We start from the raw sequence: 115,343 nt of genomic DNA on the forward strand, positions 1-115,343 counted from the left end.
TGTTAGTATTTGTTAATAAAATAAAGAATCTTAACAACCAAATGAATGTTAAATCATCCTATTTTACTCCCATAGGTGGTATACTTTTGAATTATTCTGGTGGTATACTTTTCAAGTATTATTTACACCTTATATATAAACATAAACAAAACATAAACTATAAAAGAAAACAGTAAAAGAAAAAGCCTGCCGTTTTTTGCACCTATTTTTCAAAAATGAGGTGTTTTTATTTTTTAGTATTATCCCTTTATTATTTATCTTCTCTTTTCCGTCCTTTTCCTTTCTCGTTCTTTGGCGAGTAGGGGCGATCCCTTGTGGTCGCCCGTATATAAACGGGCACGGACAAGCCACTGCCCCTACATCTTCGTCACAGGGGATTTTCGTCACAGGGGATTTGTAATCCCCTGTCTACTCCCTCCGTCCTTCGGGGTTTAGCTACGTTACACTCCGTTGATTGCTAATTGCAACCCCGAAGCTCATACTATCCCGATTTCAAATCCAAAAGAATGGCGCAGGTTACATAAAACTTCCCCCTTATTTGCATTTTATTTTTTCAAAATTATCTCATAATACGAACCCACAATTTACAACAAAATGAATACACCGATTTACGATTGCATGATCGACGAAAGTGCCGACGACCTGACGGGCATCTATGCCATTTCGTTTGTAGACTTTCCGGCAAACCAAGTCGATTTTATCGCTCTCGACAGACAACAGGAACTACATCTTAGCCGAGATACCGCAAAGCAAGTACTCACAGGCGTTGTGCTCAAACCCGGACAACTCATCTACCGCCATTCGCCGCAAACGGGTGACTATTACATCCGCTTTTCGGAGGAACAGGTAGAGAAAATTGCCCGCAAGATGATGAAAACAGGCGTTGCCCTGCATAGCACCACCCATCAGCACCGGTCGCCCCTCACAGGCAACTACCTCACCGAACTGTGGATAGTAGAAGACCCCGAAAACGACAAATCGAAAGCACTCGGATTTAGCGATCTGCCAAAAGGTACACTCATGTGCAGCTACAAGATAGAAGACCAAAACTATTGGGAAAAGGAAGTGATGAGCGGGCATGTAAAGGGATTTTCCCTCGAAGGCTTTTTCTCTCAGCAAGTTTCCCTATCCCGCATAAATAACAAAAGTATGAATAAAAAAAGGAAAAAAGTGAAACAGACATTGCTTGGACGCATAGCAAACATGCTGCTCGACATCGATGCCGTAGAAAAAGCAGACACGACTGCCAGCGGCACGGCCTATGTGGTCTTTGTTCTTGCCGACGGCAAAGAGGCGTACGTGGATGCCGATGGATTTGTGACGCTCGATGGTGAGCAAATGGCGGCGGGAGAACACAACCTGTCGAATGGAAACCTGCTGGTAGTAGACGAGAACGGACAATTTGTGGAAACACGTGAACCTTCGGACGATAAAACCAACCCCGAAGATGCCAAAGCCAAACAAGCATTGCGAAGCAAGAAAAGAGGAGTAAGGCTGTCCGACTTTGACGGAAAAACGGCAGAAGCCCTCAAAGCCAAGATTGCCGAAATGCAGGCTACCATCGAACAACTTCTGCAAGCGCTCGATGAAGCAAACGGAATGCTCGAAGACACCAAAACACAGGTGGAAGAAATGCGCCGCAAGACACCTTCGGCATATCCTGCCGTACAGCTTTCAGGTACAGGCAAGTCTCCTGCCGAGATGAGCACAGCCGAACGCATGGCAGCGGCTCTTAACCAAACTATCAACAGAAGAAAATAATCAATATGCCAGTATGCTAATCCGAATACATATTGAATATGATTGGCACATCGGCATATTCTCACTTTAAAAAATTGAATAAAATTATGGCAAACATTTACGACATTTCATCACTTACTTATCAACCGTCGTCTAACATGGATTGGTTTACAAAAGCCATCTTCGGCGGAAAGCTGATCGAAAAAGGAAAAATCACACCTGTGATCGGGGTGAAAGATTCTACACAACTCAACCTGATTGACCTCGAAGGAAATATCCTTCAGGCAGATTCACGCGATTGCTCGTGGACACCAAATCAGATCGCCAAACTGAGCGAAAAGGAACTGAAAGTAAAAACCTACAAAATCAACCTCGAGCAGTGCATCGACGACCTCGAGCGCAAACGTACCGTATGGATGCTTAGTCCGGGTGCCAAGAATCAGGAATTGCCCGCTACCCTCGAAGAGGCAACAATGACAATCCTTGCTTCGGAACTTAGCAGCGAGATCGAAACTAAGATATTCAAAGGCGATAGCTCGGCAGACGCAAACGACTTCGATGGAGCAGTAAAAGTATTGACCGACAGCACACAAGCCATTAAGCTAACGGGTGTATCGCTTACAAAGGCAAATGTATTGGCAGAAGTAGAAAAGGTATTCGCTTCCATCCCCGAAGATGTAATGGCGATGGGCTTGGAAAACGGCTCGCTGAACATCTACGTTTCGTACTCGGCATACATGAAGGTTAAAATGGCGTTGGGCGGCATTTGGGGCGACAATGTAGTGGTTAGTTCAAACTTTGCGGTAGAGGGTGACTCGGTGCGCTATATGGGCGTGGAGATTGTTCCTGTGAAAGGGCTGGACGATAACGATATGATAGCCGCCGATTCTAAAAACTTCCTTGTAGGTACAGACCTCGTTCGCGACTTGGAGGAAATCCGCTTAGGGCAGTTTGCTGCTCCGAACGATAATAAGATTTTCATCGACGGACGTTTGCGCCTAGGCTTTGCTATCCCTTTCGAAGACGAAGTAGTATTTTATAGTCCGAGCAACTAATCGGCTGTTATATCTACCGACTTCTTGTTTGCTGTTCTTGTCCTCTTTTCGTGTTATGCACCGTTCTTTCGGATTTGTAATCCGAAAGTCAGTCTTATCCGGATTTAAAATCCTAGTAATAAAGCTTCGAGGTTGCAAACCCCGAAGGACGAAGGGATCAATATTTTAATTTATGGTTTACTAATTTGTTATTTCTATCATAAAAATAGATGGAATCGTTATTCGCCGGTTTGTAAATATAGTAATCACGCTTAATAAACCATACATCGCGTAACATGTATTTTCCGCCATTGGATAAGTCAATAAGAGTAACACCTTTTTGTTTTATAAATCTTTCTCTTAGAACGAATCCTTTAACTTCAGATTTAACTGAATCTGGCAAATATAAGTAATTATTCATCTCATGTTTTATGACCTTATCATCATTATTTAGGGATAAAATTATTAGAGGTATACTTATACAAATAACGAGGATAACAGAAAATATATCCAGTTTCGTGATTTTAGTGCGATTCATAACAAATAATTATAACAAACCAAAAGTAACAAATAAATCCTACCGTTTTTTCGGATTTAACTACGTTACACTCCGTTGATTGCTAATTGCAATCCGAAAGCGATTATTCTCTGGATTTTAAATCCTCATGATAAAGCTTCGGGATTGCAAATCCCGAAGGACGAAGGTAGGGGTGATCCCTTGTGGTCGCCTGTATATAAACGGGCAGGGACGAGCCACTACCCCTACCTATACGACACCGTCCTTTTGGATTTATAATCCAAAAGCAATTCTTATCCGGATTTTAAAATCCTTATGATAGATCTTCGGAGTTGCAAACCCCGAAGAACGGAGAGGATAAGAACAGAGAACAAAAGAAGTCAAAAAAAGAAAAGCGACAAAAAATTAACGAATCAAAAAAAAATAAAAATTATGTCTTGCAAATTAACATCAAATATTACAAAGAAAACATGTGTGTATTCCGTTGCCGGTATCAAATCGGTTTATCTGATCAATCACGATTCGGCTAACGAATACGAATTTTCGGCCGAAGGAGAGATCAGCGCCATCACGCTTGCCGACAGTGCAAAAGCCTATAAGGTAGACTTTATAGACAATACGGCTTCTTTCTCCGACGAACTGGCACAGAACAGCAACGGCGGTAAATACCGTACGCACACCCTAAACTTCACACTGAGCGAGTATGACTATACGATTCTTAATCAGGGGGATGCCCTCAGTCTTGGTAAATTTACGGCTGTGGTAGTGGATAAGAGCAACCGTTCGGTAGTGCTGGGACGTATCAACGGGCTGAGCTCAACGGCATTCAATTACGCTTCGGGTGCTGCTGAGGCTGATGCTAACGGCTGGACGGTGACAATGGCGGGAACAGAGATGGAAATCGGTCGCTTGCTCAAGGGTGAAGACGTGGTTACTGCCATTGTGGATAAGACAGTTGTAACTCCGTAACCTGTTCTGGGAGGTAGTTGTGATATTCGCCTCTTTATCGTCCTTTCGGATCGTAGATCCTGATAGTAGAGCTTCGGGGTTGCAACCCTCGAAGGACGACTAAAAAAGCAAAGGGGGAGAAAGAATGTCACATTATAAGTTTAAATAAAACATACTTGATAAAGCGGTATTCAGCTTTGATGGCAGTTGCCGCTTTGTCTCAAAAAACAGAACAATATGAGTTGCAGATTGGTGCAGAATATAAAACACACATGCGGATACAATTCGGGAGGTATAGCCGATATTTACCTTTTGGATATAAAGGATTTTGCAGCTTATTACTTCAAAGATGATGCCTTGTACGACTCTTGTTTTGTAGATCGCATCCTCAAAGACGTAGACACCCCTTACACCACGCTGTCGGAAGTTAGCGAAAGCAATTTCACCGAAACAAACGATGGTGCACTGTACAGGCAGCAACTAACCACCTTTGTGAATACTATCAAGTCAGACAAAACCAACAACCTGCTCAAAGCCCTTGGCAACAAGTATCTGGTGGTGTTCAGGAATATGCAGGGCAATATTTACTCTTTTGGTTCCGATGGTGGGGCTACACTTGCCTTTTCGCAGATGTCGGGGCAATTGGGCGAAACGGCGGAGTATAGCATCACGCTTTCCAAAGACTCTATCTATCCTCTCTTTGAGGTGAATGCAGAGAAATTCAACAAAATATTTGCGTTGGGAACAGAGAGCAGGAGGGTGATAGTTACCGAAAATGGAAAGTTTGCAATATTGATATAATGCGATGATCTCTCTTGTTTTTCGGCTTTACAATCCAAAAGTCCTTTCAATTCGGATTTTAAAATCCTGACGATAAAGTTTCGGGGTTGCAAACCCCGAAGGACGAAGGGAACCCCGAAGGACGAATGATGAATATTAATGGAGTAGGGGCGAACCCTTGTGGTCGCCCGGATAGAAAAGGGCAGGGACAAGCCACTGCCCCTACCTATCCCCTCTATCGTTCAGAAACAACATTAGACGGAACGTAGTGTAGTCAACAACAAAGAGTATAAAAAGAGGAATAAAACAAATAGCATAGAAAAAGAGAATCAGAAGAACAAAGAAGATTTTAGAATAAAAATAAATCAAAAAAAAATATGGCAGAAAACACTAAAATAGCAGCTATCCCCTTGTCGGAGCTTCCCGAAATCAAAGACCCCAGCGGTTTCTGGATATTCGGTTCGAAGAAAGATAGCAACGGTGCGCTCAGCTCGGGCAAGTACCTGTTCGAGAATCTGGCAGAATATGCCAAGCAGTTGCAGTTGGAGCGTCGCATGTCGATCAATATGGGACTTGCTTCGCCCTACGAAATGTTTATAGGCGAGGAGATGATAATCTATCGGGTAGAGGCGATGAATGTATCCAAACTATGGGTAGACGGCAAAGAAGTGCCCTTAGCCAAAACGGTATTGGTAAAGATAAAGGCTAAGTCGCTTGTGGAATTTAAGGTCGAAAAAGTTGGCACAGAGCCTACCGGATACTTATTTATTTACGCAAAAGCTACATTACCATGATATATGAAGTAAAGAAAGACGATGTCACGTTTGAGGTCGATGACAATCTGCTGTTTGACAGTCAGTCACATTCATTCAGACGATTGTATAACGATTTGGAAGAGAACGACAGGGCAGACTTTGACAATTGTAATGTTCTTGTACTTGCTACAGGACGAGTGATAATAACCGAAAAAACAGAAGACGATGGGCAAGTATAATTATAGAGATAAGTATGGCAGGCTGGATGAGAGTATAGACAATGTTGCTTTCTTTTCTGCGCTAAGTGCTACAGCCTACGATCAGAGGACACGATCTGTGTACACAAGGACAAATCCGGCGAAGTCTCATGGAGTTATAGATCTAAAGCGAAACTCGGGAGTGACCAAGAACGTCTTCTCCGGCGGTATTCATACCGGCTCTATTGTTACAGAGGCCAGTGCAAATTACAACTATTTGCATATGATAGGTAGTGGCATGGATAGCACGATATGGAATAAAAACATAAATGCCTATGGGGAAGGTTCTGTTTGGCAAAATAGCCTTTACTTCTATGATATGACTGTGAGGCATATATCACAGCCTTTATACCGTACCGGATATATATTTGTCGGATGTACTATCTATTCAGACCTTTCGGGAACAAAACATAGCTGTAAGCTCTATGCCAAGACTTCTACCAATGGAGGAAACTCATTTATAAATGTACCCGATGCCGTATTGTCGAATACCAATCTTGATTTGTTCGATCACTGTAAGGTAACCATCTTGAGCTCTGATGTATCCGGTTACAGGAATAATTTTGTGGCATTCAACGATTGCGAACTTAAGATCGGAGCAGAAACCGAGTACAAGGCACTGAACGGTAACACGGAAGAGGAGCTGAGAGCTGATTTTGTAGCCCGCTGCGAGGCGCAATCTATTACGGTGCCCAATGTTACAGACATGGGCGAGACGATGAAGCAGGGGAAATGGATTTTCTCTAAAAACTCGTGTGTAGACGGTCTTGTGAAAAAAGATTCAGCTTTGCACAATTACGAAAAAAGGCATTTGGTATATTTCGGTTATTCCTTCGACAGATGTGACGCCATCGGTATCACATCCGACAAAAGCAAGTCGGCAAGCTTTTCGCCGGTCTATGCCAATAGCTCGCTTGCCATAACGGACGGCTCTATAGCATTGGCTTCCAACATCGATGTTTCGCAGGCGGTAGCGGGTGAATGTGCTACAAATATAATCTGGCTGGGAGGTAAGTATCAGCTCAATAAGTTGGATATTATACACAATCTGCCTATAGATCAAGGCGTGTTGATCGACAGCACGCCATCACTTTCGTCCGTTGAGGTAAACAAAGACGGAGGTATTGTACCTTACAGCAATGGTGTGCATCGTGCTTACATTGTGCGTTCGAAGGATAATCAGGAGGCAAAGGTGAAATACAACGGAGTGACGTATAGTTCGGCTGTAATTTCCCGCAACAATATTTTTAACGGAGTGGCAGGTGTCACTTCATTTGTGCCCGAAACGTCTAACGCCATTGTGTATGAGGTGCTGGATAAGGTGTTGCACTCTACCGTTCAGATGCGTATTGTAAACAAGATACCTTCGGGTGTAATTGCTTCGGGAAGCCTGCAAGCCGGATATTGGTATTTTGTAGAGCCCAAATTGGTGAGCGACGCTTCGGGTAGTGTGACATACAACGGCATAACCTATCCGGCATATTCTTCGTTTGTGGCAGAGGCGGGCAAATCTACTTTTACACTGACAGGCAATGTGCAGCTTCGAAGATGCTGGAAAGACCTTTATAACGAAGCCGACACAGACGCCACCGACAAAGCGTTTTGGCAGAATGAGCAAAAGCCCAAATGGTTTGATGTATTGCCCAACGACCTGCGTTGCCTTATGAGCCTCAACAATGCGCAGCAGGCTGAAATGCAGCGAGACAAGGCTGGCAATTACATTGCATCGGGGCACCCCGACTTCTACAACTCGGTGCTGGCAATGAGTGGTAACCCGGGCGAATTGGCTTTTCCTATCAAAGGGGCATTTATGCAATTGAGATTGAAGATAACCACACAAAACCCGATATAACATGGCAGACTTGAACAATAAGGACGTAGAGACAATGTCTCTGCAAAACAGCAAGATCAGTTTGATATTGATCGAAAAATCAGAAGCAGGCGAAAAGAGCCGCAGTAAAGTGGAGGCGGTATTTATTAATAAGACAGACGCCGGACTCAATTACGGCACATTCTTGTAAACTCGTTGTAGGGGATTACAAATCCCCTACAACGTAGGATTTGTACTTCCCTGCTTCGTAAACTTTCGGAATTTGTAATTCCGAAAGACGGGCGTTCCTCAAAGAGAATAATCCGACATTTTCATTCATCACAAAAACAACAAACAAATAAAAAATAACTTATGACATACACCGATAATTTTTTAGTAGGACTTCTGGATTTCTTTATTTGGGCTAAATGGCTCTTGATCCTGGCGCTGACACTAACGCTTGCCGACCTGAAGTTTGGGATAGCCGCCGCCAAAGCCAGAAAAGAAGATGTAAAGAAATCGAAGGCCGTGCGCCGTACAATCGACAAGATAACCAGCTACATCATCTGGGTTATATTGGCATACACCTTCGGACAGGCATTTGCCTTGCCTTTTGGCGTGGAATTGCTCCCTATGCTCATGCTTGTGATTATATACGGGGTAGAATTGGAAAGCATTTATGTGAATTACTTTGCATCGAGAGGTAAAAACGTGAAGGTGAACATTCTAAAGTTTTTTGGAAAGAAAACTGATATCATAGAAGTAGAAGACGAAAAGAAAAATGAGGATAAAGATGGCAAAGGTTGAACTGCTTATTCCATTTATCCTCCGATGGGAAGGTGGCTTTGTAGACGATCCCGACGATAGGGGCGGAGCCACCAATAAGGGCATAACGATAGCTACCTATAGGCTCTACCGCCGCCAAAGAGGATACGCCACAACCACCGTTGCCGACCTGAAGAATATTTCGGACGCAGAGTGGGCGGATGTACTCAAAAGCCTCTATTGGGACAAGTGGCAGGGGGATAAGATTGTCAATCAGAGCATAGCCAATATCCTTGTCGACTGGGTATGGGCTTCGGGTAGCTATGGCATCAAGTTGCCGCAAAAGATGTTGGACGTTACTGCCGATGGCGTTGTGGGTAACCAAACGCTGGCTGCTGTGAATGATTATACACTTCAGTGTGAACTTTTCGAAAAAATCCGCCAAGAGCGTATTGCCTTTGTGAATAGGATTGTGGCAGCACGTCCGGCGAATCGAAAGTTCAGGAGAGGGTGGTTAAACAGGATTAACGATTTAAAATTTGAAGAATGATTCTAAAATCTGTACAGCGATATGTCGCCGGCTTGTCGGTCTGTTTGCTACTTGTGATACTTGCGTCTTGCAAAGCCAAAACGGTGTATGTGCCTGTAGAAAGCATTAGGGTGGAATATCGGGACAAGCTGTTGCGTGACTCGGTTCACCTGTACGACTCTGTGCTGATAAAGATGAAAGGCGATACGGTATGGCTCGAGAAGTATAAATATCTCTATCGAGACAAGGTGGTGAGGGATTCAGTATTTAAGACAGACAGCATAGCCGTGCCCTATCCGGTGGTAGAGGTGCAGGAAGTAAACAAGCTGACTTCTTTCCAGTCTTTTCAGATCTGGTGTGGCAGGATTTTGTTGCTGTTTCTGCTCGGATATTTGGTAATGCGGAGGTTTAAAGTAGGCGTTTGAAATTTTTTTAAATAAAATCACATTTTTTATGACGTATATAATACGCTATATATTAACGGATTATTAGCATATATGCTCTGACAGAGGGTTGTAGGTGATTTTTTTTAGGAGAATTAATTTTTATAATGTGTGAAATTGACTATCTTTGTGTAAACATTACAAATACAACAATAATAAGTTATTTTAAATACTCTCATATGGACTATCAAACTATCAAAAAAAGCAAAATAATTTTATAAGTTTTGTTCTTTTTGAGGAAAAATCTAAAGTTTTATTAATCTGTTTTTTTATTAAAAAATATAGGTTTTCGTATTTTTTAATATATTAAGTAGTTTGTAAAGTTTGTGTAAGTGAAAGGTCTACAAAGTGATTTTGTGGACCTTTCTTAATTACTGAGAATGATCTTAAGGATTAGGATTTTTGAATGGATGAGGCTTGTGTTGGGTGTACAGCCTCTTCGGATTTATATAAAGACAAATTTTATCATGTTTAGAGAGATACCGAGTTTAATATTTTACAATATCTATCAGCATATTCCTTTAAGTCACGGTTATACGTTCCAAAGTTTTTTACAATCATGTCAAATATCAAGAAGCTGCGCTTTTTGATCAGAATATCCGGATCATTGATCGCATATTGCCCGGTGTCGATGTCCTCGGTGTGCTCAATGGAGATATAATATTTAGACATAATCTTACACATAAAAGGAAAGGTGATATCAATGAATTCTATGCAAATCTAATGATAAGATGAATCCTTTTTTATCATTTTTTGTGCGATATGACTTTTTGTACCGATATGCTGATAATAATATTTTTTATATCAGTCGTTTAACCCTCTTCGGTAGGGGGCTTTATATGACTTTTTTGTAGAATATATATGGGGGTTTTTGTCATTTTTTTGCACAAGAATAGCCTTGTTGCAGTTGTGATCTTAACGTGCAAGCTAGAAAGACCAGCGAAAAATAGTCTTTCCCTTTGCTTTTGATGTAGAGGGAATGGTGGCGTAGGCCTTCGTTTATTGTAAAGTTTTCTGTTCTAGTTCTTACTCCGAAAATAGATAAGCTTGCGAACTGGCAATCTGTAGGAAGTAGATGAAAATGAAGCCTAAGACAGACAGTAATACAGCGATACCTACAAAACCGGCAACATAAAGGAATCTTCCTACGCCCGTTTTGTTCGATTTGATGTAATCCCAGTCGTCTAGCAATAGTTTGATGTTTTTCCACCCTGCAAAAAGAAAGAAAACTGCAAATATCAGAAGCGATACGATGAATAAATAGTGTATTGTGTTCATTCTGCCTGATTTATGGTTTATTATTTATTGAAGTATTAATTTTATCACTACTTTTTGTTAACATACTTACTGTTCTATAAATTACTTATATTGTACATTACATTTATTCCATTGTTTCTAAAACAACAATATCAATCTTAACTTTAGTGCTCACTCTCTATCTCACAAGAGCTTACCTCTTTTTGCACATTTAAGGCACAAGATTCTAATGAATTATCGTCAGAAATATTGATTTGTATTGTCCGAACTCATTTCAATTCATATCGAAATTCATATCGAAAATGAAGTCTTGAACGTTTTGTGTTGCCTGATAATATGCTATTTATGATCAAATATACATCTATTTCTGTAACAGAATTATAATTTTGATATTTATTTTTATGTTAATAGAAAAATAATTTTTTAGCATAATTTTACAGCCCTAAAAAAGTCATATTTTGGGTTGTGAGTCACATGTCTAAGTGTCTTCTTTTTAATATGTTAATGTTTGATTTAACACATAAAAAGTCATATTTAGGCATTCCCCTATTTTATAATATTTATTTATTGTTATATTGGCATGTCTTTATGGTTAAGTTTTAGAAAACTCCCCATATTTAATGGTTCTCCCTTTTGTTGATTCCTTCGTCCTTCTAGGTTTGTAACCTTCCTTCGTCCTCTTCGTCCTTCGGGGTTTGTAACCCCGAAGTTTTATTGTGAGGATTTAAAATCCAAATAAGACTGACTTTCGGATTGCAAATCCGAAAGGACGGCGTTAATCCGAAAGGACGATGTCCTATACGTAGGGGCAATGGCTCGTTCCTGCCCGTTTGTATTCGGGCGACCACAAGGGATCGCCCCTACTGCTCTAATATTTGTCTCTTCTTTTGCTTGAAAAGCTACATCATATTCGATACCCTTTGTATAATATTGAACATCTGCCGTATATCGTTAAAGCTCAACTCGAAGTCTGAATATTCGGGTGAGGTGTTTAGCGAATGACAGGTGATCGTACCTTTTTCTACGTCCTGATTTATTATCTGTTTGCAGAGGATGGTGTTGTCGAGCACAATTATCCAGTTGGGATACTCATTTGTACGCAACTTGTCTCTCCAGTGTTCCGATCCCAGTTCACGCCCCAGCACGATGTCGCCGTTTGCAAGGCTTTTGCGTGTATCGTCGTCCATGCTGTCGCCCTTTATCTCAAAGGCCATGTACTTTCCGTGTCCTATCTGGTCTACAATGAAATTGTACTCGTCGAGCGAACCGCTAAACTCGGCATCACGATAGTCGTCTATGTACTTGGCATAGGCTTTTATCGGCACAAAGGGAACCCGCATCAGGTATTTTCCGTTTGCCAACTGAAAGTATTTCACCCCTGCCTTTGTTATCAGGTATGGCTCTTCCTTGTCGGCGTCGGCTTTCATCATCGGTCCTTCTTCGGTGAGTAGCCAGCTTGCATTTATCTGTGGCAGGCGGGCAAGTATTTTCTCTATCACTTCCAATCCGATTTTTCGGTTTCCACTTATCCAGTTGCTAGTCGTATTTGGTTTTTCGTCTATCGATCTGGCGAATTCGCTGTTAGACCCTTTAAACAAATCTTCCCTTATTTTCTTTATTCTCTCATGTATTTCCATTGTTCACCAATATGTGTATTGTTAAATGGGCGTGTAATGTGATTATTTTGCTTTTTCTTCTTCATTTCTTTCTTCTTAAGTCTTTGCTAGAAAATGATTACCGAGCTATCTTATTCATTATCTATGCTGTATTGCCTATTCAATAAGAGTTAACTATAATTAACTATAATATTCACATAAATGTGTATTATATATTCACAAATATGTGTATATTTGTATTGAAAGTATTATTTACTATCAAATTAAAGAAAATAAATACAATCTGGCAATTAAAACGAAAGAAAAATGGGAGCACTGAAAATTGACTGCTATTGCAATGAAAGACAGATGGCAAGCTTAGTGAAAGCCGTTACCGGCCATTTGTATGAATCCGACAGGTCGGAGATACCCGATTTTGACGATGTAATTAACGGTGTGCGGGTGTGTGTAGAGTTTGAAACATACATGGATACCGTACAACTGAAAACCGCTGAAGTACTCGATAGCGACTGGGATTTACTCTACGAAGACTCTGCTGTGCTGACTTCACGCTTGCGAGCCATAGTGGAAGAATATAACCGTAACGAAAGCGAAGCATGTGAACAATCGCGGGATATACTTTCCGACAGATACACAAGCTAATGGGAGTGCAATGTGTGCCTCTCCGGCAAGAACTAACCGAACCCGGCTGTTAAACAATTAATCGCTTGTATGAACTACATTGAACTCATAAATCTATTTTGGCAAATCCGCCGTAAGGTGCGATTGAGCTCCAGCGAGGCTGACTTGTATTACTTCCTGATGCAGGAGTCGAACGCTCGCCAATGGGAAAACCCTTTCGAGTGTACCAACGGTATTATCTGCGCTACGATCGGTTTTAGCGAAAAGACCATGATAGATGCACGCAACAGGCTAAAAGAGAAGGGGCTGATAGACTTTGAGGCAGGACAGCGCAGGCTTCGTTCGCCCGTATATACACTGTTGTACAACAAAAAAGGGTGCAGACCGGCAAGTAAGAAGCAGGTGAAACCTGAAAAGGAAGGGTTCCCCTTTGCGGGCGATGAGAGCAATGCAAAATCCGCATTCGTAGTGCCCACCTTCGAGGAGGTGGAGGCTTATTGCAACCAAAGGGGTGGCAGGGTAGATGCCCGTAAGTTTATAGACTTCTATACAGCAAAAGACTGGATGATAGGGCGTAACAAAATGAAAAACTGGCAGGCTGCTGTCCGCACGTGGGAAAAATCGGAGGATTATATACAGCCCGTAGCCGAGAGTAAACAACAAAAAAGCTTAGGAGATGAACGATTTTAACGAAATATGCTGTCGAATGAAAGAGCACGATATGCCTGTGCCTCAGAGCCAAGTGATAGTACGTGTGCCCGAAGCACGCACGGTGCTCTATCACTATATGAAAGACTGTCTGGCACAGAAAAGGAGCGAATTGAACTGGCTGCCCGAGTATGAAGAGGTGGCAGATTGGTTGGCAGACAATCGGGGGAGGGGACTTTTTCTGTATGGCGACTATGGTCGTGGCAAAACAATGCTGGGTTATCATGTGCTGCCTGCCATCTTGCTGAAGTATATGAACAAGGTGGTGAATGTGTACGATGCTCAGAAGATGAACAGCGATATAGACAAGCTGCTGAGGAAACATGTTATAAGCCTCGACGATATTGGTACGGAAGATACTTTGGTCAGTTATGGCAACCGCCGCCTAGCCTTTGCCGAAGTGATGGATGCCGCCGAAAAATACCGAAAACTGGTTATCGTATCCACCAATCTCAACGGCGATCAGATTGTGGCTCGCTATGGTCAGCGGGTGATGGAGCGCATAATTTCGGTTACCCGCCGCATCGAATTCAAGGGGCAGAGCCAAAGGCGCTGATTAACAAATGATTTGTAGCTATTAACAATTGTCGGGATTTTCGTCCTGATGGGCATCGCCTGCTCTTTTTTTGTGCGGTGATCTTTATCTCAAAAGTGTATTCAATGTATTTATAATCAATTATTAACCATTCTTTATCTTATTATATTATGCTATTATTCAACGTAAGCAAAGGCAACAAAGGGAAAAAGTATTTCAGTAAAAAACGTGATATGTCGGATGTCGTTTTTGCCGAAAAGGCAGAAGCTTTCAACCGTTGGTTTGCCGACAATAATAAAAAACTGACACAATATCTTGAGGTGCGTCGTTCGTACAACTGTGATGTTTTCAACGACAGCTACCTGAAAATGTACGAGAACATTCTCTTCTCGGGAAACAAAATAGAGAATTACATGCACTATTTTATCCGTTCGTATTATACCAACCTGATGGCCGAGGGCATCAAGCAAAACAGATATTGCGAGCTGTTGCCCAACTACGACAAGTCGGATGTAGATAGCGGTTACTTTCGTGAGATCGAAGCCAAGCAAAGTAAGTTGGAGTCGGATATAATGCAATATGTATATGATAATTATGATATTCGTGATTTCGAATTGTTTAAGATGTATATCTCGCTGAAACCTGCTATAAACTATACTTCTCTATCGGAGATTACAGGGGTTAAGGCGCATAATATACAGCGGGCTATCTCGCGCATCAAGAAAGGGGTGCTTGCCAATAAAGAGTTTGCCGAAAGACGCAAAGAATTAGTATAGAAGTTCTTATTGGTATTGAAGTTGCGAATTGTAAAAATAAAAAAAGCCCTTTATTTTATATCTGTCACATGACAATATAAAATAAAGGGCTGTAAGGTTGGGAAGTCCTGTCTGTTGTGTAGAAACGATCTTACATTTTAGTAAGGATATGTAATGCTATTAAGGCTTATAGTTTTTTTATAATTCTTCTATCAGTAGATAGCTACCTATCGAGCTCATATATTTGGCATCATGTGATGTAGATGCCGCCATGCGTGTGACTCTATTGTTTGCCGGTCCGTTAGCTATCATTCGTATCAATGAACCTTCCTTTCCTGAGTTCAAAATACATATCGGGTTTGTGACACCGCCATCGTGATAGCTTTCTGTAGATGATTCAGAATATCCCCATGTAGATATTGGCAGTGAAACAAGAGTCGGATTATTATTTTTTATCAGGTAGAAACGGCTAGCGATATAAGTTGCGCTTCCTTCAGTGCCATTTGTAAAAATACCAACGTAGCCGGTTATCTTAAAGTCTTTGAGAGGAGGAAGATATATATCTGTGTTGTTTATAATTTTTATGCCTTCTGTATTTATACCTTTTATCGAATCCCATATAATATTTGTTCTCGCCGGATTTGTTTCACTATTTGTTCTTGCGGCGATAGTCTGGTTGTCATTCTTGACTACAACCGCCAATGTTTTTTCTACAACTGACACTTTTGGTTTCAGGGCTGTCCATGTATACAAAGAGTCGTTTAGTTGCCATGTATATATACCTCGTCCGTTAGAAAACTTAGGGTTGGTGTTGTATACCGTTAGTCCTTCGTTTATAGTGTCTTGTACTATATTGTATCCCTCTGGGAACATAGGAAACAGTTTGTCTCCGTTTGATAAAAAAACTCTCGGAAAACCAAAGCCTTTAGTGGCATTTGTACCCTTCGAATCATTCTCTTTGAGTTGGAGGATAGCACCATAGACAGGCTCGCTGGCAGACCCGATGGTTACTTGGGCTTGCGAGAAGATACTGATACTGATTCCTAATAATAATATTATATATTTTATCATAATAGTTTTGTGTATTAAAAAATAAAAATAATGCAGTGTAATTTGTGTTAGTATTTGCCCTAAAGTTCGCTGCGAAGTTAGCACTTTAAAAGTAAATAAAATAATATTTGTCCTTTCGGGAAGCTTTGCGGTGTACGTATTTGTAGCATTTAAAGCCTATTTGTGGGGCTTAATCGATTTGTGTTAGTGTACTAAATACGTCATTGGTAGCGGGTTGTCTATTAATAGTTAAAATATACAATAACTTCTGTCTATTAGCTATTGAAAAAAGTAATGTAGGTGCTTTCCGCTTAATTTTCTGTGGGAGTTTCTCTTAAGAGGAATAAAAGACTATCTGATAAATGTTTGAAGGGAAATTTCATTGTCCTGCATATTACTTACGGCTATAATCCTTGTCTGTCGTACTGAAGAGCGGAGTCTTTCGCAATTTCATAAAAAAAATATCATCCAAATCGTGAAAAAACCGTCATCTTTTTTCTTCAATATTATCTTATTGTGCACATGTGTTTATTGAATTCAAAACATTTCTAAAAAGAACTATTAAACTAATTATTAAGCTTATGAAGAAAATTTTATTAATGATTGTTGGGCTTCTTGGTATTATACCATTACTTTACTCTCAAGAGATATCTAAAATCACAGGAAATGCAAAAGTCCAGATTAGTACGGAAGAGAGTTATACTATTAATTTTACGGCACCACTAAAAGAAACAACAAAAATTACAGTACTTGCTAGCCATGGGAGAATAAATAAAAAAGACAACCCTAATAAATTTGAAATAATAGCAGTTACTGGAAGTTCTAATATACACTTTAGTGTTTTTTGGGATAGTATTCCTACCAATGCAGCTTTTATAATAGCTTATAAGACAACTGAGTCAGGCAAAGTTTCTGTGTTGGAAAATATAAACATAACTAGAGAAAAGCCTGGATCTAACGCTGTGAGTACTAGTAGGTCTCTTCTTTATAGTACTTTAGAAAATTCAGGTACTGTATCTGGTGATATTATTACATTTAGCGTTGAACATTATAATCCAAGTAGAACTGTTATAAATAAATGGATATATGATACTAAATTATTTGAAGAAGTTGAGAGACAACCGGGATATATTAAGCTGAGAGCAAAACAAATAATTGGAATGAAAAATGTCTCGGTCTCTGTTGAGATTGATTATATTATACTTGATTTATGGATTTATACTAAGCGAGAGCGGAGTACTCATACATGGGGATTTTATTTGTTTGGTAGGCCTGAGATTAAATCAATGAATAATGTTAGTTGTTCAGGAGAAAATATCACATACAATATTGAAAATTCTCCTATGATAATGGATACATCTACAGAAATGACATGGGAGGCGGTGAGCAATGCGTCTCTTGTATTTTCTGGGTCTGGTAATTCTTCTGGAGTTTTTAAATCATTAGGCAATGGTACTGTTAAGGTAAAGGCAAAGGTTGTAATAAAAGGAACCGGACAAAATAATAAAAACTTCAGAAGAGAATATGTTATAGAAAACTCAGATGTCTGGATAGGAGCACCATTAAAACCTCTTATAACACCTGTTTTTTCTAAGTTTTTTGCGGGTAGTAGTTATGATGTAATGATAACGAATGTATCTCCGGGAAGTAAAGTTACATGGGATATAAGCGGAGCAACAATAACATCTCAGACAGAAAATTCTGTACTAATAAAGGTTGCTAACTTTGACTTGGATGGTTCGGTCTTTATTATCGCAACAGTCGAAAATAAGTGTGGAACCAGCAGATCTTCAATATCTATCCCTGTAAAAGGCCTCGGAGGCGGTGGAGGTGTCTATCCTGAAATTTGATAATTAAGGTACGCTTTTAGCGTGCTATACTAATCACTTCTTATTATCTCTTTGTTATTTTCAAAAGAGTGAAATGTAAATATCCTCTCTCCATTCCATCTTATACGGTGAAATGCCAGAGAGGATATTTTTCTCTTTCCTTCCCCCAAAAACTGCATTATTTCTCTACAAAATTATCTTATTATATATGGATGCGCTAATTATCATTATTACGATGCTGTGTTGCATTGTCACCTCCCTTTACTGCGGAGTGGTGCTGTCGCTAAGGCTTCCCGAAGTGTGGACTTTGCTCGACCGAAAACCGTTCAATTGTCGTCCCTGTCTCACCTTTCACCTCACATGGATGCTGTTCGGGATATTTGCTTTTGCAAGGCAATCGTGGACTTTGGCAGGTATCGGCATTGTAGTTGCGTTCATCATATTTTTCCTTGTAAAATATATCGACAACAAAAAAATAGTAAAATGACAAATCTAGCATTAAGATCAGAAGTAGAAGCATTGGTACGCGAAGTAGAGAAAACACACCGTTACTCGATGAGCCGTATCTATGGATTATATAATCGGGTTTTCGGCACAAACGAAACCCCTCAGTCGTGCGCCAGTTGCCTGATACGCAAAGTAAGAGAGTTGAAAAACTGGCTTGCTAAAAACTCCGATAACGAGCGTATTGCAGATAAAGAAACTACCGTAGTACAATCCGCATCAGTAAAGACAGCAAAGAAACATTTGAAAAAAGATAAATAATGGCTGCCCGCAAAACCTGTTACAAAAGCCGTGAAAACAACGGCAGGGAGATAAGGTATGAAAGCCCGGGCAGCCTTCTCGCACAGGCATATAAATACTTCGAGTGGTGCGACAGTAATCCCTGGCACAAAGCCGAGCTGATTCGCTCGGGAGCAAGGGTAGGAGAGGTGGTAGAGCTTCCTGTGTCACGCCCATACACCATCGAAGGCCTGTGCGTTTTTTGTGGGATCAGTCTTGCTACTTTCGCACGATATGAGTGTGACCCTCACTTTGGTGAGGCTATAGAGCATCTCCGATTGACAATCCGTCAGCAGCAGCTCGAAGGTGAATGTATTGGCGTTTACAATGCAAATGCTCTGTCTAAGGTTACAACCGCAGAAAAAAAGGAGGAGACAGACCAACCTTCCGAATTGGTTATCAATGTGCTGTCTAACGATACAAAAGAAAATTTGGAAACATTGAAGAAAAACCTATCAGGATAAGCGTTTATGGTATGAGGGTTTGTCAGAAGCATTTTTTACTATTATTCTGTCAGGATGACAAAAGAAGGTAATATTTTTTCATTATGTATCTCCTACCGAAAATATTACTCCCCGCTCTTCATCTTATTTACAAATTCCTTTGGAGACATGCCATAGCTTTTGAAGAATGCCTTGGTAAAGTACGATGCCGAGTTAAAACCTACGTAGTAAGCCACTTCATTTATCCGCATGTCTGTCTCCAGCAGAAGTTTGCATGCTCTTTTTAGGCGATAATTGCGCAGGTAGTCGCCTGGAGTCACGCCACTGATGCTCTTTAATTTGCGTTGCAGGTTGGAGCGACTGATGCTCAGTATATCGGTTAGCGATTCCACGGTGAATGTTTCTTCCGAGAGGTGTTTTTCTATCTCTTCGTTCAGCTTGTTGAGGAATGTTTCGTCACCCTTATTGGTTACCAAGCTTGCATAAGACGATAGCGGCGAACGGTTGAACGCTTCGAGTATCGCTTTCCTGTTTTCCAGCAAACTCGCTATCTGAGCTCTGAGGTACGATATCGAGAACGGCTTTTCTATAAACACATCAGCCCCCGATAACAGTCCTTCTACCTTCGCCGTATTTTCGGTCTTTGCCGATAGCAGTATCACCGGTATATGGCTGTAGTTGAGATCGGCTCGCAGTCGCTTGGTAAAGGATATACCATCGATGCCGGGCATCATAATATCCGAAACGATGAGATCGAAGCTCTTGTCTTCGAGCAGTTTCAAAGCTTCGGTAGCACTCAGTGCCGTATCTACTGTATATTCGTTCTGTAGGCTGTTTTTTATAAATTGTATCATCTCGGGATTGTCGTCTACCACAAGCACGCTGTTCTTGCCGTTGATTGTTGCTAGTCCTCCATCCTCGAAGGAGATACTTTCACTACTTGCCGTTTCACTTTGGTCGATAGAAAACTCTTTGCATATATCAGAGAAAGTGAACGCAAACAATGCGCCACCAGTTTTGCTGTCTTTTACCTCAATCTTTCCTTTCAGTATCTCAGCCAAATGCTTCACCAGCGAAAGCCCGATGCCTGTACCTACCTTGCTGTCGTCTTGCTGTACCTGATAGAAAGGGTCGAATATCAGTTCTTTATGATTGTCGGATATGCCTCGCCCATTGTCTTCTACAGTGACGGTATACGTCTTATCACTGTTCGGTATAAGAGTAAGGATAATCTTGCTTCGGGTAAATTTCAACGCATTGGTCAGCAGGTTACCTATTATTTTGGTCAGCGCATCCGGATCGGATATTACATCTATTATAGGTTGGGCAGGCATGTGCAGCTCAAAGTCTATCTTTTTGTTCTGGGCCGTTTTCTTAAATCGCTCATACAGTTCGCTGATATGCTCGCTAAGGTTTATTGTTTCGGGATTTACGATATATTTAGTCGAATCCATCTTACGGAAATCGAGCAACTGATTGATGAGCACCGTCAGCCTGTCGCAGTTTTTCTCTATCATCGAAAGGTTCTGATGAGTCTCCTTGCTGCCTTCGCCCGACGAAATCACCTCTTCGAGCGGTGCGCTGATAAGGCTTAGCGGTGTGCGTATCTCGTGCGCAATGGTGGTAAAGAAATCGATTTTCGATTTGAAGGCAAGTGTTTCCTGTTCGGCTTTGTAAGCTTCGAGGTGTTTCTGCTGCTTTATCTTGCTTTTCTTTGTATAATACGACACCAACATATAAATTAAGAATATAACGAGCGCAAAATAAACGAGCCGTGCCGGTATCGACAACCAGAAAGGCGGCAATATTTCTATCTCTATCGCTGTGCCCGTTTCGTTCCACAGTCCATCGTTGTTCGAGGCCTTCACCCTGAAGGTGTATTTGCCCGGCGAAAGGTTTACATAGGTCACGCTCTTGTTGTTGCCCGCATAGTTCCATTCCTCGTCCGTTCCTTCGAGCATATAGGCATACTGGTTTTTAGTTTGCGATATATAGCTGAGGCTAACGTACGATATGGTGAACGACGAACGATTGTAAGGCAATTTTATGCGCTGTTTTTTATTCAGACGGGTTTGTATCTCTTGTTCCTTTTCGGCAGTGATATTTCCCAACACACGTATCTGCGTGATCTCTATGGATGGAATAATGCCGTTTTTATTCTCGCTCAGGTCTTTAGGGTAAAAACAACTGAATCCGTTTATCCCTCCGAAGTAAAACTTGCCGTCTTTGGTCTTGTAGCTCGACTTGTAATTGAACTGATTGCTTTGCAGCCCATCTGCTTTGTTATATATCCGATGGCTTTTTGGATCGGACGTGTTGAAGGTTACCAGCCCCTTGTTGCAGCTTACCCAGAGGTTGCCAAAAGGGTCGTCGAGCACGCCGTAAATCACATTGTTAGGCAAGCCGTCGTCTTCCGATATGTTTTTGAAGTTATCCGTTTTGTAGTCGTAGATAAAAATGCCACGCCCTTCGCTCGAGAATATCACCCGCTTCGTATTGTCGATATGTATGCTCGTTAGCTTGCTGCCTACAATGGGGTTGCTGCGCCCTTGTATCGTGTCGTAGTGTACCCATTTGTTGCGAGTCATATCCAGTTTTATCGCACCCCTTCCGTATGTTGCCACCCACAGGTTGCCGTAGTCGTCTTCCTTCATGTCGTATATGAAACCGAAGGCCTCGGGGATACGCTTAAAGCTGTTATTGCTTCGGTCAAACTTATTCAACCCAACAGGTGTACCGGCGTATATATCTCCATTCTTGGTTTTATAGAGCGAGAAGATACAGTCGTCATTCAGCGTGCTTTCGTCCCTGATATTGCTTCGGTGGTTGACGAGCGAATGGCTGCGTGTATTATATATGTCTATGCCGCGCGAAAATGTACCTATCCACAGGTTATCGCCATCCATCATCAGGGCATGGGTGTTGTGGTAAGAGGTTTTTACGGGTTGCGAAAATACCTTTGTCTTGGTGTCGAAGTAATTGAGCCCGCCGTCTTCTGTGGCAATCCAGATATTGGATAAGTTGTCTTCCAAAAACTGGCTGACCGCCTTTCCCGATAGCAGGTTGTGCAAAACATCGGGGTAGTAAGTCTCTATATTCAGCAGCGAGGTATTCAGATAGTTTACTCCTCCAAAGTAAGTGCCTATCCATATCCCGTTCTCCTTGTCTTTGGCTATCGAGTACACATTTTGGTCGCTGAGGCTGTATTTCACCTGAGGGGCATCGAGCCGTTTTATCGACTTGGTGTCTGTATTAAAGAGGTATAGCCCGTCGTCGGAACCGATAAGCAGCGAGTTGTCGGTATATTGGAATATAGAGCGCACGTGCGTAATATAATACGACTTAGATCCCAGCCCGAAGAACGAAGTGTATTCGTTGGTTTGCTTGTTGAACAGCCTGATGCCATCGTCCCACGTGCCCAACCACAGATTGCCCTTGTTGTCGTCGAGCATGCAAAGTATTTCGTTTTGCGAATTGTCTTGTATACTAAACATGTCTTCGGGTGCTTCCAGCTTGCCTTTGTCGGGGTTGTACCTGAGCAGCCCCAGCCTTGTACCTACCCATATCGATCCCGATTTGTCGGTTACGATAGACCATGTAGCGTTCAGCCCCAGCCTGTATTTCTCTATCTCTATGGCTTTCAGTGTCTTTTTTGCAGGGTTGTACATAAATATGCCTTGCGCCATTGTCCCTATCCACAGATTGCCGTCTTTGTCTATATACAATGCATTTACGGCTGATGTAACTTCTATGCCGTTGGTGGTCTTGGTATTTATCTTCGCAAAACTCTCGTCGGTCATATCCATTCTGTATAGTCCGGCATCTGTACCTACATAGAGTATGTTTTCTTTTCCTTCGGCAATGCAACGGATAAAATTGTTGCCCAAAGACTGGTTGTTGTGATTGTTTTTTCTGAATATGCGGAAGTTATCTCCATCGTATCGGTTGAGCCCGTCTTTGGTTCCAAACCACATGAAGCCTTTCGAGTCCTGTAGGATACAGTACACGGCGTTTTCCGAGAGCCCGTCATCTACCTGAATCTTACGGAAGTGAAAATTGGAATTTTCCTGAGCAAATAGATTTATGGTATAAAAAACGGTCAGAAAAATGGTGAAAAGTAGTCTTCTGTTTTTCATTTTTGTAAAAATACAGTATATCTGCGAACATACGAACTCTTCGGGAAGCTTATTTTGTGGTAAAAAATAACCAAATACTTGTAATAATTGAGCAATTACGCGTCTGGACTGTTTTTTACACTTTTTTAGTTGAAAAGTACATTTGCTTTTGTTCGCTCTCCTGTAACTTTGATTTATCAGAAAAACCTATTAAAAATCAAACCATGAAGTAAAGACTATCTTAATGCCTCTCTATTATTGTGTAATGCCACTAGAGTACGGCAACAATCATTTATCAAATACCAGAAAGGAAAGAAATTATTATTTATCCTCATAAATAATGAGTTAACCTAATTATAAAAAACCAAAATCTAGAAACATGTTAAAAAGAATTTTATTTCTACTGTTTGCGGTCTGTTCATTAGCAGTTTATGGGCAGAATGTGGAGGTAAAGGGAAAGGTTGTGGATGATATCAACGATCCGCTTCCCGGAGTGAGTGTCAGTATCAAAGGTACAACAAGGGGCACTATCACTGATGTTGACGGTAATTATTCTATCGAGGTATCTCGAAATCAGACTTTGGTGTTCTCCCTTGTGGGAATGACACCGCAGGAGGTTGTTTATGCAGGACAGCCTGCTATAAATGTATCACTGGCTACCGACGATAAACGCTTGGAAGAGGTAGTCGTGATCGGGTATCAAACCATCAAGAAGGCAGACCTTACAGGAGCTGTTTCGGTATTCAATCCGACTGAAATGAAAAACACGATCGTAACCGGTACTGTGGGCGATGCTCTGGGTACACTTCCGGGCTTGACTGTACGTACAGCCGGAAATCCGGGTAGCGAAGGAAAGGTAGAGATTCGTGGTACAGGTACGTTGGGAGACAGTCAGCCGCTGTATGTAGTGGATGGTATCGTTTCGGGAGCCAACCGAGACTTCAACTTCAACGATATAGAAAGTATTCAGGTGCTCAAAGATGCTTCGGCAGCAGCTATATATGGCTCGCGCGCGGGAAATGGTGTTATCATCATTACCACCAAGCAAGGGAAAGAAGGCAAGATGAAGATCGATGTATCTTCGCGTATGACACTCCAGTGGTTGCCTAAATATAATCTTACAAACCGCGACCAATGGATTCAGCTCAACGACCTTGCTTTTGCCAATGGCGGCAAAGCTCCGGCAAACCACTTTGAAGGTAATATCGATTGGCAGGAAGAAGTATTCAAAACCGGTATTGTACAAGACCATAATATTTCCTTCTCGGGAGGAACAAAAGACAGCCGTTACTTTATTTCGGGTAACTATCAGCACAATTCGGGTACTACAATCGGGGCTAAGAGCGAGCGTTTCACATTGCGTTCCAATACTTCAGCGTCACGCAACTTTGGCGATAATGTAACATTCCGTATCGGCGAGAATATTGTACTAAGCCACTTCGGAGTAGATGAACTGAATACCAATCCGATTATAGATGTATACCGTATGTTGCCTACCATCCCTATTCACGACTCTAACAATGCAGCTAAGGGTGGTTACGGATTTGGTGACGGTAGCCGTGATGTTACCTTCGGTTCTAATCCGTTTGCGAAAGAAGATTTTGAAAATACAACAAATAGCAACTTGCGTATCAGGGGTAATACTTTTACTGAACTGGAAGCTTTCAAGATGTTTAAATATCGCTTCAATTTTGGATTCGACTTTAGCAACGATAAGCATAAATACCTACGTAAAGAAGGTTACTGGACATACAATCAGCCATACGATCCTTCTTCACTAAATAAAAATCAGGCTCAATATCAAGGATTCGTATTCGATAATACATTAGAATTCAATAAGAAATTCGATAAGCACGATATCTCTGCCGTATTGGGTATAAGCTACCAGACTTCTACTTATGAGCAAATCTGGGGTACAAAGAATGATGTGCTCATGACGGGAAACAACTACTTTGATAATCTCGATGCAGCACTATCTAATCCTAAGACAGGTAACTATAAAGACTTGCAGAAATTGTTCTCCGTATTTGGACGAATCAATTACAATTATGACGACAGATATCTCATGAGCTTTACAATGCGTAGAGACGAGTCTTCAAAATTCTCACCTAGCAACAGAGTAGGATATTTCCCTTCTGTATCGGCAGGATGGAGAATCAGTAAAGAAAGCTTTTTCGATGTGCCATGGGTAGATGATCTGAAGCTAAGAGCGAACTATGGAGTGCTGGGTACTTCAAATATAGGTGTGTGGGATTGGGTTTCATTTATTACCGTATTCCCTCAGGCGGTGTTTGGTACAGGACAATCTGTACAAACAGGTATGACTCAAATCAAATTAGCCAATGCCGATTTGAAATGGGAAAAACTTTCGCAAATCAATGCCGGATTCGATGCCGCTTTGCTGAACAACAAATTAGCGATATCGGTAGACTACTTTATGAAGGAAACAAAAGACGTGCTGACTCCGATGCAAATACTAATGGTAACCGGTAACAATGGCGGTAACCCGAATGTAAATGCAGCTACCTTGCAGAATACAGGTATTGAGGTATCGGCTACATGGCGCGACAAGATTGGTAAAGACTTTGGCTATAGTTTCAACGTAAACGGATCTTTCCTTAAGAATAAGATTAAAGAATTAGGATATGGACGTACAGAGTTTACACAGTGGGATACGAAGTCGAAAGTAGGACACCCTATCGGAGAGTGGTATTTGATCAAAACCGATGGTTTGTTCCGCTCCGAAGAAGAGGTACAAGCTCACAAAAATAGTGAAGGCAAACTGATACAGCCAAATGCCAGACCGGGTGATGTGAGATTTATCGATGCCAACGATGATGGTATGATTACCGATGCCGACAGACAATATTGCGGCTCTACTTTGCCAAAATTCCAATTGGGGATGAATTGGGGCTTCGAATACAAAGGATTTGATCTTCAGTTGCAGTTCTCAGGTGCATTCGGACATAAATCATTCAACGGACCTCGCAGTGCTTACGACAGGTTTGACGACAACTCGAACTATCGTGCCGACTACGACCCTTGGACTCCCGACAATCCGAACGCAAAAGATCCACGTCCTATCTACGCCGATTCTCGCAACGTGCGCGGCAATCAGGATCGCTGGTTAGAAAACGGAAGCTACTTGAGAGTAAAACAAATGGCTTTGGGATATAATCTTCCAAAATCTCTATTGGGTGAAGTATTCAGTGGTATTCGTGTGTATGTGAATGCTCAAAATCTAATCACATTTACATCATACAAGGGGCTTGATCCTGAATTCCTGAATACGAATATCTGGGATCGCAGCTACGATGGCGGGTCATTCCCTAATCCTCGTGGGGTAACTTTTGGAGCACAAGTATCATTCTAATCTAAAAATACCAAAACAATGAAAAAACTTATATATATATTATTCACTGTATTTTTATTCAGTGCTTGTGATGTGGATGTAGAGAATCCCAATACGATCACAACTGCTACCTTCTGGAAGACAGAAAAAGATGCATTGTACGGAGTAAACTCTGTATACAATATGTTTTACAAGCCCGGCACATATAGCCGTTGGATGTGGTTCCGCTTAGACCTTACTTCCGATGAAGGTTTTAGCCAGAGCCCATGGGCAGAGTTGAAAGAGTGGACTGACTTCAGATACAATAATTATAACTTCTGGGAAGGTAACGCATGGACGTACCGCGACTGTTACGAGGCTGTTTTCAGAGCTAATCAGGTTTTGTACTATGTGCCGAATATAACATTCGCCGACGAGAACAACAAAAATCAGATTCTGGGTCAGGCATATTTTCTTCGCGGATTATATTACTACAACCTGGCTTTGCTATGGGGTAGCACCAACAAGAGTCTGCCTATCGTGCTCGAACCTTCTACACCGGGTATGCAACCCGAAGGACATACTGGAGCTGAGGTATATCAGCAGGCTATCAATGATTTTACAGAAGCGCAAAAAGTGTTGCCGGAAGTATGGGGTGACAACGACAAAGGACGTGCGACCAAAGGTGCGGCATTGGCTTTCAGAGCAAAATGTTATATGCAGCTACATCAATGGAACGAAGCCAAGACAGATTTGAGTTGGCTGGTAGAAGGCGAAGGCAAGAAGTATTACGACCTGACAACAAATTATTTTGATAACTTCAACAAGGATAAAGAGAATAATATAGAATCGGTATTCGAAATACAATATTCTGATGCACACAAGGCTCCTGCCGGAGATGGTGACTTTGATGTAGATCCAAACTTGGGATTGAACCGTGGACAATTCTTCGCACCTCCCGGTATCGGGTGGACTGACGGCGAGCTTCGTCCTTGGCTGGTAACAGAGTTTAAGAAAGAAAAAGACTTGAGTAGCGGTTACGATATACGTCTCAGATATACAGCTTTCTATGAAGGACAAGAGGCGGATTTTACCAATAACGAGAGGATTTATAAGTATACAAGTAATGCTGCTACATGGGGTCAAAACAACTGGAAAGGACGTGTATTCTTCCGCAAGTATGGCTCAGACTATTATCGCGATTATGATGATTATCACAATCCTACCAACGTAAGACTGATTCGTTTTGCCGATGTACTTTTGATGTATGCCGAATCTATTGTTCAGTCAGGCGGAAGCCTCTCTACAGCAGTAGCACAAGTAGACAGAGTACGAGCCAGAGCCAATATGCCTAAACTGTCGGTAAACCACCCTGCGGCAACCACCGATAAGGATACATTCCTCAAGCGTCTGCAAATGGAACGTGTGCTTGAGCTCGCTACCGAAGGGCATCGTTGGGCTGACATCAAACGTTGGGGATTGCTCGACAATCAGGCAGGTATCGATGAGTTGAAGTTAAGAGATGCTGATTTCGCTCGCTGGGATGAAAAAGAGCAAAAATGGATACAAAATTTTGTTATTGGTCGTCACAATTGTTTGCCTATCCCATCCGATGAGGCTAATAACAACCCGAATATTGATCAAAATCCTAATTATTAATATGAGTATTTGATGAGGCTGCTCTCCCGAGCAGCTTCATCAAAAAAATATTTTCTCTATTCTTAATAAGAAGGGGGAAATCATAAAACAGAATAGAATGAAAAAATTACAAGCTATTGTATTCCTGCTGGTTTCTTTTGTTTGCTTGTCTTGCGGCAGCAGCGAAAAGACCGACTTTGAATATAAAAACCCTGTACCATTGGGCGATCCGTTTATTATGTTGTACGACAATGTATACTATGCTTACGGAACCAATGCCGAGAATGGAATAGAAGTGTACACATCCGACGATTTGCTGACATGGAAAAAAGAACCCGTTCTTGCTCTCGACAAAAAAGACTCGTGGGCCGACCGTTGGTTCTGGGCTCCCGAGGTATATTATATTAAAGAAAAGAACAAATTCTTTATGTACTATTCTGCCGACGAGCATATTTGCGTAGCGACAGCCGATTCGCCGCTCGGACCTTTTGTACAGGATGTAAAAGAGCCGATGATGGCAGACGAAAAATGTATAGATAACTCTCTCTTTGTAGACGACGACGGTAAACCATATCTTTATTTCGACCGTTTCAACGATGGTCTGAATATATGGGTAGCCGAACTCGAAAGCGATCTGAAGACCATCAAAACCGAGACGCTGACCAAGTGTATCAACGTTTCGCAAGCATGGGAAGAAGTATGGCCACGTGTCAACGAAGGTGCATTTATAACCAAGCACAAGGGGATTTACTATCTCACCTATTCGGCAAACAGCTACGAAAGTCCGTTTTATGGCGTAGGCTTTGCTACAGCTACCAGCCCGATGGGACCTTGGACAAAGTATGAAAAGAATCCTATTTTGCAAAAGCCAGACAGCCTTGTAGGGGTAGGGCATAGCGCCATGTTCCGCGACAAAGCGGGTCAGCTTAAAATAGTATTCCATGCGCATCACTCCAAAGATAGCATTCATCCACGTGCTATGTACATTGCAGATGTAAGCTTTACGGACGATGCTGTGCCGGTAATGAAAATTACAGGAGATATTATTAGCCCTAAAGTTGCCAGATAATTTTTTGGACAGTTTCTTCATTTTGCCTCAGTGTAAAATGAAGAAACTTTACTATCAGATATTCTCTTATTTGTGATATAGGTAGTTTAAAATAATTACTCGAGATTATTCTTTCGTCCCAAAGCGCAAAAGATTACAAATGAGTTTATAAAAGTATTATAATGAAATATACAGCTTTATTCTTATCCGTATTGTTGTCTTTCACTGCCTGTCAGTCGGAGACAAAGAATACTCCCGAAGAAGAGATCGAAAGTACGGTAGATGGTATTCGCATAGCTTGGGACTACAGTTCCATGCAGCAGCTTGCCGAGCGGGGAGGTTATCCACGCTTGCTCAGGATGCAGGATAATTCGTTGATTGCCATCTTTGAAACACGAACAGGTAGTGTGGAATTTCGCCGTAGCTACGATGAAGGACACACATGGTCGTCTGCGGTAACCGTATTCCCCCGATTTACTTATCAAGGCAAAGATGGAGAATCTACAATAGTGAATATTGCAAACGCAGAGATCACACAGTTGCAGAATGGCGACATTATTGCCGCTTGCAACTATCGCCCTGCAAAGCCCGAAATAGCACCTTACTCCATTGTGATAAGGCGCAGCACCGACAACGGAGCTACATGGCTGCCGGCACAGGTGCTATACAATGCAGCTCCACGTTTCAACGATGGATGTTGGGAACCCTCGTTCCTGCAATTGCCCGACGGGGAGGTTCAGATATATTTTGCAAATGAAAATCCGTATCAGCAATCCGACGAACAGGAGATATCCCTGCTTCGATCTGCCGACAATGGAGCTACATGGAGCGATGCCCAAATGGTATCTTTCCGCAAAAACAGGCGTGATGGTATGCCGGTAGCCCGAATATTGGGCGACGAAATAGTAGTGGTTATAGAAGATAACAACGTAGACCGCTTTAAACCATACACAGTGCGTACAAAACTGAAAGATAATTGGGTGAAACCTGTATTGGCAGACTCTCCACACAGAGAATACGCCCTTGCTGAGAAGATAGACAATTCGGTATATATGGGTGCTCCCTATCTGCTTAAACTCCCTACAGGCGAAACTTTGATTTCGTATCAGACAAACGAAAAACGAGCCTCCGACTGGGAATACTCCACACTCGAAGTAGCGATAGGAGATAAGTCCGCTCGCAATTTCACGAAACGAACACGTCCTTTCGATGTGCCGCTCGATAAAGAGGCAAAATGGAACTCTTTGGCACTGTGGGACGAAAATACGGTTGTGGCTTTTGCTTCATCCAATTTTAACTCCAAAGAGGTAGCGCCTTGGCTTATCAAGGGATATATTATTCCTGAACTAAAGGTTGCTACAAAAGATATTACCACTTATCCCTTGTTTGTAGGGGCAAAGGGCGAAACAAACCTTCGTGCGGGATTAGGCACAGACGAGGAAAACCTGTATGTCGAATGCAAGGTTAATGATAATAAATTATATGGTTTGCAAAACTCTGATTCTGATGGTGTATATGTTTATCTCAGCGATGGAATGGAGTCGATGAGAGTATGGTGCAGCTATCAGGGTAATACAGAAGTAAGTGAACTGAAAAAGGGGGTGTGGCATACCAAAATGGCAAGTGATGTGCAGGCAGTTTCCTCTACTAATGATAAAGGTTACGATCTGAAGATCATCATTCCTAAGAAGTATATAAAGTCTGGCAGTGGCAAAGACTTAAGATTAGCATTGGGATTATCAGCCTATAGCGATGCCGTAAATGGTTACAAAGAAATGCTCGCAAATAGCGAAGAAAATAAACCGAATACATGGCTGAAAGTAAGTTTGTTAAATTAATGCTTGCAACACTTTGTGATGCTGAATAACGAAGTATACCGTCCATCACTTGTTTTTTCGGATTTGTAATCCGAAAATTTTTACGGCGGATTTTAAATCCGCTAAAACAAACAGCTTTCGGATTGCAAATCCGAAAGAACGAATAAAACAAGAAGAACGAACAGTATTAACGCCTAATGAGGCAAGAGATTCCTCACTTTGTTCAGGATGACAGTAAAGATGAAAATATGATAAGCAGATACAAGAATGAAACGACAACCAAATAAAACTTAAAATATAATGAAAAAGAGATTGCTTTCTGTTGTCTTACTCCTGTTTTCTTGCGCAATGATAGATGCGCAGGAAGTACAATCGGAGTATAAGATTACATTAAAATCGCCCGGAAATCCGGCAGAGTCGTATACCCTTACCGAAGATGCTTCGGGCTACCTGAAAGCCTCGCAGCTTTTGCCGATAGAGATCAGGCAGCAAAAGGAGGAACACGGCTCTGCAACACGTATCACTGTCACACTGCGAGCTACAGACCTTGTTTATTACAACTTCGAAGAAGTATGTAAACTATCGACAATGCAGCATGCCGATTGTCAGTTTTTGATGCCCGGATTTTGGTATCACCGTAATATGCGTTCTCCAAAAGAGGCTCCTTCGTTTGCTACAAGCGACAGCTGGCAGGTACGTGAAGACCGCCTGAGCACACCGCTAACGGGTATCTATAGCGACAAAACAGGCGACTTCTATACAGTCGTACGTCTCGATAAATTCGAAAACGAAAGCTTGGCTACTCATAGTGCAGGCGAAATTATCCTTACCGATAAAACTTCGCTTGGCTTCACCGGATTCCGTAATGTAGGGGGTACTACAGCCCTTGTTTTCGGATTCCCATATAGCGAAGCACCAAAAACATACATCCGCAAATTGACGTTGGCTCCTGCTGTTCAGGCATTCGAAAAGCTAGAGAAAGGAGAAACCCGCCAATTAGTATGGGAGATTCGTAAAGGCAAAGCTGCCGACTACTCTGCTTTTGTAGCCGATGTGTGGAACTATTCTTACGATACATATCGCCCGCAGGTATATACTGATGCGATGAGCACTGCCGAAGCAAAACGAGTTTTGTCTAACTTCTTTACAGAGAGTTATGTAAACAAATACGATCTCAAATATTTCTCAGGAGTACACATGCGTACCGATGATTGCGAAAGCACCGGCTCGGTTGAGGTAGGATTTGTAGGGCGTGTATTGCTCAATGCCTTCAATGCGTTGGAATATGGCGAGCAAACCAACAATACCGACCTAATAAATAAAGCAAACTCGGTGTTCGACAGTTACCTAAAGCATGGTTTTACTCCAAACGGATTTTTCCGTGAGTTTGTAGATTATAGTCACAACAACGAAACAGATATATACAGCATTCGCCGTCAGTCGGAAGGGGCATTTGCTATCCTTAATTATCTCAACTACGAAAAGAAGCAAGGACGCAAGCACCCTGAGTGGGAAGCCAAGATAAAAACACTGCTTGCTAATTTCCAAAAGTTGCAAGGACAAGACGGTAGCTTTCCTCGTAAGTTTGACGACCAATTCCGTGTTACCGACCCTTCGGGAGGCAGTACCCCATCGGCAACCTTACCTCTTACGATGGCTTATACCTACTTCAAGAACAAGGAATATATGGAGAGTGCAAAACGTACGGCTGTATATCTCGAAAAAGAGCTGATATCCAAAGCTGATTACTTCTCTTCTACGCTCGATGCCAACTGTGAAGACAAAGAAGCGTCGCTATACGCATCCACAGCCATGTATTATCTGGCAATGGCTTCTGCCCCAAAAGAAAGAGATCGTTACATCGACCTTTCTAAGAAGGCGGCATACTTTAGCTTGTCGTGGTACTATATGTGGGATGTGCCTTTTGCTCAAGGGCAGATGCTGGGTGATGTGGGCTTCAAATCGCGTGGATGGGGCAATGTCTCGGTAGAGAACAACCATGTGGATGTCTTCATCTTCGAATTTGCAACTGTGCTCGATTGGCTAGCCAAAGAACGCAACGAACCCCGTTTCTCACAGTTTTCGTCGGTAATAAAAAGCTCTATGCTGCAACTAATGCCTGTAAAAGGACACATGTTCAATATCGGCAAGGTGGGTTATTATCCCGAAGTAGTACAGCATACCAACTGGGACTATGGCAAAAACGGAAAAGGATTTTATAACGACATCTTTGCTCCCGGCTGGACTGTAGCTTCTCTTTGGCAAATGCTGAGCCCCGACAGAGTAGAGACGTATTTTAATCCGAAGAAAAAATAAAAACAATGGGCAGGGAACAAATTCCCCGCCCATCTTAAACTTCAATATACGAGCCTTAAAGGAGAGTGGCGCTAATGATAAAAATCGGTCAAATAGTAATAAAAACTAGTCAAAGGCCGAATTTGGCTTATTTTGATACTCTTTTGGTTGAAAAGTATACCTATCTTTTATTCTTGGCATGCTAACTTAGCAGTGCAGAACGCTACGAAAAGCATGTCATAAGATAATGCAATAAAATTCGAATAATACCATGAAGAAAATTTTTACATATATGTTCATTATACAGTTGCTTGTGGCAACGGGATGTAATGCATGTAGCAGTTCTGAAAAAGAAGAACCTGTAACTCCAAATCAGAAATATACAAATCCTGTAGTGGCTCTGAGCCTGCCCGACCCAACAATCATAAAGGCACAGGATGGACATTTTTATTTGTATGCAACAGAGAATACACGAAATACTCCTATCTACAGATCGGATAATCTTGTAGACTGGACATTTTTAGGAACGGCATTTACGGATGCTACACGCCCCACCTTCGAGCCCAACGGAGGTTTGTGGGCGCCTGATATTAATTACATCAACGGCAAATATGTGCTGTACTACTCCATGTCGGTATGGGGTGGCGAGTGGACGTGTGGCATTGGCGTAGCTGTTGCCGACAAGCCCGAAGGACCATTCACTGACAAAGGAAAGCTTTTTAGAAGCAACGAGATCGGCGTTCAGAATTCCATCGACCAGTTTTATATCGAAGAAGGAGGCAAGAAATACCTCTTTTGGGGCAGCTTCCGTGGTATCTATGCCATAGAGCTGAGCGACGACGGACTGTCGGTAAAAGAAGGAGCGCAGAAAAAACAAATAGCCGGAACAGCCTTTGAGGGAACATATATCCACAAGAGAGGAAATTATTACTACATGTTTGCTTCTATCGGTAGTTGCTGCGAAGGTGCAAACAGTACGTACGAGCTTGTTGTTGGTCGTTCACAGTCGTTGTTTGGCCCTTATGTGGATAAAACAGGCAAGGATATGATGGACAATGGCTATACGGTGGTCATAAGCAAAAGCTCCCACTTTGTAGGCAACGGACATTGCTCCGAAATAGTACAGGACAAGGCAGGTAATGACTGGATATTGTATCATGGCGTAGACCTTAACCACCCCGATGGGCGTATGCTACTGCTCGATCAGGTAAAATGGGATAACAATTCATGGCCTTATATAGAGGGAGGCAAACCGTCTTCTTCGGCAGATAAGCCTGTGTTTTAAAGATATAGTGATTGTAATAGATAGGAGATTGCAACCTAATTAATGATTGGTATTTACTGCCCCGGACGAAGCGAGCCCAGAACATAAGCTTCGTTCGGGAAGTAAAGAAAGAGGAAAGTTTTCTTTCTCTCACTACACGAAGAATAACATAACATATCGCTAATTTTTATAGAATAAGCATTATTCTAGAAGAAATCATTAACTCAAAATATAAGACATGAAGAAGAATTTTTTATTGTTAATATTATTCGTCACCAGTATTGGTCTTTTTGCCCAATGGAAACCTGCGGGAGATAAGATAAAAACAAAATGGGCAGAATCGCTCGATCCCAAAAACGTATTGCCCGAGTATCCGCGTCCGATAATGGAGCGTGCCGAGTGGTCGAACCTAAACGGACTTTGGGAATATGCAATCTTACCCATCGGACAAGCCGAACCTCGCAGTTTCGACGGACAGATACTTGTTCCGTTTGCTGTAGAGTCGAGCCTGTCGGGAGTGCAAAAGGAACTTGGAGCAAAAAACGAACTTTGGTACAAGCGTACTTTTTCTGTACCATCGTCGTGGAAGGGTAAGAATGTGATCCTTCACTTTGGTGCGGTAGACTGGAAGACTGAGGTTTTTGTTAACGATATAAAAGTGGGTACACACAAGGGCGGATATACTCCGTTCAGCTTTGATGTTACTCCTTTCCTTACATCGGGTGCTCAAAAATTGGTTGTAAAGGTTTGGGATCCTACCACAGACGGCTATCAGCCTGTGGGCAAGCAACACAAAGACCCTCACGGTATATGGTATACGCCTGTGTCGGGTATCTGGCAAACAGTGTGGCTAGAGCCGGTGAATAACAAACATATTGCGAACATTAAGGCTATACCTTGCCTCGATACGAAGAAAATAGCATTCGATGTGTGTGCGGAAAATGCTTCATCTTCAGATGTTGTAGAGGTAGTAGTAAAAGATAAAGGACAGACAGTAGCTTCGGGAAAAGCCGTTGCGGGACAGACGCTCGAATTGCCTATCGCCGATCCTAAATTGTGGTCGCCCGAAAGTCCGTTCTTGTACGATGTAGAGGTAACACTATATAGCGCAGGCAAAGCACAGGATAAGGTAAAGAGCTATACGGCCATGCGTAAGGTTTCGTTCAAGCGTGACGATAATGGCATTATGCGTTTGCAACTCAACAATAAAGATTACTTCCAGTTTGGCCCGCTCGATCAGGGTTGGTGGCCCGACGGACTATATACCGCACCTACCGATGAGGCTTTGGTGTATGACATACAGAAAACGAAAGACTTTGGATTCAATATGATACGCAAGCACGTGAAGGTAGAGCCTGCACGCTGGTACACACATTGCGACCGTCTGGGTATATTGGTATGGCAGGATATGCCTAACGGAGACCGTTCGCCACAGTGGCAAAACAGAGATTACTTCAAAGGATCGGAGCTGATTCGTAGTGCCGAGTCGGAAGCAAACTATCGTCAGGAGTGGAAAGCGATTATGGATTATCTGATCTCTTATCCTTCTATCGCTGTGTGGGTTCCGTTCAACGAAGCATGGGGGCAGTTCAAAACACAGGAGATTGCCGAATGGACAAAAGCGTATGATCCTTCGCGCCTTGTAAACCCTGCCAGTGGCGGTAACTTCTACCGTACAGGCGATATGCTCGACTTGCACAATTATCCGGGCCCTGACATGTATCTCTACGATGCCGAACGTCCTACAGTGCTTGGAGAGTATGGAGGGATAGGTCTTCCGCTTCAGAATCACTTGTGGCAAACTGACAAAAACTGGGGATACGTTCAGTTTAAGAATGCCAAAGAAGTGACAGACGAATATGTGAAGTATGCCGAACAGTTGAAAAAGCTTATCAAAGCCGGTTTCTCTGCTGCTGTCTACACCCAGACTACGGATGTGGAAGGCGAGGTAAACGGCTTCATTACATACGATAGAAAAGAAATAAAAGTGGACGAACCACGCGTAAAAAAGGTGAATTTGGAGATATGCAATTCCTTGTCTAAATAACTAGGAACAGTATTTCCTGAATTTAGGTGATTTTAGGTTTGAAAAGAGGTGGAAGGGATTTTCGCCTCTTTTTACTTTATTACCCCAAAATGCCTCAATGCGTTTGCAACGCCATTATCGTCTATGTTGTCGGTAACGTAGTCGGCAGCAGCTTTTACATCGTCGCCGGCATTTCCCATCGCTATGCCGATAGCTACGTGGCGAAGCATTTCTATATCGTTGCCTCCATCGCCGAAAGCCATCGTTTCGGACTTATGGATGCTGAAATGTTCGAGAAATTTGTCTATCCCTGTGCTCTTGTTTATCCCCTTGATATTTACATCGGCAAATGTAGGATGCCATCGGCTGGCATGGCAACTTACCAATGCTTCGTTCATTATTCTTTTTTCCAACGCATGGTCTACATACAGGTTTACTTGTAGAACCTCTTGATCTATCAGTTCCTCAAGATTTCTTACAGGAGGCACATTTACCTTCACAAGGTTAGCTATCTTTTCTACATTGCTGTCTATATAGTTTACAAACGAACCTTCGTTGAGCATGAAGGCTAAAGGAAATTTCACCTCGTTTTGTTGATACTCGATCAGCGATTTCAGCTCTTCTTTGGGGATCAGCTTTTTGAATATAACATCATGATCGGTAGTTACACAATACGCTCCGTTTACGGTTATAAAGCCATCAAACTCCAAGCCTCCCAGATTTTGTATCTGCTTTCTCAAGCGACCTGTGGCAAGGAAAACCTTGATGCCTTGTCTCTTTACTTCGTTGATAGCATCGATTGTAGATTGTGGAACCGAGTGTGTTTTGAAACTTAATAACGTGCCGTCTATATCAAAAAAAATAGCTTTTGTCATAATGTTTTAGGATAGATTGCAAAGGTAATGTTTTTGTAGTGATAATAAAATTGCAGCGTAGAGTCGGAAATAAAAAAGCGCCTGAATATTCAGACGCTTTTGATCTTGTTTTATGAGTAAATTTCAATAATAATTTGCGAAAACAATTGGGCGGGTACTAGCTGCAACTCCGTTTACTTTGCTGAGTAGCATTATTACTGTAGGGTAATTCGTTAAATAGATTTCGATAGGAGAGTAACCCTGAGGCAGATTTACAGTCATGTAAGTAATCATTGTACTCGTATTGGGCACATAGCAACTCATATAATTTGACCAATCTATCACTTTATATCCGGCTGCACTGTACGAAAAAGAAGGATGCTTGCTTGTTCTCAATTCGAAAATAACAGTTGATGGCTGGCTGCTATAAACATCAGCAGTCACTTTCGATTTGTCAGAACTCAGCTTGTCATTTGTGAAAAATACGTCGACTGACTGGGCTTTCAGACTACTGCATGTAAGTGTAAATACAAAAACAGCGATTAATGTGTACAAAGCTTTTTTCATGATAACTTAATTTAGCGTTAAACATAGAATTTTATGTGTCTTGAAATTAGTAATAATTGTCTGGAAATAAGGGTGGTGTAAGCCTGGATATGACTTTTTGTAGGATGTGACTCGTGATAAGATATTGTAGTGTAATTGTTTAGTCTTCTTTTGTTTGTGTTGCAATATGACTTTTTTTAGCCTGAGTGTGGGCTTTTGGGCAAAAAAGAAGGAGCCGCTCTTTTAAGAACAGCTCCTTTTTTACTCGTTTATAAATAGTTAGTAGTAAGCCTTATTGTTTATCCCACCATACACGAGAGGTCATTTTATCTCCATCCGATAGGCGGCTTACAGCCTGATCGTAATTAGTAGCGTTGTATTGAGACTCGTTGCTTGGATAGGTAAAGCGGCGAGGTATCTCTGTACTGATACTATTGGTATAAGCCGGACGATTGTGCGGTGCAGCATACACTGATTTTATTTCAGGGTATCCTGTTCTACGCCAGTTGGCAAATGCTTCGTATTCGTCACCAAATGTAGTGATGTAGTACTGCCAATTAATTTCTTTTAGCGGATTGGCATCAAATCTATTCAATGCATCTGTTAGGTATTTATCCACATTTGTTGATGTCAGGTAAATATCATACAATGTTTTAGCCGCAGGGTAAAGTGTAAACTGCTCCATAGCCGCTTTCACTCCTTTTTCGAAATATTCTTTAGCTTTTGCTTCTCCTCCGGGAATAAATCCACGTGCAGCAGCATCAGCCAACAGCAGGTTGTTTTCGGTATAAGTAATCAATACCGAAGGTACATCCGGGCGAGAGTATGTCAGACGGTTAGGAAACGCACAGATGCTTTCCCAGTCTTTCCATTTTTCCGCATTTGCTTTTATTGCATTTTCCTTTTCTTTCGGATCAGATATCTTATCAGGGTCTATGTAGTCAGGGAAGAATGGACGAACTTTTTGCTCTTTTTGGATACCCCATGTCGTTGTTCCTTGCTCATACCCGATAGGGAATCCTATCAGTTCGTCGCTATTGGTACTGTTTCCGAAGTCGAAGCCTTCAGCCCATTTGGCTCTCGGGTTTGTTGTTTTAGTAGCAATGAGGTGAATACGAGGGTCTTTTGTTGCCTTTAGTTCATCGATGAAAAATTCGCTGATGTAATATTTTCCTGCATCTTCGTTGGAATGAATTTTTCCGAATGGTTCGGCAGAGTCGTTTGTAACTACTGCATCCGAATGTTTTAGTATCGCATTATCTGCTGCACTGTCAAACAAACCATTCGCCAACGCTTTTGTTGCCCATGTTTTAGCTTTTTCGGCATCCACCTTCGATAAGCGCATTGCAGCACGAAGCATCAATGAATTGGCAAACTTGCGCCACTTCTCAGAGTCTCCGTTGAAAATAACGTCAGCCTTGAACGAGCCTGCATTTGAGATGTTGGCTTTCAACGCCGTATTCACTTCATCCATTTCCTTTAATAGGTCGTCGTAAATAGCCTGTTGAGTGTCGTATTTCGGATAACCGGTGACGCTAGGGCGTGCGGCCTCGAAGTAAGGAACATCTCCATACAAGTCGGTCATACGTTGAAACATATATGCTTTCATCACACGTGCATACTGATACTCGTTTGCATATTTGGGTTTTTCTTTCCAGTTTTCCATTACATCCACCACATTTCTGATAGCGGCTCTTCCCCCTGTATAATAGCCATCCCAATAAGCGGCGTTGTAACCTTCCGACCAAGTGTAGAACACTCCGTAGCGGCTTCTTGCCGAAGAGGTATGCTGTATCATATTGGCAGCGTATATAACAGAGTTTCTCCAGATATCCCAGTCAGACCCAGCTATCTGCGATTGTACTTGTGTAAATACAAGGCTGTAATCCATATTACCTTGGTTTAGGTGTTCGGGATCGATATTTACATCTCCAAAGTCATTGCAGCTAGTAGTTGCCCCCATAAGGCAAGCTGCTGCGAATATATATAGAATTCTTTTTTTCATTATTTCTGTGTTTTGTTAGGTTAAAACTTAACGTTTACATTAAAACCGATACTTCTGGTAGCCGGATATCCGTTTAGCTCCAATCCCTGACCGTTAGAGTTGTTGTATGCAGCCTCCGGATCGATGTTGTCGGTATGTTTTAAGATAGTCCAAAGGTTGCGTCCTACTAAGGAAACTGATAACCCTTTTACTGTTTTGTTGCCTAATATCGATTTAGGAAAAGTGTATCCGATAGACAGTTCACGAAGCTTGATGAAGCTAGCATTGTAGATAAATTCTTCGGCGATACTGTTCGACGCTATTGCCTGCCAGTATTTTTCGGCAGATACGGCTACAGTATTTGGCACATATTTGTCTCCCGAGAGCATAACTCCGTCACCTACGATTGTTCCTTTTCCGTCAGTTCCACGTCCTTCAAGTGTATTCTTGTGAAGTCCATTGCTGTATAATGAATAATTTGTTCCTGAGAATAGTTTAGCTCCGAATTTGAAGTCTAATAAGAACGAAAGTGTAAAATCTCGGTATGTTAGCTGGTTGCGCCATCCTCCCGTTAGTTTATAAACACCTGATCCCAGATTGTGAAGTTCGTCTGAACGCTGAGCAACTCCGTCTTTGTAAACAATCTGTCCGTCTACTCTCTTGTACTTGTAACCTACCAGTTCGCCGTACGGTCTGCCCAAAACATTCTGAATAGATACGTTTCCGCTACGTGATGTAGCACCTGCAATACCTATCGCCTCTACCAGTTTCCCTTGGTTCTCTCCCAGATATTTTACTTTACTATCGTTGTAAGAGATATTGAAAGTAGAATTCCACATAAAGTCTTTCGTTTGTACAGGAACCGCATCTACCATAAATTCGAAACCGTTGTTTCTGATTTCACCTACGTTCATTATTGTAGAGTTGAAGCCCGAAGCGCTACTGGTGCTTATGGTAACAATATCGTCTTTTGTGGTTTTATTGTAGAAAGCCATATCGAAAGACAAGCGGTTTTTGAAGAACGATAGATTCAATCCAGCTTCCCACTCAGAGATGCGAACAGGTTTCAGGTTCGGATTGGGATAAACATCATTATTGATGGTTCCGTTGTTAAGCCCGTTTATGATATAATCATTCAGTTTGTAGGTCAGTAGTGTCTGATACGGACTTGTTCCGTTGGACGCTGAGGCATAGGCTACACGTAGTTTACCAAATTCTAAAGCTCCTTTAGAAGCAAATGTATCAGTAAATACCCATGATGCACCTACAGAAGGGTAGAAGTAACTATTGTTGTCAGGGTTCAGTGTCGAGAACCAGTCGTTTCTACCTGTAAGATTCAAGAATATTTGGTTTTTATATCCAAAATCGGCAGTCGCATAGATTGAGTTTACACGATATTCGATATAACTTTTTGTCATCGGGCGATTTCCTACATTATTTACCGATTCAAGTCCCGGTACTAAGAATGGGCGAACGCCATCAGCCATCCATTGTTTGGTGATATTGCGTTGACGGTTCCCTCCAAACGTAGCGCTGGTGCTCCAGTCTCCAAATGTTTTGTTGAATCCGATGAGGTAATTTAAGTTTATTTCTGCGAAATTTTTAGAATATTCGGTCATAAAACCCTGCGGATCGGCAGCTGCACCCATTGGTTGAACTTGTTTGAAGTCCATATTGTAACCATCGCGTGTAATACCTCCCTGGGCATATAGCCAGTCGAAGATATCATATTTCAGGGTCATTCCGCCAGTCAGACGGTTTTTGTTTGTTACGTTTGTTTTTCTGTATTGTAGCCAGTATGGGTTGTTGAAGTATACGTTATCTCCTCCCAGCAGCTCTTTTCCTTCGGCTGTAGATCCCCATTGTGAATCGGCATCACCACGCTCCAACCAGCGTACATCGAACGAGTTGGCACGGTAAAGTAACGAGGCATTCGTGTTTCCGTTACCATCCGATAGGTTAGAACGTCCTTTGAATTTTTCAAATACATAGTTGGCATTTACGCTCAACTGTATCTTAGAGGTAATGTCGTAAGTGGTGTTCATGTTTATACCTTGCTGGCTGATGTACGAATTAGGCAGAATACCTTTGTCGTACATATTGGATACGCCAAATCGGTAAAGTATCTTATCTGCTGCACCGCTTACAGAAAGTGAAGTAGCATCGTTAACCCCGGTGCGATAGAAGTTGTCCCAGTTATCTACGTACGAATATTTGTATTCGTTACCTAAGAAGTTAATTGCTTTACCTCCGTCGAGTGGAGCTCCCCAGCTTGATGTCTCAGTGCTTATCGCATCTTCTTTCGACAAGGGACGAGTACCTTCGGTTCCTTGTCCGAATTTCTTCTGAAAATCACGATAGTCGTAAATTTTATTAAATGTCAGACTATTGTTGAATTCGATACTTACCGGCTGTCCTTTTTTACCCGATTTGGTAGTGATCAGGATGGCTCCGTTACCTCCACGATATCCATAAAGGGCAGATGCCGCAGCACCTTTCAGTACCTGGATGCTTGCAATATCATCGGGGCTGATGTTGGATAGTCCGTCTCCCATATCCATTCCGCCCCATGTGCCGGCACTTCCCAAGTTGCTATTGTCGAATGGCACACCGTCTATTACATAAAGAGGTTGGTTGTTTCCGGTAAGAGAGGCGTTTCCACGAATTACTACACGGCTGCTTCCTCCTGCTCCGGTTGCATTTCCTGCAACAGAAACTCCCGCGACCTTACCCGAGAGGGCATTCCCGATATTGAGGTCACGGGCTTGGGTAAACTCATCGCCGCCTACAGACGTAGTTGAGTAACCTAACGATCTTTGTTGTCTCTTGATGCCCAGTGCTGTTACAACAATGTCGTCTAATACTTTAGAATCTTCTTTCAAGATAATGTTTAATGGTTTTCCGTCCCATTTAACTTCTTGAGGGATATAACCCACAAAGCTGATACGGATAATGTCTCCAACTTTAACGTTGGTCAATGAGAAATCTCCATCTACACCGGTAACAGTTCCGTTAGTTGTTCCTTTCACAACTATCGATGCTCCAATAATGGTTTCTCCTGCTTCATCTTTTACTATTCCGTTACATCTTTCGGCCTGGAACACAGTGCTGATTTCTGTATTTTCTTTTACAGACCCGGCATAGATTGTCCCTGTGCTTACTGTACACAACAAAAAAAGTAAACGTGCTGTTTTTAGTGATTTTAACATAGGTTTAGTTTTTGTAAAAATGGATATAATTCTGTGTATTCTTCTTTAGATTGGTATCTATTTGATTGTAAAAATACCTATTGTGATATAGAAATGCAACTTTAGTGTGTTTTTTATCCCCTGTTTTTAATTTTATTTGTTTTATTATGATAGTTTATATGGTGTCTAATAGTTTGGTTATAAGAGCTTTGGTGAGAGTGCTATTTTTTTTATAAATTTTATTTATATTGAATATCAAAAGCTATTTCTGCGTGTTAACTTATATGTCTGTCGTTCTTATGTTATTCTATTTTTCAGCAATAAAAAAAGCGCAGATTATATCAATCTGCGCTCTCTGTTATTTTTTATTCTGCTATTTCAAATGTTCGAAATTGCGTCGTTTCAGCTGGAAGTCACGTCCGAGATATTTCTCTCTTACCGTTTCATTTTCAGCTAACTGCTCGGCACTTCCTTGAAACAATACCTTCCCTTCGAACAAAAGATATGCACGGTCGGTGATACTCAGCGTTTCGTCCACATTGTGGTCGGTGATGAGAATTCCGATGTTCTTATATTTCAGCTTTGCCACAATCTCTTGAATGTCTTGCACGGCAATAGGGTCTACCCCCGCAAAAGGCTCGTCAAGCATGATAAACTTAGGGTCGATAGCCAGACAGCGGGCAATCTCCGAGCGGCGGCGTTCACCTCCCGATAACCTGTCTCCCAGATTCTTGCGAACCTTGTGCAACCCAAACTCATCGATGAGGCTTTCCAACTTTTCTTTCTGATATTCAGACGATGTCTTTGTCATTTCCAGTACCGACCGGATATTGTCTTCCACAGTCATCTTGCGAAAGATGGAGGCTTCTTGTGCCAGATAGCCGATGCCATGTTGCGCCCGCTTGTAAACAGGGAACTTGGTTATCTCCGTATCGTTGAGGAAAATCTTGCCTTCGTTGGGCATCACCAATCCTACAGTCATGTAGAACGTTGTGGTTTTTCCTGCACCGTTGGGGCCTAGCAAGCCGACAATCTCGCCCTGCTTCACATCTATCGAGACGTGATTTACGACAGTACGCGACGAGTATCGCTTTACAAGGTCTTCGGTGCGTAGCACCATCCTCTCGGTGGGTTGTATATTGTTATCTTCTGCCATTATTCAATTACTATTGTAGACAAGCAAACAAGTTGTTAGGATATGGATACCCGATCAGTCGAGAACTGTTACCCAGCCGTGTGTGTCGGGTTCGTCGCCCTGCTGTATCGCTCTCAGCTTGTTGTACAGCTTGGTGCTTACAGGGCCTGCGTTACCATCTTTAGATATCACATACGACTTGTTTTCGTCCAGATCATCTACTCTTAGTATCGGGCTGATTACGGCAGCAGTTCCCACTTGTCCCGCTTCTTCGAATGTCGCCAATTCGTCTTCATGTATCTGACGGCGTTCTACCTTCATTCCCATATCTTCGGCCAGTTGCATCAGGCTCTTGTTGGTGATGGAAGGAAGTATCGAGCTCGAAAGCGGTGTGATATATGTATTGTTTTTTATTCCGAAGAAATTTGCAGGGCCGCATTCGTCCAGATATTTCTTTTCTCTGGCATCGAGATACAGAACGGCAGAATACCCCATTTCGTGCGCTTTGTGTCCTGCTACGAGGCTGGCTGCATAGTTGCCACCTACCTTGATTGTACCTGTACCCAGAGGTGCAGCACGGTCGTATCCTCGCAGGATGGCAACCGGGGTAGGTTTAAACCCTTCCTTGAAGTATGGGCCTACAGGGGTAACAAATACGAGAAACATGTATTCGGCAGCAGGTTTTACTCCCACCTGTGCACTTGTGCCTATCAGTAGCGGACGGATATATAAAGAAGCTCCGCTTCCGTATGGCGGAACAAATTTTTGGTTCAGTTTTACAGCTTTTAATACTGTTTCTTCAAAAACTTCGACAGGAAGCTCGGCCATCATAATACCATGACATGAAGAAATCATACGCAAAGCATTATCGCGCATTCTGAAAATTCGGATTTTCCCGTCTTTCCCTCTAAACGCTTTGAGTCCTTCAAATGCTTCTTGTCCGTAGTGGAGGCAAGTGGCAGCTATATGAATGTCAATACTCTCAGAAGTAGTTTCGGTTGGTGTACTCCATTTTCCATCTTTGTAATGGCTTCTTACATTATAATCTGTCTTCATGTACCCGAAAGACAAATTAGACCAGTCTATCCCATTCATGTCGATAAAAGTTTAAATCAATACTTTCGATAAATTGTTTATATCACAAAAGTACAATTTTCATCGATATTCAGGCGATGTTTTTTCTTATTAAGTAAATATTTAAGCTCATTTTTCAGATTTTAGGGATTTCTTCTTTTCGGGATGATATTTAAAATGTATTTTTATTGCCATGCTCACAAGTGAAGAATCTTATGTCAGAATAGAAAAAGATACTTCATTTATACTTTCAATCGTAATACTTATTTTAATTATGGAATCACTACACAAAATATGGTCACGCTATTTCAGCTATAATTGGCAATTTGGTCTTGCGCTAATTCTGCTGTTTGGTGTTCCTCGTTTTATTCTGGTGTTGGATGCGAACATGTCGGGCGGATATGGCACAGCTTTTATCATCTTTTTCGTCATGTGGTTCACCCCTTTTATTTTTCTCACTCGCAAGGGCAGGAGAGAAATTGGCTTTAAGCGTCCTAACAATTACCTTCGTTTGCTTTATTCTTTTGCCTTAGGCGCATTGGCGTGCGGAGCTATATACGGGCTGTTTTATCTTTTTTATGGCAATACAATCAGCAATTCGCTTGTCTATATCTCTAAAGCCAGCACGTCTGTCGTGTTGGACGATAGTCATCGGCTTATCTTCTTCCTTATTGCCGCTATACCCAGTATGCTATTCAGCCCTATCGGCGAAGAATTTCTGTACAGAGGGGTAATACATGGCAGCTTTGTTCCCAAGTTTGGTGAAACAAAGGCTTCTCTCTTCGATAGCCTCGCTTTTGCATTAACGCATTTGGCTCATTTCGGAATCATTTTTGATGCAGGAGTGTGGAAATTGCTTCCTGTTCCGGCACTGTTGTGGGTGCTGTCAATGTTTGCTGTCAGTCGATTGTTTTTTGCGTGTAAGCAGATGTGTGACTCTATATTTGGAGCTGTGCTGTCGCATGCCGGATACAACTTTGCGATGATGTACTTTATTTTTTATCACATCCTATGACTTGTTTTTTTGCCGCTATAAATTCAATACATCGATAATATTTCTTTCTCTACGATGAGTTGCACAAATAGCGGAAACGCTTTTCTAATGCCCTTTCTGCTGTAAATATTTATAAATGTTTACACCTTTTGTTGCTTCCTGAGGGAGTTTTCGGAGCATAGAAAAATGGTCGGTAATTTTTAGTAAACAGTTTTTATTTTCAAAGAATACATTCGAAAAAACAGCTTTAAATAATTTGCTTGTGTGGAGAAAAGTTGTGGTCAGGATTTATAATAGTTAACATAAGTGCAAAATGAATACTATACTTTTGCTTTACAGTCTTACTTTAGACGACGATTATGTTAACTTTCTAATCTTAATACGAACACATACAAAACTATATTCGTCAAAAAAAAGAGTAAATCATTTCCTTGATTTACTCTTTTTGCTTTTATGTTGTCGATTGTTTTTCTTCAAATGGCAGCATCAATCCTCTTTCTGAACCTCAGGAGAAACGGCAGTAGCCAGTCTGTCGGTAAACAATATACCTTGAAGGTGGTCGTACTCGTGCTGAAATATCACGCCCGTAAAGTCTGCGCCACGTGAGCCGCCGCTTAGTCTTTCTTTTATAAGCGTTCCGTTATCGTCGTAATACTCCACATCTACCCATGTGTAGCGATTCGTCGTGCCTGATAGTTCGGGTACGGAAAGGCATCCGTCTCTTTCGAAGAGGAATGTCTCAGCCGAATGACCTACAATACGTGGATTGATGGCTACTTGCACAGGCATCCCTTTTTGGTCGATACGCAAGAAAAGGAAAAGGTTACGCCCTATACCCACCTGCGGAGCTGCTATTCCGACTCCCGACTCTACGGCAAGTGTCATTTGCAGGCGGTCGATAAGGAGTTGCAGGTCTTTGTTGGTTGCAATGTTCTTCGCATCCAGATCGATGCTTTTTTTTCTGAGGAAAAGAGAATCTTTTTGGTTGTCGGTTTGTAATACTCTGAGCGGAGTATCTGCACTTCCGCTATTTATCAGTGATTTTTCGTTGCTTGTCATAAACTTAACAGATTTACACGCGGATATGCTAAACAAAATAATCAGCAAGTATACTATCTTTTTCATTATATCCGATGTTTATATTTTTTTGCAAAGATATGAAAAATGGCTAGTACATAGCAAAAAATATATCTTACAGTAGAGGCTATTCTTGTGGTTAATCGAATTGAGAACATGCCCCTAGCAACAAGCTTTTACATCCATTTTTTTGGTTACCGCTTCATATTTTCATCATCTATTCGTGATTAAACATTAAAAAATTCCTAATATTGTGACAAATCGCACACTTTTGCGACATATATAATAAAGCGACTTCTAATAGATGAAAGAAACGAAGGAAAGGGATGAACAATTCTTAGAGATGATACGCCAAAACGAGGGTATTATCTTCAAGGTAGCTTCCTTCTATGTCGACAAAGAGCATCCGATCGGCGATCTTTATCAAGAAGTCGTACTCAACCTATGGAAAGGGTATCCGTCGTTCAGGGGCGAAAGCAAGTATTCGACCTGGATATATAGGATTGCGCTCAATACCTGTGTGTCTTTCTATCGCAGGAATAGAATTAATGTTTCCTATGTAGATATATCGACAGATATTCCCGACGTGGTAGACAACAATGAAGAAATACAAGAATTGTACAAATTAATCAACCGTTTAGGAAAAATCGAACGCGCCCTAGTCTTACTCTATCTCGACGATAAACCGTATAAGGAGATAGCCGAAATCACAGGGCTTTCTGTGACAAATGTGGCAACCAAACTGAGCCGCATAAAAGATAAGTTGAAGCAGATGTCGAATGGAGAAAACTAACCAAATTATATGGATCTCGATAGCATAAAAAAAACGTGGCAAGAAGCGGATATAAAGCCGACAATCGATGAATCAAAGATTCAGAAAATGTTGGATAATAAGGGGAAAAGCGCTTATGCAAATTTATTGAAGTATGACAAGTGCTTTCTGTGGCTGCTCATACCTTGTGTGTTTGCAGGAGTCTTGTTCTATTGTATGCATCCTCTGCCCGGTATCCTTTATTTTGCATTGCTTATCCCGGCATTTTTCTGGCAGCTGTATAAGATCAGCTACCTGAAGAAGGCGGATGTGTCTAAAATGGGAATACTGGAAATATCGAAGGGGGTGACACGCTACAAGAAATTCTTGGTGTACGAAATTATTATAGGAGCGGTGTGGATAGTCGCTTTCTCGGTGTCGTATATATATTATGGTCTGCCGAGTATGTTTCCTAAGCTGATGGGGCGATATTCGTCTGACGGCGAGTCGTCGTTTATGCTCTTGTTACTTATCTTTATGATTGCATCTACGATGGTTTTCTCTTTCCTGATCTATAAATATTTGTACTTGAATAATATAAAGAAGATACAAGATTCGATACGGGAAATAGAAGATTTTGAGAAAGATAATAATGACTGAATAATAAGAATATCCTCTTTGTCATTTTGAAAGGACTGAATTGAAAATCGGCATAGCCAAAAATCTCTTGCCATAATAGATGCTTCTAGTCGTCAGCATGACAAAATATAAATAACCTTTGTAAGAAACTTAACGAATAAATGTAATATGAAAAATCTGGTCGCAACATTTTTTGCACTGATACTATTTGTAGCTGCTACCACGCTCACAGCTCAGAACGAAACGAAGTATGATAACGCTTTGCTTTGGAAGGTTTCGGGCAATGGGCTATCAAAGCCTTCTTATATACTTGGTACGCACCATCTGGCACATGTGAGCTATGTAGATAGCATTCCGGGACTAAGAAATGCCATGGAAACTACCGAACAAACGGTGGGCGAACTTCTGATGTCTGATCAGACGGCGATGCAGGCCAAACTGCAACAGGCGGCGATGATGCCGGCAGGCGAAAGTTATGCAGCTTTGTTGTCTCCCGACGACTATACCAAGCTGGATAATGGGTTGAAAGAGCTTTTCGGTGTTGGTCTCAGTCAGTTTGGACAACTCAAGCCGGGTATGCTTTCTATGTTGTACACTATCACGTTATATACAAAATTTTATCCTGAGTTTAACCCGATGGCACACGAAGCTATCGATGGATATGTACAACGCATAGCTACCGAGAAAGGAAAATCCGTTGTTGGTCTCGAAACTGTCGAAGATCAGATTTATGCTCTGTTCGATGCCGAACCGTTGAAAGATCAGGCTGTTTCATTGGCATGCTATGTCGTGAACAGCGACAAGGCAAAAGATATGTTGGATAAACTGAATGCATACTACAAGGCAGGACAGCTGACAAATATGTACAATCTTGCTTTTAATAATCCCGACGATCCGTGTGGCGTATCACAAAAGTCGCAAAACGCTCTGAACAAAGACCGTAATGATAAGTGGATCGCAAAACTTCCTGAGATAATGAAAAATAAATCGAGCCTCATTGCCGTAGGTGCGTTGCACCTTGCCGACAAGGACGGATTGCTCGCTCAGCTTGCTGCTAAAGGATACACAGTAGAAGCTGTGAAATAAAAGATATACTTTATTTTCTTCCCCCTTCATTAGATTCACTCTTTTCTATTGGAGGGGGAAATTGTATCCGGTGGCTTGCTATCCCTGTTATATATTATGAAAAGCTGATATTCCTCCCTATCCAGAAAAGCACAATCAGTATAAGAACTATAACGATAGCCCTTTTTCCGAATAATGTCTTCCGTACGGTCGGATATTTTTCTTTACCGCCAAAGTATTCGAAATAAATTCCAATGATAAGATAGGGAATTGCCAGTATAAGGAGGGGGTTACTCGTAAATGCATCTTTCAGCCTAAAGTGTAGCAAGTGATGTATGGCTCGCTGCGAACCGCAGCCCGGACAGTCGAACCCTGTGATCCGATGAAAAGGGCATTGCGGAAAATATGCCGATTCTACGGGACTGAACAGAAAGTATATAATTGCGGCAAGCAGTATTACGCAGCCTATCACAATAACTCTGATTAGATATTTCGGCATTGTTTCTCGGTTTTAATACTGCGAAAGAGCTGCAAGCAAACCTAAAATGAACAATAACATATAGATAACAGGCAAGAATGCAATACCCCATAGCGTCCATAGTTTAGCTTTGCGCGATGCATCTTGCGAAGCTTCATATTCTCTCTTGCCATACAGCGTTTCTACCTTCACGGCATAAAATATTCCGACAAGGCTTATCGGCGAACAACAAAATATAGTGAGCAATATCGATTCTATAAGCCAATTCTTGGGCATGGGTATTATGCCATCCCACTTGTGCTGGTCGTCATATTGGTATCGCTGCCCGCTGTTATATGTCGGGTTTTGTCTATCCTGCTGCTGTCGTATTGGAGGAGGTGTCTGCTGCTCTTCTCTACGGTCTTGCGGTACAGGGGCTTTCGTGTCGAAAAGAAAATTCAGCTCCTGCAAGGTTCCGGCTTCAGCCCAGTCTGCCATCCCCGAACGCCAAACGATTGTTTCGGGGCTGATATTCTTCCGAAGTAACTCGTTTGAAGTAAAGGGGCCGCATTGCAACTTCGATATATCATCGATGTAGTAATATTTCAGCATAAAGTCTAGGCCCGGATTATAGCCGGTTTTTACTTAAACATTTCGTCTATCTGAGCCGGAGGTGGTGCATCCTGAACCTCTTCGTCGCTGCTCTTGTCGCAAACACCATATCCCGGTACACTCTCAAACTGGTCTCCCTGGCTATAACCGAGTCGCTTGTCTGCAAATACTTTTTTGAAGAACAGACCTACTATCGGCAGAGCCATGCTGGCTCCCTGTCCGTCAGTCGTGCGGTCGAAGTGTATAGAGCGGTCTTCTCCACCTACCCAGCATCCGGTAGAAAGTTTAGGTGTGAATCCCATAAACCATCCGTCGGAGTTATTTTGTGTTGTTCCTGTTTTTCCTCCCATTGGCGCTGTTATGCCATAGTTGCGTCTGATGCGTCCGCCTGTACCGCCATCCACTACTCCGCGAAGCATGTCGAGCATCTTCACATATGTGCTTTCGCTGAATACCTCGTCCATCTTCGGAGCGAAGGCTGCATCAGCTATTATATTGCCAAAGGCGTCTTCGATGCGGGTAACATATACAGGGTTGGAACGTATTCCTTTGTTCGCAAAAGAGGTATAAGCGGCAACCATTTCCGATACAGACACATCGTGTGTACCCAGTGCCATAGAAACCACAGGGTCTATGCGTCCGGTGATACCAAACGAGTGCAACATACGTGCAAAGGCATACGGTGTGGTACGTCCCATGAGGTAAGCCGTAACAAGGTTGTCGGAGTTTTGCAGTCCCCATTTGATGGTGACTGTTTCGCCAAACATAGATGCTCGCCCTCCTCTTGGAGTCCACTCTTTACCTGTTTCGGCAATGAGGGTTTGAGGCACATATAGCATTTGGTCGCAAGGCGTCATTCCGCTTTCCATCGACAGGGTGTAAAGGAATGGTTTGATGGTCGAACCTATTTGTCGGCGTCCCATGTTCACCATATCATACTGGAAGAACTTGAAGTTTATTCCTCCCACATAAGCTTTTACATATCCGTTGTGATTATCCATCGCCATAAAGCCCGAACGCAGGAAGCTTTTGTGATAGCGTATGGAGTCCCAAGGGGTCATTGTCGTATCTACTTCTCCTTTCCAAGAGAATACTTTCATATCTACAGGCTTCTTGAATATCTGTAGTATTTCTTTGTCGGACATTCCTTCATTTTTCAGAGCCTTGTACCTGTCGCTAATCTTCATGGCACGATACAGCAATGTGTCTACATCTTTGGCTACCGAGTAGGAGAACGGAGCATACGAGCGACCTCTCTTTTCTTTATCGAAATCGGGTTGCAGTTCCTTGCTGAGGTGTTCTGCCATCGCCTCTTCGGCATACTGCTGCATGCGAGAGTCGATCGTTGTATATATTCTCAGTCCGTCGGTAGAGAGGTTGTAATTAGAGCCGTCCGGCTTTTTATTCTTGTTGCACCATCCGTACAGCGGGTTTGTCTCCCAGCTGATAGAATCGAGCGCATATTGTTCCATTTGCCACGAAGCGTAATTCGATTTCTTAGGCTTTTTGGCTGTCATAGCCATACGCAGATACTCTCTGAAATAAGGAGCAAGCCCGTCTTTGTGGTCTACCCGTTTGAAGTCGAGTTTCAGTTCTGTTTGTATCAGTGAGTCGTATTGTTGTTCGGTAATGTAGTCGCTCTTGTACATCTGTTCCAATACCACATTCCTACGACCTTTTGTTCTGTCGGGATATCTTCTCGGGTTGAAGTACGAAGGGTTTTTACACATCCCTATCAGGGTAGCGGCTTCTTCTATCTTGAGCTCTTTTGGTGTTTTGTTGAAGTACACCTGTGCAGCCGACTGAATACCTACAGCATTGTATAGGAAGTCGAACTGATTGAGGTATAGGTTCACTATTTCTTCTTTTGTATAATATCGTTCCAGTTTTACGGCAATAACCCATTCGATAGGCTTGCGTAAAAACACACGTTGAACCCAGTTTTCGGAAGGAGGAGAGTAAAGCAGTTTTGCCAGCTGCTGAGGAATGGTACTACCCCCACCGCCACTTTCCTGCATCAGGATACCTCTTTTCACTACGGCTCTGAGCAATGCGTATGCATCAATACCCGAATGTGAATAGAAACGTGCGTCTTCGGTAGCTACCAACGCTTGTACCAGATACGGAGAAAGATCTTCGTAGTTGGAATATATACGGTTGTTTTTTGCAAGGGAATATGTGCCCAACAGTTGCCCATCGGTAGAATATATCTGAGAGGCGTATTTGTCAATCGGGTTTTCTAACTCTTCTACATCAGGCATATAGCCGATTGCTCCTATACTGATAAGGGCAAATGTGATGGTGAGTACTCCGATGAAGCAGGCAAACCCGATCCACATCTTTTTTATGATGGTCTTCGGGGTGCGTTTTTTATTTGTCTTATTATTCCTTCTTTGTTTTTCCTTCTCATTCATAAGTGTATGCAAGTCTTTTAACTTGGCGCAAAGTTATATAAAACGTTTCAATAATGCAGATAAAAAAACTTAAATGCTTTTCAATAATTCTTGTTATGTTCAGTAGCGGAAAGCGTTTTTTATATTTAGCGGGAAAAGATCCTTCATTCCGTTCAGTATGATAATATAAAAGCCGGCGTAAACCTACATCGGGTCAACATCGTAGTGCAACAACAGCGACTTGAACGCCGGGTTGGTAAATACAAGGGACTGGCATTGGAAAATACCTTCACGAACCTTCTGTATCGATGCCTGATTTTCAATTTTGAGCATAATGTGGCGTATATACAACGACTGTATGCGTGATACCGGCGGCTTGCCCGGTCCCAACACACGCTCGCCAAAGGTGGTACGCAAGGCTGAGGCAAACTCCCGTGCTGCGCTGTCGGTCAGTTGCTCGTCTCTGCCACGTACAACAATGTTTATCAGACGGAAGTAGGGTGGATAACGGAACATTTTTCGCTCCTCGGCTTGTAGTTCGTAAAACGATTCATAGTCGTTTCTCCTTACAAAGCTGATCAACGGGCTACCCGGATGGGAGGTTTGAAGGAATACCAAGCCCTGTTTGTTCTTTCGACCGGCACGTCCGCTTACCTGTGTCATGAGTTGGTACGCCCGTTCGTATGCTCTGAAGTCGGGATAGTTGAGCATATTGTCGGCGTTAAGTATGCCTACAATGCTTACATTATCAAAGTCTAAGCCTTTGGATACCATCTGCGTACCGATAAGTATATTGGTTTTGTTTTGTTCAAAGTCGGAAATAATACGCTCGTAAGACCGCTTTCCTCGTGTGGTGTCTAAGTCCATACGTGCAACCGAAACTTCGGGAAAGAGTTCTGCAACTTCCTCCTCTATCCTTTCTGTACCATAGCCAAGCATGTCGAGTGTAGGGGTCTTACAATCGGGGCAAACGGTAGGCACTTCGTATGTTGCTCCACAGTAGTGGCATACCATCATTCGTTGCCCTTTGTGATAGGTGAGGCTTACGTCACAATTTCGGCAATGCAATGTCCACGAGCAGGTCTTGCATTCGAGCATAGATGCAAATCCACGTCTGTTTTGGAAAAGTATGATCTGTTCCTTTTTGCTCAACGCCTCCTTCATTTTGTCGATGAGGGGAGGAGAGAGGAACGACTTCATTTGTTTCTTCCTTCTCAGCTCTTTGGTGTTAACGACTGCTATCTGTGGCAACTCGATATTTTCATATCTCTTGTCCAGCCTTACCAGTCCGTACCTTCCCGTGAGGGCATTGTTGTATGTTTCTAGCGAAGGGGTAGCCGTACCCAACAGCGTTTTGGTGTTGAATAGAGAAGCCAATACGATAGCGGCATTGCGTGCATTGTAGCGGGGGGCAGGGTCTTGCTGCTTGTACGAGCTTTCGTGTTCCTCATCAACAATCACCAGATCTAAGTCTGTAAAAGGTAGGAATATAGCGGAACGTGCTCCTAAGACAACTTGTATGTCGTTGTTCTTTAGTAGGTTGTTCCAAATTTCGGCTCGCTCGTTATCGTTAAACTTGGAGTGATACACCGCAAGTTTGTTACCAAAAACGGCTTTTAGCCTGTCGGTTATCTGGGTGGTGAGGGCTATTTCGGGCAGAAGGTAAAGTACCTGCTTGCCTTTCTCTATTGCCTCCTTTATAAGTTGTATGTATATTTCTGTCTTTCCGCTCGATGTGACGCCAAAGAGCAGGGTAATATCTTTTTCCTTGAATGAATCTTTTATCTCCTCAAGGGCTTTTCGCTGATATTCGTTCAGTTCAGAAGCGGCATCTATATTGGTATCGCCATAGTCGAAACGGCTGACTTCGTATTCGTACGTTTCGAGGAACCCTTTTTTCTGCAGTTCGGACAGTACGCTAGCCGAAGTATCGGCTTCTTCGAGCAGTGTTTTTTTTAGCACAAGGGGAGCCTCGTCCTTCATAAACAGGAAGGTAGAAAACAAGTGTTGTTGCTTTTTTGCCCTACCCAGTTCGTCCATTATCGCATTTAGCTCTTCTTCGCTGTATTGACGGGTGAGGCGTATGGCTGTTTGGCTCTTTACGGTATATGTGTCTTGTATGTTTTCGCTGATGTATGCGGCCTTTTTGTCTACCAAAGCTTTTATGGCTGTGACGGCATTCGGTATCCCCGCTTGTTTTTCTATCTCGGCTATCGTTTTGGCTTTGTCGGGCGACAGGCAGTAGAATACTTTCTGTTCGTTGGCGGTAAGCGGTTCGGAAGTCTCAAAGTCGGCATTGAGCAAAACGTGAGTTTCGCTTTCCAGTTTCAGGGCAGAGGGCAAAGCTGCACGATACACATCTCCCAGCGAACACATATAATACATAGCCACCCATTCCCAGAACTTTAGCTGGAGAGGGGTGGCTATAGGATATTCTTCTAGCACGGTAACAATGTCTTTTACCGGCTGTGATAATTTTTCTTTTTCGTATATCTGAAAAACAATGGCTGTGTAAAACTTCTTTTTGCCAAACTGTACAATAACTCTACTCCCTGCGTATACCGATTTTTTAAATTCTAAAGGAATAGCGTAAGTGTAAGTCCCTTGTAGCGGCAAGGGTAATATTACATCAGCATACAGCATTTTTGTTTATCAGAAGTAGTAATTGAGTCCTACGGTCCAGTATTGGTTTTTCTTGTTTTGGAACGTATCGGCATCCATGTATTCTTCTTTATAATTGTTGGTCAGGTCGCCACGGAAGTACATTCCCAAATCTATATTTCTGAATAAAGTAACTCCTGCTCCTGCACCCAATCCGAAGATAAAGTTTTTGTGCTTGAAAGCGTTAACCACTTCATTTGCATTTTTAGCATTGTCGTCACCCACTTTCACGTTGCCGTATACTCCACCTGTAACAAACAAGCCCAAAGGACCTAGCTTGATACGTTGCTTTAAGTTGATAGGCACGCTTATATAATTATAGTCGGATAAAGACGCATTGTCTTGCTTTTCACTGATCTTATATTCTTTATGTCCGTACAGAACAGAAATGTCTCCCCCGAATCCCGAAATAGGAACTACAAATTCGGCGGTAGGGCCTATCTGGAAGCCTAATCGGTTGCTGGCCTTCAATATATCGGTATTCAGCTTGTTGCTGGCTACATCTACACCTCCCCTTACCCCTAAACGAAATTGGGCTGAGGCAGTATTAATACTCAGTACACAAATAAGTACAAAGAGTGCTAGCGATACTAATTGTTTTGTTTTCATACGTAATACCTTTTATTAACTCTTTTTTTATAACACATAAATAGAGAGAGAAGTTCGTTTGTGCCCGATCGTTTTATAAAATGTTTTCTGAATAAATTGGTGGAATTTCTGATTTTCGAAAGTATTCTGATATTCATTACTCGCATTTTACAGTTTACGAAAATAGTTAAAATTTACAAACAAACAAATTATATGTGGATAATTTTTAATGATTTGTTTATAAGTTGATTACATACCCTTCTGTATGCGATGTTTAGTATGGCTTTAGATCAACTTTTAGTTATAAACTACACAGTATAACCGTTGTTATAAACTATCTTTCGGGGAAATATCGTAAGAACTCCTCATGTTTATAACGCTATTCGAACCGGCATATTGTTTATTTGTAGTTAAAGAAAGGGTTAAAATGTAGATGGTTATATATAAGTTTACATTAAGTGGTTTTTTTGTGTGTAATAAACTACTTATTTTTGTGGCGTAATAATTATATAACAATGACAAATAAAGATTTCAATTCAATCATAGATTTACTAAATGCTTTTCCAAATGAGCAGATTTGTATAGATCATTTAGAGCAATTGCGTTGGAATGGCAATGTAGTAAGTCCTTTTGATTCTACTTCTAAAGTTTACAAGTGTAGAGATAATAAATATCGCTGCAAAAACACAGGTAAATACTTCAATGTTAAGACTAATACTCTATTTGATAATACTAAAATAGAACTTCGCAAATGGTTTTTAGCAATCTACATTGTAACTTCTCATAAAAAAGGTATTTCGTCAATGCAATTGGCAAAGGATATTGATGTAACACAGAAAACAGCTTGGTGTATGTTGCAACGTATTCGCTATTGCTTTGGTATTTCTGATAATGATCAATAAGATAATGAATTAGGATTTGACGAAACTTTTGTAAAACATAACGACTGCGAATATGTGAGTGGTATAGTTTATACAAATACTAGTGAGGGCTTTTGGCCTTTACTTAAACGTGGTATAATTGGCATCTATCATTTTACAACTCGTAAACTCTTACAAAAAAGTATATGGATGAATTTATTTTTAGATATAATACTCGTGATAATTTTACAAGAAATAGATTTAATTCTTTTCTTTGTAATATGGAAAATAGATTAACTTACAGTGAATTAATATATGGATGATATCATAGATAAATATTCCCAATTTATATTCTATCAAGGAGAAGATGGGAATGTAAAAATACAGGTTGTTCTTGGAGATGAAACAATATGGGCTACGCAAAATTCAATAGCTGAGATATTTGAAACAACCAAACAAAATGTGAGCTATCACTTATCTAATATATATAGTGAGGGCGAATTAGTAAAAGGAGCAACTGTCAAAGAAATTTTGACAGTTCAAAGAGAAGGTAATAGAAACGTTTCGCGTAATATTGAATTTTACAATTTAGATGTCATAATATCAGTTGGGTATCGCATTAGTTCCCCAAAAGCAACAACATTTAGAATTTGGGCAACTAGTGTATTAAAAGAATACATGATAAAAGGTTTTGCTTTAGATGATGAAAGATTGAAACAAGGTAAGCAAGCTTTTGGTAAAGACTATTTTGATGAATTGCTTGAACGTATTAGAGAGATACGAGCAAGTGAAAGAAGATTTTATCTCAAAATAACAGATATATATGCAACTGCGATAGATTACGATAAAAATGCACCAATAACACAGCTTTTTTTCAAAACAGTTCAAAATAAGTTAGAATATGCTATAACAAAACACACAGCTTCAGAAATAATAAGATCAAGAGCTGATTCAAATAAACCAAATATGGGGCTAACAACATGGAAGAATATTAAAAAAGGTGGTAAAATCCAGAAAAGCGATGTTGGTGTTGCTAAAAACTATCTTACAGAAGATGAGATTTCTGAATTAAATATTCTTGTAAATATGTATTTAGATTATGCAGAACTTCAAGCAAAAAGGAATAGGACTATGACAATGAAAGATTGGGTTGAGAAACTTGATACATTCTTGCAATTCAACGAATATGATTTGCTAAAAGACTCTGGGCGAATGAGGGCAGATGTAGCAAAAAATTTTGCAGAAAAAGAATACGACAAATTTAGGGTTATACAGGATAGTGAATATAAGTCCGATTATGAGCGATTTGACGAAGCCGTAGACGAAATAAAATCAACAGGAAAATTACCGTCTAAAAAAATATCAGATTTGGGTATAAGCATAAGAGATATACAAAAACAGCAAAACCTTTCTGAGTTTAATTCAAATCTTGATAAAGCATTGAAGTTTCATCCAAATGAAGAAAAGAAAAAGAGAGGTAGAAAGTAAAAAATATAAAGACAGTAATAATTCAGAAAAACTTGTATGTAGTTACCTAAATGTATTCTTGTCTTCTCTCATACTCCATAACTTCTGCATAACAAAAAATACAGTAACCCTACAAAGAAAACGGAGTGAAACGATCCGTTGCACGAACGGGGTCTCACTCCATTTATGAAGATTAATGTATTTTCTTTTTTAGAACTTGAGGCTTACACCCGCCATGAAGTTAAAGCCTTGTAGCGGATATCCGTATTGTAACTCATACTTCTGGAAAAGCACGTTGTTTAATCGTCCGTTTACGGCTATATAGTCATTTATCTTATATTCGGCTCTGAAGTTCAGTTCGTTTATATCCTTCATATTTGCAATCGTCCATGCGGTGGTACTTGCGTTTGAGGCAAGAGCCTTGCGTCCGCCTGCATATAGATAATTCACCGATAGGGTAAGATTGTTGATTGGATTAACGTCAGCGTTAAACTCGGCAGTGAATGTAGGACGTCCCCACGGTTTGGTATCAGGCAACGTCTCAGCATCTATTACTTGCACATACGGTTCATGATATTTTACATTGTAGAAATAAGCAGTCATACGAGCTGAAAGGTCGGTGTATGGGATCAGATTGGTTTTCAGTAACCCGCCGATGTGTCCTGTAGATATATTGGCATATACAGGGCTTCCAACATTTCCCCATCCTTCTTCTTTATAATAGTTGTATACATAGAGATGGTCTCTTCTTACGTGCTTGTATCCGGCAAAGAGGTCAAACTCTAAACCACTGACTACACCCGAACGGAATCCGATCTTGGCATCGTAATATGTTTTTGAATATTCGATGCGGGTACTAGGGTCTGCATAACGGTTTTCTTGCAAAATATCGAGGAATGTATTGTTGTTCACTCCTCCGCCTACTTCGGCATAGAGTGTGTTTACTTCGTAGAAGCTCACGCTAGCTTTTACATTTGGTGAAATAGCAAAAGCCGTTTTCACATCAAACAATGCACTCAGGTTTGCTCCTAAATCGGCATTCCAGTTTGCTCCCTGAAACTTGATATATGGCGTACCTGTAATGTTTGTATATCCGTGATGCGCATTGGGTAGGTAATCGGTTTTGTTGCTGAACGATTGGTTCAATATCATTCCCTTTATCCCTACTTGCTGATCGGCTCCAAATTCTGTATACAGGTTTAGGTCGGCATTGATAATGCCCCCTTTTACTCCGTCGTCTGTTTTTTGGCGACCATACTTATTTGTGAAATAATTGTAGCTCACATTTCCGTCATACTTGATCGGGCCTTCGTTCTCTTCTCTCGATTTCAGTCCTGCTCCGATCTTAAACACATTTACGCCTTGCTTGCTGTCTACATCGAACGGATATACGGCAGACGATGTGATCGGAATAAAGCTGTTTCCATAATAATTGTAAGACGTATTGTAGAACGATGCTCCTACCGATAAGACAGAAGGGTCGAACGTGTGTTGATATTTCAGGTTGCCTCCTGCATGCATATACTTGGCTTTTACATCTTTGCGGGCATAGTCGCTACCGTTGATATAGTCTACTGTAGAGCCTGTTGCGCTATATGTACCAAAAAAGTCGAGGCGGTCGTTGTCTCCGTTTACAAGTCTGTACCCGAGAGCTCCATCTATATTTCCACCTGTGCCTAAGCCCAATACCGCATATCCACGTTTTTTGTCGAAGGCTACATCGGTTTTGATGTCGCCCGATGCCGAAGCTCCCAGTTTGTTGTTGTCCAACCTGATCTGAGGGGTATTGCTCTCAAACTTGATTTCTTTTGGTTTGATAGTAGGGGCGTAGATATCGGGTTGTGTATTTACTTTCGATGCTTCTTGCATTGTAGGTACATAATCTCTTTCGAGCATCACCTGACGAGTGATGGTAGAGTCTTTTTGTGCCGAAACTGTCAGGCTTATTATTCCCAGTCCTATGACCAATAATGATTTATATGTTGTTTTCATACGTTTTAATTCTGATTTGTTCATAAGTTATTTTAAAGCTGACAAGCGTTCGTCTATCATTGTTTTTATATCGGCTTCACCTCCTTTATAATTTGCCTGAAGGCTTTCGAGGTACTGACGTGCCGAGAATTTATCACCTTTGGCAACATAAGCATCCGACAATACCACCACCGCACGTGCCATCCAATATTGGTATGGTGTACCTTCTTTCATAAAGGCAAGCACTTGTTTTTCGGCTTTGTCGTACGATTTCCACTTGTAATACATATCTGCCAGTAAGAACTGAGCTTCGGCTCCGAATGCACTGCGAGTATCTTTGGCTACTGCCTGCAAGTCTGTGGCTGCTTCGTCGTTCTTTTTTAGGTTGATATACGATTTTCCTCTGTAGAATCTGGCTTCGTTGGCTACGGCAGGAGCTGCTTTTGCTCCTTGCAATATTTTGCTTGCGGCAGCTACTACCTCGTTATCTTTTTTCAGAAGATAAGCACAACGCAACATACCCAGTTGGGCAATGTCTTTGTTTTCGGTATTGGATGCCACCATATTCAGGTGCTCGTAAGCGGCATAGGCAGCTTCATAGTTTTTGCGGTCGAACTCTATTCCTGATGCAAACACCAAGGCATTGGCAATGTATTTCGGGTTGTTTGAGTTTATAACTTCATTGAAGTGGGTGAGTGCTTTGTCGAAATCTTTGGCTTCGAATGCCATATCGCCCAGATAGAAGTGTGTATCGCTGGCAAATACCCCGTTAGGATATGCTTGCAGGTATTTGTTGAATGCTGTTTTCGACTCATCTTTGCGACCTTTCATATATATGTTTTCGGCAGCCAGATAAGTGAGTGAGTCCTGACGGTTGGACGAAAGGATTGTGCCTTTACCCAACGAGTTGACGTATGAAGCATACGAGCTGATGTCGTTCATATCCTTATAAACGGCCTCAAGGCTTTCTATGGCAGTACGTGCTTCTTCCGAATTCGGATAGTTGGCAATTACCTGCTTGTAGGCTTCTGCCGACTTGCGAGGGTTGTTGGTGTTGAAATATAATTGTCCGAGTTGTACTCCGGCTTTTTGTGCCAGATTGGATTTTGGATGGTCTTTCAGCATTTTTTCAAGAACCGATATTGCTTCCTGTTCTTTGTTTTGCATAACCAATGCACGGCTCTTTTCGTACAGTGCATCGTCTATGTATTGCGAGTTCGGATATTTTGCCATCATACTGTTCAGTGCCGTTACTTTTCCCGAGTAGTTGCGTTGTAATCCCAATACAAATGCTTTTTGGAATTCAGAATAATCGGCATTCTCAGGGTTTGAAGATACGGCTTGCGCATAGTATCTTTCTGCCTCTGAGAAGTTTCTGTTGTAGAGGTTTATATCCCCGATGCGGTTGAGGGCATCGGAATAGTTTGGCGATTGCTTGCTTCTTTCTGCCGAAATATATTTCTTGAAGTTGTTTAGAGCAGAAGAATAAACTTTATCCTGAAACTGTGCGTAAGCCAAGTTATATAGAGCAAGCGGATAATTGTTTTGCGAAGGCGATGCCTGACCGATGTAAGCCGTATAATCTCTGGCTGCTGTGCCATAGTCGGCACTGCGATAGGCTATGTCTCCCCTCCAGAAGTATGCTTCGTTGCGCACGTCGGCATTGTAGCTACCCATATTGATAGTTGCATTGAAATCGTTGGCGGCAAGGTCGTAACGCTTGTCGATGAAGTTTTGCACACCCGACTGGAATAATATAATTTGCTTAGCTTCCAGTATCTGACGATCGGGCGACTTGATGCTGTTGATGGCAGCAAGGGCAGTGCTATAGTTTTTGGACGAAAGCAATGTGGAAGCCAGAGCTCCGCTTACTGCGCTCGTATATTTCGAATTTGGATACTGAGCAAGGAAACGTTGCGATGCTGTAATAGCTTCGCCAAAAGCACCTCCTCCGTCTCTGTTGCGTATCATTACGTTGTTGTATAATGCACCTTCGCTGATAGAAGGGTCGAACTCGGAGCGTGCGGCAGCTTCGAAAGCCATAACGGCATTCTGCGTGTCGTTTAGTTTCAGATAAGACTGTCCCAGAAGCATCTGTCCTGCCTGTCCCAGTTTGTCGGTTGTAGAAGCTACATCTTTCAGCGCTTCTACGGCATTGCCATACGCACCTGTTTGGTAGTAGGCTTCTGCCAATTGGTACATATCTTCACGGAAAGGTGTAGATGTAGTGGCACGATATTGCTCATAGTTACGGATGGCATTTTGTATGTTGCCAAGGCGATAATAGCTGCTGCCTAGCAGGCGATATACTTCTCCTATGTTTTTACTGCCCGGATACGACGAGATAAAGTCTTGTCCTTCGCTTATCGTTCCGTTCATATTGCCTTGCAGAAACTCGCTTTGTATGAGGAAGAATGTTGCATTTTCCTTGTATTCGGGTTTGCTTTTCAGTCTGCGGAATGTAGCGATAGCCTGATCGTATTCTCCTTCCTGAAAATTGGCATAAGCCAGATAGTAGGATGCCGGCTCTGCATATTTTTTACTATTGCGAGACAATAGTCCGAATAGGTTTTTAGCTTCTTTTCTGTCTCCCTTTTGAAGGCTGGCATACGCCATGCGGTAGCTGTAGTCTTCTTGCTCGCTTACCGATAGGTAATCGATATCCACTTGTGAGAACCAATGAAGGGCTTTGTTCCAATCTTTTTGTTGAAAATGAATTGATCCTGTAAAGAAACTGATCTGGTTGCGGTGATAAGATTCAGGATAATCATCAAGAAAATCTTTCAAAATTGTTCCGTCACCGGCTTTGCCCTGATAAAATAAGGAGCTGACAATCATATAGTCTGCTTCTTCCATCAGTTTTATATCTTTCGACTGGTTCTTAAATTCCTGTAGTGTATTGATACATCCTACATAGTTATTGTTTAAGAACATTTCTTTGCCTTGCGAAAATAGCCTTCCGGGCAATTCTGTGTACACTGACTTCTGAGCGTGAGCCAAATGTAAGCCCGATGCAAGGGTGATAACTAATAGCAGTTTTCTCATATTTTCATTATTTTGATTTCCTGTATTACTTCTTTTACCGAACGTAGCCCAAACAGGTCGGGGTTAAGCTCGGATATTTTTATAAATTGAAGGCTGGCGACATCGTCCTCAGCTTTTATGTTCTGCATATCGTCTACTTTGCACAGGTAAACCAGATCGAGGGTATGCACCTCAAACCCTGAATATATATATGTATTGGGTATAGAGAACATATATTTTGCTTGCGAAACATGGAGCCCTGTTTCTTCTTTTACCTCTCGTATAACAGCTTCCTCTCCTGTTTCGTTCATGTCTACAAATCCGCCGGGCAGGTCGAATGTTCCCTTTGCAGGGTCGTGAGCCCGTGTTGCAACCAGCAGTTCATCATTACTGTTGATAATAATGGCTATTGTGGAAGAACTGGGGTTGAAGTAATAAACGAAGCCACAAGTCTCACATCTTTTCGATTTGAAATTATTCTCCACAAAATGGCTTGAACCACATTTTGGGCAAAATTTGAATTGATGTAGTGGATGCATGTTTTGAGTTTAAAGTTATGAGTTTAAGTTATATTGTAAACCGATACAAACCATAAGCTCTTTACAGATTATTGCCATTTGTATCCTGCTTTTTTGTATTCTTCTGCTACCAGAACAAGTTCGTTATACCAATCTTCTCCGAAACGACGGATAAGGGGCTCTTTCAGGAATTCGTAAACTTTCAATCCTTCCTTCTTGCCGAGTAATACTGCCGCTTTGCAGATCGACCACCGATGATAGTTAACGGCGGTGAAGTCTTTATATTTTTGCAAACGGATAGGGTACAGATGGCAGGAGATGGGTTTGTAAAAGTTGGTACGCCCTTCCCGGTATGCTTTTTCGATGGTGCATTTACAGATGCCTTTTTCGTCGTAATAGGTAAACACACAGTCTTTTCCGTTTACGATAGAGGTTACCATGTCTCCATCGTGGTCGCGATAGGCTACTCCATGCTCTTTAATTACTGCTTGGGCAGCGGGCGACAGGTCGTCCCAGACCTCAGATAAGAGGTCTTCTATTATCTTTACTTCGTCTTCTTCGAGAGGTGCACCGGCATCGCCTTCTACGCAGCATTCGCCCATACAGGCTGAGAGGTCGCATAGAAAATTTTCTTCGATTATATCTGATGCGACTATTGCATCGCCAATTTGAAACATTTATTTATTGTTATGTTTTTAAAAAATATTTAGCAAATATAGATGTTTTTATAGCAGCACACAATTGGCTAAAGTCCTATTTCCTGAAAAAACAGGGTTTCTTTAACACTATTTGATTAAATCGCAGAATGTATTTGCCTAATGTCGGAAATTCTCTTATTTTTGCAGTGATTTTATCGGAAACAATAGTGACGGTAGGATGTATGGCGCAGTAGTTCAATGGATAGAATAGAAGTTTCCTAAACTTTAGATTCGGGTTCGATTCCCGGCTGTGCTACACGGAAAGTCGCTGGTGAAGCGGCTTTTGTTGTTAGAAAGCCTTTCTACATTAATCTTCGGATTGCAAATCCGAAGAGACGAGGCTGTATTTTTATCACAACTTTGCAATATTGTAAGAATGCACATATTCCTGTACACGAAAGTAATAAATTGATGCTTAAATATGCATAATAAATAAGTTCTGGATTCTACGTAGCGGAAAACGCTAAGCTTTATTCCCCTTTTATGATGTATTTACCTCTATCTATTTTTACAATAGATTGGTAAAGTTTAATCTAGAGAATCAATAAGTACTGAGTTTTCGTTAAAATATAAGTTTCAGCCTAAGAGTAGTAGGTTTTGAAACCAAAACTGCTCTTAGGCTAAAAACCTTTTATTAAAAATACTTCTTTTTAGTATAAGCGTTGTATAGAGAGATATAATCTTCTAACATCGTCGCTAGTTGATGAAGTGTCTTTGTTATCTACGTTGATGAAATAATAAACACGATACCATTTATCATCCAAATTGATATCCATAGTTAAAACTTCCTGATTATCGGAGGTTATTCCTGTTTGACTAGTACGACCACTACCTGTAATATAATCGTTGTACCCAAGATTGGAGTATATACCGTTGTCCAAGTTTACAAATCCATTTGGAGCCAATACGATGTTTGCTCCATTGGCACGATCTACATTTGTTAGCGCAGCAAACCAGAACTTAACATTAGAAGATGATATATTTACTAGTCTTGGGTTAAAGCTTACCGTTCCTGCTCCTGCTGAAGCTGGTGCAGTGAAATATCCGTCCAATCTTAATTTCCCTCCTATCACGGGTAGATTAGTAGCATAATAGCTTAACCAATAATTAGCTGTTGTAGCACTAGCTCCGCCGCCTCCAATGTTGGCCGGAATATCATCAGCTTTGTAATACACCAAATCGCCGGGAGCAATACCATCTCCGGCACCTATTGTTGCATTACATGTTTGTCCTCCAATATTTATAGGAAAAACCGTAACATTAGGAGTTGTAACTGTTGGGGTACCTGTGATCGTATAGCTCAAAATACCGGCACCATTACTGAAATTACCAGCAGAAAGTTTAGCTGTAAGACCATTTATGGGGCCTATTGTTTGAGCTTCGTATATACCTCCGTTTCCATTTGTATAAGGAACATTCATTATGCCTTCAAAATAGGTTCCCGAAGTATATATACTTGGCGTTAAAACTACGCTGTTGCACGTAATACTGCCTATCGTACCTGTTTCTAAAGATGTGCCGCTTAATGTTCTCCACGAGCTTCCATCCCAAAATACATAGCCGTTATATTTTAAAGTTCCTGCTCCGGTATTATATACCAATAATCCAGTGGCCGGATTAGTAATAGTGGTAACATCTGTAGTAGATATTAGTGCCACTTTGGGGCCGAGTATACCTTTGTTAGTTACCCCCGAGATATCTAATATAGCAGAAGCATCAGGGCTTATGGTGCCAATTCCTACTTTTCCAAAACGATATATAGGAGATATTTTGTCTCCCAAGGCATCTGTCGTTCCGCCAGCAGCATACCAATCATTTACACCCGATCCCATAGGAATCCATTTGTTGCCATCGCTATAATAGCATCCTGGAGTTACATTGTTTGGTGAAGTACCATCTGTAGCTGTATTATAAACTACCATTCCATTGGCGAAGGCTGCCATTGGCGAAGGCGAAGTAGTACTTGTCAGAGCAACTCTTGGTAATATAATCCCTTTGGAAGATGTTCCTGTGATGTTCTCTTTTAGATCTAATAAGGCATTCGAATCTGGCGGTATATCTGAACCTATTGTTACTTGTGCCTGTGCGGAAAATGTTATAGCAAATATTCCCCATAATAATAGAAAAATACTTTTTACTGGATATAACCTCATTTGTTTGTAAGTTTTATAAAAGTTATTTAAAATATTAACACAACAAAAAATACTTGAGAACGTAAGTTGTTTGTATTAAATGTACTATGCTGAAATCTGAGAATTTGTTCTGTCTTAATATGTGGTAATGTGCAAATTTACAATTATTTTTCTTATTGGGAAGAAATATCTTATATAGTTTATTTTTTTTATTAAAATATAATTATTAAGTGTATGTCGCTAAATATAAAGGGGGTAAAATTGTTTCCTATTTATAATAATTTCGTATGTATCTTTAATATTGTGACTGCATCTTTTATATGATTGATCTGCAGTGTTTTTGGAAATAGATTGAAAAAGTATTAAACTGAAATAAAAAAGCCCCTTAACCAAAGGAGCTTTATAAATAATAGTGGAGTCTTATTTTACCCGCACCTACCCTCTATCATTAGAGTTTTCATCCGGATTAATTCTGTTGATTTATAGACTTTACCCAGATCGAAGAAATCTCATATCAATGAAAAAGATTAATGGTATAATACAAAAAGATGCTTTATCATAAATGTATAGTGAGAATAAATAAAAAAGCAGTTGAAATGTCAACTGCTCTGTATAAATATGCGTATTTTTATATGACTTATCAGTAGCAAACTTCAGCATCCATTGCCACTGGTTTGGGACGTTTAGGTCTAGATGTATTAGTCGCTGGATCATAAACATACTCTAGATCAAGATAAGTGATATTTCCCGAAGAACAAGAATAGCTCCCACTAAAAGACACTGTAATTTGATTGCTATTCGCAACAGGCTTTTGGCTCCAATGTGATTGATTCCAAGATAAAATCTGATGATAGTAATTCGATGCTAATGTTGCATTTATGTTTAGTGTAGTCTCTAAATTTATTATTTTATTGTTATACGGATCAAACATCATATAGGATCCAACCTTATATTGGATTTTTGTTGACGGAAACATTGCGTTGCCTCCTCCTCCTTCTAAATAATAAAAAAGATCGCAAGACATTTCTAACGGTTTATCTTTAGCTGACTTTATAACAGTGCTGTCGCGTGTTATTATATTATTATCAACAATCAAAGGATCTTCCTCTGAGTTACATGCCGTTAAAAATAGGACACTAAAAAGGAAATAAATAATACTTTTCATAATCTGGATTTTAGTTTGACAATTAATTTTATTTTTATTTATAAAATTAACAATTATGAACTTTGTATTCTTAATGTTTTTATAAGGTATGACTATTTATAAAGGAGCCAAAAGTTATTAGGTTGAATAATAATGATATAAATAAATGAGGATATGACTTATTTATCTAATGTCTTTTCATAAAAAGGAACTTAAAATATATCTTAAGGCAAAAGGAAAAAGCATAGTGGCAGGCATTATCAAAAAAATAATCCACATTTTTAATTTTCCGTTTAATCTGGATTTAGAGTACTTAGAAATAATTTCATCTAAACTTTTTCTGTATTTTAAGTAATTACAGCTAAATAATAATGAGGATAATAATACAATTAGAAACTTAGATAAGGTTTCTCCTATTGCTAATATTACTGGAGTCAGGAAGTTGACCGATAAAATAATATTTGTAATGAAACTTATCGACAAGATAATGCTGGATATGATTAATATTTGGATAAAGGAAATGGCAGCAGTAGCAGAGAATGCGGATGTATCTCCTTCTTTCCTTTTGTAAATATCATAAAATCTATAAAAAAGATAATCGAACATATATAGTTGTTTTATTTCTTGTTAAAGGGAATCTTTTAAGATCATTCAATAAGTCTAAAATAGACTATCTAATAAAGGAGATCTTAGGGTTCCTTTAATCAGCCCATATCCAATAATAGAGATAAACAGAATAAATATAGGAAAACTAAACATTATCCAGATTGGTAGCTTATATTTATCTTTTAAATATTTTTTCTCTAATCCTAAATAATAATCTTTTTTTCTCTTGAAATAATCATAAAATCGAAAAAATATATAATCGAGTAAGCTCATACGTAATAATGTTTGTTTTATTAATCAAATAGGTATGCTTTTTAGAGAGTGTTGTATTATATTTTGTTTAACAGAATATTCTCTGTGAAATTAGAAGAAAATTTCATAATATTGATTCTGTATACAATGAATTTTTTCTAAATATTTGATGAGGGGAACAATATTATTTAGTGCAGATTGCTCAAATAGCTTTATGTCCAATAATATAAGCTAGTATTGTAAATGTGAGAAGTGAGATAAGAATAAATAACCCAATAAAAGTGAAAACAATATTATAACTTGTTCCTCCTATTCTTCTCAAATAGTCCATCCGGTCATTTAAATTGTGGTAGTTTACTTGTGCTTTTTGCATTTCTCTAATAGACTTCTTTACATATAAGTAGTTTCCTGTCAATCCAAGAATTAGGGACAATGTAAATGTGCTTAATGATATGCCTATAAATATAGCAAGAGATATTCCAATCAATAAGGAAATAGCAAATTCTAAATACATTTTACGGTAAGCTAGCCACAGTATACTAAAAACGAAAGCATAAAGATTAAATACCAACTTCTTTCCATTCTTTATTTTCTCTAAACAGTTTAGATAATAGAAGGAATTATTTCCATAAAAAATAGAATATAGCACCTCCTCTTCAAATTTCTCACCTGTAATTTGAGTTTGCTTGTCTTTCATCATATTTTTTAAAGCCACAACTTAATATTGTACCTATAAAACAATAGGTACAATATCTTATTACAGTAAGTTTTCAAAAAACTACCCTCTATCATTAGAGTTTTCATCCGGATTAATTCTGTTTGTGGCAGCCTTTACCGATTTTTCGGAGCTAGGTACAGGATTTTTGATGTTTTTTACTTTTCGGGCATGTTCGTATCCCTCAAATTTATGTTCTTTGGATTGTGTCTTTGATATATCTTCTTTCATGGTTCAATAAATTTAAATGTTCGACATACATAGACTAAACAAAACGAATCGGAATAATGTTCTCGGTTCGTTTATTATCTATCTGTATAAAAACAAAAAGGCTGTCATCACGACAACCAATCTTCAATTTTATAACCTAAAGTCTAATACCATGAAAAATACATTACAAAGATAAATCGTCTTCGATATAATAGCAATACCATATTTATGGTAAATTGTTAAGTTATTGATAAGAAGTAATCTGGCTTTTCTGCGATAATTGATCAAAAAAAGCGGCTAAAGGTGTTAAGATTCTTATTTTCATGTACTATCAAGAAACAATTTGATGTTAAGGGCTGTTCTAAGATAATACAGTTTTAATTGCGAATCTAATAAATACTACCATGCTTAACGATGACGATAAATTGAAAAATAGGTCTATGCTCGATAGCAGGCTGGGAGCCCCTATGAAAAAAGTAGAAGGATTGAGTAGTGACATGAAAAAGGCTGAATCGGAACATCTTCATGCGTTCCGCGGAGATATTACCATAAAAGATAGTAAAGAAGACGATCAAAAAAGGAAATAAAAAAGGCTGTCATCTCGACAACCAATCTCAACTTTTTAACCATAAATCTAATACCATGAAAAACACAGTACAAAGATATATTGTGTTTCTGCTCAATACAATACCATATTTATGGTAAATGATAATCAAAAAGGCTTACTTTACTTTATCTGAAAAATAAAAAATGTTAACTTTGAAGATAAAAGTAACAAACGCCTAGATATCATAAATTATGAGAAAAATAGTATTCATTCTGCTTACATTCCTATTCCTTTATTCGTGTTCCGATGGCAATGATCTTGGTAAAGATGATGGTGATGATTCCGGCAATGGGAATAATTCTTCTTCGGTAAAAATCTCTTTAAAGGCAAAGGCACAAGAAGCTAATATCCATACTATGATGGAATTTTACTTAGTGCCCGGTGAAGACTGTACAATGCTCGATATAATGGAGAGCTACGACTCTTTGGTTTGGCGTATAGAGGGAGAAAAGGGACGTCTCAATTTGCTGTCTCATGCCCCTGGATGGATGTCTTTTACTAGTAGATGGGGACACTGTTTTTATGAAGAGAGCCACGGAAATGTTATCCTTGAGGGTTTTAAGGATGGTAAAGTAGTATTATCCGATTCGGTGAAAATTGATGTATACAATAAACGTGATTTTCTTGGATACAATTGGAAAGATATTACTTCTTCAACACCTCGTACAGGAATAGCAAACATATTGAAACCTGAATTGGAAATTTCTTTTATAGAAAGATATATCGATGGATTACCTTCGTTGTATGTCTATTTTGAGCCTGCTTGGGAAGTTGGTAGAGATGAAAAATTATCAAAGATTTTTTATACTCAGAAGCAAGAGACCTTGATACGAAACTACATTTCGAAGCTATACGGCGATCCGAAGTTCAGTTTCGAAAAAGATGCGGATAAACTTGTAGAATCATATCATAAGATATTTAAACAAGAAGAAGATGCTTACATCCCTAGATATGTTTGGGAAACAAAAACAACCAATATTGCCTTAGTTTCAAAATACGTAGACTGGGGAGACTATCAAGCATATTATATTTATGCCGAACCCAGAAGCAATTGAGAGTCGTATAATCATATAATAAAATAAGACCCATCTCATAAAGGTGGGTTTTGTATTTATTTGTAACTTTAATACCGATTATAAAACTACCGATATGAAAAATATACATCTTATCTATTTTAGTCCTTCCCTGTCTACTCGCAAGATAATCCGCGAGATCGGCAAAGAGATGGGTGCAACGGTTAGAGAACATGACGTTACAATGGGATTCCCCGATACATTGAACATCGAGAGTCATGATCTTGTCATATTTGGTTTTCCTGTTTATGCAGGACGTGTACCTCAATTGGCGGTTAACGCATTTGAGAAGATAAAAGGTGATAAGAGGCTCCCGCCGTGTTGGTATGCGTGTATGGCAACAGAAACTATGACGATGCCCTTCTTGAACTCAAAGATATATCTGAGGCAAATGGCTTTGTGCCCATAGCAGCAGGTGCTTTTATTGCACGCCATTCTATCTTCTCCGATGTTGCTGTGGGGCGTCCCGACAAGGAAGATAAGCAGGAGATTCAAAAATTTGCACAAGAATGTTTCCGATTATATCAATCTTACGACAAAAACAAACAATATAGCTTGCCAGACGTTAAAGGTAATTATCCCTATCGTGAACCAACACAGGGAGGATATGTCCCTACTGGTGATGATAGGTGCGACGATTGCGGAACATGTGTAAGTCAATGTCCCACAAGTGCCATACCAACGAGTAATCCCAAAGTGACGAATATGGATTTATGCATCCGTTGCGCACGTTGTATTACTCTATGTCCTGAGCATTCGCGTGCGTTTAGAGGCGAATTATACGAAACGGTAAAAGCGAAATTTGCACCGCTTATGGCTGCACGAAAAGAGCCGGAAGTGTATATGTGTAAAATATAAAGGCGATATGAAAAGTGTAAAATGGGGTATAATAGGCGCAGGAGCCGTATGTGAAAGAAAAAGCGGGCCTGCATTTTATGAGATAGAGCATTCATGGTTGCGGGCTATTATGCGCCGTGATGCAGAAAAAGCAGCGGATTTTGCTAAGCGTCACGGTGTAAGAAGATATTATACCGATGCCGACCAATTGATCAACGATCCGGAAGTAAATATTGTATATATAGCTACTCCGCCACACTTGCATAAAGAATATGCAATAAGAGTGTTGCAGGCAGGTAAGCCTGTTTATGTAGAGAAACCAATGGCCATGAGTTACGCCGAATGTCTCGAAATAGTAGAAGCGGCGAAGCAGGCTAATCAGAAGTTATTTGTGGCACATTATCGCAGAGCACTGCCTTATTTCCTGAAAGTAAAAGATCTGATCGACAGTCAGGCTATCGGTAAGATTTTAACAGTCAATGTTCGTCTCTTCCGCCCTGCCAGTGCTTCCGATATGGATAAGCAGCAGCAGACGTGGCGGCTAAAACGTGAGATAGCAGGCGAAGGTTATTTTTTCGACCTCGCTCCACATACGCTCGATATACTCGATTTTCTTTTAGGTGAGATCACCGATGCCAAAGGGTATTATAGCAATCTGGGGGGATACTATGACGTTGCAGACACTCTGTCCGCAATTTTACAGTTCAAGTCGGGCGCGCAAGGTGTTGCCGAATGGTGCTTTATATCGTCCGAAAAGACGAGAGAAGACACGATCACCATTACAGGAACAGAAGGTTCAATTCGTTTCAGTACCTTCCAGTTTACACCTATTCTCTTATCATCAACCGATAGAGAGCAGTTCTTTATGCCCGCTCAACCCGATCATATTCAACAACCTCTCATTCAGACAATAGTAGATGAACTCAGAGGGTCTTGTACGTGCCCATCTACCGGAGAGACCGCATTAAGGACGGCAAAGGTGATGGATATGATAATAGGGAAGATATAAATTGCAGCGATTTATCTGAGCCGCTTTCTCTCAAAGATGACCCGCGAGCAAGCCCAGTATACAACTACACTTACTGCGCACAGTCCCGAAGCAACTATATATAGTGTTTCGAAAGAGAAATATCCTGTGAGGTAACCACCTACCAGCATACCCAGTGCCAGACCCAGATCGAACCCAATGAGGTAAGTTGAATTGGCTGTCCCTCGCTGATTATGCTCTGCAAGATTGATATATAGTGTTTGCAGTGCCGGAAACATCATCCCGAATCCCACACCGATAAACAGTCCCGATATGCAGAAGGCATAAATATTATGAACCAGAGCAAATACAAGGAAAGCAATAGCAACGATAGCCATTGCCGATACATTTACCTCGTGTATTTTACCTTTGTCAACCAGTTTTCCTGCAAAGACACGCGAAGCAATAATACCGCCCGCCCAAAACAGGAAGAAAATCCCCGCATTAGGAATACCTATTCCCTTGCCATACTGCGCAACGAATGGGCCTATCGTACCCCATGCAAAGCAGGGTAGGAGTTGGTTGAGGAATATAGGCCAGCCCTTGATGAGGAAAAAGCGGTCGAACGAAATTTTCTGTCTTTCTACTTTTGTCTTTATCGGTGCTTTTATAAGCGATACGGTGATAATACCCAGTGCACCCATTGCAATGGCGCACCAAAGCAATACATCAAATCCGGAATGATTATATATATGGATGGCTATAAAAGGACCGATGGCCATCGCTACATTCATAAATGTACCATAGTAGCCAATACCCTCTGCTCGCCGCTCGGAAGGAACAACATCTATCGCCAGCGTGCTCGACGATACGGTAGACAATCCCCAAGTGATGCCATGTATGAAACGAACAACAATGAACAGCAAGACGGTTGTTGCCCAAAAATAGCCGAAGAATATAAGTACATAGCACGAAAAAGCAATCAGCAGTATCTTCTTGCGGGAATATAAGTCTACGATAAATCCCGAAAAAGGACGAACAAACATCAGCGCAATGGCATACGATGCCAGCACAATACCCGTTTGAGATTGGGGAACGCCCATCTGTTCGGTAATATATAGAGGTATGGATGGCATTAGCAGATTGAATGAGCATGCCATCAGGAAGTTAGCCAAACATACATTGAGATAGCTTAACGACCAAAGTTTTGCTTTTTGTGACATATACGGTGTTGCCTAAAAACAAAATGCTTCCGATAATCAGAAGCATTCATTATACAATTATTTGATAAATCTTACCTGATTCCTAATTTTTGTTTTACTAACAATGTAGCATTAGTAGCATCCGGAGTAACGAATGCTATAGACGGATTGGCAAGATCGTAAATGCATACGAATCCGTTTTCGATACCTACCTGATAGATAGCATCCTTTAGTCGCTGGCGTAGAGGTTCTATCAGGGCTTTCTCCTGATTTTGGATATCCTCCTGTGCCACTTTCATAAAATCATTGATTTGACGCTCAAGCTCGTAAAGTTCTTGCATACGGCGCAAACGGATATTTTCCGCCATAGATGTCTGATATGATATGAAGTCAGAATATTTTTTATTATAATCATTCTGCATAACCTTCATCTCTTCCTTATACTTGTTATTCAGGTCGATCAACTGATTCGATGCTTTCACCTTTTCGGGCATAGCTTCGAGCAACTCGTTCGAGTTAATAAACGCAATCTGCTGAGCAGTTTGTGCTGCCAGATCTTTCGCAAAAAATAAAGGAAGAATTATAAGGGTAGATATAAGAATAATTTTTTTCATCATGATGATTTGTCGTTTCTGTGTGTGACAATTTTCAAAATCTGACGAAGAAATTTTTGTAATCAACCGCAAAACTGATTGATAGTTGTGTGTTTCGGTGGCATGGTTAGTACCACCGACCTTCAAGGCAAGATTTGCTTGTAACAACTATCAATTGGTTTCTTAGGTTAAATCTTTATTATATTGGATACAAAGGTATACAATAATTTAATATTACAAAGTTTTCTTCACTTCTATTTCTTCAAATGGCTCAATAATGTCGCCAACTTTTATATCATTGTAGTTGTGGATGTTCAAACCGCACTCATATCCCGATGCAACTTCTTTCACATCGTCTTTGAAGCGTTTGAGCGATCCCAGCTCTCCCGAATAGATCACGATACCGTCGCGGATAAGGCGAATCTTGTTTGCACGTTTCAGTTTTCCTTCTTTCACCATACAACCGGCAACTGTTCCCACCTTCGTGATCTTGAACACTTCGCGTACTTCCACATATCCGGTTTGTACTTCTTTGATTTCAGGAGATAACATACCTTCCATCGCCGACTTCACTTCTTCTATAGCATCGTAGATGATAGAATATAAGCGGATTTCAACACCATCCTTGTCTGCGGATCTGCGTGCAGCCTGTGACGGACGCACCTGGAACCCGATAACGATAGCGTCTGATGCGGCAGCTAGCGTGATGTCTGATTCTGATATCTGACCTACGGCTTTGTGTATTACATTCACCTGTATCTCTTCTGTCGACAGCCTGATCAGCGAGTCTGCAAGAGCCTCTACCGAACCATCCACGTCACCTTTCACAATCACGTTGAGCTGTTGGAAGTTACCGATAGCAATACGGCGACCTATATCATCGAGAGTAAGTATTTTCTGTGTACGCAGACCTTGTTCGCGTTGTAGCTGTTCACGTTTTGTGGCTATTTCGCGGGCTTCCTGTTCTGTTTCCAGCACATGGAATATATCACCGGCCTGTGGAGCACCATTAAGACCTAGTATGAGTGCAGGAGCGGCTGGCGCAGCTGCATCTGTAGGTTGGTTACGCTCGTTAAACATTGCTTTTACACGACCGTAATATGTTCCTGCCAATACGATGTCTCCTTTTTTGAGTGTACCGTTTTCTACAAGTACTGTAGACAGGTATCCTCTACCTTTGTCGAGAGACGACTCGATAACCGATCCGGTAGCTCTCCTGTTAGGGTTTGCTTTCAGATCTAGAAGTTCGGCTTCCAATAGTACTTTTTCGAGTAGTTCATCTACGCCGAGACCTTGTTTTGCCGAGATATCTTGCGACTGGTATTTTCCACCCCAGTCTTCTACAAGGTAGTTCATTCCTGCCAGTGTTTCCTTTATCTTTTCAGGATTGGCACTTGGCTTGTCTATTTTGTTGATAGCAAACACGATTGGTACGCCTGCCGCAGCTGCGTGGTTTATTGCTTCCACGGTTTGAGGCATGACGCTGTCGTCGGCTGCTACAATGATAATTGCTATATCTGTTACTTTTGCTCCACGTGCACGCATCGCCGTAAAGGCTTCGTGACCCGGAGTATCGAGGAATGTGATACGTCTTCCCGATTTCAGTTTAACGTTGTATGCCCCGATGTGCTGGGTGATTCCCCCTGCTTCGCCGGCAATCACATTTGTTTGGCGTATGGTATCCAATAGCGATGTTTTACCGTGGTCTACGTGTCCCATTACGGTAACGATAGGAGCACGAGGTTCCATATCTTCCGGATTGTCTTCTTCCTCGTTTATTGCTTCCACTACTTCGGCGCTTACGTATTCGGTTTCGAATCCGAATTCTTCGGCAACGATATTGATCGTTTCAGCATCTAGTCGTTGGTTGATAGACACCATGATACCGATACTCATACAAGTAGAGATAACTTTTATAACAGGTACATTCATCATGTTGGCGAGGTCGTTGGCGGTTACAAATTCTGTAATCTTCAACACCTTGCTTTCGTGCATCTGTTGTTCGAGTTCCTCCTGTTGTCTTTGAGATACAGCTTCACGCTTCTCCCTTCTATATTTAGCCCCTTTGTTTTTTCCGCCTTTGCTAGTCAAACGCGCCAGGGTTTCTTTTATTTGTTTTTGTACGTCTTCTTCGTTTACGGCATGCTTGATGATAGGCTTGCGTACGCTGCGTTTCGATCTGTCACCTCCGGCATTTGGCTGTTGTTGTCCGCCACCGCCACCTTGAGGTATAGCTCCTTTCTCGATATCGACTTTTCCTTTTTTGATCCGATTGCGTTTTTTCTTCGATGCGTCATCATTGTCATCGTTGATCGCTTTTCGTTTCTTCTCTTCGTCTGTTTCTTTTTTCAACAGGCGAACAGTGTTTTCTTTCACCCTTTTCTGATCTTGCATTTCTTTTTCCAAGCGTTCTTTTTTCTTTTCGGCTTTGGTTTTCTTTGCAGGACGGGTTTTGTCGTTTATCGAACTTAGATCGATAGAGCCTTTTACAACAATGTTTGATTTTATTGTTGCCTTATTCAGCCTGAATATCTTATCTCCCTTTTCTTCAGTTTCTTCATTTGCGGGAGCTGTAGACGTTGGTTGAGGTTTATCCTCTTTTTCTTCGTCTTTCTCAATAATGGCTTTTTCTTCTTTTTGTATAAACACAGGTTCTTCTTTTGGTGTTTTTTCTATAGCCGGTTGCTTTATTTCTTCTTCGGCCTTAGGCTCTTCTTCTACTTTTTCTACAATAGGAGCCGGGGCTTCTGCTACTTCTATTTCTGGGGCTTTTACTTCAGGAACCTCAACCTTTGGTGCTTCAACAACTGGAGCCTCCACCTCAGGGGCTTGCTCTTCTTGTTTCACTTCTACTCTTTTTGGTCTGTTCAGAGCATCGAGATCAATCTTATCCACAATCTGCACATGCGGCTTAATGGATTCGGGTATCTCTGTTCTGATCACTTCCGGTTCACTTTGAGCTTTGGCTTCTTCCTCTTCTTTCTTAGCCTGAGCTTTGACAAGCTCTTTCTTTTCTTCTCGTCTGCTTAATAGTGCATCGATGTCGGAGTCTCGTCCGAATTCTTTTACCAGCAATTCGTATTGTTCACTGCCAATTTTAGTATTCGGGTTTGATTCTACATCAAAGCCTTTCTTATGCAGGAATTCAACAAGGCTGCTGATTCCTACATTCAAATCTTTGGATATTTTTATTAATCTTATCGACATATATTTTTTTTAATTCTAAAAATAGACAGTGAACCCAATAAATGCTTCTGAAAACAGATGAGGTTGGCTTTCTCCAAATACAAAAGTATTAAGAAATCAGCTAATCACCAAATAAAGCTTAAGCTTCATCATCAAATTCGGCACGTAAAATATTGAGTACTTCGTCTACAGTGTTTTCTTCAAGGTCGGCTTCCTGTATGAGTTTGTCTCTGTCGGTAGCCAACACGTTTTTAGCTGTAACACAACCAATTTTTTTCAATTGATCGATAACCCATCCGTCGATTTCGTCGCGGAACTCGTCCAAGTAGATATCTTCTTCGTCGAAGTCGTCGATGTCGCGGTACACATCTATCGTGTATCCGGTAAGCATACTGGCCAGCTTGATATTGAAACCGCCCTTACCGATAGCAAGTGATACTTCTTCGGGACGCAACAATACTTCTGCACGTTTTTCTTCTTCGTTGATCTTCACCGAAGTTATTTTGGCAGGGCTAAGAGCACGTTGTATATACAGGTTCATATTCGACGTATAGTTGATAATGTCGATGTTTTCGTTACGCAACTCTCTCACGATTCCATGTATACGCGATCCTTTCATACCCACGCAGGCACCCACAGGGTCGATGCGCTCGTCGTACGACTCTACGGCTACTTTGGCTCTTTCTCCCGGTATGCGGGCTATGTTTTTTATTGTGATCAGTCCGTCGTTTATTTCAGGAACTTCGAGCTCGAGCAATCTTTCGAGGAATGTCGGTGAAGTTCTTGATAAAATAATCTTCGGATTGTTGTTCTTATTGTCAACTCTTTCTACTACTGCACGAACATGCTCGCCTTTGCGGAAAAAGTCGCTAGGGATCTGCTCTGTTTTAGGTAAAAGGAGTTCTTCTTTTTCGTCATCGAGCAGCAGGATTTCTTTTTTCCATATCTGGTAAACTTCACCCGATACGATTTCGCCTATCTTCTCTTTGTAACGGTTGTATAAGCTTTCTTTTTGCAGCTCAAGTATTTTGGATGTCAACGTCTGGCGAAGGTTAAGGATGGCACGACGTCCGAAGTCTTCGAAAAACACTTCGTCTGTCACTTCTTCTCCTACCTCAAAGTCTTCGTCTATCTTTTTGGCTTCCGAAAGTGCAATTTCTGTATTATCATCCTCTAATTGATCGTCTTCTACGATGACACGGTTGCGCCATATCTCAAGGTCTCCTTTGTCGGGGTTGATGATTACGTCATAATTATCATTCGACCCAAACAGTTTTGCTATTACATTGCGGAAAGAGTCTTCGAGCACACTGATCATAGTCATTCTGTCTATGCTCTTCAGTTCTTTAAATTCTGAAAATGTATCAATTAGATTGATAGTTTCTTTCTTAGCCATGGTTGTTATTTAAATCTTATTAAATATTTTGTATGTTTTACGTCTTGATAAACAAAAGAGAAATCTTCGTCTACTGCAACTTTCTTTTTCCCTCCATCGGGTTTCACCATCTTGGTAACGGTAATTACAAAAGAATTATCGTCGCACGATTTGAGTACACCCGAAAGTTTTTGTCCTTTCTTCGTCAGCACTTCCACTTCGTTACCAATATTTTTCTTGTACTGGCGTGGTATTTTCAGAGGAGAAGTAATACCTGCCGATCCTACTTCGAGCTCAAAATCTTCGGCATCCCTGTCCAGATGCGATTCTATATTACGGCTCAATGCAATGCAGTCGTCAATGCTTACACCTTCGTCGCTGTCTACTTCTACAACGATAGCATTGCCGGGCTTTACCACTACATCTACAAGAAACATTGTTGTTCCTTCGAGATATTTCTCTGTGATATCTTTAATGAGTTCTTTTTCTATCATCTTTTTACCAAGTAATAAAAAAAGGAAGCCATAGCCTCCTTCTCTCCCTTTTGTATTTCGGATACAAAATTAGGGAATTTTATTTTTTTTTCCAAATTTTGGAAGCGAATATCTTGATCTTAAGATTTTTTATTTATACAGGTTGAGTATATTCCCCACCGATTTGCTTCCTGTTAACGGCTTTTACTCCCTTTATTTTGGCTAAGCGTGCGCATAATGCCTGCAAGTCGTTCACATCGTGAACGTTTACCACGATGCGCCCTTCAAATACACCATCGTTGGATTCTATGCTCATATTCTTGATATTCAGCGATCCGGCAGTGATCACTTTTGTGATGTCATTGAGCATTCCTATGCGGTCGATACCGTTTATGGTGATGGCCGAAATGAACGGAAATTGTGTATAGCTACCCCATTCGAGGTTTACAATCCTGTTGCCGTGGCTGGCTTTTAACTTGAGTGCTACGGGGCAGTTTATGCTGTGTACTTCTACTTCGTTGTTATCTGTAATATATCCGATTACCTTGTCGCCCGGAATAGGGTTGCAGCAGGTTGGCATTATAAAATTCTTGTTGAAAGAATCTTCTTCGAGGATATATGTTTTTTTAGGATCAATCGGCTCGTTCTCCGATATTTTTGTTTCTGCTTTCCCTATCTTTTTGCCTACATGCAATGCTTGTTTCATGTAGCTGAATATGCCATTGTTAGGGTTTTGCCTTTTTAGGGTCAGTAGCTTTTCTATTTTCTGAGGCAGTGCTATTTCTTGGTTGCCGATAGCATAGAAAAGGTCTTCTTTATTCGTTTTCTGATAGTAGTCCATCATTTTGTCGAGGATGGGCTGCGTAATTTCTATCGTTGAGCCTTCGGTGCTTTTGTAAAGCATTTCCTCTCCTTGCTTGGCGATGTCCCTTTTCAGTTTTCGCAGAGCATATTCTACCTTTGTGCGGGCTTTGGCAGTAGTAACGATACTTAGCCATTCCAGCTTAGGAATCTGCGATTTCGATGTAAGTATTTCTACCTGATCTCCACTTTTTAGCTTCTCACTCAGCGGAACGAGCTTATGATTTACTTTGGCGCCGATGCAATGGTCTCCGATATCGGAGTGCAGATCGTAAGCAAAGTCTAAAGCTGTCGCTCCCTGCGCCAGTGTCCTGATTTCACCTTTTGGGGTGAACACGAATATTTCTTGTGAAAAAAGATTAAGCTTTATTGTATCCAGAAAGTCCAAAGCATTGGGGCTTGGGCTTTCCAGTATTTCCTGAATGGTTTTCAGCCATTTGTCTAGCTCGGTATCTTCTTCTATTTTACCTTCTTTGTATTTCCAATGTGCCGCAAATCCTTTTTCGGCTACATCGTCCATGCGGCGGCTGCGGATTTGTATTTCTACCCACTGCCCGTCGGGTCCCATTACGGTGAGGTGCAGCGCCTGATAACCGTTGGCTTTAGGGCGGCTTACCCAGTCTCGGATACGATCGGGGCGAAGCTTATAAATATCTGTTATGACGGAATATATATCCCAACATCGCTTTTTCTCGTCTACACCGAGTTCGTTTTCGAAAATGATGCGGACAGCGAATATATCGTATATCTCCTCGAATGGCACACCTTTGGCTTGCATCTTATTCCAGATAGAATATACTGATTTGTCTCGAGCCCTGATTTCGTATTTGAATCCAAGCTCATTCAGTTTTTCTATAACCGGTTGTGCAAAATGCTCGTAGAGGTCTTTTCTGGAGAGGTGTGTTTCTTGAAGTTTGGATGATATTTCCTGATATATTTGTGGGTTTTCCCATTTGAAGCTGAGTTCTTCAAGTTCTGTTTTTATGGCAAATAGTCCTAAGCGATGGGCGAGGGGAGCATAAATAAACATGGTTTCTCCGGCTATCTTGTATTGCTTGGCCGGCGCCATAGACCCCAATGTGCGCATGTTGTGCAGGCGGTCGGCTATCTTGACCAGAATAACACGGATATCGTCCGACATGGTAAGCAGCAGTTTCCTGAAGTTCTCGGCTTGTGCCGAAACATTCTCCCCAAACATGCCACTCGATATCTTTGTAAGCCCGTCTACAATCTGAGCTATTTTTTCGCCAAAGAGAACTTTTATATCTTCTACTGTATATTCGGTATCTTCTACCACGTCGTGCAGCAATGCCGCACAGATGGATGTGGAACCCAGCCCTATCTCACCGCACACAATGCGTGCGACGGCTATCGGGTGCATAATATATGGCTCTCCCGAACGGCGACGGGCTCCTTTGTGAGCCTCCTTTGCCAGAAGGAAAGCTTTGGTTATAATTTCTACCTTGCGCCTGTGGTTCGTCTTAAGATAATCATCGATCAGACCGTTAAATTCCGACTCGATGGCTAAATCATCATTCGTATGTGTATCCTCTTTACCCATAAATATTCAGTAAGGATACAAAAATAATAAATTCAACGATAATTAACAGCAAGAGTGTTGCAATAAAGTGGTTTTAACAATAATGTTTTATTTCCTTATTAGTTGCCGGCTGTAAGCGTTTCGTCTTTTGTTGGCTGTTGGGCTTTGATATTAGATGCACCTTCGGTTCTGCTGTCGGGAAGAATGATCAATAATCGTTGTCCAACCTTTGCTACATTCGATGACAGCTTATTCCAAGTTATGATCTCCTTTTTTGTTACATTATAGCGTGAAGCTATCTGTGTAATGGTTTCTCCAATTCTTACTTTGTGGTATATAATTTTGGATTCACCTGCCGAGCGGGTTTCTTTAGCAGTAGAGTTGTCATCTTCATCGTCTTCATCGTCTGAAGCTATGCGTACACGAGGAAGCTGAGATTCGTCTCGTTCTGTTCCTACTTTTTTCAGGTAGGTATCGAAGAGTGATGCTGTAAAGGCTGTATCTATTTCTACTGTTGGCAATATTGGCTCACTCAGTTTATTTTGCACAGCTACTTCTTCTTCTACCTCAATATATTTCGTTTTCTGAATCTTTAGTTGCTTACCGGCTATCAGGCTATTACTTTTTATATTGTTCCATTTCTTTAGCTGAGCCACTCTTGTTCCGTTCTTTTTTGCTATCCCTGCCCAAGTATCACCTCTGCGAATTTTGTAGTATGAAGTTACTGTTTTAGCTTCGGTTTTTTTGACGGTATTTACCGACTTATTGCTAGTGTTGTCCGAGCTTTGGGTATTGGATGCCAATACTGCTTCGCCTGATTGTTGTTCTGCCTTTTGCGGAACTTCACGATATATTTTCAGGCGTCTGCCTACTGTCAGTTTGTTAGACGATAGGCTATTCCATTGTTTTATCTGATTGGATGTTACTCCGTATTTGCTTGCCAGCTTAGAGAGTGTGTCTCCTCTTTTTACCCGATAAGTAATTGTTTTGGAGCCAGATGTGCCTCCGCCAACTACGTCTAATCCTGCAACTTTGCGGTGCGGCATCAGTTCTTCAAACTTATGAGCGTATATTGTATCCTTGTTCTCGATAAAAGCAGATACCTTTTGTATTGGCAGGTTCAGTGCATATCCTTTGTATTCGCCGGGTATTATGTCGCTCTTAAACTGAGGGTTGAACTGGCGCAAGTCGTCAACAGATACATTTATTATATCGGCAATTTGCTGGAAGTGCACGTTTTTATTAATCATCAATGAGTCCATCGATGCCGGATTGCTACATTCTATAGGGCAGATATTATGATCGTTGTAATAATTCATTATATATGTGGCAGCAATAAATGCAGGTACATATCCTCTTGTTTCGCGAGGTAGATAAGGGTAGATGGCCCAATAATCGGTTTGTCCGCCACTGCGTCGTATGGCTTTGTTTACATTTCCGGGTCCGCAGTTGTATGCAGCAATTACAAGATTCCAGTCGCCATAGATAGAGTATAAATCTTTTAGGTATTTGGCTGCGGCATTTGTCGACTTCATCGGGTCGCGGCGTTCGTCTACCAAGCTGTTTATCTCCAGATCGTACATCTTTCCGGTACTTGCCATGAATTGCCAAAGTCCTGTTGCTCCTACTCTTGAGCGGGCAATAGGATTGAGTGCTGATTCTATAACGGGCAGATATTTTAGTTCGAGAGGTAATCCTTCACGGTCGAGAGCTTCTTCGAATAGAGGAAAATAAAACTTTCCTTCACCCAGCATATAGCTTACCTGATTTTTTCTACGTCCGGCATACATTTCTATATAGCTTCTGACTACGGGATTGAATACCATTTCCATCTTGGTAGGCAGGCTATACAAGCGGCGGATGTAAATCGAATCGTCAAAAATGATTGGCAGGTCGCTTAGCGATTTGCAATCGTCTCCATATTTAACATTTTTACTCCATGTAGACAACAACTGGTCGTAATTTTGCTCCATGTCTGCAGGGAAAACAATCGAATTGTCTGTGATTGTGTCGCGTAATGCGAGAGATTTGCGATTACTTTGCCCGACGACTGCGAGTGAGCAGCCAATAAGAAATCCGGTAAATATAATTTTTCTCAGCATAAGTGTTTTTTTATGATACATAGCAAGGGATAGGAACCCTGCTTAGTTTAAAAATTTATAATACATTGAAGCCCGAAAGCGGCTTTAGAATAGGGTGTCGGTATCCAGATCATGGGTTCAATCCGCATGGATAGATCCGGAGACATATCAAAATCATATAATTGAGCATCGACATACGCGTCGATCATACATAGTGCATATACTCCAACCGAAGCAATAATAGCCAAGTCGCGATTTCTCCTGAAAAAGTCTTTCTGACGCTTAAATCTATCGATCCAAACTTGCTTATTTGCTTGTACATCTTTGTTACTGATAAAGTTCAGATAGCTCGTTCCTGTTCCCAATACCAAGTCTTTATAAGCCTGCGAATACTCGTTGTACCGTGCTCCATTCCATGTTATGGCATAGGTAAGCCCTAATGCGCCTCCATAGATAATGGGTAGTTTCCAGTATTTGCGGTTATAAATTTGCCCTGCTCCGGGAAAGATAGCCGAGTATAAGACTGCCTTCTTAGAGTCAGGCTTAAACTCAGGTTTGCCAATCGTAATTATAGAATCGGCTAATACCACTACAGGTTTTTCGCTTATCAGCGGAGATACGGTATCACTCTTGATAGCGTTTTCTTTTGCTTCCCGCCGTGCATTTTTGAGAATGGTAGAATCGTTTGGAAGTGCCTCCTGAGCATTGCTACTCAGACAAAAGTTCCCTAAAACGCAACACAAACCAATTATTAACCCCTTCCTCATATAGATATTACGGAGAATACTTCGTTTTATTTTTTTAATTGGTCAAAAATAGCTATAATTTTTTCCAGATCTTCTTCCGACTTGAAAGGGATGCTTATTTTCCCTTTTCCTTTTTCGTTGCAAGTCAGTTGAACCTTTGTAGAAAAGAATTTTGATAAATGGTCTTTCAACAATTCAAATTCTTCGGGTGTCGCCTTTTTTATCCCCGCTTTTTTTACGGTTTCTACTGCTTTCTCTTCTTTAAGCAGGTCTTCAAGCTTTTCTCCCTTGCTGATAGCTCTTACGTATTCTTCTACTTTGCGCACCGACAGTCCTTCTTCAAGTATCAGTTCGTATACTTCGAGCTGAGCCGCAGGGTCTTCGAGAGTGACAAGTGTGCGGGCGTGTGCCATATCTATCTTCTTGTCTCTGATGCCCATTTGTATTTCAGCCGGAAGCTTCAACAAGCGCAGATAGTTGGCTATTGTTGTCCTTTTCTTTCCCACACGTTCGCTCAGTCGTTCCTGTGTAAGATCATATGTTTCTATCAGATTCTGATATGCCAAAGCTATTTCTATCGAGTTGAGGTCTTCACGCTGGATATTTTCCACAAGGGCCATCTCCATCACATTTTCGTCCTCTGCCGTTTTTATATATGCAGGGATTGTAGTCAGGGAGGCCATGAGTGAAGCTCTGTAGCGACGCTCTCCGGCTATGATCTGATATGAGTCTTCGTTTATTTTTCGTAAAGTAATTGGCTGTATAACACCTATCTGCCGAATAGAAGATGCAAGCTCTTGTAATGCTTCGTCATCAAAAATACGTCTTGGCTGATCGGGATTAGCCTGTATTTTCGACAATTCTATTTCGTTGATAGAGGAAGAGCCTTCGGTCTTTACTTCGTCAATGGCAATCAGTGCATCGAGTCCTCTTCCTAAAACCATTTTTTTAGCCATAATTGTTAGTTATATATTCTACAGAAAAACAAAGTTAAGAATTTTTCTCAATAAGCTCTTGCGCCAGCTGCATATGATTGATCGCTCCTTTGGAGGCTGCATCATATACCAATACCGGCTGAGCGAAACTTTGCGATTCGCTGAGCTTGATATTTCGCTGTATAACGGTAGTAAATACCAAGTCTTGGAAGTGGTTTTTCACCTCTTCATATATTTGGTTTGCCAAACGCAAACGGGCATCGTACATCGTGAGAAGGAATCCTTCTATTTCCAATGCCGGGTTTAGCTTGTTCTTTATTATCTTTATTGTATTCAGTAATTTGCTGATTCCTTCGAGGGCGAAATATTCGCACTGCACGGGTATGATGATAGAGTCTGCCGCTGTAAGTGCGTTTACTGTAATCAGCCCCAATGACGGAGAGCAGTCGATGAGTATAAAATCATAATCGGCCTTCATGGGAACTAACACTGCTGCCAGTTGTTTTTCTCTGTTTTCTATATTCAGCATTTCCAGTTCGGCTCCTACCAGATTGATGTGCGAAGGCAGTACATCAAGGCGTTCTATGTCGGTCTTTACGATTGCATCTTTGGGCAATGCTGTACCGATAAGGCATTCATAGATCGTTTTGTTTACTTTCTTTATGTCTACCCCAAGTCCGGAAGATGCATTTGCTTGAGGGTCGGCGTCTACTACCAGTACCTTTTTTTCGAGTGCTGCCAACGATGCCGCCAAGTTGATTGTGGTGGTGGTTTTTCCTACGCCACCCTTTTGATTAGCTAATGCTATAATTTTACCCATAGAGAAAGTTAATAATAAAATTTCCGAGGACAAATTAAATAAATAAAAATAGGATTTAGAAGTTAAATATGTGTAACAAGATATTTTTTGTTGAAAAGTCAGGCAGATTGTTAATAAAAGCCGAGCGCATTTATCTGCTTGTACACCAAAAGCTATGAATTAACAGCCAATAGTTTTTCCACGCTTTTCAGCCAGCCCTGATAGTCGAATCGGGCAACAGCCTTGTCGAGATCTGCACTGTATTTAACGGATAGGGTAGGGTTGTCCAAAACCATCTTCATGCCCTGATAAACCCCCTCGGTGCTATTGTCTACAAGGATACCGTATTTGCCTCCGTCTACAATGTCGGCGGGGCCTCCGCAGTTGGTTGTTATCACAGGTGTTTTTAGTGCCATCGATTCGAGTAAGGCGAGTGAAAAGCTTTCTCTCTTGGATACGCATAGCGACCACTTGCACTGTAGTATGTAAGGAAAAGGATTGTCAATGCGTCCTTTCAGCGTGATTGTGTCCTGTAGGTGTGATATTGCAATGGAATTTTGCATCGATTGGCTATTCATGCCTTCGCCTATTATATATACATGGAAATCATACCCTTCTTCTTTTAACCTCCTTGCTGCACTAATCAGTCTGTCGGTACGCTTTTCGGGAGATGTGCGTGTCAGTAATATGAAGTTGGTTTGTCCTTGCGGCAGGGTTTCTATCGTTTGTTTCGATTTTTCTATCGCTTTTGTAAGGTCTATAGCGTTGTATAAAACCCGTATATCCTGATTGGGGCTTGTTTCGTTGTGCAACACCGAGAGGTATGCATTTTTGGCTGCATCCGACACGCATATTATTTTATCGAAATGGTTGTATGACACTTGCACAAGCTTTAATTGCTTCTTGTTGAGCCATGCCGAGAATTTATCTCGCAAAGAATCTGTTTCGTATATCCGTTTATATAAAATATTGTGTATCCATAAAATTTTAGGTAATTGCATCTTGCTGAATATACGAGCAAAGAATGTTTCTTTGAAACAAACGATCTGGTCGTAGTCAGATTCTTTTATGCCTTTCCATTTCGCAAACAAGCTGGGAAAGAATACCATAAAATTCTCTCCCAGCTTTTTTTTCAGGTACGATGTATTCTCTTTGTATATATACTTTATGGTAATGGATTGAGATATTTCTTCGATCAATATATTCTTGTCCGAAGGCATTGGCAAAAGAAGCGTGATCACACACTCTTTTCCTGCCAGATGATTGAGCAGGCTCACCAATAACTTTTCGGTTCCGCCTGTTTCCATGCCATCATTGAAGAATAAAATACGTTTCATCTAAGAAATTATTTTAGCTACAGCTTCTACCCAATGCGGCTCACTGTTGAGGCAAGGGATATATGTAAGGTCTGTACCTCCTTGTTTTAGGAACAGTTCTTTTGTCCTTATGTCTATATCGTATAATGTCTCCAGATTGTCGGCAGCAAAGCCCGGAGCAACCACCAGCAGTTTCTTCTGACCTTCTTCTGCCAGTTCTTTTACTATTTCATCCAAGTCGGGGCCCAGCCATTTCTTGCCCATCGCCGAGTGGTAGGTTTGGCGGGTTTTCTTCGTGTCGATACCCAGCTCCTTGATCACAAGCCTCACCGTTTCTTTGGTTTGATATACGTAGTCGAACTCTTTCCCTTTCTTCCAGCCTTCTTCTACATGGTCGAGCGGCAGGCTGTGGAAGCTGAAAATAATTTTGTCGTATTCTTTTTCGATATATGGTCGTATACTTTCGGCTAAAGCAGAAATATAGGCAGGATGATTGAAGTACGGCTCTATAAATTTTAGTCTGAAAGGGTATGGACGTTTAAAAAACTCTTTGCCAACCTGATCTACGGCTGTCTTGTACGATGATTCTGCATACTGTGGAAACAGTGGGAACACAACCACCTCGTGCAATCGGTTATTCTTGCTCATCAGGTAATCGAGTGCGGCAGTCGTATCGGGCTGTCCGTATCTCATGGCCGGTTCGGTGGGTAGGCCTGTGAGCTCTTCCAGCTTTTCGGACAATTGTTTTGCCTGATGTATCAATGGTGAGTCGTCGAGCGAATTGTCCCAGATGAGTTCATAATGCGCTGTAGAGCTGAACTGACGGAGCGGAATAATAATTCCGTTGACCAAGATAGGTCGAAACCAATCGGGAACGGTCATCACATAGGGGTCTGAAAGCATCGATCGGATAAAGAATTTTACATCTTTTCGTTCACATGTCTTCGGACTGCCTGTATTTACTATTAATACTCCTCTCATTTTTCTTCTAAAAAAGACACCATACACTCCCGGAAAGGAAAATATGGTGTCGCGTTATTATATAAATATCTTATAAACTAACTATACATATGTTTCCAAAAGTAGGACATTGCCTTCGGGGCTGATGCTTACGCTTTGTGTGTCGGCAGGGATAAGGATTGTTTCGCCTTGCTTCACACTCAGGTCGTTGCCTTTATTGTCTCGTATATTGCAAGCACCTCCCATACAAATATAAGCAACAAATGAGTCATTGTCACTATAGTCTCTTGTAATATCTTTGGTAAGCTCAAGCAGATTGGTTGTGAAGTATCTGCACGATTCCAGTTCTACCGGTTGATTTTCCTTGCGTGTGTATGCTGTTTGGTAGCTGTCGTACAATTTATAATCGATAGCATCTTTTGCCAATTCGGTATGCAGTTCGCGTCCGTTACCGTTGGCGTCTTTGCGGTTGTAGTCGTAGATGCGGTATGTGATGTTCGATGTTTGTTGTATTTCGGCGATGAATGTTCCCGCACCGATTGCATGAACACGTCCGGCAGGCAAGAAGAATACATCTCCTTTTTTAACGTCATGTTTTGCAAGGTAATCTACAAATGTATTGTCTTCAATGCTTTTTACATATCCATCGGGAGTTATTTCTTTTTCGAATCCCGAATACAGGAATGCGCCCGGAGCAGCATTGATAACATACCACATTTCGGTTTTCCCGAAAGAGTTGTGTCTTTTCTTTGCCAGTTCATCGTCAGGATGTACCTGTATCGACAGATTGTCGCGTGCATCTATAAACTTGATAAGCAAAGGAAATGTAGTGCCGAACGTTTCGAAATTCTTCTTCCCGAGCAACTGCTCTTTGTATGTAGAAATAATTTCGTCGAGGCTTTTGTTTTCCAACGCACCGTTGGCCACTACCGAAACGTTGCCTTCCACACTCGATATTTCCCAGCTTTCGCCGATCCCTTCCTGAAGCGGGCTTACGTTTTTAAACTTACATATTTCGTCTCCCCCCCAGATGATGGATTTGAGGATAGGTTTAAATTTTAATGGGTATAAACTCATTTGGTTGAAAATTTATTTTTGTGATTACACGGAATATCCGTGATTGCGATTAATCTATTTTCGTGATTTCCGATCAGTATGCTTACGTTTATTGTATGCTTTTCAAGAAATCAGAACAAAAATAGTCAATCTTTTTATTATTATCCGTTATTATTTAATTTACCTAAATAAGTGCAATCTTTATTTATAAAAATTTAATATATTCGTAGAAACTTACTAAGCACACAAACTTACAGTTACACGATAATAGAGTATGCTATGAATTTTATTTTTGGAACAAGGGGAACGTCTGCTTCTCCTATTCACACAGGACAGTCATGCCCTGCATGTGGTAAGGTAGATTCTATTCTGATGATGCCGTATCAGCGTTATTTTCATCTGCTTCAGATTCCTTTATTTCCCACAACTAAACACTTCATTCCTGTTTGTTGTTCATGCGAAACATCGTTTACTATTCAACAATTTTCCGTGACGGATGACATTCGCAAGCAGTTCAGAACTCCTCGGTGGATATTTATTATACCATCTGTGCTCGTACTAGTAGTCATCTTTATTCTTGTATGGGTTGTAGTAAACGCTATATCCGGCGAAGTGGATATAAAAGACAAGGTAGAGAATCCACAGGTGGGTGACGTTTACTATGTGAGGTACGACAAAAATGAATATAGCCTGATGAAGGTTGCGTCATTTACGGTCGATTCTATTTATTTTTATTTATCTCCCGGTAGAGCCGAAGATAGAGGGCTGGATATGCTGCCCGGAGTTGATGTTTATGATACAATCTTAAAGAAGGGTTTTTCGAAGAATGAACTGAAATGTAATTCGGTGAAAGAAGTGGAAATTTTGAAGATTGAAAGATGAAAATTGCCTTAAAGGTAGAAGGAGTCTACCTTTAAGGCAATTTGTTTTATCTGATAGCTAGTCTATTTTTCTCAGTACAAAAGCCGTACGTGCAGGTATATACAACTTGAGCCAGCCTTTTTCGTCTTTGTGATATAGCTCGTCATGTATAGTGAAGTGTTCTATACTGTCGTCCGTCAGACCATTACCTCCAAAAGCGATAGAGTCGGTATCGAGCACCATCTGATATTTTCCTTCGGGAGCAAGGAATCCATAATCGTAGAACGATTGGCTCGGGTTGAAACTGAAAACAAATATCAGATTGCCACGCATGTAGGCGAGCACCTGATCTTCGTCCTTATCCCACAATCTTATAATAGGTGTTTGCTCAAATTTCTTTTCCGATTTTAGAAGCGAAAGCATAGCTTTATCAAAGTCGCCCAAATAATGATAGCGCAGGTCTTTGTTGTCTGCCAGCCACCATTGTCTGCGGGCATACTTGTGCGACCACCCATTGCCCTCGCGAGGGAAGTCTACCCATTCGGGATGCCCGAATTCGTTACCCATAAAGTTGAGGTAGCCGCCATTGATCGTTGAGGCAGTTGCAAGGCGTATCATTTTATGCAGCGCTATTCCTCTGTCGGTGGCATACGAGCTGCCGTAATGCTTCGACATATACCAATACATATCAGAGTCTATGAGCCTGAATATTATTGTTTTGTCGCCTACCAATGCTTGATCGTGGCTCTCGGCGTAAGAGATTGTTTTCTCTTCCTCACGGCGATTTGTCAGTTCCCAGAATATGCTTGTAGGATGCCAGTCTTCGTCTTTTCGCTCTTTGATGATTTTTATCCAGTAGTCGGGTATGTTCATCGCCATGCGGTAGTCGAAGCCGTATCCGCCGTCTTTTATCTTCGTTGCCAGTCCCGGCATGCCGCTTACTTCTTCGGCTATGGTAATGGCATTAGGGCGTACTTCGTGGATTAGCTTGTTTGCCAATGTAAGGTAGCAAATGGCATCGTCGTCTTCGTTGCCGTTGTAGTAGTCCTCATAGCCGCCAAAGTTATCTCCCAGTCCGTGCGAGTAATAAAGCATAGAGGTAACGCCATCGAAACGGAATCCGTCGAAGTTGTATTCCTCAAGCCAAAATTTACAATTGGAAAGCAGAAAGTGTATGACCTGACTTTTTCCATAGTCGAAAATCAATGAATCCCAAGCCGGATGTTCGCGCCTGCTGCCTCCATGAAAATATTGGGTGTAAGATCCATCGAATCGTCCCAGTCCTTCTTTTTCATTTTTTACGGCATGCGAGTGTACGATATCCATAATCACGGCTATACCCATCGCATGCGCATCGTCTATCAGGTGCTTTAGTTCGTCGGGTGTGCCAAAGCGTGAAGATGCCGCAAAAAAGCTGGAGACGTGATATCCGAACGAACCGTAATACGGATGCTCCTGTATTGCCATTATCTGGATAGCATTATAGCCGTCTTCTTTGATACGGGGAAGCACATTTATTCTGAACTCTTCGTATGTACCCACTCTTTCGTCTTCTACAGCCATCCCTATATGGCACTCGTAAATCAGAAGGGGGTTGGTGTTGGGCTTAAATTTCTTTGTACGAAACTCATAAGGCAGCAACGGGTCCCACACCTGTGCGCTGAATATATGTGTCTGATGGTCTTGCACTACTCTGTTTGTCCATGCGGGGATACGTTCGCCCTCGCCACCATTCCAACATACAATAAGTTTGTATAGGTCGTGGTGTTTTATTTTGTCCAGAGGCAGTTCTATTTGCCACTCACCGTTACCGTTTGGTTGCAGTCTGAACTCTTCAGTTTTTTGCCAGCCGTTGAAATCGCCTATCATATAGATAGCGGTTGCATTCGGGGCCCATTCTCTGAATATCCACGACGTTTCTGTTTTGTGAAGCCCAAAATACAGGTGTCCTGAGGCAAATTCAGAAAGAGTGATCTTTCCGTTGCAGGTAAGGTCCGCCTCTCTTTTCTGAATGTATTCATAACGGCCTTCTATCGCTGCTGCATAAGGTTCTAACCAAGGGTCGTTTTTAATGAGTTTAAGCATGTCTGTCAATTGTTAATTACAGTTCGTCTCCCAAAGCGGGGTCGGAACTTATATTTTTATTTTTACCACTACTTTTCTTACCTGTCCTTCGCCTATGCAAGGGGCATGCCCATCTTCGGGGAAGAATATAAGAAAGTTGCCGGGTAAGACTGTTATCTGTGTTTCAACTTTGTCGTCAAAGAACTGAATGTCTTTTTCTTCATCAAAGTTGCCAATAGGCTGCGTCAGGTCTTGGCGAGCTTTCCACCCAAAGGTTTCAGGCCTGCTTATTGGCAGCTGTATATCTATATATTTGTTGTGTGTCTCCGGCTTCGCTTTATCGGCGGCTCTCAGTTCACTGTCGCTTACCATTACAAAAAGGTCTTTGCCTTTCAGCTCTGTTTTAGTCGGTTCGGCTTTCGAGAAATCAATTGATTTCAGATAGTCGAATGCCTCTTTAAACAGCGGGTGTAGATGTTCGTATTTTCCTGAGTTTTCTAATTTGTCTAATATCATTTTTTTATCTTCTTTTACTCCTGTTCGGGTACTCCTATATTGTCTATCATATCTTCTACACTTTCGTTGCCTTCGCCTTTGGGGTTAAACCCATATTCATTTTCGCCATAATCACTTCCTGCAAAAAGCATCCAAAAAGCATAAAAAGGGACGAGCTGAAACCATCCGCTATTACCTCTGTCGTGACATCTTTTCGCTCCTTGTGCAATCAAAAACCAATAGGCTGGTATCAAAAGAAGGAAAATGATAAGAAAACTCCAGTTTACATCCTCAAGTATTCCAGACAAGGCAAGAATGAGGACAATCGTATAATAGTATGCTACATAAATAAGATAACTAAGTCCATATTCTAGTCTGCGGATACGTCCTTTTGCAGAAAATGGATTTTGAAACATGCGTTGTTTGTCTTCCATATTTTATTTTGTAATCCTTTTTATTGCTTATACTCCTGAGGTGTTATGATTGTAGAAAATATATACTTTCCATTTTGGTCGTTGTATATATACTTTACGGTAATATCGTTATCCCTGAATATTTTTAAGTCGGGATTTGTTTTCAATACCTCCAAAAGCTGCGGCTTCAATTGTGTTTTGAAAGTGGTGGTATCACTTATCACCACTTGTAGTATGGTAAGATGATACTCAAAATTACTACTGCCTACAGCAACGCACTTATCTAGGCGAGTCCACTGATCCAATGTCTTAGGGCAATCTTTGTTTGTCTCGGCAGCTATTGCCTGCAACTTGCTTTCGATACTGCCTGCACACCGGATGAATGAAAAAATGCTAATTAGCAGAAATGTGCAAATGAGGTTTCGGCTACTTAGAAGTTTGTTCATGGATTCTTAAATTTTATAAACCATACAAGTTTAAGAAAATTAATCGGATTATCTGTTAATTCCGCTGTTTTTTATTGTGGAAGCCGATTAAATGTTTCTCCTTAACGTTATTTTTACTTACTTTTGTCATAAAATCTAATCATTCACACGATTAACTTATTTGTATGAAGAAAATCTTATTTATTCTTAGTATTCTAATTATGGTTTATTCTTGTAACACTACAAGCAATAAGGATGGGAAAGATAATCCTTTCTTTTCCGAATTCGACACTCCGGAAGGGGTTCCTCCTTTTGATAAAATAAAAGCAGAACATTTTATGCCTGCTTTCGAAGAAGCAATGAAGCGTCATAATGCCGAGATTGATTCTATCATCAATAACCCCGAAGCACCTACTTTCCAAAATACAGTAGTGGCTTTGGACGAGTCGGGCCGGATGCTTGATCGGGTAGGTTCTGTATTTTCTGTAATGACAGGTACAATGTCCGATTCTGTGTATCAGAACATAGAAAAGGAGATTACGCCTTTACGTACCGAGCACTATGATAATATCAACTTCAACGAAAAGCTTTTTGCACGTATCAAAACCGTGTACGACGATAGCCTGCAAGTAAAGACCCTGACAACAGAGCAAAAGATGTTGTTAGATAAAACATACAAAGGCTTTGTCCGTTCGGGTATCCTTTTGGATGGCTCGAAGCAAGCACGTTTGCGTGAGATCAACAAAGAGCTGAGCAACGCATCGCTTAGTTTTAATCAGAACCTGTTGAAGGAAACAGATAGTTACCAATTGGTAATTGATAAAAAAGAAGACCTCTCGGGACTTCCTGAAGATGTAATTGCCGCTGCTGCTAAAACAGCAAAAGATAAAGGGCTGGAAGGCAAATGGGTGTTTGGTCTGAGCAAACCAAGCTGGGAGCCGTTTTTGCAATATGCCGACAATCGCGCGCTTCGCGAAAAACTATATAAGGCGATGTATATGCGTTGTGATAACGGAAATGAATTCGACAACAAAGAAAATATCAAGAAGATTGTTAGCCTCAGACTCGAAAAAGCAAATATGCTTGGCTATAAATCACACGCCGACTATGTGCTCGAAGAAACAATGGCTAAGACTCCTGATAATGTGATGGCGTTGCTAAACAATATATGGAAGTATGCTTTGCCGCAAGCTCAAAAAGAGGCTGCCGAACTTCAAGCTATTGCTAAAAAAGAAGGACATGATATAAAAATAGAATCGTGGGACTGGTGGTACTATGCCGAAAAGCTGCGTAAAGAAAAATACGCATTGGATGAAGAGGCTTTGAAACCTTACTTCAAAGCGGATAATGTGCGTGAAGGTGTATTTGCTGTGGCAAACAAACTATATGGTATTACATTCAAGCCGAAAACAGATATACCTGTATATCAGCAAGACGTAAAAGCATACGAGGTAAGTGATGCTGACGGTTCATTTATCGGAATCATTTATTTCGACGATTTTGCACGTCAGGGCAAGCGTCCGGGAGCATGGATGAGTAGCTTCCGCAAACAGGAAGTATATAAAGGCGAGTTTGTTTATCCATTGATCTACAACGTAGGTAACTACAATCCTCCAACAGATGGCAAGCCTGCATTGTTGACACTCGATCAGGTGGAAACGATGTTCCATGAATTCGGTCACGGATTGCACGGATTGTTGTCAAAATGTACTTACAACGGCGTATCGGGCACATCGGTTGTTCGCGACTTTGTAGAACTGCCTTCTCAGATCATGGAGCACTGGGCATTTGAGCCGGAAGTGTTGAAGATGTATGCAAAACATTATGAAACAGGTAAAACAATTCCTGCCGAGCTGATACAAAAAATTCAGAATGCGGGTTACTTCAATCAGGGATTTGCTACCACTGAACTTGTGGCTGCTGCAATTCTGGATATGAAATGGCATACGCTGACCGCTTCTTCTCCAAACTTTGACCCTAAACATGGCGAAGGTCTTGAAAAGCTGAACGTAGATAAATTTGAAGCGGATGCAATGAAAGAAATCGGCTTGATCTCCGAAATAATCCCTCGATACAGAAGCACGTATTTCCAACATGTATTCAGTGGAGGCTATTCTTCGGGATATTACAGCTACTTGTGGTCTGAAGTTTTAGACTCTGACGCATTCCAGGCTTTTGTAGAAAAAGGAAATATTTTTGATCAGGAAACTGCAAAATCGTTCCGTGAAAACGTATTGTCGAAAGGCGGATCGGAAGAGCCAATGGTATTGTACAAAAAGTTCAGAGGCGCAGAACCTAATCCGATTTATCTGTTGAAGAACAGGGGGTTTGTAAAGTAATAAGTTCTAAGTTGTTTGTTAACTGATAACTGTTGGCTGATAAATGTAATTTATTATCTTTGCAACTCGAAAAAAAATAATAACAATAAAATACAATCAATGGCAACTACTGCAGATATAAGAAACGGTATGTGCATCGATATCGATGGACAATATTATGTAATAATCGAATTCCTTCATGTGAAACCGGGTAAAGGTGCCGCATTTGTACGTACAAAAATGAGAAGTGTAACTACCGGACGTGTTCTTGAAAGAACATTCAATGCCGGAGTGAAACTGGATGAAGTGCGTATCGAAAGACGTCCGTATCAATTCCTTTATCAGGACGATATGGGGTATAACTTTATGAATACCGAAACTTTCGAACAAATATCTCTTGCCGGGGATATGATAGCCGGAGTGGCTTTTCTTAAAGAAGGAGATATGGTAGAGGTACAGGTTCATGCCGAAACAGAAACTGTATTAACAGCCGAAATGCCTCAGAACGTTGTGCTTTTGGTAACTTATACCGAACCCGGACTGAAAGGTGATACTGCAACCAATACGTTAAAGCCGGCTACTGTAGAAACAGGGGCTGAGGTGCGTGTTCCACTCTTTATTAACGAAGGAGACAAAATTAAAATTAATACGGCCGACGGCTCGTATGTAGAAAGAGTAAAAGCATAGTAATTATTACTTTTATAGAGGATAAGGTCAGTTTTCAAAACTGACCTTATTTTTTTTATGAAAAATATTTTATATTCAAATTTTATGTATATTTTTGAAGTTGAATGGATCTAGGAGACAAATAACCTACATGAAACTTAATACGAAACTAAACATTAAGGATTGGGCTGAAGAAGACCGACCCCGCGAAAAGATGTTGTTAAAAGGGGTATCGGCACTTTCTGATGCTGAATTGCTAGGTATACTGATCGGTTCGGGCAATAAAAGCGAAACAGCGGTTGAGCTGTCCCAACGGATTTTACATAGCGTTTCCAATAACCTGAACACTCTGGGTAAATTGGAAATAAAAGACCTTATAAAGGATTTTAAAGGAATAGGAGAAGCGAAAGCAATAACAATAGTGGCGGCACTGGAATTGGGAAAAAGAAGGAAATTGTCTGAAGCCCTTGTCAGTCCGCAAATTACGTCCAGTAAAGATGCGTATGATATATTTCATCCGATATTAGCAGACCTAAAGCATGAAGAAGTATGGGTTTTGTTCCTTAACCGGGCTAATAAAGTGGTGAAAAATATACAGATAAGTAAAGGTGGTTTGACCGCAACAGTAGTGGATATCCGTCTGATAATGAAAGAAGGTATCCAATCCTTAGCCTCGGCTATGGTACTGTGTCATAATCATCCCTCGGGAAACACTCAACCGAGCGACGATGATGATCAGATTACAAAGCGGCTCAAAGAAGCAGGACATATTATGGATATCCGCCTGCTCGATCATATCATTGTTTGTGACAACTCATACTACAGCTATATGGACACTGGGAGAATATAGAAGAGCAAAATAAGTATAAAGATGAAAACCGCTATTACACAAAACTCAATTGTAGAGGAAAGTTGGCCTCGTATAGAGAGCTATTTATTGAAACGAGGCGTGAAACCTGATGCAGTATTACTACCCGGGGCAACGCAAGAACAGATAGGCTGGGCCGAGTCTGTGCTTGGTGTAAAGTTACCCATCGATTTTCTAGAATTTTATAAAATACATAACGGACAGATACCCAATGCGTATGGCATCGTCAACGGCGAAGAGTTGATGAGTCTTGAACGTATTGTAGAAGAATGGGTTATTTGGCAACGTCTGGCTACTACCGGAGCTTTTGATGATGCGATGGCAAATGCAGACGATGGCGTACAAGAAGTGTGGCATAGTCGCTCGTGGATACCTTTTACCGACGACGGTTTAGGCAATCACTTGTGTTTAGATATGGCTCCAGCAAACAGGGGATTGCGGGGTCAGATAATTCGTATATGGCACGACGATACCGGTCGATTCAGGCAAGCACCATCTTTTGGCTCTTGGGTTGCTAATTTTGCATACGACTTGAACCGGGCGATGTTCGTATAATCATCTTTTTTCATTATTTTTGTACCTCTAACAGAGGGTGATTGTAAACATTATATGCCAAAGAATGTTTATAACTCACATACAAAAAATGAATTATGAGTGATTTATTACAATTAGAAAGCAAAATAGTAAACATGTTGAAGACTGTTTACGACCCGGAAATACCAGTCAACGTTTACGATCTCGGACTAATCTACGAAGTGGATATAGACGACGATAAAAATGTAACCATCACAATGACGCTGACAGCTCCAAACTGTCCGGCAGCCGATTTTATACTCGAAGATGTAAGATATAAAGTACAATCGGTTGCGGGAGTCAATAATGTGATTGTAGATCTTACTTTCGAGCCCGAGTGGAACAAAGATATGCTTAGCGAAGAGGCAAAACTTGAGTTAGGATTTTTATAAAACACAGGCGGTGGGAAAGAAAGTTTATTTTTTATCCGATGCCCATTTGGGTTCTGCTTTTCATAAGAAAAGAATGGATAAGCAACAGATGATGACATTGCCATCTGTAAAAATCAAAGAAAGTTATTTCCCACAACATGAGGTGGAGCGCAAGCTGTGTCGTTGGCTCGATATGGTAAAGCAAGATGCACAGGCAGTTTATCTGCTGGGTGATATTTTCGACTACTGGTTCGAGTACCGGAATGTGGTTCCACGCGGATTTGTCCGCTTCTTGGGCAAAGTAGCCGAGCTTACAGACATGGGGATAGAGGTGCATTTCTTTATCGGCAATCACGATATATGGGTGACCGACTATCTACAGAAAGAGTGTGGTATGATTGTTCATGTTCAGCCTTTGGTGAAAGAAATATTCGGCAAAAAGTTTTTTCTGGCACATGGAGATGGCTTAGGAGATGATTCCGCATCATTTAAAATTCTACGTTCTATTTTCCATAGCAAAATATGCAGAAAAGCTTATGCTGCTATTCATCCCCGTTGGACGGTAGGCTTTGCGCAATGGTGGTCGAACCACAACCGCGAGAACGACGAGATGCCTGACTATTTTGGTGAAGATAAAGAGCACTTGGTGGTTTATGCCAAGAATCATTTGAAATTGGCTCCGAATATCAACTTCTTCATCTTCGGACATCGGCATATAATGCTCGATCTGATGATCTCTGCTACAGGTAGGGTCGTGATATTGGGCGATTGGATTAAGTTTTTCTCTTATGGTGTATACGATGGAGAAAACTTTTCGTTAGAGCTGTTTGAAGAATAAACGGTTAAGCAATAGATACAAAAAAAGGGAGAATAACGATTCTCCCTTTTTTATTATTTATAGATGTTTAGAACTTAACACCATATCCAAATCCTACAGTGAAATGGTCAGCATCGCTGAATGTATACTTCATTTCGAGGTTTAAGAAAGTATTGCTGCTCAGATTATACTCCAAGCCTCCACCAAGATTAAAACCCCAGTTTGTGAAACCTTTACTGCCACTACCATTTTCGCCAGAATAGCGATTGTTCAACATTGCCAAACCTGCTAAAGGAAATACACTTACATTGCTTTCTAATGGAAATACATAATGTGCATTTACGTTAATATCAAGCCCTGTAACTTTATTCTTAGGGAATAAGAACATTACATCCGGCGCAATACGAATATTGTTAGTGATGTTGTATCTGCCTTCAGCTCCAATCATTAAACGACCCGGGTCTGATTGATAACCGGCTTGAAGAACGCCTGATTTCTCACCTTGTTGTGCTTGCACTCCGATTGCCAATAAGGCAAACATAAAAACGAATAATACTTTTTTCATATACAATTATTTAATAAATTATTATACAATAAAATATACTTTAAATATTTAAAATTAAGATTTGATTATTTTTTTCAGATTGTAATGTGCTACGGTTAAAAAATTTGTTCTGGTTTTAATTTTTTATTTAATGTTATTATTGTGTCCTTTTTAAATCCCTTTTAACAAACAAACGCACAAACATAATATAAAGTTCACAAATATTTGTGCTTTTAGGTTTGTTTTTTCTAAATAAAAGTGTTTTTGATAGATATTTATAGCCTCTGAAATGACTTTAAAATCGACATAGTTAAATAATACTTAGGGAGTTTACTCTGTCTGAAAAATTAAAGTAAGGTCTGATAGCTTATCAATAAAAAACATCTACCTTTGTACCCGAGTTAATTAGAAGGTTATCGTTATGAAAATGATAAAAGGTATCTTTATCATTCTCCTGTTTTATTTCTTGGGACAAGGAATCAGTTATCTTATTCAAGGATTCGTGCCCGGGAATATCATCGGAATGGTTTTATTATTCCTCAGTCTTTACTTCAAGGCTATCTCTCCCGACAATGTAAAAGACGTAGCAAATGTGTTTACCCGCAACATGGCAATATTCTTTATTCCTGCCGGAGCAGGCTTGTTGGGTGCGTATGGTGTGATCAGTAAATTTTGGATGTCTATACTCATCGTCTGTTCGGTGAGTACCGTATTGGTTATTGTGGTTGTCGCTATTGTTCAACAGCAAATGGAACGAAGAAGAAAATGAGAGCATTGTTTGAATCCACAGAATTTACACTTCTCCTTGTTTTTGGCAGTTACCTGTTCGGACAATGGGTTTTTAAGAAGACACGCATCGCTTTGTTGCACCCTATGATTGTTGCCATTGCTATTATTATCGCATTCTTGAAGGTGACAGGTATCGATTACCGGACTTTCGAAGAGAGCAGTCGGTTTGTTAGCTTTATGCTTGGGCCTTCGGTTGTGGCGTTAGGCTACATACTATACGAGCAGTTGGCATACCTCAAGGGCAATGTAATATCCATCCTTACCTCTATCTTTATGGGTAGCATTGTAGGGATACTCAGTGTGGTACTATTAGCGAGAATAACAGGAGCCGATCAGATGCTTATCCATTCTCTCGAACCCAAATCGGTGACTACACCCATTGCGATGAGTATTGCCCAACAGTCGGGCGGTAATGTATCGCTTACGGCGGTGATTGTGCTTTTCTGCGGTATATTCGGAAGTATTATCGGACCTCCTATCTTGCGTTTGCTGGGTATCAAAAGCAGTGTTGCCAGAGGCTTGGCGATGGGAGCTTCGTCGCACGGGGTAGGTACAGCCAAAGCGATGGAAATGGGGATGATAGAGGGCGCATTGAGTGGGCTTGCCATCGGTCTGATGGGGGTAATGACTGCATTGCTGATACCGATATTGCACCAGCTGTTTGCTTCATTATAGAAAAAGGCCGATAGGATGAAAAATCCTTATCAGCCTCCAAGCATAAAAAGCTTATTGAATTCAGCAAAACTCTTATCTCAAAGATGATATGTCTATAACGTAACGGAATTGAACTTTTCCGGCCAGTACATTTTTGTATGCTTCATTTACCTGTTGTATCGGTATAATCTCTACCATCGGGTAAATGTTGTTAGCGACCGAGTAATCCATCATTTCCTGTGTCTCTCGTATACCGCCGATCAACGTTCCATATATTTTCTTGCGTCCTTGCAAAGCCCAAGTTTGCACAGATGGCATGTCTTTGATCGCCGGAACACCAATCAGAACCATTGTGCCATCTACTTTTAGCATCGATAGATACGATTCTACACTGAACGAAACAGGGATTGTGCTCAAAATGAGATCGAATGTACCTTCCAAACCTTTCGATTCGTCTGCATTTTTTGTGTTTACATATCTTACCGCACCCAGTTTGGCGGCAGCCTCACGTTTGTCTTCGGTAATGTCGAATACAGTAACTTCGGCTCCCATCTTAATGGCATATTGCACAGCCATATGTCCCAATCCTCCAAAACCCGCAACGGCAACCTTATCGCCCGCCTTCACCTTATTATATTTCAAAGGCGAATAGGTAGTAATACCTGCACAGAGGAGAGGAGCTATTTTTTCGAGCGGAGCACCTTTCGGTATGGTTATCGCAAAAGCTTCTCTTACAACAATATTGTTTGAGTATCCGCCTTGTGTATATCCGTCACCTTCCTTACTGCTGTAGGTATAAGTAGCCCCTTTAGTGCAATATTGTTCTTCACCCGCTTTGCAGTAGTAACATTCTCCGCATGAGTTGACCATACAACCCACGCCTGCATAATCTCCGACTTTGAACTTAGTAACATTCTTGCCTGCTTTCACTACCTTGCCCACAATCTCATGTCCCGGAACAAGCGGATAGGCTACTTGTCCCCAGTCGCCTTTAACGGTATGTATATCTGAGTGGCAGATACCCGAATACAGTATCTCTATCAGAATATCATCATCGTTGAGGTTTCTGCGTTCAAATTCGTAAGGGGTAAGAGGAGCGGAGGGATCTGTTGCAGCATAAGCTTTTGTACATATATGCCCATGATGTTGGTGATCGCACTGAGCATTCAGGTGAATGGCTCCGAAAATAAACAGAGCAACGAAGCTGCTAAGAAATTGTGTCTTCATGATGATTGTCGATACTTTAAAGTGATAGACTAAAATGACCGTATACATAATATGATCGTTGAGAAAAGAAAAACCCTAAAGGAAAAATCACTTTTTTATACCGGAGATTTGAAAATATTCTTGTCTTATTTTAGATGCTAATGATAAAAGATACTCCCTATCGTCAGTATGACTGAGTGGAGGTGATATGTAGAGATAACGTTTTAGGTTACTTATAATATCAGGCAGTTCTTTTTTTGGTTACCTTTGCGATGATTAGAAATACAATCTCGGTTAAAAAAAATAGTTTTCAATTTATAACTCAAAATATATATGGCTTCTTTCCTGCAAGTTGAAGGACTTACAAAAAGCTTTGGTGATCTGGTTTTGTTTCGTGATATATCATTCGGTATAGCCGAAGGCGAACGCATCGGGCTGATCGCAAAAAATGGGTCGGGCAAGACCACCTTGTTGAATATCCTCACAGGAAAAGAACCTTACGATAGCGGAGCCGTTGTTTTTCGTCGTGACTTGCGTGTTGCCTATCTTGAACAAGATCCTGCCTATCCCGAGAATCTGACGGTGCTAGAAGCGTGTTTCCATTCGGGGAATGATGTTACAGACCTCATTGCCGAATACGAAAGGGTAATCAACTCGAAAGATCATTCGGGGCTTGATGCTATCTTGCAAAAGATGGATATTTTGCAGGCATGGGACTACGAGCATCGTGCAAAGCAGATTTTGGGACAACTGAAAATTACCGATTTCGAACAAAAAATATCTCAGCTGTCGGGAGGACAGCTCAAGCGTGTGGCTCTCGCCAATGTGCTGATTACCGAACCCGATCTTATTATTCTCGATGAGCCTACCAATCACCTCGACCTCGATATGGTAGAATGGCTCGAAGAATACCTTCAACGTTCACGTTTGAGTCTGTTGATGGTAACGCACGACCGCTATTTTCTCGATCGTGTATGTAACGAAATCATAGAGATAGATCAACAACAGTTGTATCAGTATAAAGGAAATTTTTCGTACTATCTCGAAAAGCGTGACGAGCGTATTTCTGCCCAGAATGCCGAGTTGGATCGTGCAAACAATATTTTGCGTAAAGAGCTGGAGTGGATGCGTCGTCAACCGCAAGCCCGGGCTACGAAGGCAAAGTCGAGGATCGATGCATTCTACGACTTGGAAAAGAAAGCCCAGCAGGTGCGTGATGCTGGAAATGTGCAATTACAGATGAAAGGTACATATATCGGCAATAAGATTTTCGAAGCACAGCATGTTTACAAATCCTTTGGAGATATTAAGATACTCGAAGATTTTAATTATGTGTTTGCCCGATACGAAAAACTGGGTATTGTAGGAAATAACGGTACGGGGAAATCTACATTCATCAAAATGCTGATGGGAGAGGTAGCACCCGACAAAGGTGGGTTCGATATTGGCGAAACTGTAAAGTTCGGGTACTATAGTCAGGACGGACTGAAGTTTGACGAGCAGATGAAGGTTATTGATGTGGTTCAGAATATAGCTGAGGTGATAGATTTGGGCAATGGCAACAGACTGACAGCATCGCAATTTCTACAACATTTTCTCTTTCCACCCGAAAAACAACACAATTTTGTCTATAAACTTTCGGGAGGAGAAAAACGTCGTCTGTATCTCTGTACAGTCTTGATAACCAACCCTAACTTCTTGGTATTGGATGAGCCTACCAACGATTTGGATATCGTCACGCTCAATATTCTCGAAGAATACCTTCAACAGTTCAAAGGCTGTGTGATTGTGGTATCGCACGACCGCTATTTTATGGATAAGGTTGTAGATCACTTACTTGCTTTTCAGGGAAGCGCACGTATAAAGGATTTCCCAGGCAACTATACTCAGTACCGTGAGTGGAAAGAGGTGCAGGAGCTTTTGGAAAAAGAAAAGGAACAGGCTGCGAAGCCTAAAGAAGAAAAGGTGCAACAGGTGCAGCCTAAGAATGACGAAAAGAAAAAGCTGTCGTTCAAAGAAAAGCGTGAGTTTGAAGAGCTCGACGCTCTGATACCGCAACTCGAAGAAGAAAAAGCGAACCTTGAAAATGAATTATCCAGCGGTACATTATCTACCGATGAGTTGTTACAGAAATCAAATCGTATCAGTCAACTGATAGAGGCGATAGAAGAAAAGACAATGCGTTGGCTGGAGTTGAGCGAGCTGGCATAGTATTAGAATAGGTGATTGCAAATCCCTCATGACTTAATCTTTCGGATTGCAAATCCTTATAGTAGAACGCAGGTGATTACAAATCCCCTGCAACGAAAGTATTAATTACATTCGATAAAGATAGAAATATAATGAAAAATTTGAATGTTAAAATAATAGAGTTAAACGAACGAAAATTAGTAGGATTATCTTTAGAAATGTCTTATGCTAATAACTTGACCGCAAATTTGTGGAGAAGTTTTATGCCTCGAAAGCATGAAATTAAACGTATAATAAATTCTGATTTAATCTCTATGCAAATTTATCCAGTTTCTTTTGATTTTTCTCCAAATATAAATTTTAGAAAGTGGGCTGCTGTAGAGGTTTCACTGGTTGAAGATATTCCTCAGAATATGGAAAGTTATACTATACAAGGAGGACTTTATGCCCTGATTCATTATAAGGGGTTGAGTACAGATACACGTGTCTTTGGATATATTTTTAATGAGTGGCTACCCCAATCTGAATATCTCTTAGATAATAACAGACCTCATTTTGAAGTGTTGGGTGAGAAATATAAAAATAATGATCCTGAATCTGAAGAGGATATCTATATCCCGATAAAGATTAAAAAGTAAAGAGAAGATTTGTTCCTCTCCAATTTTACCGTCCGATCGTCCTTTCGGATTTGCAATCCGAAAGTATATATTAGCAGGATTTGCAATCCGCAATAGAATCATGATAAATATACAAAACCGAATAGCACAAGATATATATTTTACAACAACTACAGTTGTCGATTGGGTTGATATCTTTACTCGTCCACGATATAAACATATCATAATAGAGTCATTGCAATACTGTCAACAAAACAAGGGTTTATTAATATATGCCTGGGTATTAATGAGTAATCATTTGCATATGATTGTAAGTGCAGAAGGAGAAAATACGATGAGTGACATTCTGCGTGATTTCAAGAAACATACAAATAAGGGAATTATGCGTTCGTTAGAGAGCGACATCCAGGAGTCGCGTCGCGAATGGATGTTAAACCGTTTTGAATACGCTGCACGAAACGATAAGAAGATTAAGAATTATCATTTTTGGCAAGATGGGAACGATATGCAACCTATTTATATGTATGACTATTTAGTACAAAAATTGAATTATATCCACCAAAATCCAGTGGTAGCCGAAATTGTTAATAAGCCGGAGGAGTATAAGTATAGTTCTGCTATAGATTATGCAGGGGGGAATGGTCTGCTAAATGTTATTATTGTTTAGTTTCTTTCAGATTGTAAAATCCTTATAGTAGATGGCAGGTGATTACAAATCCCCTGTAACGAAACCTAACTTGCGGATTTCAAATCCACAAGAACGAAAGATTGCTCGTCCTTTCGGATTTAACTACGTTACATTCCGTTGATTGCTAATTCCAATTCGAAAGCTCAACGCAAGAACATATTAATTTTTAATATCAAGATTAATCAAATAACTTCAATATTGTATTTATCTTTGCAGAAACAAAAAGATGATGCTTAAACCCGGACCTATTGGTGTATTTGATTCAGGATATGGAGGTCTCACGATACTATCGGAGATACAAGCCCTTATGCCCGAATACGATTATTGCTACCTTGGCGATAACTCGCGTGCACCCTATGGCGCTCGGTCGTTTGAGGTAGTCTATGAATTTACCAAGCAGGCTGTAACGGCATTGTTCGATATGGGGTGTAACCTTGTTATCCTTGCCTGTAATACAGCATCGGCAAAAGCTTTGCGTACCATTCAGCAAAAAGATCTGCCAAATATGAATCCCGATAAGAGGGTGTTGGGTATTATACGCCCTACAGCCGAGATTATCGGACAGATAACACGCAGTAGGCATGTAGGAGTCTTGGGTACAGTGGGCACTATACAGTCGCAGTCGTACCCGATAGAGATTAACAAACTGTTTCCCGATATAAAAGTAACTGGTGAGGCTTGCCCTATGTGGGTTCCTTTGGTCGAAAATAACGAATACGAAAGTGAAGGAGCAGACTACTTTGTGAAAAAAAATCTCGATAATATTTTAGCTAAAGATCCCGATATAGATACACTTATTCTCGGCTGCACGCATTACCCGTTGTTGCTGAATAAGATAAAGAAAATCTTACCCCGGGAGGTAACCGCCTTGCCTCAGGGAGAATACATTGCCGATAGTCTCAAAGATTATCTGCGACGGCATCCTGAGATGGATGAGGCATGTACCAAAAACGGAGAGACGCATTATTTTACAACCGAATCTTCCGAAAAGTTTTCAGGTGCGGCAACTATTTTTCTGAACAAAGAGATAGAAGTAAAGCACATTACACTCGATTAAAAATCCCTTATTTTTCGGTCTGCTAAAAAACAATTATATTTGTTTTTATTAATTGGCATGGATTTTACAAAAAGGAAATAGAAAAGTAAAAACCCCCTATTGTATATTATATAAATATACATCATTTAGAGCATTTCAATAAAAATAAACAAACAGAATGAGCTACCTTTCGAAAGAATATCAGGAACAGTGGAATTTCTCAAAATATCCTCCAAGTGCTTATCGCATCTTTGGATTTGTGTTTAGCAAACAACCCGGAAGTTTTAACTACAATAAAAATATTGTTCAGATATTTACATTAAAACCTGATGATTTACCCGAACAAATAAGAATTGATAATTTCACGAAATTGTGTCAAAGCTTGTTCAGAGAGGTGAATGTAAAAGAAGACTTAGATGTAAAAACAGAAACTGACGATGAAAGTAAAGAGACTACAATCACTTTCTCTTCCAACAATATTTGCAACTGCTTGCAGTCTTTAAAATATGAAGATGAGAAGATACTCTTCAATACGCTTTACAAACCATCATTGGGAACATACCCCTTGAGCCTCAATCAGCGTGTCGAGTTTATTTTGGGAGTTTATTTAAATCATTCTCATCGCAAAACAAAAATGCTGTTTCGCGACAACTATCCTAAAATGGCATTGACTCATAGTTTTATGGCTGATCTGGCGGGAGAGGATGACGAATTTATTTTAACTTCACGTTTCGACAAGTCGCATAGCCACGTTATTGAGATTAATGAAAATGGACAACTGTGGAAAAAAATAGAAACATTGCTTCTAGAATATGGGTATCAGTAATAAGTGATGATTCTTTTTTCGCTTCTTGAACCAGCAATTTTCTATCTTTCAGTAAGTGTAACATTAGATGTAAGGAAAGTAATATAAAAGTAACAGCCTGAGGCGTGTTACTTTTGTTTTATCATTCAATTTATTTTTATTAATTTTAGAGTATTGTTTTAACCCAAACACCTGATATCCCATGATAGATTTAAAACGGTTTACTTTAGTAATTATTCCTGCGTCAATACTCAGCCCATATAGTTATAGCCAAAATAAACAGAGTGATGCACCTCAATCCCGTCCCAATATTATTCATATAATGACGGACGATCATTCGTTTCAGACAATCAGTGCATACGGGCATCCTATCTCCAAGTTAGCACCTACACCCAATATAGACCGATTAGCGAACGAAGGCATGTTATTTCAGCAAGCTTTTGTCGAAAACTCATTGTCTACCCCTAGCCGGGCATGTCTTATGACAGGCTTGTATAGCCATCAGAATGGGCAACGTCAGCTCGGTGCAGGTATAGATACAACCAAAATATTTTTTTCTGAATTACTTACGCAGGCAGGATATCAAACAGGAGTTGTAGGTAAATGGCATATGCAATGCGAACCAAAAGGTTTTGATTATTATTGCGTGCTTAACGATCAGGGAGATTATTATAATCCGAGCTTCAAAACGAAAGACTCTCACGGCAAATACATACGTGAGGAGGGGTATGCAACCAACCTGATTACAACTCATTCGATAGATTTTCTTAAAAACAGAGATAAGAGCAAACCTTTTGCCCTGTTGGTACATCATAAAGCTCCACACAGAAACTGGATGCCCGAAGCGAAGTACTATGACTTGTACGAAGATGTGGAATTCCCTAAACCTGAAACATTCTATGATGACTACGAAAGCCGTTGCTCTGCTGCCCGCACTCAGGATATGACTATCGATAAGACGATGACATTTATTTATGATCTGAAGCTAAATGAATTGAAGAATACACCACCCTATAATAAGGAATGGAGTGACGGTGGATTGCAACAAGCAATGGATCAAATGACTCCCCCTCAGCGTGAAGCTTGGGAGAAGGCTTATCATCCCAAGAATATGGAATTCATTAACAGTAACCTGTCCGGCGATGCGCTGCTCGATTGGAAATTTCAACGTTATATGAGAGACTATCTTCGCTGTATAAAATCGATTGACGATGAAGTCGGACGCTTGATTGATTACCTCGAAAAAGAGGGTTTGATGGATAATACAATTATTGTGTACACTTCCGATCAAGGTTTTTATATGGGAGAACATGGGTGGTTCGATAAGCGTTTTATGTACGAAGAATCGTTCAGAACACCGCTGATAATACGTTATCCCAAAGCCATAAAGTCAGGAACGAAAACCGCTGCTTTGGTGCAGAATATAGACTTTGCTCCTACTTACTTGTCATTAGCCGGAATAGAGAAGCCGACAGAAATGAGCGGAGTTTCTCTTGAAGGATTGTTTGACGGCAAAACTCCTAAAAATTGGAGAAAAGATTTATATTATCACTATTATGACTATCCTGCGATTCACAATGTACGCCGCCATGATGGATTGAGGACAGAAAGGTATAAGCTGATTCATTTTTACGGTAAAGGAGAAATAGGGAATGATGAAGATATCAATTGTAACGAGTTGTTTGACTTGCAAAATGATCCGACTGAATTACATAATCTCTACGGAAAAGAAGGGTATAAAGAAATAACGAAGGAGTTACAGACTGCTCTCGATAATTATAGAAAGAAACTCAAGGTAGATGAATTTTAAGTGAGTGAAAAACTTTTTCCGTCCTTCTATTATCAACTAGAAATAATATCACAATCTAAAACCAGACCGGATGTCTTCGAAAACGTATGCTCCTTTTGCAAAGCCACTGTATGTGATGCTCAAGCCAATAGGAGCTGTTTGTAATCTAGGGTGCACTTATTGCTATTATCTGGAGAAGAAGGAGCTGTATCCCGACAAGGGTAATAAGACAATAATGAGTGACGATCTTCTGGAACGGTTTGTCTCTCAATACATCGAAGCGCAAACCATGCAGCCGATACTGTTTACATGGCATGGAGGCGAACCTTTGATGCGTGACATCTCGTTTTATAAGAAAGCACTGGAGTTGCAACGTAAATATGCTAAAGGGAAACAGATATCGAATACTCTGCAAACGAACGGCACGCTGTTGAACGATGAATGGTGTGAGTTTTTTAGAGAACACAACTTCCTGATCGGCATTTCCATTGATGGGGCTAAGCCCTTCCATGACAAATACAGAACAACAAAAGATCTGCGTCCGACGTTCGATCATGTTTTGCGGGGGATCAATCTTCTAAAGAAGCATGGAGTAGAATACAATATAATGGGAGTTGTAAATGACTTTAATATTAACTATCCGCTAGAGTTTTATCAGTTTTTTAAAGATATCGATTCTCATTACATCCAATTCTCTCCCGCTGTGGAAAGAGACAGCAATGGGAACGTAACTCAATGGAGTGTTACACCCGAAAAATGGGGCGATTTTCTTATTGCTATATTCAACGAGTGGGTAAGGAAAGATGTCGGAACATATTTTGTTCAATACTTCGATTCAGCACTGGCCAATTGGGTTGGTGTCGACCCCGGAATTTGTATCTTTGCTAAGAATTGCGGACATGCCGGAGTTATGGAATTTAATGGTGATGTGTATTCTTGCGATCACTTTGTATATCCTCAATATAAGCTGGGTAATATAAACGACAAGACATTGATAGAGATGATGTATTCGACGCAACAAACCGAATTTGGTTTAGCAAAGTCGGCTTCCTTGTCATCTCAGTGTAAGCAATGTAAGTATTTGTTTGCTTGTCGTGGCGAATGCCCTAAAAACCGAATATCAAAAACTCAATCGGGCGAAGAAATAAATTATCTATGTAATGGCTATTACAAGTTCTTCGAACATATAGCCCCCTATATGGACTTCATGAAAAAAGAGTTGGAAGCACAACGTCCTCCCGGTAATATTATGAAAGTCTTAAAATAATTATTGCAATAAGATTTTTATGTACACTTTTGTTACTTTTTAGTTGGAGTAAGAAAGAATATGCGAAAAATAATCCACATAGATATGGATGCTTTCTATGCATCTATCGAGCAACGCGACTATCCCGAATATAGGGGTAAGCCTCTTGCTGTGGGTTATGCGGGACCTCGGGGAGTAGTGGCGGCAGCCAGTTACGAGGCACGTCGCTACGGAGTACGTTCGGCTATGGCATCCAAAACGGCTTTGCGTAAATGTCCACATCTGATATTTGTTCCCGCACGCTTCGATGTCTACAAGTCTGTTTCGAAACAAATTATGGAGATATTCCACGAATATACCGATTTGGTAGAGCCCCTCTCGCTGGACGAGGCGTTCCTCGATGTTACCGAGAATAATATGAATATAGCTTCAGCCACTCAGATAGCACAGGAGATAAAGCAAAAAATACGAGATGCGACAAACCTGACAGCTTCGGCGGGAGTTTCGTTCAATAAGTTTTTAGCAAAGATTGCCTCCGATCAGAATAAACCAAACGGGCTGTTTGTTGTAAAGCCTAAAGTAGCTGAGCAGTTTGTGGAGTCACTAGCTATTGAGCAATTCTTTGGGGTAGGGAAGGTTACAGCCAAAATAATGCATCAAATGGGTATCAAGACGGGATGGGACTTGAAGCAACGTTCGGAGAATGAACTTGTATCTGTTTTTGGTAAAGCAGGACATATTTATTATCAGAATGCACGAGCCATCGATTATCGTCCTGTAGAGTCGCAACGCATCAGAAAGTCCATCAGCTCCGAAACAACCTTCGACAGGGATATCGACTCGCTAGACGAATTGGCGGTGGAATTGGATGTCGTGGCACGTGATACGTTCGATTACTTACAGAAGAAGAAGTTTAAGGGACGAACCGTAACCCTGAAAATCAAATATGCTGACTTTAAGATAATAACCCGAAGCCGTACATTCGCCGATGCTGTGGAAGACTACGAATCGTTTTACAAAGCAGGCTTTGAGTTGCTTAAGCTCGTCGATCTATCTCCTAAAGTTCGCCTTATTGGTTTGGGTGTAAAGAATAGCGATGATGAAATGGGTTGGTATGATGCTGTTCAGTTGCGCATCAATTTTGAAGAAGATGAGGCTAAAGGTTAGGCTAAATGTATATTCTTCTCAAAATCCTTTCAGATATTCAGATAAGTACTTACTTTTGCAGCAATGAAACCAAAGAAGAAAGGGGCACATAGTAACCGCACGAAGCATTTGCTTTTCTCGCTCAACGAAGAAGAGTATGCCCTTATATCTTCGTACATCAAAAAATACAAGATAGCCAACCGTTCTCGATGGTGCAGGGAAACAATTATTACCCATGTGCTCAAAAGCCTTGAGCAGGATTATCCTACGCTCTTTGGCGAAAACGAAATGCGCCGATGACAACCAATATTCTCAACGACGAGTACTATATGCGGCAGGCTCTTAACGAAGCCCGTCAGGCATTCGACAAGGGTGAAGTGCCTATAGGGGCAATAGTCGTTTGCAAGGGGCGTATCATTGCACGTGGACACAATCTCACCGAAACGCTCACCGATGTCACAGCCCATGCAGAGATGCAGGCGATTACGGCAGCCGCCAATGTACTTGGTGGTAAATATCTTACCGATTGTATTCTGTATGTTACCATAGAGCCATGCCCGATGTGTGCCGGAGGTTTACTCTGGTCTCAAATATCTAAAATTGTATATGGGGCAAAAGATGAAAAAAAAGGCTACTCTGTATTTTCCCCATCCATATTACACCCCAAAACTGAAGTTGTTTCCGGTGTCATGGAAGACGAATGCGCTTCTTTGATGAAAGAATTTTTCAAACAGAAGAGATAGTTAACTTTCTGTATTATAGGAAATAACTAATTGTTTAACATTAATTTATATTTTCTCATGCAGCATGAGGGACGAAATATTGTCTATTATATTGTAAGGCAAAAGTATTTTAAACTATACATTAAAAAATTAAAGAGTTATGAAGAAAACTGTAAAACTATTTTTAGCATCAATTCTCGGCTTTGTTTTAACAGCAGGATTTTCTTCTTGTTCGGACGATGATGGTTACTCACTCGATAAATACTGGGTGTCTATGGTAACCGTAAACAAAGTGGGAGAAAATACGTATGATTTTACGCTCGACAATGGAAAAAAACTGTGGATTGCAGCTCCTGTTGGGTTAAATCTGAAACCAAAATATAACAGAGCTATTATAAACTACACAATTTTATCCGACCAATATCAGGGATATGATCATGCGATCAAACTCAACGGCTACAAAGAAGTGTTGACAAAGGGCGTAGTATACATTCCGTCCGACGATCAGGCAAAGCAAGACAGCATCGGTCACAATCCTATTAAGGTTCATTCTGCATGGGCAAGCGGAGGCTATCTGAATATCTATTTTGGATATAACAGTGGCGGAACCACAGCCCACATGCTCAATCTTGTGTCAGCACAGCCCGACTTGTCGGTGTCAGGTGATGTGGTGAAGCTGGAATTCAGACACAATCAACGACAAGATCCGGAGCATTATCCTGTGAGTGGCTATGTATCTTTCGATCTAGCGCCATATTTGATAGCAGGACGAGATAAAGTAACATTTGAAATAACATGGATGGACTTTGGTGGGAAAACCAAGACAGATACGATTGAATACAAGTATGGTGCGGTTGAGGCTCAATCTAAAGACATACCAAGCGACGACAGTAAAACAACTAACCTGAATATTTATTAATATTCTTTTTGATTTCCTTTCGAAAAAGAGAGCTCGTGAGAGTTCTCTTTTTCTTTTTTCTGCTATAAAGTCTTTGAGATACTGATTTTTATGAACACTTTCTTTTTTTTCTGAGGTTATACCACTGTTTATTCTTTAAAAAGATGTATTTTTGTTCAGATCAGATTTTTTTAAATGGATAACATTAAAC

At 40.9% G+C, this 115,343-nt stretch carries 101 protein-coding genes, 1 tRNA gene and 2 pseudogenes (1 of these 104 running past the window's edge); 60 read left to right on the forward strand and 44 right to left on the reverse strand.

What is annotated here, in order from left to right; genetic code table 11:
- The first annotated feature begins 1,020 nt into the window (after positions 1-1,020).
- From QOX35_RS16460 to QOX35_RS03305, 12 genes are all read left to right on the forward strand, one after another.
- Positions 1,021-1,761, forward strand: coding sequence for a hypothetical protein (locus tag QOX35_RS16460; protein WP_502846754.1), 741 nt, complete (start codon positions 1,021-1,023; stop codon positions 1,759-1,761).
- An 86-nt stretch (positions 1,762-1,847) separates the two neighbouring features.
- On the forward strand, positions 1,848-2,795 hold the full coding sequence (locus QOX35_RS03255) for a hypothetical protein (RefSeq protein ID WP_283685770.1): 948 nt from the start codon (positions 1,848-1,850) through the stop codon (positions 2,793-2,795).
- Between the two features lie 928 nt (positions 2,796-3,723).
- Positions 3,724-4,260: a hypothetical protein gene (locus QOX35_RS03260; protein WP_283685771.1), complete on the forward strand. Its 537-nt coding sequence runs from the start codon at positions 3,724-3,726 to the stop codon at positions 4,258-4,260.
- A 216-nt stretch (positions 4,261-4,476) separates the two neighbouring features.
- Positions 4,477-5,040, forward strand: a complete 564-nt coding sequence (locus QOX35_RS03265; RefSeq protein WP_283685772.1) for a hypothetical protein — start codon at positions 4,477-4,479, stop codon at positions 5,038-5,040.
- Positions 5,041-5,126: 86 nt separating this feature from the next.
- On the forward strand, positions 5,127-5,288 hold the full coding sequence (locus tag QOX35_RS03270; protein ID WP_283685773.1) for a hypothetical protein: 162 nt from the start codon (positions 5,127-5,129) through the stop codon (positions 5,286-5,288).
- Positions 5,289-5,396: 108 nt separating this feature from the next.
- Entirely contained in the window at positions 5,397-5,813 is a 417-nt protein-coding gene (locus QOX35_RS03275) for a hypothetical protein (RefSeq protein ID WP_283685774.1), read from the forward strand.
- Positions 5,810-6,013 (forward strand): cupredoxin domain-containing protein, encoded by a 204-nt coding sequence (locus QOX35_RS03280; RefSeq protein WP_283685775.1) that lies wholly within the window; start codon positions 5,810-5,812, stop codon positions 6,011-6,013. The genes QOX35_RS03275 and QOX35_RS03280 overlap by 4 nt, the downstream gene beginning before the upstream one ends.
- Complete coding sequence (locus QOX35_RS03285; RefSeq protein ID WP_283685776.1) at positions 6,000-7,883, forward strand: hypothetical protein; 1,884 nt, start codon at positions 6,000-6,002, stop codon at positions 7,881-7,883. Before QOX35_RS03280 ends, QOX35_RS03285 begins: the two co-directional genes overlap by 14 nt.
- Before the next feature lies 1 nt (position 7,884).
- Positions 7,885-8,052: a hypothetical protein gene (locus tag QOX35_RS03290; RefSeq protein WP_283685777.1), complete on the forward strand. Its 168-nt coding sequence runs from the start codon at positions 7,885-7,887 to the stop codon at positions 8,050-8,052.
- Between the two features lie 161 nt (positions 8,053-8,213).
- Positions 8,214-8,648, forward strand: a complete 435-nt coding sequence (locus tag QOX35_RS03295) for a phage holin family protein (protein ID WP_135104676.1) — start codon at positions 8,214-8,216, stop codon at positions 8,646-8,648.
- Positions 8,635-9,156 (forward strand): glycoside hydrolase family 108 protein, encoded by a 522-nt coding sequence (locus QOX35_RS03300; protein ID WP_283685778.1) that lies wholly within the window; start codon positions 8,635-8,637, stop codon positions 9,154-9,156. The genes QOX35_RS03295 and QOX35_RS03300 overlap by 14 nt, the downstream gene beginning before the upstream one ends.
- Positions 9,153-9,560 carry a hypothetical protein gene (locus QOX35_RS03305; RefSeq protein ID WP_283685779.1) on the forward strand — a complete coding sequence of 136 codons (408 nt, stop codon included), beginning with the start codon at positions 9,153-9,155 and terminating at the stop codon, positions 9,558-9,560. Before QOX35_RS03300 ends, QOX35_RS03305 begins: the two co-directional genes overlap by 4 nt.
- Before the next feature lie 489 nt (positions 9,561-10,049).
- Here QOX35_RS03305 and QOX35_RS03310 read toward each other — a convergent pair whose 3' ends face one another.
- The 3 genes from QOX35_RS03310 to QOX35_RS03320 all read right to left on the reverse strand — a co-directional run bounded on the left by QOX35_RS03310 (position 10,050) and on the right by QOX35_RS03320 (position 12,472).
- Entirely contained in the window at positions 10,050-10,250 is a 201-nt protein-coding gene (locus QOX35_RS03310; RefSeq protein ID WP_228093781.1) for a hypothetical protein, read from the reverse strand.
- A 354-nt stretch (positions 10,251-10,604) separates the two neighbouring features.
- Positions 10,605-10,856 (reverse strand): hypothetical protein, encoded by a 252-nt coding sequence (locus QOX35_RS03315; RefSeq protein ID WP_135104679.1) that lies wholly within the window; start codon positions 10,854-10,856, stop codon positions 10,605-10,607.
- Positions 10,857-11,734: 878 nt separating this feature from the next.
- A complete protein-coding gene (locus QOX35_RS03320) occupies positions 11,735-12,472 on the reverse strand; it encodes a LexA family transcriptional regulator (RefSeq protein ID WP_135104680.1) in 738 nt (245 codons plus the stop codon).
- Positions 12,473-12,757: 285 nt separating this feature from the next.
- Here QOX35_RS03320 and QOX35_RS03325 point away from each other — a divergent pair, with 285 nt between their 5' ends.
- The 4 genes from QOX35_RS03325 (at position 12,758) to QOX35_RS03340 (ending at position 15,091) form a co-directional block, all read left to right on the forward strand.
- Positions 12,758-13,093, forward strand: coding sequence for a hypothetical protein (locus tag QOX35_RS03325; protein ID WP_283685780.1), 336 nt, complete (start codon positions 12,758-12,760; stop codon positions 13,091-13,093).
- Positions 13,094-13,162: 69 nt separating this feature from the next.
- A complete protein-coding gene (locus tag QOX35_RS03330) occupies positions 13,163-13,762 on the forward strand; it encodes a helix-turn-helix domain-containing protein (RefSeq protein WP_283685781.1) in 600 nt (199 codons plus the stop codon).
- Positions 13,763-13,778: 16 nt separating this feature from the next.
- The gene (locus QOX35_RS03335; protein WP_283685782.1) at positions 13,779-14,336 is read left to right on the forward strand and encodes a P-loop NTPase family protein; all 558 of its coding nucleotides are present in this window, start codon (positions 13,779-13,781) and stop codon (positions 14,334-14,336) included.
- A 149-nt stretch (positions 14,337-14,485) separates the two neighbouring features.
- Positions 14,486-15,091 (forward strand): hypothetical protein, encoded by a 606-nt coding sequence (locus QOX35_RS03340; protein ID WP_135104684.1) that lies wholly within the window; start codon positions 14,486-14,488, stop codon positions 15,089-15,091.
- 177 nt (positions 15,092-15,268) lie between these two features.
- On the opposite strand, the gene QOX35_RS03345 is transcribed toward QOX35_RS03340, so the two are convergent.
- Positions 15,269-16,141, reverse strand: coding sequence for a phage tail-like protein (locus QOX35_RS03345; protein ID WP_283685783.1), 873 nt, complete (start codon positions 16,139-16,141; stop codon positions 15,269-15,271).
- 560 nt (positions 16,142-16,701) lie between these two features.
- Between QOX35_RS03345 and QOX35_RS03350 the strand changes: the two genes are divergently transcribed.
- The 4 genes from QOX35_RS03350 to QOX35_RS03365 all read left to right on the forward strand — a co-directional run bounded on the left by QOX35_RS03350 (position 16,702) and on the right by QOX35_RS03365 (position 19,196).
- The gene (locus QOX35_RS03350) at positions 16,702-17,970 is read left to right on the forward strand and encodes a hypothetical protein (RefSeq protein ID WP_283685784.1); all 1,269 of its coding nucleotides are present in this window, start codon (positions 16,702-16,704) and stop codon (positions 17,968-17,970) included.
- Between the two features lie 187 nt (positions 17,971-18,157).
- Positions 18,158-18,436 (forward strand): hypothetical protein, encoded by a 279-nt coding sequence (locus QOX35_RS03355; RefSeq protein WP_283685785.1) that lies wholly within the window; start codon positions 18,158-18,160, stop codon positions 18,434-18,436.
- Entirely contained in the window at positions 18,433-18,714 is a 282-nt protein-coding gene (locus tag QOX35_RS03360; RefSeq protein ID WP_283685786.1) for a hypothetical protein, read from the forward strand. Before QOX35_RS03355 ends, QOX35_RS03360 begins: the two co-directional genes overlap by 4 nt.
- Positions 18,714-19,196 carry a terminase small subunit gene (locus QOX35_RS03365; protein ID WP_283685787.1) on the forward strand — a complete coding sequence of 161 codons (483 nt, stop codon included), beginning with the start codon at positions 18,714-18,716 and terminating at the stop codon, positions 19,194-19,196. Before QOX35_RS03360 ends, QOX35_RS03365 begins: the two co-directional genes overlap by 1 nt.
- A gap of 104 nt (positions 19,197-19,300) precedes the next feature.
- On the opposite strand, the gene QOX35_RS03370 is transcribed toward QOX35_RS03365, so the two are convergent.
- On the reverse strand, positions 19,301-23,311 hold the full coding sequence (locus tag QOX35_RS03370) for a hybrid sensor histidine kinase/response regulator transcription factor (protein ID WP_283685788.1): 4,011 nt from the start codon (positions 23,309-23,311) through the stop codon (positions 19,301-19,303).
- A gap of 358 nt (positions 23,312-23,669) precedes the next feature.
- Here QOX35_RS03370 and QOX35_RS03375 point away from each other — a divergent pair, with 358 nt between their 5' ends.
- From QOX35_RS03375 to QOX35_RS03405, 7 genes are all read left to right on the forward strand, one after another.
- The gene (locus tag QOX35_RS03375) at positions 23,670-26,663 is read left to right on the forward strand and encodes a SusC/RagA family TonB-linked outer membrane protein (protein ID WP_283685789.1); all 2,994 of its coding nucleotides are present in this window, start codon (positions 23,670-23,672) and stop codon (positions 26,661-26,663) included.
- Positions 26,664-26,681: 18 nt separating this feature from the next.
- A complete protein-coding gene (locus QOX35_RS03380; RefSeq protein WP_283685790.1) occupies positions 26,682-28,280 on the forward strand; it encodes a RagB/SusD family nutrient uptake outer membrane protein in 1,599 nt (532 codons plus the stop codon).
- Between the two features lie 97 nt (positions 28,281-28,377).
- A complete protein-coding gene (locus tag QOX35_RS03385) occupies positions 28,378-29,328 on the forward strand; it encodes a glycoside hydrolase family 43 protein (RefSeq protein WP_283685791.1) in 951 nt (316 codons plus the stop codon).
- 161 nt (positions 29,329-29,489) lie between these two features.
- A complete protein-coding gene (locus QOX35_RS03390) occupies positions 29,490-31,145 on the forward strand; it encodes a sialidase family protein (protein ID WP_283685792.1) in 1,656 nt (551 codons plus the stop codon).
- Positions 31,146-31,472: 327 nt separating this feature from the next.
- Positions 31,473-33,440: a hypothetical protein gene (locus tag QOX35_RS03395; RefSeq protein ID WP_502846756.1), complete on the forward strand. Its 1,968-nt coding sequence runs from the start codon at positions 31,473-31,475 to the stop codon at positions 33,438-33,440.
- A 250-nt stretch (positions 33,441-33,690) separates the two neighbouring features.
- The gene (locus QOX35_RS03400) at positions 33,691-34,704 is read left to right on the forward strand and encodes a family 43 glycosylhydrolase (RefSeq protein ID WP_283685794.1); all 1,014 of its coding nucleotides are present in this window, start codon (positions 33,691-33,693) and stop codon (positions 34,702-34,704) included.
- A 217-nt stretch (positions 34,705-34,921) separates the two neighbouring features.
- Complete coding sequence (locus tag QOX35_RS03405; RefSeq protein ID WP_283685795.1) at positions 34,922-36,730, forward strand: glycoside hydrolase family 2 protein; 1,809 nt, start codon at positions 34,922-34,924, stop codon at positions 36,728-36,730.
- A 71-nt stretch (positions 36,731-36,801) separates the two neighbouring features.
- Here the strand turns inward: QOX35_RS03405 and QOX35_RS03410 are convergent, their stop codons facing one another.
- The 6 genes from QOX35_RS03410 to QOX35_RS03435 form a co-directional block, all read right to left on the reverse strand.
- Positions 36,802-37,584, reverse strand: a complete 783-nt coding sequence (locus QOX35_RS03410) for a Cof-type HAD-IIB family hydrolase (RefSeq protein ID WP_283685796.1) — start codon at positions 37,582-37,584, stop codon at positions 36,802-36,804.
- 123 nt (positions 37,585-37,707) lie between these two features.
- The gene (locus tag QOX35_RS03415; protein WP_283685797.1) at positions 37,708-38,130 is read right to left on the reverse strand and encodes a hypothetical protein; all 423 of its coding nucleotides are present in this window, start codon (positions 38,128-38,130) and stop codon (positions 37,708-37,710) included.
- Positions 38,131-38,401: 271 nt separating this feature from the next.
- The gene (locus tag QOX35_RS03420; protein WP_283685798.1) at positions 38,402-40,114 is read right to left on the reverse strand and encodes a SusD/RagB family nutrient-binding outer membrane lipoprotein; all 1,713 of its coding nucleotides are present in this window, start codon (positions 40,112-40,114) and stop codon (positions 38,402-38,404) included.
- Positions 40,115-40,134: 20 nt separating this feature from the next.
- Positions 40,135-43,302 (reverse strand): SusC/RagA family TonB-linked outer membrane protein, encoded by a 3,168-nt coding sequence (locus QOX35_RS03425; RefSeq protein WP_283685799.1) that lies wholly within the window; start codon positions 43,300-43,302, stop codon positions 40,135-40,137.
- 352 nt (positions 43,303-43,654) lie between these two features.
- Complete coding sequence (lptB, locus tag QOX35_RS03430; protein ID WP_006844650.1) at positions 43,655-44,437, reverse strand: LPS export ABC transporter ATP-binding protein; 783 nt, start codon at positions 44,435-44,437, stop codon at positions 43,655-43,657.
- A gap of 54 nt (positions 44,438-44,491) precedes the next feature.
- Positions 44,492-45,511 carry a branched-chain amino acid aminotransferase gene (locus QOX35_RS03435; RefSeq protein WP_283685800.1) on the reverse strand — a complete coding sequence of 340 codons (1,020 nt, stop codon included), beginning with the start codon at positions 45,509-45,511 and terminating at the stop codon, positions 44,492-44,494.
- A 253-nt stretch (positions 45,512-45,764) separates the two neighbouring features.
- Between QOX35_RS03435 and QOX35_RS03440 the strand changes: the two genes are divergently transcribed.
- Positions 45,765-46,505: a CPBP family intramembrane glutamic endopeptidase gene (locus QOX35_RS03440; RefSeq protein WP_283685801.1), complete on the forward strand. Its 741-nt coding sequence runs from the start codon at positions 45,765-45,767 to the stop codon at positions 46,503-46,505.
- Between the two features lie 465 nt (positions 46,506-46,970).
- Here QOX35_RS03440 and def read toward each other — a convergent pair whose 3' ends face one another.
- The gene (def, locus tag QOX35_RS03445; RefSeq protein WP_283685802.1) at positions 46,971-47,609 is read right to left on the reverse strand and encodes a peptide deformylase; all 639 of its coding nucleotides are present in this window, start codon (positions 47,607-47,609) and stop codon (positions 46,971-46,973) included.
- Between the two features lie 256 nt (positions 47,610-47,865).
- Here def and QOX35_RS03450 point away from each other — a divergent pair, with 256 nt between their 5' ends.
- From QOX35_RS03450 to QOX35_RS03460, 3 genes are all read left to right on the forward strand, one after another.
- Positions 47,866-48,354, forward strand: a complete 489-nt coding sequence (locus QOX35_RS03450; protein ID WP_135104704.1) for an RNA polymerase sigma factor — start codon at positions 47,866-47,868, stop codon at positions 48,352-48,354.
- Between the two features lie 9 nt (positions 48,355-48,363).
- The gene (locus QOX35_RS03455; RefSeq protein WP_283685803.1) at positions 48,364-48,972 is read left to right on the forward strand and encodes a hypothetical protein; all 609 of its coding nucleotides are present in this window, start codon (positions 48,364-48,366) and stop codon (positions 48,970-48,972) included.
- A gap of 147 nt (positions 48,973-49,119) precedes the next feature.
- On the forward strand, positions 49,120-50,037 hold the full coding sequence (locus tag QOX35_RS03460; protein ID WP_283685804.1) for a TraB/GumN family protein: 918 nt from the start codon (positions 49,120-49,122) through the stop codon (positions 50,035-50,037).
- A gap of 94 nt (positions 50,038-50,131) precedes the next feature.
- Here the strand turns inward: QOX35_RS03460 and QOX35_RS03465 are convergent, their stop codons facing one another.
- The 5 genes from QOX35_RS03465 to QOX35_RS03485 form a co-directional block, all read right to left on the reverse strand.
- Entirely contained in the window at positions 50,132-50,515 is a 384-nt protein-coding gene (locus QOX35_RS03465; protein WP_283685805.1) for a DUF2752 domain-containing protein, read from the reverse strand.
- A 12-nt stretch (positions 50,516-50,527) separates the two neighbouring features.
- Positions 50,528-51,085 carry a CD225/dispanin family protein gene (locus tag QOX35_RS03470; RefSeq protein WP_283685806.1) on the reverse strand — a complete coding sequence of 186 codons (558 nt, stop codon included), beginning with the start codon at positions 51,083-51,085 and terminating at the stop codon, positions 50,528-50,530.
- 29 nt (positions 51,086-51,114) lie between these two features.
- Entirely contained in the window at positions 51,115-53,499 is a 2,385-nt protein-coding gene (locus QOX35_RS03475; protein ID WP_502846755.1) for a transglycosylase domain-containing protein, read from the reverse strand.
- A 183-nt stretch (positions 53,500-53,682) separates the two neighbouring features.
- Positions 53,683-56,121: a replication restart helicase PriA gene (gene priA / locus QOX35_RS03480; protein ID WP_283685807.1), complete on the reverse strand. Its 2,439-nt coding sequence runs from the start codon at positions 56,119-56,121 to the stop codon at positions 53,683-53,685.
- A 9-nt stretch (positions 56,122-56,130) separates the two neighbouring features.
- Positions 56,131-56,748, reverse strand: a complete 618-nt coding sequence (locus QOX35_RS03485; protein WP_135104711.1) for an outer membrane beta-barrel protein — start codon at positions 56,746-56,748, stop codon at positions 56,131-56,133.
- Positions 56,749-57,242: 494 nt separating this feature from the next.
- On the opposite strand from QOX35_RS03485, the pseudogene QOX35_RS03490 reads away from it, so the two are divergent.
- Positions 57,243-57,910: pseudogene (locus tag QOX35_RS03490) on the forward strand (transposase).
- Entirely contained in the window at positions 57,903-59,075 is a 1,173-nt protein-coding gene (locus QOX35_RS03495) for a virulence RhuM family protein (RefSeq protein ID WP_283685808.1), read from the forward strand. The pseudogene QOX35_RS03490 and the gene QOX35_RS03495 overlap by 8 nt, the downstream one beginning before the upstream one ends.
- 189 nt (positions 59,076-59,264) lie before the next feature.
- Here the strand turns inward: QOX35_RS03495 and QOX35_RS03500 are convergent, their stop codons facing one another.
- From QOX35_RS03500 to QOX35_RS03515, 4 genes are all read right to left on the reverse strand, one after another.
- Entirely contained in the window at positions 59,265-61,046 is a 1,782-nt protein-coding gene (locus tag QOX35_RS03500) for a TonB-dependent receptor (protein WP_283685809.1), read from the reverse strand.
- A 27-nt stretch (positions 61,047-61,073) separates the two neighbouring features.
- Positions 61,074-64,070 (reverse strand): tetratricopeptide repeat protein, encoded by a 2,997-nt coding sequence (locus QOX35_RS03505; protein ID WP_283685810.1) that lies wholly within the window; start codon positions 64,068-64,070, stop codon positions 61,074-61,076.
- The gene (locus tag QOX35_RS03510) at positions 64,067-64,588 is read right to left on the reverse strand and encodes an NUDIX domain-containing protein (RefSeq protein WP_283685811.1); all 522 of its coding nucleotides are present in this window, start codon (positions 64,586-64,588) and stop codon (positions 64,067-64,069) included. Before QOX35_RS03510 ends, QOX35_RS03505 begins: the two co-directional genes overlap by 4 nt.
- A gap of 68 nt (positions 64,589-64,656) precedes the next feature.
- Positions 64,657-65,244 (reverse strand): DUF3109 family protein, encoded by a 588-nt coding sequence (locus tag QOX35_RS03515; RefSeq protein ID WP_283685812.1) that lies wholly within the window; start codon positions 65,242-65,244, stop codon positions 64,657-64,659.
- A 205-nt stretch (positions 65,245-65,449) separates the two neighbouring features.
- On the opposite strand from QOX35_RS03515, the gene QOX35_RS03520 reads away from it, so the two are divergent.
- Positions 65,450-65,521, forward strand: a tRNA-Arg gene (locus QOX35_RS03520).
- A 394-nt stretch (positions 65,522-65,915) separates the two neighbouring features.
- On the opposite strand, the gene QOX35_RS03525 is transcribed toward QOX35_RS03520, so the two are convergent.
- The 4 genes from QOX35_RS03525 to QOX35_RS03540 all read right to left on the reverse strand — a co-directional run bounded on the left by QOX35_RS03525 (position 65,916) and on the right by QOX35_RS03540 (position 70,345).
- The gene (locus QOX35_RS03525; protein ID WP_283685813.1) at positions 65,916-67,418 is read right to left on the reverse strand and encodes a phage tail-like protein; all 1,503 of its coding nucleotides are present in this window, start codon (positions 67,416-67,418) and stop codon (positions 65,916-65,918) included.
- Positions 67,419-68,037: 619 nt separating this feature from the next.
- Entirely contained in the window at positions 68,038-68,562 is a 525-nt protein-coding gene (locus QOX35_RS03530; RefSeq protein ID WP_283685814.1) for a hypothetical protein, read from the reverse strand.
- A 1,039-nt stretch (positions 68,563-69,601) separates the two neighbouring features.
- Positions 69,602-70,099, reverse strand: coding sequence for a DUF2628 domain-containing protein (locus tag QOX35_RS03535; protein WP_283685815.1), 498 nt, complete (start codon positions 70,097-70,099; stop codon positions 69,602-69,604).
- Positions 70,100-70,177: 78 nt separating this feature from the next.
- Positions 70,178-70,345, reverse strand: a complete 168-nt coding sequence (locus QOX35_RS03540; protein ID WP_167755438.1) for a hypothetical protein — start codon at positions 70,343-70,345, stop codon at positions 70,178-70,180.
- Positions 70,346-70,728: 383 nt separating this feature from the next.
- On the opposite strand from QOX35_RS03540, the gene QOX35_RS03545 reads away from it, so the two are divergent.
- The 5 genes from QOX35_RS03545 (at position 70,729) to QOX35_RS03565 (ending at position 73,850) form a co-directional block, all read left to right on the forward strand.
- Positions 70,729-70,911, forward strand: a complete 183-nt coding sequence (locus tag QOX35_RS03545) for a hypothetical protein (protein ID WP_283685816.1) — start codon at positions 70,729-70,731, stop codon at positions 70,909-70,911.
- A gap of 211 nt (positions 70,912-71,122) precedes the next feature.
- A complete protein-coding gene (locus QOX35_RS03550; RefSeq protein WP_283685817.1) occupies positions 71,123-71,986 on the forward strand; it encodes a hypothetical protein in 864 nt (287 codons plus the stop codon).
- A gap of 94 nt (positions 71,987-72,080) precedes the next feature.
- Positions 72,081-72,413, forward strand: a complete 333-nt coding sequence (locus QOX35_RS03555; protein ID WP_283685818.1) for a flavodoxin family protein — start codon at positions 72,081-72,083, stop codon at positions 72,411-72,413.
- The gene (locus QOX35_RS03560) at positions 72,323-72,862 is read left to right on the forward strand and encodes a 4Fe-4S binding protein (RefSeq protein WP_283685819.1); all 540 of its coding nucleotides are present in this window, start codon (positions 72,323-72,325) and stop codon (positions 72,860-72,862) included. Before QOX35_RS03555 ends, QOX35_RS03560 begins: the two co-directional genes overlap by 91 nt.
- 7 nt (positions 72,863-72,869) lie before the next feature.
- On the forward strand, positions 72,870-73,850 hold the full coding sequence (locus QOX35_RS03565) for a Gfo/Idh/MocA family protein (RefSeq protein ID WP_135104720.1): 981 nt from the start codon (positions 72,870-72,872) through the stop codon (positions 73,848-73,850).
- A gap of 11 nt (positions 73,851-73,861) precedes the next feature.
- On the opposite strand, the gene QOX35_RS03570 is transcribed toward QOX35_RS03565, so the two are convergent.
- The 13 genes and pseudogenes from QOX35_RS03570 to QOX35_RS03630 all read right to left on the reverse strand — a co-directional run bounded on the left by QOX35_RS03570 (position 73,862) and on the right by QOX35_RS03630 (position 90,952).
- Positions 73,862-75,031: an MFS transporter gene (locus tag QOX35_RS03570; RefSeq protein WP_283685820.1), complete on the reverse strand. Its 1,170-nt coding sequence runs from the start codon at positions 75,029-75,031 to the stop codon at positions 73,862-73,864.
- A 71-nt stretch (positions 75,032-75,102) separates the two neighbouring features.
- On the reverse strand, positions 75,103-75,627 hold the full coding sequence (locus QOX35_RS03575) for an OmpH/Skp family outer membrane protein (RefSeq protein ID WP_006843393.1): 525 nt from the start codon (positions 75,625-75,627) through the stop codon (positions 75,103-75,105).
- A gap of 210 nt (positions 75,628-75,837) precedes the next feature.
- Positions 75,838-78,810 (reverse strand): translation initiation factor IF-2, encoded by a 2,973-nt coding sequence (infB, locus tag QOX35_RS03580; RefSeq protein WP_283685821.1) that lies wholly within the window; start codon positions 78,808-78,810, stop codon positions 75,838-75,840.
- 118 nt (positions 78,811-78,928) lie between these two features.
- A complete protein-coding gene (nusA, locus tag QOX35_RS03585) occupies positions 78,929-80,185 on the reverse strand; it encodes a transcription termination factor NusA (RefSeq protein ID WP_135104724.1) in 1,257 nt (418 codons plus the stop codon).
- Between the two features lie 5 nt (positions 80,186-80,190).
- Positions 80,191-80,658, reverse strand: coding sequence for a ribosome assembly cofactor RimP (gene rimP, locus QOX35_RS03590; RefSeq protein ID WP_283685822.1), 468 nt, complete (start codon positions 80,656-80,658; stop codon positions 80,191-80,193).
- A 133-nt stretch (positions 80,659-80,791) separates the two neighbouring features.
- Positions 80,792-83,059 carry a RelA/SpoT family protein gene (locus QOX35_RS03595; protein ID WP_135104726.1) on the reverse strand — a complete coding sequence of 756 codons (2,268 nt, stop codon included), beginning with the start codon at positions 83,057-83,059 and terminating at the stop codon, positions 80,792-80,794.
- 824 nt (positions 83,060-83,883) lie between these two features.
- Positions 83,884-85,161, reverse strand: a pseudogene (locus QOX35_RS16465) (lytic transglycosylase domain-containing protein); the annotation flags it as partial.
- Between the two features lie 26 nt (positions 85,162-85,187).
- Positions 85,188-85,886, reverse strand: coding sequence for a DUF5683 domain-containing protein (locus tag QOX35_RS03605; protein ID WP_135104728.1), 699 nt, complete (start codon positions 85,884-85,886; stop codon positions 85,188-85,190).
- Positions 85,887-85,912: 26 nt separating this feature from the next.
- Positions 85,913-86,821 carry a ParB/RepB/Spo0J family partition protein gene (locus tag QOX35_RS03610; RefSeq protein WP_135104729.1) on the reverse strand — a complete coding sequence of 303 codons (909 nt, stop codon included), beginning with the start codon at positions 86,819-86,821 and terminating at the stop codon, positions 85,913-85,915.
- A 34-nt stretch (positions 86,822-86,855) separates the two neighbouring features.
- Complete coding sequence (locus tag QOX35_RS03615; protein ID WP_135104730.1) at positions 86,856-87,620, reverse strand: ParA family protein; 765 nt, start codon at positions 87,618-87,620, stop codon at positions 86,856-86,858.
- 152 nt (positions 87,621-87,772) lie between these two features.
- Positions 87,773-88,936, reverse strand: coding sequence for a glycosyltransferase (locus QOX35_RS03620; protein ID WP_283685824.1), 1,164 nt, complete (start codon positions 88,934-88,936; stop codon positions 87,773-87,775).
- Positions 88,937-89,896: a ferrochelatase gene (hemH, locus tag QOX35_RS03625; RefSeq protein WP_135104732.1), complete on the reverse strand. Its 960-nt coding sequence runs from the start codon at positions 89,894-89,896 to the stop codon at positions 88,937-88,939. It abuts the gene before it with no gap.
- 81 nt (positions 89,897-89,977) lie between these two features.
- Complete coding sequence (locus QOX35_RS03630) at positions 89,978-90,952, reverse strand: type I phosphomannose isomerase catalytic subunit (protein WP_135104733.1); 975 nt, start codon at positions 90,950-90,952, stop codon at positions 89,978-89,980.
- 258 nt (positions 90,953-91,210) lie between these two features.
- On the opposite strand from QOX35_RS03630, the gene QOX35_RS03635 reads away from it, so the two are divergent.
- Positions 91,211-91,813 (forward strand): hypothetical protein, encoded by a 603-nt coding sequence (locus tag QOX35_RS03635; RefSeq protein ID WP_283685825.1) that lies wholly within the window; start codon positions 91,211-91,213, stop codon positions 91,811-91,813.
- Positions 91,814-91,870: 57 nt separating this feature from the next.
- On the opposite strand, the gene QOX35_RS03640 is transcribed toward QOX35_RS03635, so the two are convergent.
- Genes QOX35_RS03640 through QOX35_RS03655 form a run of 4 tightly spaced genes read right to left on the reverse strand, consistent with a single transcriptional unit; the run spans position 91,871 to position 95,210 of the window.
- Positions 91,871-93,877 carry an alpha amylase C-terminal domain-containing protein gene (locus QOX35_RS03640; RefSeq protein ID WP_283685826.1) on the reverse strand — a complete coding sequence of 669 codons (2,007 nt, stop codon included), beginning with the start codon at positions 93,875-93,877 and terminating at the stop codon, positions 91,871-91,873.
- A gap of 48 nt (positions 93,878-93,925) precedes the next feature.
- Positions 93,926-94,372 carry a NanQ anomerase/TabA/YiaL family protein gene (locus QOX35_RS03645; RefSeq protein WP_283685827.1) on the reverse strand — a complete coding sequence of 149 codons (447 nt, stop codon included), beginning with the start codon at positions 94,370-94,372 and terminating at the stop codon, positions 93,926-93,928.
- Between the two features lie 14 nt (positions 94,373-94,386).
- Positions 94,387-94,785 carry a DUF805 domain-containing protein gene (locus QOX35_RS03650; RefSeq protein ID WP_283685828.1) on the reverse strand — a complete coding sequence of 133 codons (399 nt, stop codon included), beginning with the start codon at positions 94,783-94,785 and terminating at the stop codon, positions 94,387-94,389.
- A gap of 20 nt (positions 94,786-94,805) precedes the next feature.
- The gene (locus tag QOX35_RS03655) at positions 94,806-95,210 is read right to left on the reverse strand and encodes a DUF8479 domain-containing protein (protein WP_283685829.1); all 405 of its coding nucleotides are present in this window, start codon (positions 95,208-95,210) and stop codon (positions 94,806-94,808) included.
- Between the two features lie 164 nt (positions 95,211-95,374).
- Here QOX35_RS03655 and QOX35_RS03660 point away from each other — a divergent pair, with 164 nt between their 5' ends.
- The 6 genes from QOX35_RS03660 to QOX35_RS03685 all read left to right on the forward strand — a co-directional run bounded on the left by QOX35_RS03660 (position 95,375) and on the right by QOX35_RS03685 (position 100,823).
- Entirely contained in the window at positions 95,375-97,528 is a 2,154-nt protein-coding gene (locus tag QOX35_RS03660; protein ID WP_283685830.1) for a M3 family metallopeptidase, read from the forward strand.
- A gap of 99 nt (positions 97,529-97,627) precedes the next feature.
- On the forward strand, positions 97,628-98,194 hold the full coding sequence (gene efp / locus QOX35_RS03665) for an elongation factor P (RefSeq protein WP_006843375.1): 567 nt from the start codon (positions 97,628-97,630) through the stop codon (positions 98,192-98,194).
- A gap of 130 nt (positions 98,195-98,324) precedes the next feature.
- Positions 98,325-99,023, forward strand: coding sequence for a RadC family protein (gene radC, locus QOX35_RS03670; protein WP_283685831.1), 699 nt, complete (start codon positions 98,325-98,327; stop codon positions 99,021-99,023).
- 21 nt (positions 99,024-99,044) lie between these two features.
- Entirely contained in the window at positions 99,045-99,596 is a 552-nt protein-coding gene (locus tag QOX35_RS03675) for an SMI1/KNR4 family protein (RefSeq protein ID WP_283685832.1), read from the forward strand.
- A gap of 95 nt (positions 99,597-99,691) precedes the next feature.
- A complete protein-coding gene (locus QOX35_RS03680; RefSeq protein ID WP_006843372.1) occupies positions 99,692-100,006 on the forward strand; it encodes a metal-sulfur cluster assembly factor in 315 nt (104 codons plus the stop codon).
- A 73-nt stretch (positions 100,007-100,079) separates the two neighbouring features.
- A complete protein-coding gene (locus tag QOX35_RS03685) occupies positions 100,080-100,823 on the forward strand; it encodes a UDP-2,3-diacylglucosamine diphosphatase (protein ID WP_349630694.1) in 744 nt (247 codons plus the stop codon).
- 67 nt (positions 100,824-100,890) lie between these two features.
- On the opposite strand, the gene QOX35_RS03690 is transcribed toward QOX35_RS03685, so the two are convergent.
- Positions 100,891-101,367 (reverse strand): outer membrane protein, encoded by a 477-nt coding sequence (locus tag QOX35_RS03690; RefSeq protein ID WP_283685834.1) that lies wholly within the window; start codon positions 101,365-101,367, stop codon positions 100,891-100,893.
- A gap of 400 nt (positions 101,368-101,767) precedes the next feature.
- Between QOX35_RS03690 and QOX35_RS03695 the strand changes: the two genes are divergently transcribed.
- Together QOX35_RS03695 and QOX35_RS03700 are read left to right on the forward strand one after the other, a co-directional pair.
- Positions 101,768-102,115 (forward strand): CidA/LrgA family protein, encoded by a 348-nt coding sequence (locus QOX35_RS03695; RefSeq protein ID WP_252638536.1) that lies wholly within the window; start codon positions 101,768-101,770, stop codon positions 102,113-102,115.
- Positions 102,112-102,810: an LrgB family protein gene (locus tag QOX35_RS03700; protein WP_283685835.1), complete on the forward strand. Its 699-nt coding sequence runs from the start codon at positions 102,112-102,114 to the stop codon at positions 102,808-102,810. Before QOX35_RS03695 ends, QOX35_RS03700 begins: the two co-directional genes overlap by 4 nt.
- A 72-nt stretch (positions 102,811-102,882) precedes the next feature.
- Here the strand turns inward: QOX35_RS03700 and QOX35_RS03705 are convergent, their stop codons facing one another.
- Positions 102,883-104,016 (reverse strand): NAD(P)-dependent alcohol dehydrogenase, encoded by a 1,134-nt coding sequence (locus QOX35_RS03705; protein ID WP_283685836.1) that lies wholly within the window; start codon positions 104,014-104,016, stop codon positions 102,883-102,885.
- Positions 104,017-104,328: 312 nt separating this feature from the next.
- Here QOX35_RS03705 and QOX35_RS03710 point away from each other — a divergent pair, with 312 nt between their 5' ends.
- The 12 genes from QOX35_RS03710 to QOX35_RS03765 all read left to right on the forward strand — a co-directional run.
- Positions 104,329-106,206 (forward strand): ABC-F family ATP-binding cassette domain-containing protein, encoded by a 1,878-nt coding sequence (locus tag QOX35_RS03710; RefSeq protein WP_283685837.1) that lies wholly within the window; start codon positions 104,329-104,331, stop codon positions 106,204-106,206.
- Positions 106,207-106,337: 131 nt separating this feature from the next.
- Entirely contained in the window at positions 106,338-106,823 is a 486-nt protein-coding gene (locus QOX35_RS03715; RefSeq protein WP_135104749.1) for a GyrI-like domain-containing protein, read from the forward strand.
- A 100-nt stretch (positions 106,824-106,923) separates the two neighbouring features.
- Complete coding sequence (locus QOX35_RS03720; RefSeq protein WP_283685838.1) at positions 106,924-107,469, forward strand: REP-associated tyrosine transposase; 546 nt, start codon at positions 106,924-106,926, stop codon at positions 107,467-107,469.
- Positions 107,470-107,719: 250 nt separating this feature from the next.
- A complete protein-coding gene (gene murI / locus QOX35_RS03725) occupies positions 107,720-108,547 on the forward strand; it encodes a glutamate racemase (protein ID WP_283686182.1) in 828 nt (275 codons plus the stop codon).
- A gap of 157 nt (positions 108,548-108,704) precedes the next feature.
- Positions 108,705-109,352, forward strand: a complete 648-nt coding sequence (locus QOX35_RS03730) for a hypothetical protein (protein WP_283685839.1) — start codon at positions 108,705-108,707, stop codon at positions 109,350-109,352.
- Between the two features lie 181 nt (positions 109,353-109,533).
- Positions 109,534-111,141 carry a sulfatase family protein gene (locus QOX35_RS03735; RefSeq protein WP_283685840.1) on the forward strand — a complete coding sequence of 536 codons (1,608 nt, stop codon included), beginning with the start codon at positions 109,534-109,536 and terminating at the stop codon, positions 111,139-111,141.
- A 70-nt stretch (positions 111,142-111,211) separates the two neighbouring features.
- Positions 111,212-112,387: an anaerobic sulfatase-maturation protein gene (locus QOX35_RS03740; RefSeq protein WP_283685841.1), complete on the forward strand. Its 1,176-nt coding sequence runs from the start codon at positions 111,212-111,214 to the stop codon at positions 112,385-112,387.
- 60 nt (positions 112,388-112,447) lie between these two features.
- On the forward strand, positions 112,448-113,533 hold the full coding sequence (gene dinB / locus QOX35_RS03745; RefSeq protein ID WP_283685842.1) for a DNA polymerase IV: 1,086 nt from the start codon (positions 112,448-112,450) through the stop codon (positions 113,531-113,533).
- 63 nt (positions 113,534-113,596) lie between these two features.
- The gene (locus tag QOX35_RS03750) at positions 113,597-113,812 is read left to right on the forward strand and encodes a hypothetical protein (RefSeq protein ID WP_018074919.1); all 216 of its coding nucleotides are present in this window, start codon (positions 113,597-113,599) and stop codon (positions 113,810-113,812) included.
- Complete coding sequence (locus QOX35_RS03755) at positions 113,809-114,255, forward strand: nucleoside deaminase (RefSeq protein ID WP_283685843.1); 447 nt, start codon at positions 113,809-113,811, stop codon at positions 114,253-114,255. Before QOX35_RS03750 ends, QOX35_RS03755 begins: the two co-directional genes overlap by 4 nt.
- A gap of 139 nt (positions 114,256-114,394) precedes the next feature.
- Positions 114,395-115,153, forward strand: coding sequence for a NigD1/NigD2 family lipoprotein (locus tag QOX35_RS03760; protein WP_135104754.1), 759 nt, complete (start codon positions 114,395-114,397; stop codon positions 115,151-115,153).
- Positions 115,154-115,327: 174 nt separating this feature from the next.
- A protein-coding gene (locus tag QOX35_RS03765; protein WP_283685844.1) for a Fur family transcriptional regulator crosses the window boundary here: on the forward strand, positions 115,328-115,343 show its 5' portion. It continues 497 nt past the right edge of the window; the window shows 16 of its 513 coding nt (coding positions 1-16); its start codon is at positions 115,328-115,330; the stop codon falls past the right edge of the window.

This window comes from Dysgonomonas sp. Marseille-Q5470 (assembly GCF_951230145.1).
Classification (GTDB): Bacteria; Bacteroidota; Bacteroidia; order Bacteroidales; family Dysgonomonadaceae; genus Dysgonomonas.

Excerpts from the sequence above, each read along its gene's own strand:
- QOX35_RS16460 (WP_502846754.1), top strand. The coding sequence starts at position 1,021 with ATGTGCAGCTACAAGATAGAAGACCAAAACTATTGGGAAAAGGAAGTG.
- QOX35_RS03255 (WP_283685770.1), top strand. The coding sequence starts at position 1,848 with ATGGCAAACATTTACGACATTTCATCACTTACTTATCAACCGTCGTCT.
- QOX35_RS03260 (WP_283685771.1), top strand. The coding sequence starts at position 3,724 with ATGTCTTGCAAATTAACATCAAATATTACAAAGAAAACATGTGTGTAT.
- QOX35_RS03265 (WP_283685772.1), top strand. The coding sequence starts at position 4,477 with ATGAGTTGCAGATTGGTGCAGAATATAAAACACACATGCGGATACAAT.
- QOX35_RS03275 (WP_283685774.1), top strand. The coding sequence starts at position 5,397 with ATGGCAGAAAACACTAAAATAGCAGCTATCCCCTTGTCGGAGCTTCCC.
- QOX35_RS03280 (WP_283685775.1), top strand. The coding sequence starts at position 5,810 with ATGATATATGAAGTAAAGAAAGACGATGTCACGTTTGAGGTCGATGAC.
- QOX35_RS03285 (WP_283685776.1), top strand. The coding sequence starts at position 6,000 with ATGGGCAAGTATAATTATAGAGATAAGTATGGCAGGCTGGATGAGAGT.
- QOX35_RS03290 (WP_283685777.1), top strand. The coding sequence starts at position 7,885 with ATGGCAGACTTGAACAATAAGGACGTAGAGACAATGTCTCTGCAAAAC.
- QOX35_RS03295 (WP_135104676.1), top strand. The coding sequence starts at position 8,214 with ATGACATACACCGATAATTTTTTAGTAGGACTTCTGGATTTCTTTATT.
- QOX35_RS03300 (WP_283685778.1), top strand. The coding sequence starts at position 8,635 with ATGGCAAAGGTTGAACTGCTTATTCCATTTATCCTCCGATGGGAAGGT.
- QOX35_RS03305 (WP_283685779.1), top strand. The coding sequence starts at position 9,153 with ATGATTCTAAAATCTGTACAGCGATATGTCGCCGGCTTGTCGGTCTGT.
- QOX35_RS03310 (WP_228093781.1), bottom strand. The coding sequence starts at position 10,250 with ATGTCTAAATATTATATCTCCATTGAGCACACCGAGGACATCGACACC.
- QOX35_RS03315 (WP_135104679.1), bottom strand. The coding sequence starts at position 10,856 with ATGAACACAATACACTATTTATTCATCGTATCGCTTCTGATATTTGCA.
- QOX35_RS03320 (WP_135104680.1), bottom strand. The coding sequence starts at position 12,472 with ATGGAAATACATGAGAGAATAAAGAAAATAAGGGAAGATTTGTTTAAA.
- QOX35_RS03325 (WP_283685780.1), top strand. The coding sequence starts at position 12,758 with ATGGGAGCACTGAAAATTGACTGCTATTGCAATGAAAGACAGATGGCA.
- QOX35_RS03330 (WP_283685781.1), top strand. The coding sequence starts at position 13,163 with ATGAACTACATTGAACTCATAAATCTATTTTGGCAAATCCGCCGTAAG.
- QOX35_RS03335 (WP_283685782.1), top strand. The coding sequence starts at position 13,779 with ATGAAAGAGCACGATATGCCTGTGCCTCAGAGCCAAGTGATAGTACGT.
- QOX35_RS03340 (WP_135104684.1), top strand. The coding sequence starts at position 14,486 with ATGCTATTATTCAACGTAAGCAAAGGCAACAAAGGGAAAAAGTATTTC.
- QOX35_RS03345 (WP_283685783.1), bottom strand. The coding sequence starts at position 16,141 with ATGATAAAATATATAATATTATTATTAGGAATCAGTATCAGTATCTTC.
- QOX35_RS03350 (WP_283685784.1), top strand. The coding sequence starts at position 16,702 with ATGAAGAAAATTTTATTAATGATTGTTGGGCTTCTTGGTATTATACCA.
- QOX35_RS03355 (WP_283685785.1), top strand. The coding sequence starts at position 18,158 with ATGGATGCGCTAATTATCATTATTACGATGCTGTGTTGCATTGTCACC.
- QOX35_RS03360 (WP_283685786.1), top strand. The coding sequence starts at position 18,433 with ATGACAAATCTAGCATTAAGATCAGAAGTAGAAGCATTGGTACGCGAA.
- QOX35_RS03365 (WP_283685787.1), top strand. The coding sequence starts at position 18,714 with ATGGCTGCCCGCAAAACCTGTTACAAAAGCCGTGAAAACAACGGCAGG.
- QOX35_RS03370 (WP_283685788.1), bottom strand. The coding sequence starts at position 23,311 with ATGAAAAACAGAAGACTACTTTTCACCATTTTTCTGACCGTTTTTTAT.
- QOX35_RS03375 (WP_283685789.1), top strand. The coding sequence starts at position 23,670 with ATGTTAAAAAGAATTTTATTTCTACTGTTTGCGGTCTGTTCATTAGCA.
- QOX35_RS03380 (WP_283685790.1), top strand. The coding sequence starts at position 26,682 with ATGAAAAAACTTATATATATATTATTCACTGTATTTTTATTCAGTGCT.
- QOX35_RS03385 (WP_283685791.1), top strand. The coding sequence starts at position 28,378 with ATGAAAAAATTACAAGCTATTGTATTCCTGCTGGTTTCTTTTGTTTGC.
- QOX35_RS03390 (WP_283685792.1), top strand. The coding sequence starts at position 29,490 with ATGAAATATACAGCTTTATTCTTATCCGTATTGTTGTCTTTCACTGCC.
- QOX35_RS03395 (WP_502846756.1), top strand. The coding sequence starts at position 31,473 with ATGATAGATGCGCAGGAAGTACAATCGGAGTATAAGATTACATTAAAA.
- QOX35_RS03400 (WP_283685794.1), top strand. The coding sequence starts at position 33,691 with ATGAAGAAAATTTTTACATATATGTTCATTATACAGTTGCTTGTGGCA.
- QOX35_RS03405 (WP_283685795.1), top strand. The coding sequence starts at position 34,922 with ATGAAGAAGAATTTTTTATTGTTAATATTATTCGTCACCAGTATTGGT.
- QOX35_RS03410 (WP_283685796.1), bottom strand. The coding sequence starts at position 37,584 with ATGACAAAAGCTATTTTTTTTGATATAGACGGCACGTTATTAAGTTTC.
- QOX35_RS03415 (WP_283685797.1), bottom strand. The coding sequence starts at position 38,130 with ATGAAAAAAGCTTTGTACACATTAATCGCTGTTTTTGTATTTACACTT.
- QOX35_RS03420 (WP_283685798.1), bottom strand. The coding sequence starts at position 40,114 with ATGAAAAAAAGAATTCTATATATATTCGCAGCAGCTTGCCTTATGGGG.
- QOX35_RS03425 (WP_283685799.1), bottom strand. The coding sequence starts at position 43,302 with ATGTTAAAATCACTAAAAACAGCACGTTTACTTTTTTTGTTGTGTACA.
- lptB (WP_006844650.1), bottom strand. The coding sequence starts at position 44,437 with ATGGCAGAAGATAACAATATACAACCCACCGAGAGGATGGTGCTACGC.
- QOX35_RS03435 (WP_283685800.1), bottom strand. The coding sequence starts at position 45,511 with ATGAATGGGATAGACTGGTCTAATTTGTCTTTCGGGTACATGAAGACA.
- QOX35_RS03440 (WP_283685801.1), top strand. The coding sequence starts at position 45,765 with ATGGAATCACTACACAAAATATGGTCACGCTATTTCAGCTATAATTGG.
- def (WP_283685802.1), bottom strand. The coding sequence starts at position 47,609 with ATGAAAAAGATAGTATACTTGCTGATTATTTTGTTTAGCATATCCGCG.
- QOX35_RS03450 (WP_135104704.1), top strand. The coding sequence starts at position 47,866 with ATGAAAGAAACGAAGGAAAGGGATGAACAATTCTTAGAGATGATACGC.
- QOX35_RS03455 (WP_283685803.1), top strand. The coding sequence starts at position 48,364 with ATGGATCTCGATAGCATAAAAAAAACGTGGCAAGAAGCGGATATAAAG.
- QOX35_RS03460 (WP_283685804.1), top strand. The coding sequence starts at position 49,120 with ATGAAAAATCTGGTCGCAACATTTTTTGCACTGATACTATTTGTAGCT.
- QOX35_RS03465 (WP_283685805.1), bottom strand. The coding sequence starts at position 50,515 with ATGCCGAAATATCTAATCAGAGTTATTGTGATAGGCTGCGTAATACTG.
- QOX35_RS03470 (WP_283685806.1), bottom strand. The coding sequence starts at position 51,085 with ATGCTGAAATATTACTACATCGATGATATATCGAAGTTGCAATGCGGC.
- QOX35_RS03475 (WP_502846755.1), bottom strand. The coding sequence starts at position 53,499 with ATGAATGAGAAGGAAAAACAAAGAAGGAATAATAAGACAAATAAAAAA.
- priA (WP_283685807.1), bottom strand. The coding sequence starts at position 56,121 with ATGCTGTATGCTGATGTAATATTACCCTTGCCGCTACAAGGGACTTAC.
- QOX35_RS03485 (WP_135104711.1), bottom strand. The coding sequence starts at position 56,748 with ATGAAAACAAAACAATTAGTATCGCTAGCACTCTTTGTACTTATTTGT.
- QOX35_RS03495 (WP_283685808.1), top strand. The coding sequence starts at position 57,903 with ATGGATGATATCATAGATAAATATTCCCAATTTATATTCTATCAAGGA.
- QOX35_RS03500 (WP_283685809.1), bottom strand. The coding sequence starts at position 61,046 with ATGAAAACAACATATAAATCATTATTGGTCATAGGACTGGGAATAATA.
- QOX35_RS03505 (WP_283685810.1), bottom strand. The coding sequence starts at position 64,070 with ATGAGAAAACTGCTATTAGTTATCACCCTTGCATCGGGCTTACATTTG.
- QOX35_RS03510 (WP_283685811.1), bottom strand. The coding sequence starts at position 64,588 with ATGCATCCACTACATCAATTCAAATTTTGCCCAAAATGTGGTTCAAGC.
- QOX35_RS03515 (WP_283685812.1), bottom strand. The coding sequence starts at position 65,244 with ATGTTTCAAATTGGCGATGCAATAGTCGCATCAGATATAATCGAAGAA.
- QOX35_RS03525 (WP_283685813.1), bottom strand. The coding sequence starts at position 67,418 with ATGAGGTTATATCCAGTAAAAAGTATTTTTCTATTATTATGGGGAATA.
- QOX35_RS03530 (WP_283685814.1), bottom strand. The coding sequence starts at position 68,562 with ATGAAAAGTATTATTTATTTCCTTTTTAGTGTCCTATTTTTAACGGCA.
- QOX35_RS03535 (WP_283685815.1), bottom strand. The coding sequence starts at position 70,099 with ATGATGAAAGACAAGCAAACTCAAATTACAGGTGAGAAATTTGAAGAG.
- QOX35_RS03540 (WP_167755438.1), bottom strand. The coding sequence starts at position 70,345 with ATGAAAGAAGATATATCAAAGACACAATCCAAAGAACATAAATTTGAG.
- QOX35_RS03545 (WP_283685816.1), top strand. The coding sequence starts at position 70,729 with ATGCTTAACGATGACGATAAATTGAAAAATAGGTCTATGCTCGATAGC.
- QOX35_RS03550 (WP_283685817.1), top strand. The coding sequence starts at position 71,123 with ATGAGAAAAATAGTATTCATTCTGCTTACATTCCTATTCCTTTATTCG.
- QOX35_RS03555 (WP_283685818.1), top strand. The coding sequence starts at position 72,081 with ATGAAAAATATACATCTTATCTATTTTAGTCCTTCCCTGTCTACTCGC.
- QOX35_RS03565 (WP_135104720.1), top strand. The coding sequence starts at position 72,870 with ATGAAAAGTGTAAAATGGGGTATAATAGGCGCAGGAGCCGTATGTGAA.
- QOX35_RS03570 (WP_283685820.1), bottom strand. The coding sequence starts at position 75,031 with ATGTCACAAAAAGCAAAACTTTGGTCGTTAAGCTATCTCAATGTATGT.
- QOX35_RS03575 (WP_006843393.1), bottom strand. The coding sequence starts at position 75,627 with ATGATGAAAAAAATTATTCTTATATCTACCCTTATAATTCTTCCTTTA.
- infB (WP_283685821.1), bottom strand. The coding sequence starts at position 78,810 with ATGTCGATAAGATTAATAAAAATATCCAAAGATTTGAATGTAGGAATC.
- nusA (WP_135104724.1), bottom strand. The coding sequence starts at position 80,185 with ATGGCTAAGAAAGAAACTATCAATCTAATTGATACATTTTCAGAATTT.
- rimP (WP_283685822.1), bottom strand. The coding sequence starts at position 80,658 with ATGATAGAAAAAGAACTCATTAAAGATATCACAGAGAAATATCTCGAA.
- QOX35_RS03595 (WP_135104726.1), bottom strand. The coding sequence starts at position 83,059 with ATGGGTAAAGAGGATACACATACGAATGATGATTTAGCCATCGAGTCG.
- QOX35_RS03605 (WP_135104728.1), bottom strand. The coding sequence starts at position 85,886 with ATGAGGAAGGGGTTAATAATTGGTTTGTGTTGCGTTTTAGGGAACTTT.
- QOX35_RS03610 (WP_135104729.1), bottom strand. The coding sequence starts at position 86,821 with ATGGCTAAAAAAATGGTTTTAGGAAGAGGACTCGATGCACTGATTGCC.
- QOX35_RS03615 (WP_135104730.1), bottom strand. The coding sequence starts at position 87,620 with ATGGGTAAAATTATAGCATTAGCTAATCAAAAGGGTGGCGTAGGAAAA.
- QOX35_RS03620 (WP_283685824.1), bottom strand. The coding sequence starts at position 88,936 with ATGAAACGTATTTTATTCTTCAATGATGGCATGGAAACAGGCGGAACC.
- hemH (WP_135104732.1), bottom strand. The coding sequence starts at position 89,896 with ATGAGAGGAGTATTAATAGTAAATACAGGCAGTCCGAAGACATGTGAA.
- QOX35_RS03630 (WP_135104733.1), bottom strand. The coding sequence starts at position 90,952 with ATGAGTTTATACCCATTAAAATTTAAACCTATCCTCAAATCCATCATC.
- QOX35_RS03635 (WP_283685825.1), top strand. The coding sequence starts at position 91,211 with ATGAATTTTATTTTTGGAACAAGGGGAACGTCTGCTTCTCCTATTCAC.
- QOX35_RS03640 (WP_283685826.1), bottom strand. The coding sequence starts at position 93,877 with ATGCTTAAACTCATTAAAAACGACCCTTGGTTAGAACCTTATGCAGCA.
- QOX35_RS03645 (WP_283685827.1), bottom strand. The coding sequence starts at position 94,372 with ATGATATTAGACAAATTAGAAAACTCAGGAAAATACGAACATCTACAC.
- QOX35_RS03650 (WP_283685828.1), bottom strand. The coding sequence starts at position 94,785 with ATGGAAGACAAACAACGCATGTTTCAAAATCCATTTTCTGCAAAAGGA.
- QOX35_RS03655 (WP_283685829.1), bottom strand. The coding sequence starts at position 95,210 with ATGAACAAACTTCTAAGTAGCCGAAACCTCATTTGCACATTTCTGCTA.
- QOX35_RS03660 (WP_283685830.1), top strand. The coding sequence starts at position 95,375 with ATGAAGAAAATCTTATTTATTCTTAGTATTCTAATTATGGTTTATTCT.
- efp (WP_006843375.1), top strand. The coding sequence starts at position 97,628 with ATGGCAACTACTGCAGATATAAGAAACGGTATGTGCATCGATATCGAT.
- radC (WP_283685831.1), top strand. The coding sequence starts at position 98,325 with ATGAAACTTAATACGAAACTAAACATTAAGGATTGGGCTGAAGAAGAC.
- QOX35_RS03675 (WP_283685832.1), top strand. The coding sequence starts at position 99,045 with ATGAAAACCGCTATTACACAAAACTCAATTGTAGAGGAAAGTTGGCCT.
- QOX35_RS03680 (WP_006843372.1), top strand. The coding sequence starts at position 99,692 with ATGAGTGATTTATTACAATTAGAAAGCAAAATAGTAAACATGTTGAAG.
- QOX35_RS03685 (WP_349630694.1), top strand. The coding sequence starts at position 100,080 with ATGGATAAGCAACAGATGATGACATTGCCATCTGTAAAAATCAAAGAA.
- QOX35_RS03690 (WP_283685834.1), bottom strand. The coding sequence starts at position 101,367 with ATGAAAAAAGTATTATTCGTTTTTATGTTTGCCTTATTGGCAATCGGA.
- QOX35_RS03695 (WP_252638536.1), top strand. The coding sequence starts at position 101,768 with ATGAAAATGATAAAAGGTATCTTTATCATTCTCCTGTTTTATTTCTTG.
- QOX35_RS03700 (WP_283685835.1), top strand. The coding sequence starts at position 102,112 with ATGAGAGCATTGTTTGAATCCACAGAATTTACACTTCTCCTTGTTTTT.
- QOX35_RS03705 (WP_283685836.1), bottom strand. The coding sequence starts at position 104,016 with ATGAAGACACAATTTCTTAGCAGCTTCGTTGCTCTGTTTATTTTCGGA.
- QOX35_RS03710 (WP_283685837.1), top strand. The coding sequence starts at position 104,329 with ATGGCTTCTTTCCTGCAAGTTGAAGGACTTACAAAAAGCTTTGGTGAT.
- QOX35_RS03715 (WP_135104749.1), top strand. The coding sequence starts at position 106,338 with ATGAAAAATTTGAATGTTAAAATAATAGAGTTAAACGAACGAAAATTA.
- QOX35_RS03720 (WP_283685838.1), top strand. The coding sequence starts at position 106,924 with ATGATAAATATACAAAACCGAATAGCACAAGATATATATTTTACAACA.
- murI (WP_283686182.1), top strand. The coding sequence starts at position 107,720 with ATGCTTAAACCCGGACCTATTGGTGTATTTGATTCAGGATATGGAGGT.
- QOX35_RS03730 (WP_283685839.1), top strand. The coding sequence starts at position 108,705 with ATGAGCTACCTTTCGAAAGAATATCAGGAACAGTGGAATTTCTCAAAA.
- QOX35_RS03735 (WP_283685840.1), top strand. The coding sequence starts at position 109,534 with ATGATAGATTTAAAACGGTTTACTTTAGTAATTATTCCTGCGTCAATA.
- QOX35_RS03740 (WP_283685841.1), top strand. The coding sequence starts at position 111,212 with ATGTCTTCGAAAACGTATGCTCCTTTTGCAAAGCCACTGTATGTGATG.
- dinB (WP_283685842.1), top strand. The coding sequence starts at position 112,448 with ATGCGAAAAATAATCCACATAGATATGGATGCTTTCTATGCATCTATC.
- QOX35_RS03750 (WP_018074919.1), top strand. The coding sequence starts at position 113,597 with ATGAAACCAAAGAAGAAAGGGGCACATAGTAACCGCACGAAGCATTTG.
- QOX35_RS03755 (WP_283685843.1), top strand. The coding sequence starts at position 113,809 with ATGACAACCAATATTCTCAACGACGAGTACTATATGCGGCAGGCTCTT.
- QOX35_RS03760 (WP_135104754.1), top strand. The coding sequence starts at position 114,395 with ATGAAGAAAACTGTAAAACTATTTTTAGCATCAATTCTCGGCTTTGTT.